General features: G+C 69.5%; 85 protein-coding genes, 3 tRNA genes, 1 rRNA gene and 1 pseudogene (2 of these 90 cut by a window edge). 34 read left to right on the top strand and 56 right to left on the bottom strand.

The genetic code is table 11. The annotated features are described in order from the left end of the window. Positions 1-278, bottom strand: a 16S ribosomal RNA gene (locus AFR_RS07665) (it extends 1,241 nt beyond the left edge of the window). A gap of 624 nt (positions 279-902) precedes the next feature. On the opposite strand from AFR_RS07665, the gene AFR_RS07660 reads away from it, so the two are divergent. After that, a complete protein-coding gene (locus AFR_RS07660) occupies positions 903-1,118 on the top strand; it encodes a hypothetical protein (protein WP_023359334.1) in 216 nt (71 codons plus the stop codon). 645 nt (positions 1,119-1,763) lie between these two features. Beyond that, positions 1,764-2,495 carry a VOC family protein gene (locus AFR_RS07655; protein WP_023359333.1) on the top strand — a complete coding sequence of 244 codons (732 nt, stop codon included), beginning with the start codon at positions 1,764-1,766 and terminating at the stop codon, positions 2,493-2,495. A gap of 6 nt (positions 2,496-2,501) precedes the next feature. Here the strand turns inward: AFR_RS07655 and AFR_RS07650 are convergent, their stop codons facing one another. From AFR_RS07650 to AFR_RS07620, 7 genes are all read right to left on the bottom strand, one after another. Then, positions 2,502-3,299 carry a carbon-nitrogen hydrolase family protein gene (locus tag AFR_RS07650; RefSeq protein ID WP_023359332.1) on the bottom strand — a complete coding sequence of 266 codons (798 nt, stop codon included), beginning with the start codon at positions 3,297-3,299 and terminating at the stop codon, positions 2,502-2,504. A gap of 18 nt (positions 3,300-3,317) precedes the next feature. Next, positions 3,318-3,851, bottom strand: coding sequence for a GNAT family N-acetyltransferase (locus AFR_RS07645; RefSeq protein WP_238547244.1), 534 nt, complete (start codon positions 3,849-3,851; stop codon positions 3,318-3,320). 110 nt (positions 3,852-3,961) lie between these two features. After that, positions 3,962-5,254, bottom strand: coding sequence for an ATP-dependent Clp protease ATP-binding subunit ClpX (clpX, locus tag AFR_RS07640; protein WP_023359330.1), 1,293 nt, complete (start codon positions 5,252-5,254; stop codon positions 3,962-3,964). A 233-nt stretch (positions 5,255-5,487) separates the two neighbouring features. Next, positions 5,488-6,144 (bottom strand): ATP-dependent Clp protease proteolytic subunit, encoded by a 657-nt coding sequence (locus tag AFR_RS07635; protein WP_023359329.1) that lies wholly within the window; start codon positions 6,142-6,144, stop codon positions 5,488-5,490. 11 nt (positions 6,145-6,155) lie between these two features. Continuing rightward, the gene (locus AFR_RS07630) at positions 6,156-6,785 is read right to left on the bottom strand and encodes an ATP-dependent Clp protease proteolytic subunit (protein ID WP_023359328.1); all 630 of its coding nucleotides are present in this window, start codon (positions 6,783-6,785) and stop codon (positions 6,156-6,158) included. Positions 6,786-6,987: 202 nt separating this feature from the next. After that, positions 6,988-8,337: a trigger factor gene (gene tig, locus AFR_RS07625; protein WP_023359327.1), complete on the bottom strand. Its 1,350-nt coding sequence runs from the start codon at positions 8,335-8,337 to the stop codon at positions 6,988-6,990. A 40-nt stretch (positions 8,338-8,377) separates the two neighbouring features. Further along, positions 8,378-8,451 (bottom strand) — tRNA-Pro (locus AFR_RS07620). Between the two features lie 142 nt (positions 8,452-8,593). Here AFR_RS07620 and AFR_RS07615 point away from each other — a divergent pair. Then, positions 8,594-8,667, top strand: a tRNA-Gly gene (locus AFR_RS07615). 16 nt (positions 8,668-8,683) lie between these two features. Here the strand turns inward: AFR_RS07615 and AFR_RS07610 are convergent. Beyond that, the gene (locus AFR_RS07610; RefSeq protein WP_023359326.1) at positions 8,684-9,448 is read right to left on the bottom strand and encodes a helix-turn-helix domain-containing protein; all 765 of its coding nucleotides are present in this window, start codon (positions 9,446-9,448) and stop codon (positions 8,684-8,686) included. 74 nt (positions 9,449-9,522) lie between these two features. On the opposite strand from AFR_RS07610, the gene AFR_RS07605 reads away from it, so the two are divergent. Then, positions 9,523-10,056, top strand: a complete 534-nt coding sequence (locus AFR_RS07605) for a hypothetical protein (RefSeq protein WP_023359325.1) — start codon at positions 9,523-9,525, stop codon at positions 10,054-10,056. Here the strand turns inward: AFR_RS07605 and AFR_RS44855 are convergent. Next, on the bottom strand, positions 10,022-10,402 hold the full coding sequence (locus tag AFR_RS44855; protein WP_023359324.1) for a LapA family protein: 381 nt from the start codon (positions 10,400-10,402) through the stop codon (positions 10,022-10,024). The two genes, AFR_RS07605 and AFR_RS44855, sit on opposite strands and share 35 nt — an antisense overlap. Before the next feature lie 144 nt (positions 10,403-10,546). Between AFR_RS44855 and AFR_RS07595 the strand changes: the two genes are divergently transcribed. Together AFR_RS07595 and AFR_RS07590 are read left to right on the top strand one after the other, a co-directional pair. Further along, the gene (locus AFR_RS07595) at positions 10,547-11,671 is read left to right on the top strand and encodes a CAP domain-containing protein (RefSeq protein WP_023359323.1); all 1,125 of its coding nucleotides are present in this window, start codon (positions 10,547-10,549) and stop codon (positions 11,669-11,671) included. A 35-nt stretch (positions 11,672-11,706) separates the two neighbouring features. Further along, entirely contained in the window at positions 11,707-12,597 is an 891-nt protein-coding gene (locus AFR_RS07590) for an SDR family oxidoreductase (protein WP_023359322.1), read from the top strand. Here AFR_RS07590 and AFR_RS07585 read toward each other — a convergent pair. After that, the gene (locus tag AFR_RS07585) at positions 12,590-13,177 is read right to left on the bottom strand and encodes a hypothetical protein (RefSeq protein ID WP_023359321.1); all 588 of its coding nucleotides are present in this window, start codon (positions 13,175-13,177) and stop codon (positions 12,590-12,592) included. The two genes, AFR_RS07590 and AFR_RS07585, sit on opposite strands and share 8 nt — an antisense overlap. Before the next feature lie 100 nt (positions 13,178-13,277). Here AFR_RS07585 and AFR_RS07580 point away from each other — a divergent pair, with 100 nt between their 5' ends. Together AFR_RS07580 and AFR_RS48570 are read left to right on the top strand one after the other, a co-directional pair. Next, positions 13,278-14,519: a GNAT family N-acetyltransferase gene (locus AFR_RS07580; protein ID WP_023359320.1), complete on the top strand. Its 1,242-nt coding sequence runs from the start codon at positions 13,278-13,280 to the stop codon at positions 14,517-14,519. Between the two features lie 29 nt (positions 14,520-14,548). After that, a complete protein-coding gene (locus tag AFR_RS48570; protein WP_169739452.1) occupies positions 14,549-15,034 on the top strand; it encodes a hypothetical protein in 486 nt (161 codons plus the stop codon). Between the two features lie 3 nt (positions 15,035-15,037). Here AFR_RS48570 and AFR_RS07570 read toward each other — a convergent pair whose 3' ends face one another. From AFR_RS07570 to AFR_RS07550, 5 genes are all read right to left on the bottom strand, one after another. Beyond that, positions 15,038-15,511: a ribose-5-phosphate isomerase gene (locus AFR_RS07570; RefSeq protein WP_023359318.1), complete on the bottom strand. Its 474-nt coding sequence runs from the start codon at positions 15,509-15,511 to the stop codon at positions 15,038-15,040. A gap of 23 nt (positions 15,512-15,534) precedes the next feature. Next, entirely contained in the window at positions 15,535-16,452 is a 918-nt protein-coding gene (locus AFR_RS07565) for an alpha/beta hydrolase (RefSeq protein WP_023359317.1), read from the bottom strand. Next, positions 16,452-17,642 carry a DUF1015 family protein gene (locus AFR_RS07560; protein ID WP_023359316.1) on the bottom strand — a complete coding sequence of 397 codons (1,191 nt, stop codon included), beginning with the start codon at positions 17,640-17,642 and terminating at the stop codon, positions 16,452-16,454. The genes AFR_RS07565 and AFR_RS07560 overlap by 1 nt, the downstream gene beginning before the upstream one ends. Before the next feature lie 61 nt (positions 17,643-17,703). Beyond that, positions 17,704-17,946 (bottom strand): hypothetical protein, encoded by a 243-nt coding sequence (locus AFR_RS07555; protein WP_023359315.1) that lies wholly within the window; start codon positions 17,944-17,946, stop codon positions 17,704-17,706. Between the two features lie 67 nt (positions 17,947-18,013). After that, positions 18,014-18,640 carry a DsbA family protein gene (locus AFR_RS07550; protein WP_023359314.1) on the bottom strand — a complete coding sequence of 209 codons (627 nt, stop codon included), beginning with the start codon at positions 18,638-18,640 and terminating at the stop codon, positions 18,014-18,016. A gap of 111 nt (positions 18,641-18,751) precedes the next feature. Here AFR_RS07550 and pepN point away from each other — a divergent pair, with 111 nt between their 5' ends. Together pepN and AFR_RS07540 are read left to right on the top strand one after the other, a co-directional pair. After that, the gene (gene pepN, locus AFR_RS07545; RefSeq protein ID WP_041840682.1) at positions 18,752-21,325 is read left to right on the top strand and encodes an aminopeptidase N; all 2,574 of its coding nucleotides are present in this window, start codon (positions 18,752-18,754) and stop codon (positions 21,323-21,325) included. 122 nt (positions 21,326-21,447) lie between these two features. Beyond that, positions 21,448-22,008, top strand: coding sequence for a Uma2 family endonuclease (locus AFR_RS07540; RefSeq protein WP_023359312.1), 561 nt, complete (start codon positions 21,448-21,450; stop codon positions 22,006-22,008). Here AFR_RS07540 and AFR_RS07535 read toward each other — a convergent pair. Together AFR_RS07535 and ctaJ are read right to left on the bottom strand one after the other, a co-directional pair. Continuing rightward, positions 22,005-22,388, bottom strand: a complete 384-nt coding sequence (locus AFR_RS07535; protein ID WP_041841889.1) for a DUF5130 family protein — start codon at positions 22,386-22,388, stop codon at positions 22,005-22,007. The two genes, AFR_RS07540 and AFR_RS07535, sit on opposite strands and share 4 nt — an antisense overlap. Positions 22,389-22,482: 94 nt before the next feature. Further along, on the bottom strand, positions 22,483-22,761 hold the full coding sequence (gene ctaJ, locus AFR_RS07530) for an aa3-type cytochrome oxidase subunit CtaJ (RefSeq protein ID WP_023359310.1): 279 nt from the start codon (positions 22,759-22,761) through the stop codon (positions 22,483-22,485). A 223-nt stretch (positions 22,762-22,984) separates the two neighbouring features. On the opposite strand from ctaJ, the gene AFR_RS47235 reads away from it, so the two are divergent. Together AFR_RS47235 and AFR_RS07520 are read left to right on the top strand one after the other, a co-directional pair. After that, positions 22,985-23,473 (top strand): hypothetical protein, encoded by a 489-nt coding sequence (locus AFR_RS47235; protein ID WP_023359309.1) that lies wholly within the window; start codon positions 22,985-22,987, stop codon positions 23,471-23,473. Positions 23,474-23,527: 54 nt separating this feature from the next. Then, a complete protein-coding gene (locus tag AFR_RS07520; RefSeq protein WP_238547243.1) occupies positions 23,528-24,277 on the top strand; it encodes a class F sortase in 750 nt (249 codons plus the stop codon). Positions 24,278-26,208: 1,931 nt separating this feature from the next. On the opposite strand, the gene AFR_RS44850 is transcribed toward AFR_RS07520, so the two are convergent. After that, on the bottom strand, positions 26,209-26,751 hold the full coding sequence (locus tag AFR_RS44850) for an HNH endonuclease (protein WP_041840681.1): 543 nt from the start codon (positions 26,749-26,751) through the stop codon (positions 26,209-26,211). Positions 26,752-26,985: 234 nt separating this feature from the next. Between AFR_RS44850 and AFR_RS07510 the strand changes: the two genes are divergently transcribed. The 4 genes from AFR_RS07510 (at position 26,986) to AFR_RS07495 (ending at position 31,375) form a co-directional block, all read left to right on the top strand. Continuing rightward, entirely contained in the window at positions 26,986-28,053 is a 1,068-nt protein-coding gene (locus AFR_RS07510; RefSeq protein WP_052359668.1) for a mechanosensitive ion channel family protein, read from the top strand. A 223-nt stretch (positions 28,054-28,276) separates the two neighbouring features. Beyond that, positions 28,277-29,632: an MFS transporter gene (locus AFR_RS07505; RefSeq protein WP_023359304.1), complete on the top strand. Its 1,356-nt coding sequence runs from the start codon at positions 28,277-28,279 to the stop codon at positions 29,630-29,632. Next, complete coding sequence (locus tag AFR_RS07500; RefSeq protein WP_023359303.1) at positions 29,629-30,054, top strand: globin; 426 nt, start codon at positions 29,629-29,631, stop codon at positions 30,052-30,054. The genes AFR_RS07505 and AFR_RS07500 overlap by 4 nt, the downstream gene beginning before the upstream one ends. A gap of 61 nt (positions 30,055-30,115) precedes the next feature. Beyond that, on the top strand, positions 30,116-31,375 hold the full coding sequence (locus tag AFR_RS07495; RefSeq protein ID WP_023359302.1) for a delta-60 repeat domain-containing protein: 1,260 nt from the start codon (positions 30,116-30,118) through the stop codon (positions 31,373-31,375). Positions 31,376-31,433: 58 nt separating this feature from the next. Here the strand turns inward: AFR_RS07495 and AFR_RS07490 are convergent, their stop codons facing one another. From AFR_RS07490 to AFR_RS07470, 5 genes are all read right to left on the bottom strand, one after another. Then, positions 31,434-32,018 carry a type III secretion system chaperone family protein gene (locus AFR_RS07490; RefSeq protein WP_041840680.1) on the bottom strand — a complete coding sequence of 195 codons (585 nt, stop codon included), beginning with the start codon at positions 32,016-32,018 and terminating at the stop codon, positions 31,434-31,436. 129 nt (positions 32,019-32,147) lie between these two features. Continuing rightward, positions 32,148-32,810 (bottom strand): DUF8185 domain-containing protein, encoded by a 663-nt coding sequence (locus tag AFR_RS07485; RefSeq protein WP_023359300.1) that lies wholly within the window; start codon positions 32,808-32,810, stop codon positions 32,148-32,150. After that, complete coding sequence (locus AFR_RS07480; RefSeq protein WP_052359667.1) at positions 32,810-33,172, bottom strand: acyl-CoA thioesterase; 363 nt, start codon at positions 33,170-33,172, stop codon at positions 32,810-32,812. Before AFR_RS07480 ends, AFR_RS07485 begins: the two co-directional genes overlap by 1 nt. A 34-nt stretch (positions 33,173-33,206) precedes the next feature. Then, positions 33,207-34,883, bottom strand: a complete 1,677-nt coding sequence (gene ettA / locus AFR_RS07475) for an energy-dependent translational throttle protein EttA (RefSeq protein WP_023359298.1) — start codon at positions 34,881-34,883, stop codon at positions 33,207-33,209. A gap of 120 nt (positions 34,884-35,003) precedes the next feature. Further along, the gene (locus AFR_RS07470; RefSeq protein WP_238547242.1) at positions 35,004-35,534 is read right to left on the bottom strand and encodes a hypothetical protein; all 531 of its coding nucleotides are present in this window, start codon (positions 35,532-35,534) and stop codon (positions 35,004-35,006) included. Positions 35,535-35,663: 129 nt separating this feature from the next. Between AFR_RS07470 and AFR_RS07465 the strand changes: the two genes are divergently transcribed. Continuing rightward, positions 35,664-37,142, top strand: coding sequence for an alpha,alpha-trehalose-phosphate synthase (UDP-forming) (locus AFR_RS07465; protein ID WP_023359296.1), 1,479 nt, complete (start codon positions 35,664-35,666; stop codon positions 37,140-37,142). Here the strand turns inward: AFR_RS07465 and AFR_RS07460 are convergent. The 4 genes from AFR_RS07460 to cobC are packed head-to-tail and all read right to left on the bottom strand — an operon-like array spanning position 37,131 to position 40,768. Continuing rightward, the gene (locus AFR_RS07460) at positions 37,131-37,505 is read right to left on the bottom strand and encodes a VOC family protein (RefSeq protein ID WP_041840678.1); all 375 of its coding nucleotides are present in this window, start codon (positions 37,503-37,505) and stop codon (positions 37,131-37,133) included. The two genes, AFR_RS07465 and AFR_RS07460, sit on opposite strands and share 12 nt — an antisense overlap. A 28-nt stretch (positions 37,506-37,533) precedes the next feature. After that, positions 37,534-38,727 carry a uroporphyrinogen-III C-methyltransferase gene (gene cobA, locus AFR_RS07455; protein WP_023359294.1) on the bottom strand — a complete coding sequence of 398 codons (1,194 nt, stop codon included), beginning with the start codon at positions 38,725-38,727 and terminating at the stop codon, positions 37,534-37,536. Further along, entirely contained in the window at positions 38,724-39,776 is a 1,053-nt protein-coding gene (gene cobT / locus AFR_RS07450) for a nicotinate-nucleotide--dimethylbenzimidazole phosphoribosyltransferase (protein ID WP_023359293.1), read from the bottom strand. Before cobT ends, cobA begins: the two co-directional genes overlap by 4 nt. Further along, positions 39,773-40,768: an Rv2231c family histidinol phosphate aminotransferase CobC gene (gene cobC, locus AFR_RS07445; protein WP_498368207.1), complete on the bottom strand. Its 996-nt coding sequence runs from the start codon at positions 40,766-40,768 to the stop codon at positions 39,773-39,775. The genes cobT and cobC overlap by 4 nt, the downstream gene beginning before the upstream one ends. Here cobC and AFR_RS47670 point away from each other — a divergent pair. Both AFR_RS47670 and AFR_RS07440 read left to right on the top strand, forming a co-directional pair. Further along, positions 40,748-40,993 (top strand): hypothetical protein, encoded by a 246-nt coding sequence (locus tag AFR_RS47670; RefSeq protein WP_023359291.1) that lies wholly within the window; start codon positions 40,748-40,750, stop codon positions 40,991-40,993. The genes cobC and AFR_RS47670 overlap by 21 nt on opposite strands. Before the next feature lie 24 nt (positions 40,994-41,017). Continuing rightward, positions 41,018-43,168, top strand: a complete 2,151-nt coding sequence (locus tag AFR_RS07440) for a transglycosylase domain-containing protein (RefSeq protein WP_023359290.1) — start codon at positions 41,018-41,020, stop codon at positions 43,166-43,168. A gap of 88 nt (positions 43,169-43,256) precedes the next feature. On the opposite strand, the gene AFR_RS07435 is transcribed toward AFR_RS07440, so the two are convergent. Further along, a complete protein-coding gene (locus AFR_RS07435) occupies positions 43,257-43,844 on the bottom strand; it encodes a TIGR03086 family metal-binding protein (protein WP_023359289.1) in 588 nt (195 codons plus the stop codon). A gap of 65 nt (positions 43,845-43,909) precedes the next feature. Beyond that, positions 43,910-45,511: a cobyrinic acid a,c-diamide synthase CobB gene (locus tag AFR_RS07430; RefSeq protein WP_023359288.1), complete on the bottom strand. Its 1,602-nt coding sequence runs from the start codon at positions 45,509-45,511 to the stop codon at positions 43,910-43,912. Between the two features lie 110 nt (positions 45,512-45,621). Here AFR_RS07430 and AFR_RS07425 point away from each other — a divergent pair, with 110 nt between their 5' ends. Both AFR_RS07425 and AFR_RS07420 read left to right on the top strand, forming a co-directional pair. Further along, entirely contained in the window at positions 45,622-46,440 is an 819-nt protein-coding gene (locus AFR_RS07425; protein ID WP_023359287.1) for an SURF1 family cytochrome oxidase biogenesis protein, read from the top strand. A 10-nt stretch (positions 46,441-46,450) separates the two neighbouring features. Next, complete coding sequence (locus AFR_RS07420) at positions 46,451-46,885, top strand: hypothetical protein (protein WP_023359286.1); 435 nt, start codon at positions 46,451-46,453, stop codon at positions 46,883-46,885. On the opposite strand, the gene AFR_RS07415 is transcribed toward AFR_RS07420, so the two are convergent. The 10 genes from AFR_RS07415 to ssb form a co-directional block, all read right to left on the bottom strand. Then, positions 46,877-48,409, bottom strand: a complete 1,533-nt coding sequence (locus tag AFR_RS07415; RefSeq protein ID WP_193786356.1) for an ATP-dependent DNA ligase — start codon at positions 48,407-48,409, stop codon at positions 46,877-46,879. The two genes, AFR_RS07420 and AFR_RS07415, sit on opposite strands and share 9 nt — an antisense overlap. Before the next feature lie 921 nt (positions 48,410-49,330). Then, positions 49,331-49,537: a hypothetical protein gene (locus AFR_RS07410; protein ID WP_023359284.1), complete on the bottom strand. Its 207-nt coding sequence runs from the start codon at positions 49,535-49,537 to the stop codon at positions 49,331-49,333. Between the two features lie 193 nt (positions 49,538-49,730). Next, positions 49,731-50,531 carry an HAD hydrolase family protein gene (locus AFR_RS07405; protein ID WP_023359283.1) on the bottom strand — a complete coding sequence of 267 codons (801 nt, stop codon included), beginning with the start codon at positions 50,529-50,531 and terminating at the stop codon, positions 49,731-49,733. Beyond that, positions 50,528-51,985 carry an FAD-dependent monooxygenase gene (locus AFR_RS07400; protein ID WP_023359282.1) on the bottom strand — a complete coding sequence of 486 codons (1,458 nt, stop codon included), beginning with the start codon at positions 51,983-51,985 and terminating at the stop codon, positions 50,528-50,530. The genes AFR_RS07405 and AFR_RS07400 overlap by 4 nt, the downstream gene beginning before the upstream one ends. A 1-nt stretch (position 51,986) precedes the next feature. Next, complete coding sequence (locus AFR_RS07395; protein WP_023359281.1) at positions 51,987-53,336, bottom strand: dipeptidase; 1,350 nt, start codon at positions 53,334-53,336, stop codon at positions 51,987-51,989. 61 nt (positions 53,337-53,397) lie between these two features. After that, the gene (locus AFR_RS07390) at positions 53,398-54,468 is read right to left on the bottom strand and encodes a M48 family metallopeptidase (RefSeq protein ID WP_023359280.1); all 1,071 of its coding nucleotides are present in this window, start codon (positions 54,466-54,468) and stop codon (positions 53,398-53,400) included. Positions 54,469-54,508: 40 nt separating this feature from the next. Continuing rightward, positions 54,509-55,117, bottom strand: coding sequence for a uridine kinase family protein (locus AFR_RS07385; protein WP_023359279.1), 609 nt, complete (start codon positions 55,115-55,117; stop codon positions 54,509-54,511). Next, entirely contained in the window at positions 55,114-56,646 is a 1,533-nt protein-coding gene (locus AFR_RS07380; RefSeq protein ID WP_023359278.1) for a cobyric acid synthase, read from the bottom strand. The genes AFR_RS07385 and AFR_RS07380 overlap by 4 nt, the downstream gene beginning before the upstream one ends. After that, complete coding sequence (locus tag AFR_RS07375; RefSeq protein WP_041840677.1) at positions 56,643-57,590, bottom strand: cobalamin biosynthesis protein; 948 nt, start codon at positions 57,588-57,590, stop codon at positions 56,643-56,645. The genes AFR_RS07380 and AFR_RS07375 overlap by 4 nt, the downstream gene beginning before the upstream one ends. Positions 57,591-58,236: 646 nt before the next feature. Then, positions 58,237-58,959 carry a single-stranded DNA-binding protein gene (ssb, locus tag AFR_RS07370; RefSeq protein WP_023359276.1) on the bottom strand — a complete coding sequence of 241 codons (723 nt, stop codon included), beginning with the start codon at positions 58,957-58,959 and terminating at the stop codon, positions 58,237-58,239. A gap of 170 nt (positions 58,960-59,129) precedes the next feature. Between ssb and AFR_RS07365 the strand changes: the two genes are divergently transcribed. Further along, complete coding sequence (locus AFR_RS07365) at positions 59,130-60,140, top strand: alpha/beta hydrolase (protein ID WP_023359275.1); 1,011 nt, start codon at positions 59,130-59,132, stop codon at positions 60,138-60,140. Positions 60,141-60,210: 70 nt separating this feature from the next. Further along, a tRNA-Arg gene (locus AFR_RS07360) sits at positions 60,211-60,286 on the top strand. Between the two features lie 164 nt (positions 60,287-60,450). Here AFR_RS07360 and AFR_RS45905 read toward each other — a convergent pair. Both AFR_RS45905 and AFR_RS46685 read right to left on the bottom strand, forming a co-directional pair. Further along, on the bottom strand, positions 60,451-61,776 hold the full coding sequence (locus AFR_RS45905) for a PIN-like domain-containing protein (protein ID WP_148307895.1): 1,326 nt from the start codon (positions 61,774-61,776) through the stop codon (positions 60,451-60,453). A gap of 84 nt (positions 61,777-61,860) precedes the next feature. Further along, the gene (locus AFR_RS46685; protein ID WP_158510516.1) at positions 61,861-62,010 is read right to left on the bottom strand and encodes a hypothetical protein; all 150 of its coding nucleotides are present in this window, start codon (positions 62,008-62,010) and stop codon (positions 61,861-61,863) included. 38 nt (positions 62,011-62,048) lie between these two features. On the opposite strand from AFR_RS46685, the gene AFR_RS07355 reads away from it, so the two are divergent. The 4 genes from AFR_RS07355 to AFR_RS07340 all read left to right on the top strand — a co-directional run bounded on the left by AFR_RS07355 (position 62,049) and on the right by AFR_RS07340 (position 64,233). Then, entirely contained in the window at positions 62,049-62,294 is a 246-nt protein-coding gene (locus tag AFR_RS07355) for a hypothetical protein (protein ID WP_063749588.1), read from the top strand. 17 nt (positions 62,295-62,311) lie between these two features. After that, positions 62,312-62,740, top strand: a complete 429-nt coding sequence (locus AFR_RS07350) for a hypothetical protein (RefSeq protein WP_023359272.1) — start codon at positions 62,312-62,314, stop codon at positions 62,738-62,740. Positions 62,741-62,803: 63 nt separating this feature from the next. Beyond that, the gene (locus tag AFR_RS07345; RefSeq protein ID WP_202963977.1) at positions 62,804-63,367 is read left to right on the top strand and encodes a carboxymuconolactone decarboxylase family protein; all 564 of its coding nucleotides are present in this window, start codon (positions 62,804-62,806) and stop codon (positions 63,365-63,367) included. After that, positions 63,364-64,233 (top strand): RNA polymerase sigma-70 factor, encoded by an 870-nt coding sequence (locus AFR_RS07340; protein ID WP_023359270.1) that lies wholly within the window; start codon positions 63,364-63,366, stop codon positions 64,231-64,233. Before AFR_RS07345 ends, AFR_RS07340 begins: the two co-directional genes overlap by 4 nt. On the opposite strand, the pseudogene AFR_RS07335 reads toward AFR_RS07340, so the two are convergent. The 7 genes and pseudogenes from AFR_RS07335 to AFR_RS47395 form a co-directional block, all read right to left on the bottom strand. Next, a pseudogene (locus AFR_RS07335) lies at positions 64,223-64,984 on the bottom strand (RNA polymerase sigma factor); the annotation flags it as partial. The gene AFR_RS07340 and the pseudogene AFR_RS07335 sit on opposite strands and share 11 nt — an antisense overlap. 99 nt (positions 64,985-65,083) lie before the next feature. After that, a complete protein-coding gene (locus tag AFR_RS07330) occupies positions 65,084-65,419 on the bottom strand; it encodes a YciI family protein (protein WP_023359268.1) in 336 nt (111 codons plus the stop codon). Between the two features lie 120 nt (positions 65,420-65,539). Continuing rightward, on the bottom strand, positions 65,540-65,725 hold the full coding sequence (locus AFR_RS07325) for a hypothetical protein (RefSeq protein WP_041841881.1): 186 nt from the start codon (positions 65,723-65,725) through the stop codon (positions 65,540-65,542). Between the two features lie 55 nt (positions 65,726-65,780). Beyond that, positions 65,781-66,959 (bottom strand): ABC transporter permease, encoded by a 1,179-nt coding sequence (locus AFR_RS07320; protein WP_023359266.1) that lies wholly within the window; start codon positions 66,957-66,959, stop codon positions 65,781-65,783. A 1-nt stretch (position 66,960) separates the two neighbouring features. Continuing rightward, on the bottom strand, positions 66,961-67,620 hold the full coding sequence (locus AFR_RS07315; protein ID WP_023359265.1) for an ABC transporter ATP-binding protein: 660 nt from the start codon (positions 67,618-67,620) through the stop codon (positions 66,961-66,963). Next, positions 67,617-68,657, bottom strand: coding sequence for an efflux RND transporter periplasmic adaptor subunit (locus AFR_RS44845; RefSeq protein ID WP_023359264.1), 1,041 nt, complete (start codon positions 68,655-68,657; stop codon positions 67,617-67,619). Before AFR_RS44845 ends, AFR_RS07315 begins: the two co-directional genes overlap by 4 nt. Next, on the bottom strand, positions 68,654-69,202 hold the full coding sequence (locus AFR_RS47395) for a hypothetical protein (RefSeq protein ID WP_023359263.1): 549 nt from the start codon (positions 69,200-69,202) through the stop codon (positions 68,654-68,656). The genes AFR_RS44845 and AFR_RS47395 overlap by 4 nt, the downstream gene beginning before the upstream one ends. A 124-nt stretch (positions 69,203-69,326) precedes the next feature. Between AFR_RS47395 and AFR_RS07300 the strand changes: the two genes are divergently transcribed. Continuing rightward, the gene (locus AFR_RS07300) at positions 69,327-69,983 is read left to right on the top strand and encodes a response regulator transcription factor (RefSeq protein ID WP_023359262.1); all 657 of its coding nucleotides are present in this window, start codon (positions 69,327-69,329) and stop codon (positions 69,981-69,983) included. Next, positions 69,980-71,092 carry a sensor histidine kinase gene (locus AFR_RS07295; RefSeq protein WP_023359261.1) on the top strand — a complete coding sequence of 371 codons (1,113 nt, stop codon included), beginning with the start codon at positions 69,980-69,982 and terminating at the stop codon, positions 71,090-71,092. The genes AFR_RS07300 and AFR_RS07295 overlap by 4 nt, the downstream gene beginning before the upstream one ends. On the opposite strand, the gene AFR_RS07290 is transcribed toward AFR_RS07295, so the two are convergent. The 3 genes from AFR_RS07290 to AFR_RS07280 all read right to left on the bottom strand — a co-directional run bounded on the left by AFR_RS07290 (position 71,077) and on the right by AFR_RS07280 (position 74,134). Next, a complete protein-coding gene (locus tag AFR_RS07290; protein WP_023359260.1) occupies positions 71,077-71,772 on the bottom strand; it encodes a 2OG-Fe dioxygenase family protein in 696 nt (231 codons plus the stop codon). The genes AFR_RS07295 and AFR_RS07290 overlap by 16 nt on opposite strands. 53 nt (positions 71,773-71,825) lie before the next feature. Further along, positions 71,826-72,857 carry a hypothetical protein gene (locus tag AFR_RS07285; RefSeq protein ID WP_041840676.1) on the bottom strand — a complete coding sequence of 344 codons (1,032 nt, stop codon included), beginning with the start codon at positions 72,855-72,857 and terminating at the stop codon, positions 71,826-71,828. A 68-nt stretch (positions 72,858-72,925) separates the two neighbouring features. Further along, positions 72,926-74,134 carry an FAD-dependent monooxygenase gene (locus AFR_RS07280; RefSeq protein WP_023359258.1) on the bottom strand — a complete coding sequence of 403 codons (1,209 nt, stop codon included), beginning with the start codon at positions 74,132-74,134 and terminating at the stop codon, positions 72,926-72,928. A 77-nt stretch (positions 74,135-74,211) separates the two neighbouring features. Here AFR_RS07280 and AFR_RS07275 point away from each other — a divergent pair, with 77 nt between their 5' ends. Next, positions 74,212-74,658, top strand: a complete 447-nt coding sequence (locus AFR_RS07275; RefSeq protein ID WP_023359257.1) for a MarR family winged helix-turn-helix transcriptional regulator — start codon at positions 74,212-74,214, stop codon at positions 74,656-74,658. Positions 74,659-75,848: 1,190 nt separating this feature from the next. Here AFR_RS07275 and AFR_RS07265 read toward each other — a convergent pair. Further along, entirely contained in the window at positions 75,849-76,685 is an 837-nt protein-coding gene (locus AFR_RS07265) for an ABC transporter permease (protein WP_023359256.1), read from the bottom strand. After that, on the bottom strand, positions 76,682-77,650 hold the full coding sequence (locus tag AFR_RS07260) for a daunorubicin resistance protein DrrA family ABC transporter ATP-binding protein (protein ID WP_023359255.1): 969 nt from the start codon (positions 77,648-77,650) through the stop codon (positions 76,682-76,684). The genes AFR_RS07265 and AFR_RS07260 overlap by 4 nt, the downstream gene beginning before the upstream one ends. A 185-nt stretch (positions 77,651-77,835) precedes the next feature. Between AFR_RS07260 and AFR_RS07255 the strand changes: the two genes are divergently transcribed. Both AFR_RS07255 and serA read left to right on the top strand, forming a co-directional pair. Then, on the top strand, positions 77,836-78,753 hold the full coding sequence (locus AFR_RS07255) for a phosphotransferase family protein (RefSeq protein ID WP_023359254.1): 918 nt from the start codon (positions 77,836-77,838) through the stop codon (positions 78,751-78,753). Between the two features lie 127 nt (positions 78,754-78,880). Then, complete coding sequence (serA, locus tag AFR_RS07250; RefSeq protein WP_023359253.1) at positions 78,881-80,092, top strand: phosphoglycerate dehydrogenase; 1,212 nt, start codon at positions 78,881-78,883, stop codon at positions 80,090-80,092. 21 nt (positions 80,093-80,113) lie between these two features. Here the strand turns inward: serA and AFR_RS43430 are convergent, their stop codons facing one another. Both AFR_RS43430 and AFR_RS07240 read right to left on the bottom strand, forming a co-directional pair. Next, positions 80,114-81,469, bottom strand: coding sequence for a hypothetical protein (locus AFR_RS43430; protein ID WP_148307893.1), 1,356 nt, complete (start codon positions 81,467-81,469; stop codon positions 80,114-80,116). Positions 81,470-81,740: 271 nt separating this feature from the next. Beyond that, entirely contained in the window at positions 81,741-82,403 is a 663-nt protein-coding gene (locus AFR_RS07240; RefSeq protein WP_023359251.1) for a response regulator, read from the bottom strand. 240 nt (positions 82,404-82,643) lie between these two features. Between AFR_RS07240 and AFR_RS07235 the strand changes: the two genes are divergently transcribed. Together AFR_RS07235 and AFR_RS07230 are read left to right on the top strand one after the other, a co-directional pair. Beyond that, positions 82,644-83,291, top strand: coding sequence for an AfsR/SARP family transcriptional regulator (locus AFR_RS07235; RefSeq protein ID WP_023359250.1), 648 nt, complete (start codon positions 82,644-82,646; stop codon positions 83,289-83,291). Positions 83,292-83,360: 69 nt separating this feature from the next. Continuing rightward, a protein-coding gene (locus tag AFR_RS07230; protein WP_023359249.1) for a class I SAM-dependent methyltransferase crosses the window boundary here: on the top strand, positions 83,361-83,854 show its 5' portion. It continues 136 nt past the right edge of the window; 494 of the gene's 630 nt are visible here — the first part of the coding sequence; its start codon is at positions 83,361-83,363; its stop codon lies off the right edge, out of view.

Here is an 83,854-nt window from a genome sequence, read left to right as displayed (position 1 = left end):
CCGTCGTCGCCTTGGTAGGCCATTACCCCACCAACAAGCTGATAGGCCGCGAGACCATCCCAGACCGAAAAACTTTCCACAACACACCATGCGGTGCGAAGTAATATTCGGTATTAGCCCCCGTTTCCGAGGGTTATCCCAAAGTCCGGGGCAGGTTCCTCACGTGTTACTCACCCGTTCGCCGCTCGAGTACCCCCGAAAGGGCCTTTCCGCTCGACTTGCATGTGTTAAGCACGCCGCCAGCGTTCGTCCTGAGCCAGGATCAAACTCTCCAACAAAATCTACATGTTGAACACTTTGTCCCGGCAACAAACAATCTGTTGCCAAAGGAAACCCCGATCATCCCGGTAAGGACAATCAGAGCCATAACCAATTGGCACTGGCTTATCTAGCACCCTGTTGAGTTCTCAAAGAACAACCACACACCGAACTGAACTCCTTGGTAGGAGACCCGCTCGGGGCAACCGCTCAAACTTACCCGCTCGGCCTGTCCAGCGCAAGACCGGAGTCTTGGAAGATCCGAAGATCTTCGTGGCATCGCCCGAATGGTTCCGCGCTGACGCTCACCCCTGCCGGGGTGGTCGTTTTGGCGGGTGGCCGTGCACACCGGCCGATGATCGTTTCCGATCCATCCGCCCGGCTCGTGCTGGCCGTTGTACTCTACCCGGTCGTTCTCGCTGGCGCAAATCCGGCTTCCCGGCACCCGCTTCGCCCGGTGCTGAGAGCCAGCATAGCGCCTTCTCTCAGCTGCCTCCGGGTAGCCGTCGGATCGGTCACTTTCGTGCCGTTCCGTCCGGGTTCCCCTCGGGCAGAGAGAAAGTTACGCGACCCCCCACCCGAAACGCAAATCGACACCCGTCCCCGTCCCGCCATCGTGTGCCGGACCGTGCCACAGTGGCCTTATGGCCGCTTCCCCGGTGCTCGCCGCCGACGCCCTCTTCAGCCTGCTCATGCCACTGACGCAGGTGCTGATCGGCGTTCTCGTGCTGGCCGCCGTCGTGGTCTCGGTCCACCGCCTGATCCAGCGTGGACCCACCCGCATGGGAGGAGCAATGCTCCTCATCGGTGGAGCTCTCGTCTGCGTCGCGGTCCTCAGCTACCTGGTCCAAACCTTCTAGGTACGCCCACAGCCCCGCCCCCGAACCACGCGCTCCACCGGCGCCGCGCAAGGCCGGCAACCCAGGTACGCCCACAGCCCCGCCCCCGAACCACGCGCTCCACCGGCGCAACGCAGGGCCGGCAACCTAGGTTTGCCCAGCCCGCCCCCGAACCGAGCGCTCCACCGGCGGGCCGCAGGGCCGGCAACTTCGGCAAGGCACCCTCATAGACCAAGGCGCCATCGCAAGAGCAGCGTTCGGCCGGTTCGCGGCGGTCCGGGTCCGGGCACAGTCGGGCTCGGCGAGAGCTGCTCCACCCAACATCCTTGAAGTTGGGCCTGCACGAGACAAGATCGGCGCCTCGCCTCCCGCGACCCGTCACACCGATCCCCTGGTCATCCTCGACCTGGCTGAAGGCGATCACCGGCGGCCGGCCGAGCATCCGAGCCATTCCCGGCAGCAGAATCCTCGGCGGTACCCGGACTCGACGAGATTTGCAGCCCACCCCGCTGGTTCTTCTCCTCGATGGCGACAAGCTTCCCGGCGAAGTCCTCCGCTCGAGGCCCAAACCGCAGCCCGCATTTCTGGAGGCCGGGCGCCGGCCGTAGCCGCTCCCCGGTGGACCGACGCCCCAGGCGAAACCCGGCCGTCGTTAGCATCGTCGGCATGGTTACGCGGCTGGTGCAGATCAACATGAAGGCTCACGACGACGCCGCGCTCGGCGTTTTCTGGGCGGAGGCGCTCGGCTGGGGGATCTCCAGTGAGGGCCCCGGCGTGACCAATCTCGAGCCTGTGGGCTTCGCCTACCCGGATCCGACCGCCGTCTGCATCGACCTCATCAGGTCTCCCGAGCCCAAGACGGTGAAGAACCGTGTGCACCTCGACCTGGCCTCCACCTCGCCTGCCCATCAGGCCGAGATCGTCTCGCGCTTGAGGGAGCTGGGCGCGACACTCGTCGACGTCGGTCAGGGCGACGTCCCGTGGACGGTCATGGCTGACCCCGAGGGCAACGAGTTCTGCGTGCTGGATTCGATGTTCGAGGAGACCGGAACGATCTGCTCGGTGGTGGTCGACTGTGCGGATCCGCGAGCCATGGCCCGCTTCTGGGGTGAGGCCACGGACTGGACCGTGCACAAGGCGACCGATCGGAGCGCGGTGCTGCGTTCCGCTCAGGGTGTCGGGCCGTATCTGCAGTTCCTTCGGACACCCGACGTGAAGACCGTGTGGAATCGCGTTCACCTCGACGTCCGCCCGTACCCGGCTGGGGACGTGGGGATCGAGAAGGCCCGGCTGGAGGGGCTCGGCGCAACCACCGTCGACCTGGGTCGGAGTGACATCCCGTGGACGGTCATGGCCGACCCGGAGGGCAACGAGTTCTGCCTGCTGAGCCCGGCCTGACCGGGACTACAGGCGGCGGTTGGCGAGGCTCGGAAGTTCGGCGCGGATCTCGTCCAGGCGGGCCAGGTCGATGTCCGCAGTGACGATGCCGGTGGTGTCCGGCGCCTGGGCCAGGACGGTCCCCCACGGGTCGATGATCATGCTGCGGCCGAAACACGTGCGGCCGGGGTCATGGTCGCCGATCTGGCCTGCGGCGACGACGTAACACTGGTTTTCGATCGCGCGCGCCCGGAGCAGCACCTCCCAGTGGTCGCGGCCCGTGTGCATCATGAACGCCGCCGGCACAACGATCAGCTTGGCGCCGCCGTCGACTGCCAGGCTTCTGTAGAGCTCGGGGAAGCGCAGGTCGTAGCAGATGGACAGGCCGGTGGGGACGCCGTCGATCTCGGTGACGACGGTTTTGTCGCCCGGTGCCACGGTGCGCGATTCCTGGTAGGAGACGCGGCCGGGGATCTCCACGTCGTACAGGTGGATCTTGCGGTAGGTGGCGGCGAGCTGGCCGCTCCGGTCGAAGATCAGGGAGGTGTTCCAGGTCCTGGTGTCGTCCGGGCCGGCCTCGTGGAACGAGCCGGCGTGGACCCACATGCCGAGTTCGCGGGCGGCGGTGGCGAAGAACTGGCCGAACTCCCCGTCGATCGCTTCCGGCTTCGGGAGGCCGGCGGACCGGCCCAGATAGTCCACGTACTCCGGGAGCACCGCGAGGTCCGCGCCGGCCGCAGCAGCGCGGTCCAGCAGTTCGCGGGCGGTGGCCAGATTGGCCGCCCGATCATCGCGAGCGTTCAGCTGGCAAACGGCGACACGCATGACAGCCAGCGTACGGCGTCAGCCCCGCACCGGCATGAGCAGAACTTCGCCTCCGACGGGTGTGTAGCCCGCCGCGAGGAACGCCCGCAGACTGGCTGCGTTGCCCGGAGCGACCTGCGCCCACACCGGCCGACCCTCGGGGACCAGATGCCGGGCCGCAGCCGCCAGCGACCGTCCCAGCCCTCTGTTGCGGCCGTCCTCGTCGACCTCGACCGCAACTTCCCACCGTCCGGCGAGTCCACGGCCGAGCACGAGCGTCCCCGGCCCGCTGGTCCACACCTCGACGTCCTGGCGGTACCGGCGGGCGCGGCGCACACGCCGGTGCTCGCTGTCGGTGACGGGTGTCAGCGGAAGGGGTGGCTCCCCCGTTGCGGGCGGCGCCAGCAGGACCACGTCGATGGTGCCGGAGACCAGGCGCAGTCGTTCCTCGAGCGCGCTGAGGAACAACGCTCCGAGCGGGGCGCTCAGGTTGTCGTCGACGTCGACCCACGAGTCGAGCCAGCGCTGGTCGACGTCGGCCGCCACGGCGACGTACCCCGGAAACGACACCACCGCCGCCCGGCGGGGCGACGGTGGTGGCAGTAACTCGAGCCAGGGGTCCGTCGGGAGTCGCTCGTGACGCTCGACCCGGGACAGAACCTCCGACAGGGTGTGCTCGGCGGTCAGGCCGACTTCTCCTCGCGTTCGCGGCGGGCACGCCGGCCGACGAACTCCCGCGGGACGATCGTCGGGATGACGTTCTCCACCACGACCTCGCGGGTGATGAGCACCCGGGCGGCGTCGGGGTTGCTCGGGACCTCGTACATCACGGAGAGGAGGACCTCTTCCATGATGGCGCGCAGGCCACGGGCGCCGGTGCCACGGAGCATCGCCTGATCGGCGATCGCCTCGAGGGCGCCGGTGTCGAACTCCAGCTCCACGCCGTCCAGCTCGAAGAGACGCTGGTACTGCTTCACGTACGCATTCCGGGGCTCGGTGAGGATCTTGATGAGCGCCTCGCGGTCGAGGTTGCGCACCGTGGTGATCACCGGGAGCCGGCCGATGAACTCGGGGATCAGGCCGAATTTCAGCATGTCCTCGGGCATGACCTTGCTGAAGATGTCGTCCGTGTCGCGTTCCGAGATCGAGCGCAGGTGCGCGCCGAAGCCGACACCACCCTGGCCGACCCGGGACTCGATGATCCGGTCCAGCCCCGCGAACGCCCCACCGACGATGAACAGCACGTTGGTGGTGTCGATCTGGATGAACTCCTGGTGCGGGTGCTTCCGTCCGCCCTGCGGCGGGACGTTGGCGACCGTACCCTCGAGGATCTTCAGCAGAGCCTGCTGGACACCCTCGCCGGAGACGTCCCGGGTGATCGACGGGTTTTCGCTCTTGCGAGCGATCTTGTCGACCTCGTCGATGTAGATGATGCCCTGCTCGGCCCGCTTGACGTCGTAGTCGGCGGCCTGGATCAGCTTGAGCAGGATGTTCTCGACATCCTCGCCGACGTAACCCGCCTCGGTCAGCGCCGTGGCGTCCGCGATGGCGAACGGCACGTTGAGCATCCGGGCCAGCGTCTGCGCCAGGTGCGTCTTACCGCAGCCGGTGGGGCCGATGAGCATGATGTTGGACTTGGCCACCTCGACGTCGCTGCCACCTCCGGGCGCGCCGGCCGACTCGGCCTGAATCCGCTTGTAGTGGTTGTAGACAGCTACCGAGAGGGCCTTCTTGGCCTGCTCCTGCCCGACCACGTAGTTGTCGAGGAACTGGCAGATCTCCATCGGCTTGGGAAGCTCTTCCCACTTCACCTCGCCGGTTTCGGCCAGCTCTTCCTCGATGATCTCGTTGCAGAGGTCGATGCACTCGTCGCAGATGTAAACACCAGGGCCCGCGATGAGCTTCTTGACCTGCTTCTGGGACTTCCCACAGAAGGAGCACTTCAGTAGGTCGCCACCGTCGCCGATCCGTGCCACCTACGTTCTCCCTGCGCTCATCGGCCGGCTGCTGCCGGCCCCTGGCCTGAGGATGATTTCCTCGTCGCCAAACAACGTCCTACTGGGTTCATCGTCTGCCGACCCGCGTTACTGAGGTTGCTGGCTCGACGTTACCCGCTGAGGAGCAGTTCTCCGACCCCCCAAAACGGGCGTGTCAGGGGTCAGTCAGTCTAGCTTGCGACTAACGACCCCTGACACCACGTGCTACAGGGTCAGACCCCGGCAGTCTGGAGGCTCTTCTTACGAGTCGCCAGAACCGTGTCCACCAGGCCGTACTCCTTGGCCTCGTCCGCGGTCATGATCTTGTCGCGGTCGACGTCCTTGCGAACCTGCTCCTGCGTGCGGCCGGAGTGACGCGAGATCATCTCCTCCATCTGGCTCCGCATGCGCAGGATCTCGCGCGCCTGGATCTCGATGTCCGAGCCCTGGCCGTAGCCGCCCTCGGTCGCCGGCTGGTGGATGATGATCCGCGAGTGCGGGAGCGCCATCCGCTTGCCGGGGGTGCCGCCGGCGAGCAGCACCGCTGCCGCGCTGGCCGCCTGGCCGAGGCAGACCGTGCTGATGTCCGGGCGGACATACTGCATCGTGTCGTAGATCGCCGTCATGGCGGTGAACGAACCACCGGGCGAGTTGATGTACATCAGGATGTCGCGGTCCGGGTCGGCGCTCTCCAGCGTCAGCAGCTGGGCCATCACGTCGTTGGCCGACGCGTCGTCCACCTGGACGCCGAGGAAGATGATCCGGTCCTCGAACATCTTGTTGTACGGGTTCGACTCCTTCACGCCGTACGACGTGCGCTCGACGAACGAGGGCAGGACGTAGCGGTTGTGCACCGGAGCGAACCCGGAGGGCATGGTCAGGTCGGTCATGGTTCAGCTCCTCAGTTCAGCGTTCCGGCGCCCTCGGGAACCTGAGTGGCCCCGGTGATCACCTTGTCGATGAAGCCGTAGTTCCTTGCCTCCTCGGCCGTGAACCAGCGGTCCCGGTCGGAGTCGGCTTCGATCTGCGCCTGGTCCTGGCCCGTGTGGAAAGCCACCCGCTCCTGGAACATGCGCTTGGTGTAGAGCATCTGCTCGGCCTGGATGGCGATGTCGGCGGCCGTGCCGCCCATGCCACCCGAGGGCTGGTGCATCATGATCCGCGCGTGCGGCAGGGAGTAACGCTTGCCCTTGGTGCCGGCGCAGAGCAGCAACTGACCCATCGACGCGGCCATGCCCATGGCCACGGTGGAGACGTCGTTGTCGATGAACTGCATCGTGTCGTAGATCGCCATGCCGGAGTAGACGGAACCACCCGGCGAGTTGATCCACAAGTTGATGTCGCGCTCGGGGTCCTCGGCCGACAGCAGCAGCAGCTGGGCGCAGATGCGGTTGGCGACCTGATCGGTCACCTCGCTGCCGAGGAAGATGATCCGCTCACGCAGCAGGCGGTTGTAGACCGAGTCGTCGAGGTTGCCACTGAGGGAGTCACCACGCAGCGTGGGACTTGCAGGGATGTGCAGATCGGTCATGGCAGCCCTTCACAGCTGACTTCGCCGGCCGAGGTTCCGGCCGGCAGGTTGTCCGTCGTACGACCAACCTAACCGGTCGCATGCGCATCAGCTTCCCGCTCGGGCAGGTGTTCGCTGACAGCGCATCAGCTCCGGCCGTACCCGGAAAAGCATGGGCCGCCGCGTGCCGGAAGGGGCGCGCGGCGGCCGGCCCGCTCTGTTGTCAGTGGTTGTGCCCGGCGTGCTCGTCCTCGGAGGCCTCACGGAGGTCGTCGAGGGTGAGCGTGTTGCCGTCGGTGTCCTTCATCGTGACCTGCTCCATGACGTTCGCCAGGGCCTTGCCGCGGCGCACGTCGCCGAAGACGGCCGCGGCCGCACCCGACTGGACGAGCTGGTCGTAGTACTGCTGGGGCTGCATCTGGGCGCGCTGCGCCCGGTGCACGATCTCGTGCCCGAACTCGTCGTCGGAGACCTGGATGTCCTCGGCGTCCGCGATGGTGTCGAGCAGGAGCTGGATCCGGACACCCTCCTGGGCCGCCTCGGTCAGCTCGGTGTCGATCTGCTCCTCGGTCTTCTCCTCCGAGGTCAGGTAGTCCTCGAGGGTGGCGCCGATGCGCTCGAGCTGGTCGGTCATGGCCTGCTTACGACCCTCGACCTCGTCCTTGACGATGCCCTCGGGCGCGGGGATCTCGGCGGCCACGACGAGCTGCTTGAGCGCCTCGTCACGGGCGGCGTAGATCTGCTCGACCTTCTTGACCTTGCCGAGCCGCTCCTTGAGGTCGCCCTTGAGCTCGTCGAGGGTGTCGAACTCGCTCGCCAGCTGGGCGAACTCGTCGTCGATCTCGGGCAGCTGCTTGTCCTTGACGCTGAGCACCTTGACCTCGACCTCGGCGTCACGGCCGGCGAAGTCGCCGCCCACGAGCTGGGTCGTGAAGGTGGCGTCGGCGCCGGCGACCAGGCCGACCAGCACCTCGTCCAGGCCCGGGAGCAGCTGCTTGCTGCCGACCTCGTGGGAGATGTTCGTCGCCGAACCGCCGGGGACCTCCTCGCCGTCGACCGTCGCGCGCAGGTCGAGCTGGACGTAGTCGCCCTCCTCGGCCGGGCGGTCCACGGTCTTGAGGCTGGCGAACCGCTCACGCAGGCCGGAGATCTGCTCGTCGATCTCGTTGTCGCCGATCTCGACGGCCGGAACCTCGACGGTGATTCCGGACAGGTCCGGAATCGTGATCTCCGGGCGGACGTCGACCTCGGCCGTGAACTTCAGCGGCTCGTTGTCGGCGAACTCGGTGATCTCGACCTCGGGACGGCCCAGCGTCTTCACGTCGTGCTCACGCACCGCGGCGAGGATCTGCTGCGGGATGGCCTCCTGCACGGCCTCGTTGAGGACGGCACCCCGGCCCACACGCTGGTCGATCACCGCGGCGGGGATCTTGCCCTTGCGGAAGCCGGGAATCTGGACCTGAGAGCCGATCTCTCGGTACGCCTTCACCAGGCTGGGCTTCAGCTCGTCGAACGGCACCTCGATGGCGAGCCGCACCCGAGTCGGACTCAGAGTCTCGACGGTGCTCTTCACAGGCGTACTCCTTGATGGATCTCTTCGTGTGTTGGTGAAGTCGGGGTGGCGGGATTTGAACCCACGGCCCCTCGCTCCCAAAGCGAGTGCGCTACCAAGCTGCGCCACACCCCGTGGCGACGGCAAGTGTATGCGGTCCCTGGTGTGTCGTGTGCCGCGGCGTCACCCGCGTGCGCCACGCGGGGGATATCGGGTTCGCATGCCGGGCAGCTATTCAGTAGGCTGACCCCGGTGCCGCACGAAAATGCGGGATCACGCGGGCGTAGCTCAATGGTAGAGCTTCAGTCTTCCAAACTGACTACGCGAGTTCGATTCTCGTCGCCCGCTCCACGCACAAAGGCCCAGGTCAGACGACCTGGGCCTTCGTCGTTCCCAGGGGCTCGGCGAGCAGGGCGCGGACGGCGCCGGGTGGCAGGCCCAGCTCCCGGCGGACGGCGCGGGTCAGGTGGGGCTGGTCGGCGAAGCCGGTGTCCGCGGCCAGGGCGGCCAGCGACGAGGACTGACCCAGCTGATCCAAGGCGCGGCGCACCCGCAGCCGCAGCCTGTACGCGTTGATGGTCAGACCCGTGACCTGGTGGAACGTCCGCGAGAGGTGCCAGCGGGAGCAGCCGGCCAGCTCCGCGAGGTCGTCCAGGCGGGCACCGGGGTCGGCGTTGAGGGCGGCACGGGCCTCCCCGACGGCGGGGTGCGAGCGGGGCGCCGGCAGCAGTCGGCCGATCAGGTCGGACGCGAGGTCGAGCAGATCGGCCGGCGTGGAGCCGGCGGCGGCGAGCAGGCGGCGGTGCGCCAGGTCGGCTGCGGGCGGCACGTGCAGCGGACCGGCCCACGCGAGGCGGTCGGCGGTCTCGGGAGTGACCCTGATGCTCGTACAGGTGTCGCCGCCGGCCGGGTGGGCGACCTGCTGGACCTCGCCGGGGCGCTGGAGATATCCCTGCAGGGCGTCGGCGACGACCACGCGGCCGTCGGCGCGGCGGGTGAAGACTCCGCGCCGGACCAGGACCACCGAGCTGACGCCGACCTCCTCCTCGGGGCCCCAGCGGGGCGGGCCGGAGCAGCGGACGGTGGCGATCCGCAGGTCCGGGGTGTCGAGCAGCGCCGTGTGCGACAGCATGGCGTGGACGCTAGGCCGGGGGTACGACAAGAACGTTCAAGACCGGGACGGCAGGGCCGGGACAGGCTCGGGGCATGACAGATCTTCTCGAGCAGCTGCACGCCGACGCCCCCGCGCCCGATGTCGTGCCGGATCTCTACGGCGGTCTCGTCGGCGCCTGGGACGTCACCAACCACTACGAGGACGAGCGGTCGGGCGTCTGGCGGCGCGGCACGGTCGTGTGGACCTTCGGCCGGGTGCTGGCCGGGCGGGCCGTCCAGGACGTCATGTGGTTCACCGACGATGCAGGCGAACGCAGCACCGGCAGCACCATGCGGCTCTTCGACCCCGTCTCCGGGGCCTGGCGGGTCGTCTGGTTCTCCCCCACGGGCCGCACCACCGCGCTGATCGGACGGCCGGGAGAGAGCGGCGACATCGTCCAGGAGGGCGAGCGGACCGGCGGGCAGCTCGTGCGGTGGACCTTCACGGCGGTCACCGCGGAGAGTTTCCGCTGGCTGGGCCATGTCTCCGACGACGGCGGGGCGTCGTGGCGGCTCGAGCAGGAGATGCTGGCCCGGCGGCGGGAACCGGCGATCAGCGGCGGCGGACCAGGCGCCGCAGCTGGATGATCCGGACCGAGGCGACCGCCATGGCGACGAACGCTCCGCACACGCCGGCGATCAGCATGGCCAGGGCCAGCGGGATCTGACCGTCCATCCAGAGGAAGCTGAGCCGGACGTTCCCGGTGTTCTGCGCGACGAAGATGATCAGCAGGATCAGCGCGACCGCACCGGCCCACACCCCGAACCACACCGCACTCGTCCGCGTACGCGGGACCCGGCTGTCCGGACGTCGCGGCGGAGCTTCACCGGCGCCCTCCAGACCGGCGAGGGTCCCGGCGAGCTCGGGCGGCAGCGGTGGCGGCGCATCGTCCTGGGGGGCGGTGAACGGACGGTTCTCGGATGGGTACGCCATAACTGACAGTATTCCCCGCGACCGCGCTTCGTTAACCCTGTTCACGCGCGTTCCCAGAATTAAGCGAGGGCTAATAGACCGAGATCGAAGAACGACGTTACGGTCTGCGCCGGAACCGCTCATCCCCACACGATTCGGATCACCATGCGCAGACCTGTCCTCATCGTCGGCGGCATGGCCGTCGTCACCGTGGTCGCCGGCATCGCCGTCGCGGCCAGCGCCAGTGCCGGTACGACCACTTACGAAGCCGAAGCCTCGGTCAACAGCCTCGCCGGTGGCGCGCACGCCGTCGACTGCGGGCGCTGTTCCGGCGGCAAGCGGATCACCGGTATCGGCGCCGAGGGCGTACTCACGATCACCGGTGTCGTGGCCGAGAAGGACGGGCCCACCCGGCTCGCGGTGACGTACACCGGCGAGCGGGCGCGGACCGCTCAGATCAGCGTGAACGGCGCCGTGCCCACGGCGATCCGTTTCCCGGGCACCCGCGGCACCAACCGCCCGGCGACCCTGCGGCTGACGGCCACGCTGAAGTCCGGCGACAACAACCTGACCTTCGGCAACTCGGTCGGACCGGCCCCGGACATCGACAAGGTGGTCATCACCACCGACGGCACGCCGCCCACCACGGCACCGACCGCGACGGCCTCGGGTGAGCCCGGCGCGACCGCCACGGTGACGCCGACCGGCACAGCTCCGCCGACGCTGCCGACCTCGCCGCCCGCGACGTCGCCGGCACCGACCAGCCCGGCTCCGACAACACCGTCGGCGAGCCCGACGACCAAGCCTCCGGCGACCACCGAGCCGCCGACCGACACGCCGACCAAGCCGCCGGCGACCAGTCCGGCACCCACCACACCGCCGGCCACCCCGCCGACCGGCAACGCGGCCCTCGAGGCCGAGGTCGTCCGGATCGTCAACGTCGAGCGGGCCAAGGCGAACTGCCCGGCGCTGACCGCGGACGACAAGCTGACCACGGCTGCCCGCGGCCACTCGGCGGACATGGCGGCACGCAACTACTTCAGCCACACCACCCCCGAGGGCGTGGAGTTCGCGACCCGGATCACCAACGCCGGGTACCGCTGGTCCGGTGCGGGCGAGAACATCGCCAAGGGTCAGCGGACACCGGCCGACGTGATGACGAGCTGGATGAACAGCGCCGGCCACAAGGCCAACATCCTCAACTGCGGCTTCAAGAACATCGGCGTCGGTGTGGCCGCGGACGCTCAGGGCTCGCTGGTCTGGACCCAGGACTTCGCCAGCCCCCGGTAGGGATTGAGTACCCCGAAGCGGGGAAAACGGGTCCTATGGACCAATACACCGCTCAGGACCCCCGCAGCCAGCATCCCGGACCTGCGCTGCGGGGAGGAGACCAGACCCATCCCGGCAAGACGAACAAGATGCCCGACCGTCCCGATCACGGCGAGGAGACGTACCGGGGCTCCGGCCGGCTGACCGGCAAGCGTGCCGTGATCACCGGTGGCGACTCGGGCATCGGCCGGGCCGTGGCCATCGCGTACGCCCGGGAAGGCGCGGACGTCCTGCTGTCGTACCTGCCCGAGGAGGAGGACGACGCCCTCGACACCGCGCAGCTGATCGAGAAGGCGGGACGGACCGCTGTGCGCGTACCGGGTGACATCCGCGACCGGGCGCAGTGCGAGGAGATCATCCGCCGGGCGGTCGACGACCTCGGCGGGCTCGACATCCTGGTGAACAACGCGGCGTTCCAGATGGCGCAGCCCGGCGGGATCACCGACATCACCGACGAGCAGTTCGACCGCGTCATGAAGACCAATCTGTACGCGATGTTCTGGCTCTGCCGTGCCGCGGTGCCGCACCTGCGCCCGGGCGCCACGATCATCAACACCGCGTCGATCCAGGCGTACCAGTCGTCGAGCGCGCTGCTCGATTACGCGACCACCAAGGGCGGCATCGTCGCGTTCACCAAGGCGCTGGCCGAGGATCTCGCCGAGCAGGGCATCCGGGTCAACGCGGTCGCACCCGGCCCGATCTGGACGCCGCTGATCCCCGCGACGATGACCGACGAGAAGGTGGAGAAGTTCGGCTCCGACACCCCGCTCGGCCGCGCCGGGCAGCCGTCCGAGCTGGCGCCGGCGTACGTCTATTTTGCGAGCCAGGAGTCCAGTTACACGACCGGTGAGGTGCTCGGCGTGACGGGCGGCAAACCGGTCAGCTGAACAGTCCGGCGACCCAGTTGAACGCCGTCATGACCCATTCCGTCTGCTGCAGGTGGGCGATGCCGACGCCCACCAGGAACAGTCCGGCCACCACGTGGGAGCCCCGGGCCGTGCGGCGGACACGGCCGAACTGACGCTCCAGGACCAGGCGGCCGATCAGGCGGGACAGGGCGAACAGACCACCCGCGACCAGCACCGACACGATGAACACCACGATCGGTGCGGTCAGGTCGCCGTCGCTGGAGATCGCCCAGATGCCCCAGCAGACGAACGCGAAGAGCAGGCCCGCGAAGCTCCACTCGCCGCCCCGGCGCAGCTGCCCGATGTGCCAGGAGAGCGAGTGGCGCTCCTGCGGGGTCTGCTCGCCGGGCCAGCCGGTGCCCGTCGGCTCGTGCTCGGCCGCGAACGGCTGGGTGCGCGGGTGCGGGTTGACCGCGGCGCGGCCGCTCGAGAACGGTGACGGCTGCGGCGGCGCCGCGGATGCCGGTCGAGGCTGCACCGGTGACGTCGGCGGCTCGGCCCAGGGATCCTGCGGCGGCATGTCGAGCGTCCGCTCGGACCACTGCGGTTGCTCAGGCATCGTTCCCCTCCCCGGTACGGCCGGTTGCCGCCCTCCTCCGAGAGTAACGAGCGCGCAAATATGAGTCGCCGTCACGCGCCGCTTCCGTTACACAAACACCATGGACGACTCCACGATCCCCCTCCGGGCAGGCGACGCCGACGACTGGGCCACCGTCTCCGAGCTGCTCGGCAACGCCTTCCACGAGGCTGTCGACGAGAAGTCGCGGGAGGTGGAGGGTTCCGTCGTCGAGGCCGAGCGCACGCTCGTCGCCGAGGACAACGGCGAGATCGTCGGGCATGCGGGCGCGTACACGAGGGAGTTGACCGTGCCCGGCGCCATCGTGCCGGCCGCCCATGTGTCACTGGTCGGGGTTGTCCCCACGCACAAACGGCGAGGTCTGCTGACCCGGATGATGCACCGCCAGCTGCGGGAGATCGCGGCCGCGGGCCGCGAACCCGTCGCCGTCCTCTGGGCCAGCGAGACCAAGATCTATCCCCGGTTCGGCTACGGACATGCCGCGCAGCGTCTCCGCATGGCGATCTCCACCCGAGAGGTACGCCCACCCGCCGCACTCGATCCCGCCTCCGGTGCCCGGCTGCGGCTGGTCAAGCCGGCGGACGCGATGGCGGAGCTCGCCAAGGTCTACGAGCAGCTCCGGCCGGACCGCACCGGCTGGTCGAGCCGCGACGACCGCTGGTGGCGTTATGTGCTCGCCGACCTGGAGTCGCACCGTGACGGTGCCACCGCCCTGCACGGTGTGGTGCACGACACCCCCGGAGGCCCGACCGGGTACGCCCTCTGGCGCGTCAAGGCGCAGTGGGACCGCTTCGGGCCGAACGCCGAGATGGAGATCCGCGAGGTGGTGGCGGCCGACCCGGCGACGTACGCCGCCCTGTGGAACTTCCTGCTCACGACGGATCTGGCCCGGACGGCGCAGGTGCACTTCGCCGCGGTCGACGAGCCGCTGCAATATCTGGTCGACGAGCCCCGCCGCCTCGGCAGTGTCCTGGCCGACGGCCTGTGGGTCCGCATCGTCGACCTGCCGAAGGCACTGACCGCCCGCGAGTACGCCACCCCGGTCGACGTGGTCCTCGACGTCACCGACGCGATTCTCCCCGCGAACACCGGCCGCTGGCGGCTGACCGCGGGCCCGGACGGCACCGCCACCTGTACGCCCACCGACGACCCCGCCGACCTGGCCTGCACGGTCCTGGAGCTGGGGTCGGCCTACCTCGGCGCGACGTCACTGGCGGCTCTCGGCGCGGCGGGCACGGTCCGTGAGCTGACACCCGGCGCGCTGCGGCGAGCCTCGACGGCCTTCGGCTGGCACCGGGCGCCGAATCCGACCGAGGTGTTCTGAGTGGGCCGGGCGGCGGTAGGTTCGGCGTCATGGGCGAAGAACCCGAACGTCGACGCCGCCGCTTGCGTCCCCCCTCGTCGTCCGCGACCCCGCCCGCCGCGCCGGCCGACCCGGCCACCGTCGCGCCCGGGCCGCCTGTGAGCGCCACCCCCGCCGCCGAGGCGGAGAGTGCGCAGGCTGAGACGTCGGCGGTCCTGGACCCCGTCGAGGAGGCTCCGAAGCCGGCTGCCCGGCCACCGCGGGCGGTGGTGACCGGTCGCCCCGCGCGGCCCGCGAACACCGGCCGGCCGGTTTCCCGGCCGACCTCGGGTGCGGGGGCCGGCGGTGACGACCAGTCCGAACGTGGCCTGCGTGGTCTCGTCGGCTCGGGATCGTCGCAGGTCAGCGTGGGTGCCGCCCTGCGTGCCCGCGATGCCGCCCGGCCGACCGAGCAGCAGCTCGCCGAGGCCGACACCGAGCTGGTGATCGTGCGGCGGAACTGGATGCCGCGCGAGGACCTGCCCCGGAACAGGTAGGGCTCAGCTCGCCGGGAGCACCGGCAGCTCGCGGGTCTTCTCGTACTCCGAGAGCTGGGCGATGCGGCGGGCGTGCCGCTCGTTGCCCGAGAACGACGTCGTCAGGAACGCCTCGGCCATCGCGGTCGCCTCGTCCAGCGTGTGCTGGCGGCCGCCGATGGAGAGCACGTTCGCGTCGTTGTGCTGACGGGCGAGCTGGGCGATCTCGACCTTCCAGGCGAGCGCCGAGCGCACCCCGGCGATCTTGTTGGCGGCGATCTGCTCGCCGTTGCCGGAGCCGCCGATGACGATGCCCAGGCTGCCCGGATCGGCGACCACCTTCGCGCCGGTGTTCAGGCAGAAGGCCGGGTAGTCGTCCTCGGGGTCGTAGACGTGCGGTCCCACGTCGACGACGTCGTACCCCTGCTTGGCCAGGTGGTTGACGAGGTGCGTTTTCAGCTCGAAGCCGGCGTGGTCGGAACCCAGGTAGACGCGCATGACCGCAGTCTTTCAAACCGCGCTCAGAACGTCAGCGCGGCCCGCAGACTCACTGCGATCTGATCCGCGGCCGCCCGGGCGGCGTCGAAGAGGGCCAGCTTGCGCGCGAAGCCGTGATTGACCCCCGCGTAGCGCACGTGGACGACCTGCACACCGGCCGCGACCAGCGCGTCGGCATAGTCGGCGCCCTCGTCACGCAGGACGTCGTACTCGGCGGTGAGCACCAGCGCCGGTGGCATGCCCGCGAGGTCCTCGACCGCCAGGGGCGCCACGTCGGGGCTGAAGCGCTGCGCGACCGCAGGCACGAACGTCTCCCAGGCCAGCCGCATCGACGCGCGGTCCAGGCCGTACGCGCCGACCTCGTCGTAGGACTCGGAGGCGGTCATCGGGTCGATCGCCGGGTAGATCAGGACCTGGAAGTCGAGCGGGGTGACCGCGTCCCGCTGGCGCCGCGCGGCAACCGTGGCGAGCTGCCCGCCCGCGCTGTCACCGCCGATCGCCAGCCGTGAGGGGTCGACGCCCAGACCGGCGCCTTCCTTGCGGATCCAGGACAGCACCGTCTCCACGTCGTCCAGAGCGGCCGGGAAGACGTGTTCCGGCGCCAGGCGGTACCCGACCGACAGCACGGCGCAGCCGGAACGGTCCGCGATGCGCCGGCAGAGCCGGTCGACCGTCTCGATGCTGCCGTAACACCAGCCGCCGCCGTGCAGGTAGACAAAGACGGGGGCGCCGACACGGCCCGCGTAGAGCCGGCAGGGCACACCGCCGGCGTCCACGTCGACCACCACGGGCAGCGGGATCGCCGGGCCGCACTCGGCCTCGACGGCATCCTCCATCGCCTGACGGGCGAAGACGAGCTGCTCGTAGGGGTCCGCCTCGAGAACCTCCGCGGGTGGGCGCCGCCGGACGGCCAGCGACGCCTCCACCTGGGGGTGCAGCATCAGTCGAGCTGGGCCAGCACGAGGCCGCCGCGGGCCTTCGGCGTGAACCACGTGCTCTTGCGGGGCAGCTTCTGCCGGGCGAGGTTCACCGCGACGAAGTCGTCGACCGTCACCGGGGCGATCAGCACGGCGAGCTCGGCCCGGCCCGCGTCGACCTCACCACGCAGCCACTCCGCCGGATAGTCGCCGCCGACGTACGAGATGCGCTTGTCACCCGGGTCGAGCCCCAGCACGTCACCGAGCAGGATCCGCTCGACCAGGGCGTGATCGAGGTTGTCCACCGCACCGGCGCCCTCGGCCGACGGGAGGACGACCGAGAACGAGCGGCCTCCCGCGTACAGCTCGATGGTGCCCTTGGCGGGGACGGCCGCGGGGCGCGGCAGCTCCTCGACCCGCGCGCCGGCCGCGGTGAGACGCTCGACGAAGTCGGCGGCCGGGAGCTCGCTGATCAGGCGGTTGTAGGGCTGGATCGCGACCGAGGCCGGGGTCGTCACGACGGCCAGGAAGCGCGGCAGCCCGCCGGTCTGCGCGGCCAGGCTGCGGTGGTTGCCGTCGGCGACGACCAGCTCGCCGCCACCGGCGAGCGCGGTCAGCTCGTCCTGCAGCGGGCCGGCCGGAATCACCCAGATGGCGTGCGTGCGGCCGCTCTGATCGGTGTCGGTCGCGGCCGGCGCACCGGCGGCGTCCGTGGCCGCGGCGAGCGCCGCGTGCAGCTCGTCACCCTTGCCGGTCTGCAGCAGCAGCACGGGCGAGAGCAGCGTCTGCAGGGCCTCGGCCAGCGCGACCCGCTCGCGCACCTTGGCGATGAACACGTCCTCGTTGCGGATCACCAGACCCGGCTCGTCGGCGCTGGTGGAGATCTGGTCGGTGTCGACCATCGACCACAGGCCGTAGGCGGCGGGCTCGCCCGGGGCGGTGATCCGGTAGAGGACCACCACGTCGGAGGCCGGCGAATAACCGCCCGCGGCCTTCGCCTCCGCGAGGCGCGCGGCGGCGTCGGGAAGGCAGTCCAGGAACGCCTTCCCCACGGAATCCGGCGCCCGGTGGGGCATCTCGATGGCCAGCGCGCTGTGCGGGTTCGCGGCGATGATCGCGGTGATCTCCGCGTCGTCGGCGAACTCGTCGTAATTCTGCGCGCCGGTGCCGCCAGTGGTGATCCAGGCCCGGCTGATCGGGTGCACGACCGTCATGCCCGCGAACCTACCGGCGGGGTGTGACGGCCGTGCGCACACCCCGGGGGTCGTCCCACGCTCAGCGTGACCGCTTCGCTCGCGCGTACGCGGGGACGGACGGCATGTTGCCCCGCATCTTGGCCTGCCTGGCCCGGCGCTCGACCGCGACGGGCTCCGCCGGTGACTGCACCGGCAGGCTCGACACGGTCACGGGCGGCGCCACCATCGCGGCGACATCGGCGGGCAGATTGGGGCAGAAACTGTCCCAGACGCCGCGATGCACCGCGATGGTGGAAGTGGCAACGCTGTCGGTCTCGGCCATCAGTGCCTCCGGTCGAATGTGGTTCTCACCTCATCCAACGCTGACCGGTGGCCCTGGGTAGCGACTTCTACTCGAAAATCGGTCCTACGTCGCGGGTGCGCTTGAGTTCGTAGAAGCCGGGCGTACCGGCGACGAGAACGACGCCGTCCCAGAGCTTGCCCGCCGCTTCGCCCTTGGGGGCCGGGGTCATGACCGGGCCGAAGAAGGCGATCTTCTCGCCCTCGACCGGGCCCGGCGCGTGGATGACCGGCGTGCCGACGTCGGTGCCGACGGGCTTCATGCCGGCGTTGTGGCTGGCCGTCAGAGCGTCGTCCCAGGCGTCGCTGCCGGCCGCGTCGGCCAGGGCGGGGTCGAGGCCGACCTCGGTCAGCGCCTCGGTGTAGAGCTTGCTGTCCAGCTCGTACTTCTGCAGGTGGATGCGGGTGCCGAGGGCGGTGTAGAGGTCGCGGAGGACCTGCGGGCCGGCGGACTCGGCGGCGGCGATGCAGACCCGGACCGGACCCCAGCCCTTGGTCATCAGTTCCTTGTACTCGTCCGGCAGGTCCCGGCCCGCGTTGAGGACCGAGAGACTCATCACGTTGAACGTGACATCGACGGGACGGACCTTCTCCACGTCGAGCAGCCAGCGGGAAGTCATCCAGGCCCAGGGACAGATCGGGTCGAACCACATGTCGACCGCAGCGCGTTCACTCATACCTCTGATCCTGCCCCGTACCGCCGGGATGCAGCGGTGACATGCGCCACGCGACGAGCACATAGGGTGACGTGGAAAGCTCTAGGTCGAGGCGATGATGCCTGGACCAGCATGGAGGAGAGTGAAGTGGCCGGAGTTCGTAACCTGACCCAGGTCGAGGCCGCCGAGCGGGCCCGCCTGCTCGAGGTGACGGGGTACGACATCGCCCTGGACCTGACCGACGGCCACGGCGGGCCCGGCTCGGGGACGTTCCGCTCGACGACCGAGGTCACCTTCCGCAGCACCGAGCCCGGCGCGACCACGTTCATCGAGGTCGCCGCGGCGAGCGTCCGGTCCGCGACGCTCAACGGCACGCCCGTCGACCTGTCCGGCTGGTCGGCCGAGAAGGGTCTGGCGCTGAGCGGGCTGGCGGCGGAGAACACCCTGGTCGTCGACGCCGACTACGCGTACTCCGCGAGCGGGCAGGGCCTGCAGCGCACCGAGGACCCGGTCGACAAGGAGATCTACCTCTACAGCCAGTTCGAGACGGCGGACGCCCAGCGGGTCTACGCGGCTTTCGACCAGCCCGACCTCAAGAGCGTGTTCACCTGGCACGTCACGGTGCCGGAGCACTGGAAGGTCGTCTCGAACATGCCGGAGCGGGAGTCCGTCCCGGCCGGCACGGGCGCCAAGACCGTGCACTTCGACACGTCGCCGCGCATGAGCACCTACATCACCGCGGTGTGCGCCGGCCCGTACTACGAGATCCGTGACAGCCACGACGGCATCGACCTGGGCGTCTTCTGCCGCGCCTCGATGGCGCAGTACCTGGACCCGGACGACCTGTTCCTGATCACCAAGCAGGGCTTCGACTTCTTCCACGAGCAGTTCGGCGTGCGCTACCCGCTGCCGAAGTACGACCAGCTGTGGGTGCCCGACTTCAACGCCGGCGCGATGGAGAACTTCGGCTGTGTCACGCACGCCGAGGCGCACTACATCTTCCGCTCGCAGGTCACCGACTACGAGTACGAGCAGCGCGCCAACACGATCCTCCACGAGCTGGCCCACATGTGGTTCGGCGACCTGGTCACGATGCGCTGGTGGAACGACCTGTGGCTGAACGAGTCGTTCGCCGAGTGGGCGAGCCACTGGTGCAACACCACCGCCACCCGCTTCACCGACGCGTGGTCGACGTTTCTCTCGGTCCGCAAGGCGTGGGGTTACCGCCAGGACCAGCTCTCGTCGACGCACCCGGTCTACTGCGAGATGCCCGACCTGGAGGCTGTCGAGGTCAACTTCGACGGCATCACGTACGCCAAGGGTGCGAGTGTCATCAAGCAGCTGGTGGCGTACGTCGGGCTGGACTCGTTCCTCGCCGGGCTGCGGGCGTACTTCCAGCGGCACGCGTGGGGTAACGCCACGTTCGACGACCTGCTGACCGAGCTGGAGACCGCCTCGGGCCGTGAGCTGCGCAAGTTCGCCGCGCAGTGGCTGGAGACGTCGCAGGTCAACACGCTGCGCCCGGTGGTCACGATCGGCGCCGACGGCACGTACGAGAGTGTGGTCGTGCGGCAGGAAGCGCCGGCGGCCTACCCGACGCTGCGCACCCACCGGATCGGCGTGGGCCTCTACGACCTCGACGGTGACCGTCTCGTGCGGCGCGACCTGCTCGAGATCGACGTGAGCGGCGAGCAGACGGAGATCCCCGCGCTGGCCGGTGTCCGCGCCGCGGACGTGCTCCTGGTCAACGACGACGACCTGACGTACGCCAAGCTGCGCCTCGACGAGCGTTCGATGGCAACTGTCGTGCAGCACATCGACGGCTTCGAGTCGTCGCTGCCGCGGGCGCTGGTCTGGGCCGCTGCCTGGGACCAGCTCCGCGACGCCGAGCTGGCCGCCCGCGACTACATCGCGCTGGTCCGTACCGGTCTGCCCGAGGAACGCGACATCAACCTGACCACGGCGACGCTGCGTCAGGCAGCCACGACCCTCACGATGTACGCCGACCCGGCGTGGGCGCCGACCGGCTGGGCGCAGCTGGCCGAGACCGCCCGGGACGCGCTGGCCGCGGCCGAGCCGGGCAGCGGCTTCCAGCTGGCCTGGGCGCGCGCCTTCATCAACGCCGCCCGCGGCGACGACAACCTGGCGGTCCTGCGCGGCTGGCTCGACAACACCGGCATCCCCGCGGGGCTGACGATCGACACCGAGCTGCGCTGGTCGATCCTCGAGGCGCTGGCCGCGAAGGGCGCGGCGACCGACGAGGAGATCGAGCAGGAGCTCGCGACGGACCGGACGGCCAGCGGCGAGCGTGAGGCCGCGTTCGCCCGGGCGCTGCTCCCGACCGCCGACAACAAGGCCCGTGTCTGGGCGCAGCTGACCAGCGACGACAAGCTGCCGAACTGGCTCAGCCGCTCGCTGCTCCAGGGCTTCCAGACGTCGACGCAGGTGGAGTTGACCGCGGAGTACGCCCCGAAGTTCTTCGAGGTCGTCGACGCCGTCTGGGCCCGTTCCGACAGCGAGCCGGCGCAGGAGTTCGCGATGCTGGCGTACCCCGCGTACCAGGTGAGTGAGGAGACGGTTGCGCTGACCGACGCCTGGCTCGCCGCCGAGGGGCACTCGCCGTCGCTGCGGCGCCTCGTCGCCGAGGGCCGTGACGGTGTGCTGCGGGCGTTGAAGGCCCGGGCGAAGGACGCCGCCGCCGCTTGATGAGTTTGTGCGGGTCGTGAGGGATTCGATTCCTCACGACCCGCGAAACTTACGGGGTCGAAACCCACCGGAAACAACGCAGCGTGAGTACGCTGGCACTCCACGCTGATGGAGGTGGCCCGGTGGCGATCGGTACGAACTCCCTGGTGCGCTGGACCGCCCCGGACGGACCGTGGACCGAACCGGACCTGCATCTCTTCCCGCAGGACGGCCACCGTTACGAGATCGTCGACGGCAGCCTGCACGTCACACCGCCCCTGGACGGCCCGCACGAGACGGTTGTCCGTGCGCTGGTCACCGTGCTGCGTGGTGCCGCACCGGACGGCTGGTGGGTCTGCGCGCGGCTCGGCATCGAGTCCGGCACCAGCAACCTCATCCCGGACGTGACGGTGCTGCGGCCGCATTCGTCCGGCGCCATCTGGGCCGACCCCGCCGACGTGGCCCTGGTCGTCGAGGTGGAGACGGCCACGAGCCGCCGTTTCGACCGGCTGCTCAAGCCCACCCTGTACGCCGACGCGGGCATCGAGACGTACTGGCGGATCGAACCGGACCCGGAGCCGGTGCTGCACACGTACGCGCTGGGCCCGGATGGTTATGTCCACGAGAAAACGATGCAGGGCGCCGACCTGGTGAAGGTCGACGCCCCGTTCCCGGTCCGGGTTTCCCCGTCCGCGTGGCTCTAGTGTCTGCCGGCGTGTGACGCCAGCTGGTCCAGCCCGGAGAGGACACCGCCGGCGAGGTCTCCCCCGGCGAACGACGCGGCCATCGACAGCGCGGCCAGTTTCGAGTCGCGGTCGGAGATGCGCTTCCGCGCGTCAGGGCCGGTGACGATCTCCAGCATCCGCTGGTTGGGCGACACGGCGATGAGGACGGCCGTGGCGGCACCCTTGAGCTGCCGGTGCAGCTGCTCGGCGTGCTCGCGCACCGGTTCCTCGAGGTCGCCGATGTAGACGCTGAACGTCAGCCCGGTCTGCTGGTCGGCCACCCGCAGGGCCTCGTCGAGGCGCAACAGCTGCCGGGTCGTGAACGGCCCGTCGAGCGCGTCGATGCCGTCCTGCGACATGGTCAGCTCGGGGTTCTCGGTCAGCGTCGGGCCACCCGGGTGGTCGAGCGCGGTCAGCGGCTGCTCACCGGGACCCGAGATCACCTCTTGGTGCTCACCAACGGTCACTTGCGCCTCCTGTCGTGCCGGGACGCACCGCAGCGCCGGACGAATCCTCGATGACCCCCGCCGGCAGCGCCTTCTGCGTGCCGGGCGCGGTCACCTGCGCGGGTGACGCCAGGAACCAGATCGGCTTGAAGTCGTAGGGCCGGCCAGGACGGTAACGGCGGGCCGGCCGGGCCCGGCTGCTGCCGGACAGCGAGAGCGCGGCAACCACCACGATGATCCCCAGAGGGATGACCGCGTAGACCAGAATCGTGCTGAAAATCGACAACCTCAACGCCCCCAGGCGTCAAAAGGAACCGGGCAATTTCACTGTGTTCCCAGTGATCCGAACGGTAATCACGGTAGCGGAGTGTGGGCCGTCACGGACCGCCGGGTGTCAACACCTCCGAAGTGGGATCACCGCAGCAACGCGAAAACGGCCCGGAGGTGCGAAAATCACCCTCACGCGCCGTCCGCGAAGTTCCTGCCGCGAACGGCAGAAGGGGGAGGTCATGCGCACGTCCGTCCCGGCCGCACTCGCGGCGATCGCCCTGGCCATGCCCGTTGTCCTCCTCGAGTCCTCCCCAGCCCTGGCCGCGGACGTCTTCGTCGAGACGAACCCCAGCACCGTCCGCGCCGGCGACGACATCGGCATCCGCGCGAGCTGCGACGACAACCTCAAACCGGCCACGGTCACCGCCGGCCCCATCGGCACGGTCACGGTCTCCCCGAGCTACGGATTCCTGACCACCACGACCCGCGTCCCGTCCGCAACCGACCCCGGCGACTACCCCGTCCGGCTGAAATGCCCCGACGGCAAAACCGCCGAGAACACCCTCCACGTCGTCGTGAAGGTCGAACCCGCCCGCGGCCCGGCCACGGGCGGCGGCGGCACGGCGGAGGGCCGCTCGGCCCCACTCCTCATCGGCGGCGGCCTGGCCGCGCTCGGGGCAGCAGCAGCCCTCGGCGTGGCCGCCGCCCGGCGTCGCCGACTCGGCTGAGGCCACCCCATGGCCCGCCCGGTGACCTCCCGGCCGGCACCCCCCGGCCCCCGCATGCCCGACTCCGTCCTCCGCCGCCGCCCGGCCGAGGTCATCACCCGCCCGGAACGCCTCCCCGCACCCCGCCCGGCCCCACCCCGCCGCACCGGCCGCACGCCCCTGCCGGCCCCGCACCCACCCCGCGGCCGCCGCCCACTCCCCCTCGGCCTGATCGCGGTGATCCTGGTCTTCGTCGGCCTCTTCTGCGTCGGTGCCGGCCTCGGCTCCGCCACCGGCTTCAACCTCGGCGACCTCTTCAAAGGCCCCGACAAACCCCCACCCCGCGCCTTCCCCGTGCTGGACCCGAGCACCCCCAAACGCCTCACCATCCCGGCGATCAAGGTCGAAGCCCCGATCCTCGGCGTCGGACTGGCCAAGGACGGCTCCGTCGACACCCCACCCCTGAAAAGACACAACGAGGCCGGCTGGTTCAACCAGGGCCCCACACCCGGCCAGTTCGGCCCGGCCCTGATCGTCGGCCACGCCGACACCCGCACCGGCCCTTCGGTCTTCCACAACCTCGGCAAACTCAAGCCCGGCCAAAAAATCGAAATCCTCCGCGAGGACCACCAGGTCGCCGTCTTCCAGATCAACTCGGTCGAGCACTACAACAAACAAAAACTCCCCATCAAACGCGTCTACGCCGACTACTCCCGCCCCTCCCTCCGCCTCCTGACCTGCGGCGGCAACTGGCTGGGCGGCGACGAAGGCTACAGCGACAACGTCATCGTCTTCGCCAGCCTGATCACCACCAAAGAGAGGTAGCTGGTCTCTGCATCTGGGCGGGCGGGACCTCGGTGTCGGACCGATCAAGGGCGAGGGGCTGTCGTGCCTGGTTGCAGGGTGCTGACCGTCGCTCACGCCGAGACCGGGCACGGGCGGCCAATCGCCTGGCGGCTCATGACCAGCCACCCGCACCCTGCCACCTCCGTGCACCCACACCGCGCCGGCGGATCTCCGCACCTGCGTCCGAACCCAGGCCGCGCTCTCGCCAGCCGGCCCACACCCGGCCCAACTTCGAGGAAGTCGGGCTGCCGGGGACTCCCCGCTGCCCCAACTTCAAGGAAATCGGGCCTCCCGCTGCCCAACTTCAAGGAAGTCGGGCTGCCAGGGCCTCGGCCCTGCCCGACTTCAGGGACGTCAGGTCATCGCCGCCCCTCGCAGGCAGCTCGACCTAGGGAAAGTGGCGCCACCACGAATCTGCGGAAGTGAACCCGGCACAGGCCCGCACACACTCCAACTTCAACGAAGTCGGGCTATCCCGAGGCTGCCCACTGCCCAACTTCAACGAAGTCGGGCTATCCCGAGGCTGCCCACTGCCCAACTTCGAGGAAGTTGGGCTGTCCAAAGGCCGTCCACTGCCCAACTTCGAGGAAGTTGGGCCATCCAGAGGCCGCCCACTCCCCAACCTCAGGGAAGTCGGGCCATCCCGTGCCTGCCCACTGCCCAACCTCAAGGAAGCCAGGCCACCCCTAAGCCGCCAACTCCCCAACTTCGAGGAAGTCGGGCCTTCCAGAGGCCGCCCACTGCCCAACCTCAAGGAAGCCAGGCCACCCCTAAGCCGCCAACTCCCCAACTTCGAGGAAGTCGGGCCTTCCAGAGGCCGCCCACTGCCCAACCTCAAGGAAGCCAGGCCATCCCTAAGCCGCCGACTCCCCAACTTCGAGGAAGTCGGGCCTTCCAGAGGCCGCCTACTGCCCAACCTCAAGGAAGTCGGGCTGCCCCAAGCCCGCGCACTGCCCAACTTCAAGGAAGTCGGGCCATCGCGAGCCTGCACACAAGCCGACTGCCATCACCTTCACCGGCATGTGACCGGAACAGGCCTCCCACTTCTAGAAAGTTGGGCCATCGCTGCCCCACCCGGTCCCCGATTTCGAGGAAGTCGGCCATCACAGGCCTGGCCCGCTCCACGACCTCTAGAAAGTCGGGCCGTCACCGCTCCACTCGCCGCTCAACCTCGGGAAGCTGGGCCGTCCCAGGCCGCCCGCTCCCCAACCCCCAGAAAACCAGGCCGTCCCGAGCCCGCCCACTGCCCTCCCTCAAGGAAGTCGGGCCACCACGACCCCGCCCGCTGCCCCACCTCAAGGAAGTCGGGCCTTCCTGAGCGTGTAATGGCCCAACCTCAAGGAAGTTGGGCCTTCCCGAGCGTGCAATGGCCCAACCTCAAGGAAGTTGGGCCTTCCCGAGCGTGCAATGGCCCAACCTCAAAGAAGTCGGGCCAGCACCACCCGGTGCACAGCCGGCCCAGAGCAATCGCGCCGCCACCATGACTTCGCGGGCGTTAATCCGGCACGGGCTCCGCGCATGGCCCAACTTCTAGGAAGTTGGGCCGTCACGATGCGTTTGTTGCCGGACTTCGAGGAAGTTGGGCTGGTTGAGGTTCTGGTGGAAGACCACGACCGACGTACCCGGGCTCGAACGTCACTCTTTCGAGTCGGAGCCCGCGCTACTTTCACCGGCCCGGCCACCGACCAGCCGTTGACCTTGGCGTAGCTGGCAGGGGCGCGGTCACCCGCTCATGAGCCGCCGCGCCCGCCGGACGCGAGTCCGGCCAGCAGGGCCAGGACGGCGAGATCGCAAATGAGGAGCAGCGCGAGCCACCAGGCGATTAGGTGCCCACGCCCGACCTCAGCGAGAGCGCCGGTCAGCACCAGGCAACCAGGCACGACTTCAAGCCCAAAGACAGAACCGCCCGGTCAGGCAGCTTCAGCCTCGGCCGACTTGGGAAGGTCGAGCCAGTCAGCCCACCGAGGGTCAGGAGTGCGATGGCCCAGAACCCGCCACGCAACCCCACGCGGCGCAGCCGGCGCAGCATGCAGCCGCCACCCCAACTCCGCAGGCGTTTTATCCCCTTTGCTGTGATTGCACTTGGCGCACGCAGCCACCACGTTTTCCCACGCGTGGAGCCCGCCACGACTACGGGGGAAAACATGGTCGATGGTCTCGGCAGACCCTCGGCAGTACGCACACCGGCCACCATCACGGGCGAAGATCGCGCGGCGGGAGAGGCCGATGTGGGTGCGGTACGGGACCTTCACGTACCGGGTGAGGCGGACCACGGACGGGACCGGGAGGGTGTGGTGCGCGCTGTGGAGGATGCCGTCGCCGTCGGAGACGGGCTCTGCTTTGGCGGTCAGCACCAGGATGGTCGCCCGACGCACCGATACGACGCACAGCGGCTCGTAGGTGGCGTTCAAAACCAACGCGGAGGAGCCCACTGTGGGTCGTATGTCAGGCATCGCGATCACCCTTCGGTGTAGGTGCTTGCAACCGCTCCCGTGTGCTTGTGGTCATAGTTCGAGCGCCGGATCTACCGGTGCTCGTGCGCCAATAGTCCCTGATGGAAGACGAATTGGCGAGCACAATCTGTGGCCGGCTCGTAAACGTCTGAGGTCTCGTGTGAAGATGTCCGGTTCCGCTGGGGTGCGGGTGGCCCGGTAGGTTAGGGCCCCGTGATTCCGGTTGCCCCACCCATCCCCGCTCCCTCCGGTTCGACCGAGCCGTTTTTCAACGGAACCCCGAACGTCTCGGAGAGCTGCAAGACCGACGCCGTCTGCAGCTGGGTCTTCGACAAGACCGACATACAGTGGCTCGCCAACAGCAGCTACGTGATCATCGTGAAGCCGCTGCGGATCATCGTGATCATCGTGATCGCGATGTTGATCCGGTGGTTGTTGCACCGGGCGATCAAGCGGCTGACCGCCACGACGTCGCGGGCGGCGATGCCGGCGCTGCTCAAGCCGCTGCGGGAGCGGGCGGACAAGCAGCAGGAGGCCGCGGAGAACACGTTCATCCCTGAGCGGCGGCGGCAGCGGGCCGAGGCGATCGGTTCGGTGCTGCGGAGTTTTGTCACCGCTGTCGTCTTCACGATGGCCGTGCTGCTCGTGATGGGTGAGCTCGGCTTCAACCTCGGGCCCCTGCTGGCCAGCGCCGGCATTGTCGGTGTGGCCCTGGGTTTCGGTGCGCAGAGCCTGGTCAAGGATCTGATCGCCGGTCTTTTCATGCTGCTGGAGGACCAGTACGGCGTGGGTGACTCGGTCGACCTGGGTGACGCTGTCGGTGTGGTCGAGACGGTCGGCCTGCGCGTGACCACCGTGCGCGACATGCGCGGTGTGCTCTGGTACATCCGCAACGGCGAGATCATCCGGGTGGGTAACAAGAGTCAGGGCTGGGCGATGGTGGTCATCGACATCCCGATCGGCTTCGTCAACTCCGAGGAGGCGACGGCCGTGCTGCGCGAGGCTGCGCTGGCGCTGGCCGAGGAGCCGGAGCACTCGACGGAGTTCCTGGAGCCGCCGGACGTCATCGGTGTCGAGCAGATGACCGTCGACGGTGCTGTCATCCGGACGATCGCGAAGACGACCGCGGACGGTCAGCCGATCGTGCAGCGGGAATTGCGCCGCCGGTTGACCGAGGCGCTGGAGACCTCGGGGATCTCCGAGCGGATCGCCGTGTCGCGGATGCTGCCCCGTTCGGCGGTTCCGCCGATGTATTCCGGGGGTTCGTCCGACTCGCCGAGCACGCCGGGAGGCGCCACCTGACCTGCGAAGAGGGCATGATGGGGGAGGTCCGGACTCGGCCGAACGGCTGACCTTCGCTCCGTACGCCCTAGCCAGGACTCGGACGATCGGGCAGAATCCTGCAAAGAGCATCTGCACATGCAGCGTCACGTTCGCGCGGATTCCGATACCCGGAGAATCTTCGCGAACGGGACCGGCCGCCGTCGGCGATCCCGCCGGCCGTCGCGATCGATGGAGGGCCCTGGTGTCGGACGACCGACCGGCCGACCCGGCCGACGGCGTGACGGAGCAGGACCGCCCGGTCACTTTCCGGGACGTATTCGCGGTGCGTGAATACCGCGCGGTCTACCTGTCGCTGGTCGTCAACTGGCTCGGCGACTATCTGGCCCGCGCCGCGATCATCGTGCTCGTCTACCAGCAGACCGAGTCGGTGCTGCTGTCCGCGGCCTCGTTCGCCGTCAGCTATCTGCCGTGGATCGTCGGCGGTCCCCTGCTGGCCACGCTGGCAGACCGCTATCCGTACCGGCGGGTGCTGATCGTCGCCGACCTGACCAGGGCCGTGCCGATCGCGCTGATCGCGCTGCCCGGCATGAACGTCTACGCGATCCTCTGCCTCCTCTTCGTGGCGATGCTCGGCGCCCCGCCGACACAGGCGGCGCGGTCGGCCCTGCTGCCGCTGATCCTGGAGCGCCGCAAGGTCGTCACGGGCGTCGCCCTCAACGCGTCGACCTCGCAGGCCGCCCAGGTCTTCGGATACGTCCTGGGTGCGACCCTCGCCGTCGCGGTCGACCCGCGACTCGGCATCGCCCTCGACGCGATCTCCTTTGTCGTCTCCGCCGCCCTGATCGCGATCGGCGTCCGTCCGCGGCCCGCTGCCGCGGTCCCGTCCGGGCGTCAGCACCTCCTGCGTGAGACCGGTGAGGGTTTCCGGCTCGTTTTCGGTACGCCGTTGCTGCGCTCGATCGCCCTGATGGTCTTCGCGCTGACCACCTTCACGATCCTGCCGGAGGGTCTGGCCGCCGGCTGGGCCGCACTGTTCCACGAGGACCACAGTGCCCGCGGCTTCGACCAGGGCATGATCATGGCGGCTGGTCCGGTCGGGTTCGTGATCGGCGGGATCGCTGTCGGGCGGCTGCTGCGCCCGTCCACCCGCCGCAAGCTGATCAAGCCGTTTGCGCTGCTCGCGCCGACCGCTCTGGCGCTGACGGTCCTCGCCTCCAACGCCGGGACGGTCGCCGTGTTCGTCGCGATCTCCGGCATCGCCCAGGGTGGTCTGATGCCGACCCTCAACGGCGAGTTCGTGCTGGCCCTGCCGCACGGTTACCGCGCCCGGGCCTACGGCGTCATGCAGGGCGGCGTGCAGTTCACGCAGTGTTTTGCCGTGATCGCGACCGGCGCGCTGGCCCAGTTCACGTCGATCCCGCTCGTGGTCGGTCTGTGGAGCGCCGGCGGCCTGCTGCTGATGATCTTCCTGGTGGCTCGCCGGCCCCAGCTCGCGGCGGTCGAGAGGCCGGACTCTCCGGCTGTCGAGGTTGTTCCAGCAACGCACGTCACACCGGGCCAGGTTCAGGCCGGTACTGCTGGCAAACTGGACAGGTGAGTGCAGCGAACGAGCAACAGGAAGCCAGTTTCTTCGAGGCCGTCGGTGGCGAGCCGACCTTCCGCCGGCTCGTCAACGCCTTCTACGAGGGTGTCGCGAAGGACCCGATCCTGCGCCCGATGTATCCGGAGGGCGACCTCGGCCCGGCCACCGAGCGTATGACGCTCTTCCTGATGCAGTACTGGGGCGGGCCGAGCACCTACTCGGAGACCCGGGGGCATCCCCGGCTGCGGATGCGGCACGCGCCGTTCCAGGTCGGCCCGGCCGCACGGGACGCCTGGCTGCACAACATGCGCGCCGCCGTCGATTCGTTGCACCTGCCGGAGCCCCACCACAGCGCGCTCTGGGACTATCTCGAGCGCGCGGCGTACTTCATGGTCAACGCCGAGGATCCGCAACCCGGAGGTCAGCTCGCTCGTTGATCGGATGAATTCCGCGAAAGTCTCATCACGGACATAGCGGCCCCGATCCCAGGAGTGACCGATGCGACGCCGCTTGTTCGCCGCCACCGCGCTGACCTGCGCCGCCCTGCTGGGCGCGACGCCCGCGTCGGCCGACATGGCCCAGCCGGCGGTGGTCTCGACCAACCCGGTGGACTTCACGCCGCACGTGCTCGACGGGACGGTCTGGGCGCTGGCGGTCGTGGGCGACACGGTCATCGTCGGCGGCAGCTTCACCAAGGTCCAGAACAGTTCCCGCAAGACCACGTACGCGCGGAAGAACGTCTTCGCGTACGGCCTGCGTGACGGTGAGGTGCGCAGCTTCGCCCCGCAGGTCGACGCCCCCGTGTACGCACTGGCGGCCGGCGGCAGCAACACCGTCTACCTCGGCGGCTCGTTCAAGACGGTCAACGGCACCAACCAGCGGGGTCTCGCCCGGGTCTCGGTCGCCGAGGGCGCCCGCATCTCGTCGTTCGGCGCGCGGATCAACTGGGGTGACGTCCGGGCCCTGACCGCCCGCGGCTCCCGGCTCTACGCCGGCGGCACGTTCTCCTCGATCAACGGTGTGACCCGGGTCGGCCTGGCCCGCCTCGACGCCGGCAGCGGCGCGGTCGACACCGGCTTCGACGCCCGGCTCTCCGCGCCCGGGCTCAGCCGCACACGGGTCGAGCACTTCGACATCACCCCGGACGGTTCCCGCCTGGTCGCGGTCGGCGCCCTGCTCAAGGTCGGTTCGCTCTACCGTACGCAGATCGCCATGTTCGACCTCACGGGTTCGGCAGCCACCGTGACCAGCTGGTACACCGACGCGTACAAGCCGGAGTGCATGAAGGGCTTCGACACGTACCTGCGTCAGGTCAAGTTCTCCCCCGACGGCAAGTGGTTCGTGGTCGCCGCCACCGGGCGCGCCTCGTCGCCGGAGAAGCTGTGCGACTCGGCCGCCCGTTTCGAGACCGGCGGCAACGGCCGGCACAACCCGACCTGGGTGCAGCGCACCGGCGGCGACTCGCTGTACGCGGTCGCGGTGACCGGCAGCGCGGTGTACCTCGGCGGGCACCAGCGGTACCTGGACAACCCGTACGGCAGCGACTCGAAGGGCCCGGGTCCGGGTGCGGTGTCCCGGGTCGGCATCGGCGCGGTCAGCCCGAGCACCGGACGGGCGCTGGGCTGGAACCCGACACGTGACCGGGGTGTCGGTGTGCGGGCGTTCCACGTCGTGCCGGGCGGTCTGATCGTCGGCTCGGACACGGAGAAGCTCGGCAAGGAGTTCCACGGCCGGATCGGGATGTTCCCCCTCCCCTGAGCAGGCAGCGCAGCAAAAAAGGGCCCCCGGGAGCGGGGGCCCTTTTTTGTCGTTTGCTCTAGAGCAGTGCGCCCTCGTCGTGGAGCCAGTCGACGAACGAGGTCGCCACGGCGGCGCCGCAGTCGAGCATCTCCACCAGCAGCGCGTCGTGGGCGCCCGACGCGAGCGGCACCTGCAGCTCGGCGTAGATGGGCAGCTGGCCGCGCTCGGTGGGGTCACCGACGTAGGCCTTGCAGAAGCGGCGGGTGTGGTTCCATTCGTTGACCACGCGGTAGGCGCGGTCGGCCCAGTCGGGCGGGACGGTCGCGTGCGGACGGGCACGCATGACCAGGATCTCGTCGTCGGGCCCCTCGAGGGTGAACAGCACGGCGTGCCGTTCCCACATCGCCAGCAGACTCCCGCCGCCGTCGGCGAGGAACCGGACGTCGAGCAGATCGAGGGCCTTGCCGATCCGCGCCAGATCGACGGGCGCGACCTGGGCGGGCTCGTCGATCGCGGACAGATCGGCGGAGGACATCGAAGAGTGTCCCGGCTCACGCTGCGTCGGCACTCCGACGCGGACATTGCTCTGCAACGCCACCTCGCCGCCGGACGCTGGCTCATCGCCTCCGGCCGACCCGGGACGCCATGACCACCACGGCATCGTTGTGCACCTCACTCCCCAGCAGGCCCTCCGCCGGACGTAGCGGTGGACCTCGGGGCGACGGTACCCGTACAGGTCGCGGAGGTCATCCCCTCAAAGGGAGGGCGCGACCGGAGGAACGATGCGGCATCACCCTTTCGGGTGACCCCCTATAGGCATAACGGTCAATACTTGGACCGGCTGTAGCCACGCGACTCCATATGGTGCGGAAAGACCCACCCACCGTCCCGCTACGCATACGCGGGCATCCGGACCGTCGCCCTCGGCAGGACCGAGGAAACCCATCTTCGAGACCGCCTGAACGAGTCGCTGCGACACCTCGACGGGGCGTCCGTCGTCCGGCGTGACGGTCAGCGCTACGTGATCGAGCAAGGCGTCGCGGACCGCCCGCTGCCCGACAGCGCGTCCCGCGAGACCACCCGCGGTCACCTCGCGCAGCGTTCCGGCAGCGGCCGTCGCGAGCCGGCTCAGCTCCCCCGCCGCCACCGACTCCACCGCCGTCGAGCGCGCCGGCGGCAACGGCCAGCGCCACTCGGAATCGCGGCGGGACGGCAGCTCGGGACTCTTCTCGGCCAGGGCGGCGAGCAGGTCGGCCGCCGCCACGGTCACATCACCCGGTCCGGGACCGGCGACTTCGCGGGTGACCAGCACACCCCACGGCAGTACGGCCCAGAGCGCGGTGCGCTCCCCGGCCGACGAGCGCAGCCGGACGACCAACTTGCGGTCGAGTCGCACGAGCCGCGCCAGGAAGGCACCCGCATCCGCCACGCCGGTGATCCCGTGGGCACCCATCAAGCCTCCAGGTAAGGCTTGAGGAAGTCCCGCTCGGCCTCGGTGAGCCGGCGGGGAAACTGCTTCTCCAGGTTGTACGGAACGCAGACCGACTTCGCCCGGCTGGCCAGCACACCCTCGTCGAAGAGCTCGTAGGAGACGGTGAAACTGGCCGCACGCAGCTCCGAGATCCACAGATCGATGCGGACCGCCTCGCCGTAGTCGACCGGCCGCAGGTAGTCGATCTCGTGCCGGGAGATCACGATGCCCTCCTCGAACGACGTCAGGCCCTGGGCCCGAGCGCCGACGAAGAACATCGCAACGCGCGCCTCCTCGTAGAGAGTGAGGAAGCGCGCGTTGTTGACGTGGCCGTACGCGTCCATGTCGGACCAGCGGACGGCCACGTCGTACGAAAATTTAGTCACGCGTGAGCTTGCGGTAGGTCACGCGGTGCGGGCGGGCCGCGTCGGCGCCGAGACGATCGATCTTGTTCTTCTCGTACGCGTCGTAGTTGCCCTCGAACCAGAACCACTTGTCGGGGTCCTCGTCCGTCCCCTCCCACGCGAGCATGTGGGTGGTGATGCGGTCCAGGAACATCCGGTCGTGGGAGATGACCACGGCGCAGCCCGGGAACTCGAGCAGGGCGTTCTCCAGGCTGGACAGCGTCTCGACGTCCAGGTCGTTCGTCGGCTCGTCGAGCAGCAGCACGTTGCCGCCGATCTTCAGGGTCATCGCCAGGTTGAGGCGGTTGCGCTCACCACCGGAGAGGACCTTGACGGGCTTCTGCTGGTCCGGGCCCTTGAAGCCGAACGCGGCCACGTAGGCACGCGACGGCATCTCGACCTTGCCGACCATCATGTGGTCGAGACCGTCGGAGACGACCTCCCACACCGTCTTCGTGCCGTCGAGGCCGGAACGGCTCTGGTCCACGTACGACAGCTTGACGGTCTCGCCGACGCGGACCTGACCGTCGTCCGGCTTCTCCAGCCCGACGATGGTCTTGAAGAGCGTGGTCTTGCCGACGCCGTTCGGGCCGATGATGCCGACGATGCCGTTGCGCGGCAGCGAGAACGACAGGTGGTCGATGAGCACCCGGTCGTCGAAGCCCTTGACCAGGTCCTTGCTCTCGATGACCGTGTTGCCGAGGCGCGGGCCCGGCGGGATCTGGATCTCCTCGAAGTCCAGCTTCCGGGTCTTCTCCGCCTCGTTGGCCATCTCCTCGTACCGGTCGAGGCGGGCCTTCGACTTGGTCTGGCGGGCCTTGGCGTTGGAACGCACCCACTCGAGCTCGTTCTCGAGGCGCTTCTGCAGCTTCTGGTCCTTGCGGCCCTGCAGCTTCAGGCGCGCGGCCTTCTTGTCCAGGTAGGTGGAGTAGTTGCCCTCGTACGGGAAGGCGCGGCCGCGGTCCAGCTCGAGGATCCAGGTCGCGACGTTGTCGAGGAAGTACCGGTCGTGCGTGATGGCGATGACCGTGCCGGCGTACTTGGCGAGGTGCTGCTCCAGCCAGTGCACGCTCTCGGCGTCCAGGTGGTTGGTGGGCTCGTCGAGCAGCAGCAGGTCGGGCGCCTCGAGCAGCAGCTTGCAGAGCGCGACGCGGCGGCGCTCACCACCGGAGAGCTGGGTGACGTCGGCGTCCGGCGGCGGGCAGCGCAGCGCGTCCATCGCGAGCTCGAGCTGGGAGTCGACGTCCCACGCGTTGGAGTGGTCGAGCTCCTCCTGGAGCTTGCCCATCTCCTCCATCAGCTCGTCGGTGTAGTCGGTCGCCATCTGCTCGGCGATCTTGTTGAACCGCTCGAGCTTGGCCTTCGTCTCGGCGACTGCTTCCTCGATGTTGCCGAGAACGGTCTTTTCCTCGTTGAGCGGGGGCTCCTGGGCGAGCATCCCGACGGAGTGGCCCGGCATGAGCCGCGCCTCGCCGTTGCTCACGGTGTCCAGCCCGGCCATGATCTTCAACAGACTGGACTTACCAGCGCCGTTGGGGCCGACCACACCGATCTTGACGCCGGGGAGGAAATTGAGCGTCACATCGTCGAGCACGACCTTGTCGCCGTGCGCTTTGCGCGCCTTTTCCAGGACGTAGATGAACTGGGCCACGGTGCGGCCTACCTCCGTGATCGTGTTTTCCGGTTGCCGGAACGAAAGGACAATCTTTCCAGGTCACTCTCCGGCCACCTACAACAACCCCGTCGTCCGCGCCAGGATTCCCCGGCAGGCTCACTCCGGAGAGACCGGGTGGGTCTCCTGCTTGCCGTTCTTGAACACGATCTTCAGCCGGCTCTCGTTGACGGAGAAGAAGTTCCCGTCGTTGGCGGTGGCGTGATAGTCGTCGTCACCCTGGGCCACGCCGGACAGGAAGAGGGCGGTCTGCCCCTCCACCCAGCGTCCCGAGTCGCCACCCCTGTTCGCCTGGTAGTACAGCTCACCGGCGTCGTCGCGGCAGACCCACACGGACATGTCGGTGTCCTCGGTACGCACGCGGAGCACCTGGGACAGGTTCACGTCGTACCCGAGCACCTTGCGTGCGGTGTCGTGCATCTGCGGCGGACATTCGACCGACTGAGACGTCGGTTCCGGGGGTACATAGGCGTTGGGATCGTCGGGACCGTTCAGTTGGGGTGGTGTCTCGTGCCGGGAACCCAGGACCAGTCCCGCCGACATCCCGATGATGCTCAGGAAGACGGTGGCGATGACCACAGGGAAGAACAGTGGTCGGCGCTGCGGGGGAAGATCATCGGACAGGTTCACCGGCCAAGGATGGCACCCGCTCGCCAGAGCGGATGCCGCGCGGCTGAAAGATAGCTGGGCAAGCCCCGAGCGGCTACGCACAGTAGGCTCGTGAACGGGAACCCAGAACGACCCGGAGGTGCACTCAGCGTGGCCGAACGAAGTTCCTTCGTTGTTGTCGCCAACCGCCTGCCCGTCGACGAAGTCATGGTCGACGGCGAGCGGCAGTGGCGCCCGAGCCCGGGCGGACTCGTCACCGCCCTGCATCCCGTGCTCGCCGAACAGCGCGGCACCTGGATCGGCTGGGCCGGCGGTGACGGAGAGGCGCCCGAGCCGTTCGAGCTGGAAGGCATCAAGATCCATCCGGTGCCGCTGAGCGCCGAGGAGCTCGAACGCTATTACGAGGGTCAGTCCAACGCGACGATCTGGCCGCTCTACCACGACGCCGTCGAGACGCCCGTCTACAAGCGGCGCTGGCGTGAGGCCTACCGGCTGGTCAACCAGCGGTTCGCGCAGGCCGCGGCCGACGTGGCCGACGAGGGCGCGACCGTCTGGGTGCAGGACTATCAGCTGCAGCTCGTGCCGGCCATGCTCCGCGAGATGCGTCCCGACCTGCGGATCGGCTTCTTCCTGCACATCCCGTTCCCGCCGATCGAGCTGTTCATGCAGATGCCGTTCCGCGCCGAGATCCTGCGCGGGCTGCTCGGCGCCGACCTCGTCGGCTTCCAGCAGCGGCTCGCGGCGCAAAATTTTGTGCGGCTGGCCCGGCACCTGCTCGGCCTGCGCTACGAGGGCCAGTCGATCCAGGTCGACGGGCGCAAGGTCAAGGCCGGCGCGTTCCCGATCAGCATCGACACCGCCGACATGGAGAAGATGGCGGCCGACCCGGCGGTGCAGGCCCGGGCCAAGCAGATCCGCGCCGAGCTGGGCGACCCCGAGACCGTGATCCTGGGCGTCGACCGGCTCGACTACACCAAGGGCATCGAGCTGCGCCTCAAGGCGTTCCGGGAGCTGCTCGCCGACGGCAAGCTCAAGGTGCCCGAGGCCGTGATGGTGCAGGTAGCGACGCCGAGCCGCGAGCGCGTCGAGCACTACCAGACGCTGCGGGTGAAGGTCGAGCGTGAGGTCGGCCGGATCAACGGCGAGTTCGGCCGGGTCGGCATGCCGGCCGTGCACTATCTGCACCAGTCCTACAGCAAGCAGGAGCTCGCGGCGCTCTACGTCGCGGCCGACGTCATGATGGTGACGCCCCTGCGCGACGGCATGAACCTCGTCGCCAAGGAGTACATCGCCTGCCGGACCAACGGCGGCGGCGCGCTGGTGCTGAGCGAGTTCGCCGGTGCGGCCACCGAGCTGCGTCAGTCGTTCCTCTGCAACCCGCACGACCCGGACGGCGTCAAGGACGCGCTGCTGCGTGCGGTCGGCGCCGAGCCGGCCGAGCTCAAGCGGCGCATGCGGGTCATGCAGCGCCACCTGCGGACCCACGACGTCGCGGAGTGGGCCCGCACGTTCCTCAACGAGCTCGGTGTCCCCGAGACGGACGCATCCGACTCCGCCCCGGAGAAAGACGCGCCCGCGAGGAACGACGCGGCCTCGGAGACCGAAGCGGCCGAGAGCTCAAAGGAATAGGCAGAAGGGATGGCCGGCCGGGTCGAGGTAGACCCGGACGTCGTCCTGCGGCTGGAAGTCGGCCTTCGTGGCGCCGGCTTTCTCCGCGTGCGCGCCGGCCTGGTCCAGATCCTCGACGTGGATGTCCAGGTGGACACTCATCTGCGGGTCGTCCGGGCCGGCGGGCCAGACCGGTCGCACGTAGGCGGACTCGGTCTGGAAGGACAGTCCCGGGCCGCCGCCGGGCGCACCCAGCTTGACCCACTCCGGCTCGTCCTGGACGACACTCCAGCCCAGCAGCCGCTGGTAGAACGCGGCCAGTTCCCGGGCGTCCGGGGAGTCGAGCACGATCCCGGACAGTGTCATGTGCGGTCGCTGACTCATGCCTGTCCGTTACCCATCGGTCACGCACCTATCCCAGCACGGCGACGACGTCTCCGATCACCACGACCGCGGGCGGGCGGATCCCCGCCTCCGCGGTTGCCGCGGCGACCTCGCCGAGGGTGCTCCGCAGGACGCGCTGGGCGTCGGTCGAGCCTTCCTGCACCACCGCGGCCGGGGTGTCGGCGGCCCGCCCCTCGGCGACCAGCCGGGCCGCGATCTTCGGGAGATTCTTGAGCCCCATCAGGACGACCAGGGTGCCGCGCAGACGCGCCAGCGCCGGCCAGTCCACGAGCGACTCGGGGCTCTCCGGCGGCACGTGCCCGGAGACGACGGTGAACTCGTGGGCCACACCGCGGTGGGTCACCGGGATCCCGGCCAGCGCGGGCGCCGCGATCGAGCTGGTCACGCCGGGCACCACCAGCACGGGCACGCCGGCCTTCACGCACGCGACGACCTCCTCGCCGCCACGGCCGAAGACAAACGGGTCACCGCCCTTGAGGCGCACGACAAACGCACCGGCCAGGGCCTTCTCGACGATGACGCGGTTGATCTCCTCCTGCGCCACCGAGGCGCCGTAAGGGATCTTGGCCGCGTCGACCAGCTCGACGTCCGGTCGCAGCTCGTCGATCAGCATGCCGGGGACGAGCCGGTCGGCCACCACCACGTCGGCCCGGGCGAGCAGGCGGCGGCCCTTCACGGTGATCAGCTCCGGATCACCCGGACCGCTGCCGACCAGCGCGACGTGACCCTTGAGGGACTCCTGCTGCCGCGGCGGAGTGGCCTCCAGGGCGGCCGCGATCTGATCGCGGACGGCCAGCGCCCGCTTGCGGTCACCCCCGTCGGTCACCGCCACGGTCACCTGGTCGTGCCGGGTCACCGCGGGGGTCCAGGCAGTCGCCGCGTCACGGTCGTCCGCGCGTACGCAGAAGACGCCGCGCTCCTCGGCGGCCGCACTGACCTCGGCGGCCGCCACCGGGTCGTCGACGGCCACCTGCACCAGCCAGGCGCCGTCCACGTCGGACGGCACGAACCGGCGCTCGTGACACGTCAACCGGCCCGCCTCCACGTACGCCCGGAGCGCCGGGGTGAGCTCGGGCGCCACCACGTCGACCCGGGCGCCCGACGCGAGCAGGGCCGGCATCCGCCGCGTGGCCACGGCACCGCCGCCGACCACCAGCACCCGCCGGCCGTCGAGCTTGAGCGCCAAGGGGTAGAGGTTCACTTCTCCGAAACTCCCGCCGAGTCGAACGTGGCCACCTCGCGCAGCACGCGGACCGCACCGGCGACGAGGGGCAGGGCGAGTGCTGCGCCCGTACCCTCGCCGAGCCGCATGCCCAGGTCGAGCAGCGGGGTGAGACCGAGGTGTTCGAGCGCGACCGTCGCGCCGGGCTCGGCCGACCGGTGCCCGGCGACCATCGCGGTGACGGCGTCCGGCGCAAACGCGGCGGCGGCCACCGCGGCGGACGCGGCGATCACGCCGTCGACGATCACCGGCACCCGGCGCTCGGCCGCGCCCAGCAGGAAGCCGGCGAGCGCGGCGTGCTCGAGACCGCCGAGGGCCGCCAGCGTGACGAGAGGGTCGGCCGGATCGGGCGCGTGGAGCTGCAGCGCGGCCGCGACCACCGCGGTCTTGCGGGCGTGGGTCTTGTCGTCGATGCCGGTGCCGCGGCCGGTGACCGCGGCGGCGTCCGAACCGGTGAACGCGGCGATCAGCGCCGCCGCCGGCGTGGTGTTCGCGATGCCCATGTCCCCGGTGAGCAGGCACTTCGCGCCGCCGTCGATGAGCGCCCCGGCGACCGAGATGCCGACCTCCACGGCCGCGCGGGCCTCGTCGGTGGTCATCGCGGGCTCGACGGAGAGGTCCCGCGTGCCGCGCCGGATGTTCGCGTCGAGCAGCGTGTCACCGCCGTGCAGCGGAATCGCGACGCCGACGTCCACCACCATCAGCGAGGCGCCGACCTGCCGCGCGAAGGCGTTGATCACCGCACCGCCGCCGAGGAAGTTGGCCACCATCTGCGCGGTGACCTCCTGCGGCCACGGCGTGACCCCCTGGGCGTGGACGCCGTGGTCCCCGGCGAAGACCGCGATCGCGGCCGGCTCGGGCAGCGGTGGCGGGCACACCCCGGCCAGCCCGGCCAGGCGGACGGACAGCTCCTCGAGGGCACCCAGCGAACCCGCCGGCTTGGTCAGGCGGGACTGCAGGTCACGGGCGGCGGCCATGGCCGGCTCATCGGCGGGGCCGATCGCGGCGAGGGTCGTCTCCAGGGTCACTGTCGCTCCTTCAGCACATCCATCAGTGTCGCCACAAACGCGTCTGTGGTGGCAGTGTCGCGCACCGCGATCCGCAGCCAATCGGCGCCCAGCCCCGGGAAGGTGTCGCCACGGCGTACCGCGTAGCCGCGTTTGCGCAGCTCCAGGCGTACCTGATCGGCTCCGGGGACGCGGAGGGTGACAAATGCAGCGGCCGGATCGCCCGGGACAGTGACGTCCGGCACGCCGGCCAGGGCGGCGACCAGGTGGGCGCGCTCCCGGGCCAGCTCGGCGGCGATCTCGCGTTCGGCGGCGACGGCGGCCGGGCTCGCGCAGGCGATGGCCGCGGCCAGGGCGGGCGTCGAGACCGCCCAGAGCGGCTGCGCGGCGGCGAGCCGGGCGAGCAGATCGGCCGGTCCGAGCGCGTAACCGATCCGCAGCCCGGCCAGCCCCCAGGTCTTGGTCAGGCTGCGCAGCACGATCAGGCCGGGCAGGTCACGCCGCTCGGCCAGCGACTCCGGCTCACCGTCGTGACCCGGCCGGAACGTCGTGTCGGCGAAGGCCTCGTCGACGACCAGCACGCGGCCCGGCCGGGCGAGGGCAGCGATGTCGCCGGCCGGGTGCAGGACGGAGGTCGGGTTGGTGGGGTTGCCGACAAGAACAAGGTCGGCGTCGTCCGGCACGAGCGCGGGATCGAGGCGGAAGCCGTCGGCCTCGCGCAGGAGCACACGATCGACGGTGTGGCCGGCGTTGCGCAGCGCCGCCTCCGGCTCGGTGAACTGCGGGTGCACGACCACCGGCCGCCTGGCCGCCCGGAGAGCCTGCGCGATCAGCACGAACGCCTGGGCTGCGCCGGCGGTGAGCAGAACCTCGTCGTGGTCCCGGCGGTGCCGCCCGGCCACCGCAGCGGTCGCCTTCCGATGATCCGGGTACGCGGCCAGGTCGCCGAGCGAGTCCCGGAGGGGCCCGGCCAGCCAGGCCGGCATCGGCTGATGCCGCACGTTGACGGCCAGGTCGATCAGGCCGTCCCCGACCTCCGCATCACCGTGATGGCCGAGGTCCCAATCCGGCTGATCCTCGACTCGCCCGGGATCAACGGCGACTGGCCCGGGCGCGTCGCCGGCAGGCGTTTTCCGGTGGGCGTCACCGTGAGGATGAAGGTCCACGGAAGGGGTCACAGCGCCCAGCATGCCGGACGTGATCCGCTCGAATACTTCAGCCGTTCCGTCAGGACATGAGCAGTTTTGTCATACCTTCGAAGGGTGACGAAGACCGGACTCGCCAAAGCTGGACGGATCGCCCCCCTCGTCCGGGCCGGGCTGATCGCGGGGATCGTGGTCGCCGGACTGGTCTTCCCGCTGGTGGCGCTGGCCGGCGCCGGCGCGAAGAGCGGCGCCGACGCGCTGCAGAGCATGCCCGAGGAACTCATCGAGGTGCCCTCGGCCCAGACCACCTACGTCTACGCGAACGACGGCAAGACGCTGCTCACGACCTTCTACGAGGAGCACCGCAAGCCGACCGGCATCGGCGAGATGTCGCCGTACATCATCAAGGCGATCGTGGCGTCCGAGGACACCCGGTTCTACGAGCACAACGGCGTCGACGCCAAGGGTGTGGCCCGCGCGTTCGTCGCGAACCAGCAGGCCGGCGGCGTCTCCCAGGGCGCCTCGACGCTGACGATGCAGTACGTCCGGATGGCGCTGCGCGACGGCGCCCGGACCCCGAAGCAGGCCCTCGAGGCGACCGAGCAGACCACCGCCCGCAAACTGCGCGAGATGCGGCTGGCGATCGAACTGGAGAAACGCATCTCCAAGGACGAGATCCTCGAGCGCTACCTCAACTCCGCGTACTTCGGGCACCGCGCGTACGGGATCTTCGCCGCCGCCGAGGTGTTCTTCTCCAAGAAGCCGAAGGACCTGTCGCTGACCGAGGCGGCGCTGCTCGCGGGCCTGGTCAAAGCACCGTCCGCGTACGACCCGGCGACGAACGACCAGTCGGCGGCGACCGAGCGCCGGAACTACGTCATCGACCAGATGCTGAAGATCGGATCGATCACCCCGGCACAGGCGGCGCCGGCCAAGAAGTCGAAGATCAAGCTGAAGCTGACCACCCCGCCGAACGACTGTGTGTCCGTACCGAAGAAGCGCAACGACTGGGGCTTCTTCTGCGACTACCTGCGCAACTGGTGGATGGAGCAGCCGGCGTTCGGCAAGACGTCCCAGGAGCGCATGGAGAACCTCCGCCGCGGCGGTTACAAGGTCGTCACCACCATCGACCCGAAGATCCAGGGTTCGGCGATGAAGCACATCCTCGACAAAGAGAAGAAGAAGAGCGTCTACGCCCACGGCGAGGTTGTCATCGAGCCGGGCACCGGCCGCATCAAGGCGATGGCCGTCAACCGCAAGTACTCGCTGAACCAGAAGAAGAACGGCGAGCACAGCGACCGCCGCAAGCGTGACGACTTCAAGGGCAACTACCCGAACACCGTGAACCCGCTGCTCGGCGGGGGTGACATGGCGGGTTACCAGGCCGGCTCGACCTTCAAGATCTTCACGATGCTGGCCGCCCTGGAGGAGGGCATGCCACTCGACACGGCCTTCAACGCGCCGCAGCGCTACGTCTCGAAATACATCACCGCGCCCGGCCCGGCGACCTGCGGTGTGCACTGGTGCCCGAAGAACTCCAGCGCCTCGATGAGCGGCCGCCAGACCATGTGGAGCGGCTTCGGCAAGTCGGTGAACACGTACTTCGTGCAGCTCGAGCAGAAGGTCGGCGCCGAGAAGGCCGTCCGCATGGCGGAGAAGCTCGGCCTGAAGTGGCGTACGGAGATCGACCGCACCCTCGCCGGCCCCGACCACGCCGACGGCTGGGGCGCCTTCACGCTCGGGGTCAGCGACGCCACCCCGATCGAGATGGCCAACGTCTTCGCCACCCTCGGCGCCGAGGGCAAGTACTGCGAGCCGATCCCCGTCCGCATGATCAACACCCGTGACGGCGAATCCCTCGAGTTCAAGGGCAAGAAGGTCGCCGGTCCCCGCTGCCACCAGGCCCTGCGCCCGGAGGTCGCCCAGGCCGCCACCGACGCGGCCCGCTGCGTCACCGGTTACGGCGCGTCGAAGGGCAGCTGCGGCGGCTGGGAGACCTCACCGATGGTCCACGCGGTGCTGAACCGGCCGGTCGCCGGCAAGAGCGGAACGACCGACAGCAACCGCAGCGCGTGGTTCTGTGGATTCACACCGCAGCTGGCCGCGGCGGCCTTTGTCGCGGACCCCGACAACCCGGAGAACACCGTCGGCACCAGCCGCGGCACGATCTCCAAGTTCACGGTCGCCGAGACGCTCAAGGACGCGCTGAAGGGCAAGCCCAAGGCGAAGTTCAACCCCCCGCCGAAGGAAATGGTCTACGGCGACTGAGCTGGGGCTGGCCGGCCGCTCAGGGGCGCCGGATCATGGCCGCCCAGGGTTCCGGTCCGGGTCGCGGCCGGCCCGGGGTTGTGGGCGTCTAGGGGCGCCAGTTCGGATCGCGGCCGGCCAGGCTGACCGCTTGGTCCAGGAGGTCGGCCTCGTCGCCGATCTCCACGACCGGTCCGAACAGGCCCGGCGAGCCCTCCTTGGGGCCCTGCGACAGGAACTCGATCAGCTGCTCCAGGATCCGGGGATCCGTCGCATACTCCTGACCGGTCGCCCGGGCGAGATCCCAGCCGTGCATGGTCACCTCGTTGACCGCGACGAGACCCATCGCGGCCGCCGGCATCGTGACACCGCCCGCCTTGGCCGTGCCCTCCCAGGCCGCGGGGTCCTGCCAGGCCAGAACCAGCTCTTCGAGAACCATCGGGAGCCGGCTGCGCCAGTCGGGCGAGAGGTTGGCCGCCGACGGCTCCGGTGGCGGGCCGTCGGCCTCGGGCGGATCCGCCTTCCTGGCCGTCTGTGTGAACGCCCAGCCGAGGCCGATCAGGTGGTCGAGCAGGTCACCGACCTTCCAGTCGGGACAGGGTGTCGGCCTGCTCAGGTGCTCGTCGGTGACGCCCAGCAACAGCGACGAGACCTGACGGACCGGCGGGGCAAAATCCAGGGGGACTCGATCGGCCACGGTGGTGCTCCCTTCCTTGCGAACCCCCTCACCGTACGGGTGGGGTCCGACAATTGCCGGGAGCGTCAGGCGGACGGAGGCGTGATCGCGGAGAGGGAGAGAGTCTGCTCGCCCGGGTCGTCGTCGGGCGGCGTCACCGCTGCCGGCGTCACCGTTCCCAGCGTCACGGTTCCCTGCGCCACTGCGCTCGACACCGCTGCTCCCGGCGCGACCACTCGCGGCGCTGACGCTGCCGACGCGACCGCCCTCGGCGCCGCCGCTCCTGTCGCGGCCGCTCTCGGCGCCGCTCCCGGGAGGGGCGCGAGCGCTGCCGCGACGAGCCGCCGGGCGATCTCCGGTGCGCCCGCCCAGTGCAGGCCGAGCTGCGAGGCGTGAACCTGCCGCCAGACGAAACCCTCCGGGTTGCCGCCTGACCAGGTCCAGGCCGGCACCTGACCAGCACGGGGGGTGACGATGGCGCGGTGCTGCTTGTAACCCGTGATCCGTGCACCGGCCGGGGCCAGCGGCGACGTCGCCGGGGCGGTCGCTTCCCGATAGCCGGCGATCGTCTGCGCGGCCGTCTGCGCGGACGCGTCGAGCACACCGCACATCGGCCGGCCGTCGAAGTCGCGTCCCAGCCAGGGCAGGCCCACACCCTCGGCGATGATCGGGCGACCCTCGTGGGCGAGCTGGGACACCGCGGCGCACAGGCGGCGGTTCGCCGAGAGCTCCTCCGCGTACCCCTCGGGCAGTGCGGCGCCGATCATCAGTGCCCGCGTACCGGCCGGGAGGGTCTCGTCGCGCAGCGGGTCGACGATCGCGACCTCAGCGCCGGCGGCGGTCAGAAGCTCAACCGTTTCCACGTACGTGTAAGGGGCGCCGGGCCCACCGGCCAGCGCAATCACCGGGCGGTTCTCGGGCGGCACCGGCGGCTCCCCGGACGCCTCGGCGAGCGCGTCCAGCGGCGACCAGGCCTGGCCCGGCAGGGGCGGCGCACCCTCGGCGAGGGCTAGCACCCGGTCGATGTCGAGGGAGCTCGCAACGGCCTCGCCGAGGCGGCGGACAGCGCGGACGGCCTCGACGGTGCGATGCGCGACCGGGACGGGACCCTGGGCGCGAGCAGGCAGAACAGCCGGCAGATCACCCCGGCGGAGGGCGCCCAGCACCGGCATGCCGATGTCGTCGAGGGCGGTCCGGAGCATCTCCTCGTGGCGGGGCGAGGCGACACGGTTCAGGATGACGCCGCCGAGGTGCACCATCTCGTCGAACATCCGGAAGCCGTGCACGAGCGCCGCCAGCGAATGCCCCATCGCGGCCACGTCGACGACGAGGACCACCGGGGCGCGGAGGGCTGCGGCCACTGCGGCCGTACCGTCGATCTCGGGTTGTCCGGTCAGGCTGTCGAACAGGCCCATGGCGCCTTCGATGACCGCGACCTGCGATCCGGCCGCGCCGTGGGCGAAGAGTGGAGCGATGCGCTGCGCGCCGACCAGGCGCGGGTCGAGGTTGCGGCCCGGACGGCCCGCGGCCAGGCCGAGGTAGGCAGCGTCGGTGTGATCGGGGCCGACTTTGAAACCGGCGGCCGGCACACCCCGCGCATTGCAGGCGGCGAGCAGTCCGACCGCGATCGCGGTCTTCCCGTGTCCCGACGAGGGTGCGCTCACCACCAGGCGCGCGTGGGCGGACATCAGGGCTCCTCGGGGATACGGCCAGGCCCGGCGACATGATGTTGACCGCCGGACATCGCACCCTACCCGCCAGGCGCGAGCGGCCGACGGGAGCCGGGTAGCCTCAGATCGTGTACCGGTTCCTGCTCACGCCCCGCTGGCTGGCCGGCGCGGTTGTGACCATCGCCGCGTCCGTGGTCATGGTGTTCCTGGGCAACTGGCAACTCCACCGTTACGAGGAACGCAGCGCGATCAACGCGCGCATCGACGCGGCCGACTCCACTCCCGCTGTTCCGCTGACGTCCGTCCTGGCCAGGCCCGCTGCAGCCGGCACGCCCGGTGCATCTCCCGGTGAGGACGCGGCCTGGACCAAGGTCACGGTCACCGGACGGTACGACGCCACGAACGAGATCCAGGCGCGCGGCCGTACGGTCGACGGCTCGGTCGGCTTCGAGATCGTGACGCCGCTGCTGCTGCCCGACGGCACCGCCGTGCTGGTCGACCGCGGCTGGGTTCCGTCGGCGAACGGTGACGCCACCTCGGCGCCCGTCGCCTCCGCGCCGCCTGCGGGCGAGGTCACAGTGGTCGGCCAGGTTCACCTGTCCGAGAGCCGTCCGGCCCCGCTCGAACGCCGCGACGGGCGCATCGACACCCGCAGGATCGCGATCCCCAAGCTGGCAAAAGAGCTGCCCTTCCCCGTGTACGGCGCGTACGTGCTGCACAGTGATCCCGCGCCGGGCTTCGAGCCGATCCCGATCGACCACGAGGACTCGTGGCAGAACGGCGGTTACGCCGTCCAGTGGTGGCTGTTCGCGGTCATGGCCCTGCTCGCGTACGGGTGGCAGGCCCGCAAGGAAGCGAACGGTGACACGCCGAAGAAGCGGGTGGACCGGGTCGACGCGGCGGACCAGCGCCTGGCGACCGTTCCCAGCGCCCGGCAGCCGGACTAAAGTTTGCCGGGTGACCTTCCCGGACCCGACCGCGAGTGACCCGTGGAGCGTGCCGGCACCCGCCGTGCCCGTCCCGCTCGAGCCGGTGGCGCCCGGCCCGGTGATCGTCCAGATCGGCGACATGGGTGTGACGTCCACCGTGGTGCACACCCCGGCCGGTGACATCCCGCTCGCCGGCTCGACGTGGACGGTCAACGACTACTGGCACAGCGAGCAGAAGATCCCGACGTGGGCGATCGTCGCCGCGGTCGTCGGCTTCTGCGTCCTGACGATTTTCAGCCTGCTGTTCCTGCTGGTCAAAGTGACCATCCCCCGCGGCACGGTCCAGGTGACAGTGACCAACGGCACCCGCCAGTACGTCGCGCGGATCCCGGTCACGGACCAGTCGCAGGTCACCTACGTGCACCAGCAGGTCAACTACGTCAGGTCGCTGGCGTCACTCTGAGCTCGGTGATCCGATCGCCTTGACCATGTCGATGGTGTCCGCCTCCTCCGCACGCTTGTCATCGCGGTAACGCAGCACTCGCGCAAACCGCAGAGCCACCCCTCCCGGGTATCGCGGTGAGGTCTGCACCCCGTCGAAGGCGATCTCCACCACCTGCTCGGGCCGCACGGTGACCACCCACCCCGAATCGTCGACGGCCAGCTCCTTGAACCGCTCGGTCTGCCAGCGCAGCAACTCGTCGGTGAGACCCTTGAACGTCTTCCCGAGCATCACAAACCCGCCCGTACGCGGGTCACGCGCGCCCAGGTGCAGGTTGGACAGCCACCCCTTGCGCCGGCCGTGCCCCCACTCCACGGCCAGAACAACCAGGTCGAGCGTGTGCCGGGGCTTGACCTTGACCCAGGCAGCACCCCGCCGCCCCACGTCGTACGGCGCCTCCTGCGCTTTGATCACCACCCCCTCCTGACCGGCGGCGAGCGCGGAAGCAAAGGCGGCCGCAGCCTCCTCCTCGGTCTCGACGGTCCGCCGCCCGACAATCAGGCTGCCGGGCAACGCGTCGGCGAGAGCCGCCCAGCGCACCCGCCCGGGCTCGTCGAGCAGGTCGGTGCCGTCCAGATGCAGAAGATCGAAGAAGTACGGAACGAGCGCCGGCCCGGCCTTGCCGCCCTGCGTGGCGGCCCGGCTCGACGTCTCCTGAAAAGGCCGCGGCCGCCCCCGCGCGTCCAGCGCCATGGCCTCCCCGTCGAGCACGAACTCCCGCCCCGGCAACGCCCGCACCGCCGCCACCACCTCCGGCAACCGCGGCGTGATGTCATCCAGACTCCGGGTGAAAACAGCAACCTCGTCCCCGGACCGATGCACCTGAATCCGAATGCCATCCAGCTTCACATCAACCGTTGCGGGCGCCCCGGTAGCCAGCAAGGCCGCCGCCACATCCGGAGCGCTGCTCGCCAGCATCGGCGTCAAAGGTGTCCCGACCCGCAGGCTGAACTCGCTCAGCGCAACCGCACCCCCGCTCAACGCGGCCACAGCGACCTGCTTGAGATCACCGGAAAGCAGCAGCGCCCGCCGCACCGCCGTCGCCGGAACCTCCGCCGCCCGCGCAATGGCGTCGGCCAGCAGCCCGGCCTGGGCGCCCTGACGCAACTCCCCACTGAACAGCCCGACAAGGAGTCGCTGCTCGGCGTCGGTGGCCCGCCCGAAAAGATCGACCACGAGCTCCCGACGCCGCGCCTGCGAACCAGTGCCCGCCACCACCGAGATGGCGGCAATCTTGGCGTCGACCTCGGCGACGGTGAGGCTGGGCTCGGCGGCCGGCGCGGGTCGGTCCCGCAGGCTGGCATAACCGACACCGGTCTGCCGCTGCCGCAACTCCCCCGCCAGGTAAGCCGAACCAGGAGCAATCTCGTCGCGCTCGAGCCGCCTCAACGCATCAGCCAGCAGGTCGATCTTGGCCTTACGCCCGGCGGTGGCGGCGACGGCCGCGGAGGTGGCGGCCAGGTCTATGAACTGCACAAACCCCATCCTGGCAGCCGGGTACGACATTCGCGGGCCGGTGGCGACACACTCCCCCGTGAAGCGGTCGACACCGGCCCGCAGCCCTGTCCCGGCAGGCCGCCAAGCTCAGCCGGCTGCAGCTGCCAGCTGCCAACTCAGCCAACTGCAGCTCAGCCGGCCGCCAAGCTCGGCCAATCACCAAGCTCGGCCAACCACGGCCCGCCTATCTTTCAAAGACCAGCCGTCGGCCAGGCCCGGCGAGCCACCTAGCCGGCTGCCCAAACCCGGCCCGGCCGCTCGCCGCCAAGCCGGCGGCTACCGAGTTGGTGACCGCGCTCCGCGCGAGGGCGCCGCAGGGCGAAGCAACTCGACCGCCGGGTCAGCCGGCCGCCGGGCTGACCACACCGGGCCAACCAGGCGGCAAGTTGCCGGTCGGTGGCCGGTGGGACCGGCCTGCCGGTGGGACTTGCCGGGCCGACCGTCTTGGCAGCGGCCGGCCCGTGCTCGTCGCCTGGCCGGGAAGGACCAGGCGCAAATCTGTGCGGAAGCGTCCCGGGAGCCCGACTCCGACCCGGCAAGCGGACCGCTCGGCCACCGAGCCCGGACCGACCCGCGCGAAAAGCCCGACGGGTCGAGCCGGTGACCGTGGCGCCGAACCGGTCCGCCCGGGGGCAGCCGAACCAAAGGACCAGCAGGTCCGAAGAACCACCAGGTCCGAAGAACCAGCAGGTCCGAAGAACCAGCAGGTCCGAAGAACCAGCAGGTCCAAAGGACCAGCCGATCCGAAGAACCAGCAGGTCCGAAGAACCGGCCCGGAGTCGGCCGTTCCGGAGGTGAGCCGGTCGGTGAGGACCGGCTGCTCCGGGTGAACGGTGGTGGGTCTGCCGTCCGGTGCATCTCGTGGCGACGGGGTGCACCGGACGGCAAGCCCGGGGACATGGAACAAAGTCAGGCGGCGACAGGCTCCGCGATCCGGTAACCGCGGGCTCGGACGGCGTCAGCCACGCGGCTGACCTGCGCGTCGAGCTGGCAGAGGGCGTCGGACAATTCAGCGAGCTTGTCGGTGAGGGCGGATTCGTCCCACCCGGAGACGTCGACGTCCCCCAGAGCACTGCCGGCGGCACGGAGCGCCGCGAGAGCATCATTCGAACTCATGTTCGAATCCTAACAGGAATGATCTCGGCTGCGCACCTGACTCACCCGATCCAGCGAGTCCGATTCCGGCGTCGTTCCCGCGTCGTTCCGGCGTGGTTCCGGCTTCCTTCCTGACGACCCCACCACCTGCGTGATGCCGTCTAGGGCGAACTCGGCGGCGGTCACTCGCAAGGGTGCGGCGCGCCGGGAAGGGTCACCCGCGGGGGAGAAGGCCGAGGTCGGTCAGTGCGGTGGTGAAGCCGTCCTCCTCGACCGTCGCGGTGACCATCGTGGCCGCGGAGAGGACTGCGGGTGGGGAGTCGGCCATGGCCACCGACGTGCCGACCACAGTGAACATCGGGATGTCGATCGGCATGTCGCCGAAGGCCACCGCACGCTCCCCCGGCACCCGTACCTCGCGCAGCGCCCGGGCCACGCCGCTGGCCTTGTCGATGCCGGCTGCGGCGATCTCGACGAGTTCGGGGCCGGCGTAGCTCAGGCTGAGCGCGAGCCCTCGCTGCTCCAGCTCGGCGATGATTTCCTCCGGCCGCAGCACCGGATGGCAGAGGGTCATGCCGCAGGCTGCGACGTCGGCCAGGGCTTCCATCGGGACCACTGCGGTCGGGCCGTTGTGGGGTGAGGTGCGGATGGCCAGGTATTCCTCGGTCATCCGCCAGGACGAGCCGTCGTAGGCGGCCACGCCCGCTCCCGGCAGGGACTCGCGGACGTACGCGAGCAGCCCACTGATCGCGTCGGCGTGCACCACGTCCTGCCACAGGACGGTTTCGCCGGCTGGGGCGTACCCGACGGAGCCGCCGCAGCAGACCGCCAGGGTGAGGTGCGGGGTCAGGGTGGTCAGGGCGCGGATGCCCGCAGGTGTTCGTGCTGTTGCCGCGATCACGGGGATGCCGCGTGCCTGCAGGGTGCGGCAGGCAGACAGTGTTGCTTCGGTGATCGTCCCGTCGGCGCGGATGATCGTGCCGTCCAGGTCGGTGACAACGGCGTCGAGCGTCACTGTGGTGGGAGGGCTCGGCGGAACACCTCGGCTGCTTCCGGCGGTGGTGCTTCTGCGGCCACGAAGCCGTCCGGGCGTACGAGGTAGAAGCGGTCCGGGAGCAGCGGCGTCCGGGGAGCGGGGTCGAAGAGGTGCACGGGCAGCCCCAGGTCAGGTGCATCGGACTCGCTCAACCCGCCGTACGCGTGGATCTGCCACGACAGCGACCGCAGCACCTCATGGTTGCTGCCCGTCCACGCGAGCCGGCGGCCGACCACCGGGTCGCGGGGTGCGTCGGGGGTCATGCGATAGCGGATGCGGAGCTGCGAGACGTATTCGAAGGCGCGCGAGCCACCCGACGACCGTGGCAGCACACGGACCCCGATCGGCGCGAGCAGCGGCACGAGTGCCCGGCGCACGGCTCGCAGCGACGCCTGCTGCGAGGTGATGAAGCCGAACAGCCGGTCGGTCGTCGCCACCAGTGTCTGCGCGACCGGGCGGCGCTCGACCTCGTAGTGGTCCAGCCACGCGTCGCCGGCGCGACCGTGCACCACGTCGGCCAGCTTGAAGGCCAGGTTGTGGGCGTCCTGGAGGCCGGTGTTCATGCCCTGACCGCCGACCGGGGAGTGCACGTGGGCCGCGTCGCCGGCCAGGAAGAACGGGCCGTCGCGGAACTTCGCGGCGACACGGTGGTGGACCTTGTAGGTGGCGAACCAGCGGGACTCGGCGTAGGTCACCGCGAAGTCGCGGCGCATCCGGGCGCGGGCGTCCTCCTCGGGGAGCGTGTCGCCGCGGGCCAGGCCGATGAGGCGCCAGTTGCCGCGGCCGCGCATCGGGAAGCCGAGGAGGAAGTCGGCCTGGCCGGGGCGCACGTTGATCGCGTTGTCGACGAGGCCACCCACCGCGGTCGCGTCGACGACGTAGAACGTGTGCGGGTTGGTGACGCCCTCGAAGGCGATGTCGCGGGTCTTGCGGACGATGGAGCTGGACCCGTCCGCGCCGACGCAGAAGCGGGCCGTCACCGTGGTGTCGCCGACGACGGCCTCGACGTGGCCGGCGGTGGCCGTCAGCGAGGACACCGCGGTGCCCCAGCGGACCGAGCCGCCGAGCGCCTGCAGGTTGGCCCACAGGATCTGCTCGTTGCGGCTCTGCTCCAGGATCTCGATCCACGGGTACGGGGTGAGGTCACCACCGAGCGGTCCGAGCGGGATGCGGCCGAACACCCGGCTGCCGAAGCCCGGGGCGAGCGCCTCGGCCCGGTGCGCCGCCTCGAGGACCGCGTCGGCCAGGCCGAGCTGGTCGTAGATCTCGATGCTGCGCGCCTGGACCACCAGCGCCCGCGACTCCCGGGTCGGGCCGTCCTTGCCGTCCACGACGATGACGCGGACGCCGAGCTTCACCAGCCAGTTCGCCAGCATCAGCCCCGTGGGGCCGGCGCCGACAACAAGAACGTCGCAGCTCAGCTCGGCGGCCATGTCACTGGCCCAGGGCGGCCACGTTGCGCAGGAGCAGCGCCTCGGCGAGGCAGACCCGCGCGAACTCACCGAGATGCAGGCTCTCGTTGGGGCCGTGCGCTGCGGCGTACGGGTCCTCGACGCCGGTCACCAGAATCGCCGCGTCGGGGAAGAGCTCCTGGAACGTGGCGATGAACGGGATCGAGCCGCCCACGCCCATGTCGACGGGTGCGACACCGTCCCACGCATCACGGAACGCGGACCGCGCCGCGTCGTACGCCGGACCGGTCGCGTCGATCACGCAGGGCGCCCCGCCGCTCTCCAGCGCCACCTCGACGTGCGCGCCCCACGGCACGAACTTCTCCAGGTGGGCGCGGATCGCGTCGTACGCCGAGTGCCAGTCGTCGCCGGGCGCGAGCCGCACGCTCAGCTTGGCCCTCGCCTTGGGCACCAGGGCGTTGGGCGCCGCGGCGGCCGTCGGGGCGTCGATGCCGAGCACCGAGACCGACGGCTTGGTCCAGATGCGGTCGGTGAGCCGGCCCTCGCCGATCAGCTTGACGCCGTCGAGGATCCCGGCCTCGTGGCGGAACCTGTCCTCCGGGTAGTCGACGGTGGCGCCGTCACGACCGGCCAGGCCGGCGATGGCAACGTCGCCGTTCTCGTCGTGCAGGGTGGCGATGAGCCGGGCGAGGGTGGTGAGCGCGTCGGGCACCGGGCCGCCGAACATGCCGCTGTGCACGGCGTTGCTCAGCGTGCTGACCTCGACGAAGCAGTTGACCAGGCCGCGCAGCGAGGTGGTCAGCGCCGGCACGCCGATGTCCCAGTTGCCCGAGTCGGCGATGACGATGACGTCGGAGCGCAGCGTCTCCTTGTAGGTCTGGAGCAGCTCGTCGAGGGACTCGGAGCCGTATTCCTCCTCGCCCTCGATGAAGAGCACGATGCCGACCGGCAGCTGGTCGCCGAACGCGCGCAGCGCCGCGACGTGAGCCATCACACCGGCTTTGTCGTCGGCCGCGCCACGGCCGTAGAGCCGGCCGTCGCGCTCGACCGGCTCGAACGGGTCGCTGGTCCACATCTCGGGGTCGCCGGCCGGCTGCACGTCGTGGTGCGCGTAGAGCAGGACGGTCGGCGCACCCGCCGGCGCCGCCTTGGTGCCGATGACGGCGGGCTGACCCGAACCGCGGACGATCTGCACCTCGAGGCCGCAGCCTCGCAGGAGCTCGGCCACGGCCTCCGCGGACCGCTCGACGTGCGAGTGGTCGAAGCCGTCGAACGCGATCCCCGGGATGCGGACCAGCCGCTCGAGGTCGGCACGGACACCGGGCAGCTCCCGCGCGATCGCGGCGCGCAGCTCGTCTTCTGTGAGGCTCATGAGGCGATCCTAAGCCGGACGGCCGGGGTCGCGGGGGCCCGCTTACGGGCCTGTGGACAACTCAGCTTGCCGGCGGCGGCGGGGGCTCCTCCTCGGGCCGGCGGCCCTTGCTCGCCCATCCCCGGGCACCACGCGCGGCGGATCCGGCCAGGTCGGCCGCACCGTCACCGAGCTTGCGGAGCAGCCCGACCAGCGGGTCCTGGGAGCTGTTGAAGGACTGCCTGTACGAGTCGGCGGCCGCCTTGACGTCGTCGGTGACCGAGGCGTTGCCGTCCGAGTCACGACGCGGGTATTCGCCCTCGAGGATCCGGCCGTAGTCGCCGGAGTCGATCCATTTGCGCAGCTCACTGGCCCGGGCGACCGGCACCGGGTGGGTGCTCCACGCGGTCATGCCGAGCTTGTGGATGCTGTCGCGCAGGTCACCGCCGCCCTCGTATTCGGCGGCCTGCTCGAGGAACGCGGTCGTGTCGATCTGGCTGAGGTCGCCGCCACCGGCCAGCTTCATCAGCAGGCGCAGCGACGCCGCGGGGTCCTGCCCGGCGAGCAGACCCGCGCGGTCGGCGGAGAGCTCGGCCTTGCGCCACCACTCGTACATCGCGGCGATGATGGCCCGGAGCGCGATGGCGCCGACGGGCAGCCAGCTGAGACTCGCGGCCCACTTGGTCAGGATCATCATGATCGTCTTGTAGACGGCGTGACCGCTGCGGACGTGCCCGATCTCGTGACCGAGCAGCGCGCGGAGCTCCTCGTCGTCGAGCTTCTCGACGGCGGCCGTCGTGATCACGATGAAGGGCTTGTCCATGCCGATCGCCTGACCGTTGATCATCGGCGACTGGCTCACGTAGAGCTCGGGCAGCTCGGCCACGTCGAGCGTGGCGGCGGCCTCGGTGAAGCGCTGGTAGACGCGCGGATACTGCCGGTGGTCGACGCGGATGGACCCGGCCAGGAACGACAGGCGGAAACCGCGCTCGTTCCACATGCCGAAGAACGCCTTCACGACGTCGTCGAAGCCGCGCAGCTCCCGCAGGGCCGTGAGCGCGCCGCGGTCGGCGGGGTGCTCCCAGGCGCGCGAGCTGATGCCGGTCAGCGTGATGCGGCGCCGTGCCGGCCGGTTGTCATCTTCGGTCGTCATCGTCCGTCCCCGTTCCGCCGCTCCCGCAGCTGATCATGGTTCAGTCCGCCGGCGCCGGCCAGAGCCGTTCGTACCAGTCGTCATCCCCCTCCGCCGCGCCGTCGACCAGGAGGTCGGCGTGTGCGGCGGTGGCGTCCGCGGCGAAGTGCTCGTTCTCGTTCACGCGCCAGCGCTCAAGGTACGCCCGAAACGCAACATCATGCCGCCCGTCACGCTCCAGAGCACGCCGCCAGCGCAGATCAGCGGGCGCAGTGACAAAAACCGAGAACGACAGCTCGTCCCGGATCTCCCGCCGCGCGGCGGTCACACCCTCCAGCAGTACGCATGCAGCAGGCTCAACGGTGACAGGAGTGCCCCCGAACGCCTGCCGATGCCACAGGTACCGCTGATAAGTGGCAGCCCGCCCGCGCCGCAACGGCTCCAGCACCTTCTCCTCGAGCCGCCCCCAGAAGCTGAACTGGTCCTCCCACCCGTCGAGCAGGTCGTCGGTGTGCACGACCGGAATGTTCGCGACCTTCGCCAGCCGCCCGGCGAACCAACTCTTGCCGGCGCCACTGGGCCCGTCGACCGCAACCAGCCGCACACCGCCCAGCCGTGGCTCGGTGGCGAGGATCCGCTGCGCCAGGGCGGCATAGGTCTCGGTGGTCATCCGGGGGCGCCCGGCGGGATGAACGGGAAGCCGCCCGGCGGCCCCTCCTCGATGAGGCGCCAGAGCGCGCCGGTGTCCAGGTGCTCCTCGACGAGGTCGCCGAGGACGTCGAGCGCGCGTTCGCGTACCTGGTCGAAGCGGGTGTTCGGTGCAACGACAAAGCCGGACCGGCCCGACTGCCGCGCCGCCTCGGTCAGGAACCGGCGGCGGAACTCGTCGGACTCGAAGGCGCCGTGCCAGTGCGTGCCGGAAACCGCCCCGGAAACCGCGCCCTCCGGCGTGCCGTCCGCGTACCTGAGCAGCGGTTCGGGGTCGCCGGCGGACACGTACCCGTGATGGATCTCGTAACCGTGGACCGGGACCTGACCGAAGGCCGCGCCCTGCGACCGAGCCAGGGTCTTGCGCGCCCCGAAGGTGATGTCGACCGGCAGCAGGCCGAGCCCGGGCACGGTCCCGCGGCGGCTCTCGACGTCGTCGTGGATCGTGCCGGCGAGCATCTGGAAGCCGCCGCAGATCCCGAGCAGCGGTTTCCCAGCAGCGGCGTGCACCTGGATCGAGTCGGCGAGGCCGGTCTCCCGCAGCCAGGCCAGATCGCTGACCGTGGCCTTGGAACCGGGCAGCACCACCAGATCGGCGTCGGCGATCTCGGCCGGCTCGATCGTCAGCCGCACCTGCACACCCGGTTCGGTGGCCAGCGCCTCGGCGTCGGTCGCGTTCGAGATGCGCGGCAGCCGGACGACGGCCACGCGCAACCACTCGGTGCCGCGCGGCGCGGCGGGTCGTCCGAGCATCCGCCCGTACGCGAGGGAGTCCTCGGCGTCCAGCCAGACCTCGAGATTGAACGGCAGCACACCGTGCACCGGCCGTGAGGTCGCAGCGGTGATCATGTCGAGTCCGGGCTGGAGAAGACCCAGGTCACCGCGGAACTTGTTGATGACAAACCCGCTGATCAGCGCCTGGTCCTCGGGGCTGAGCAACGCCACGGTCCCGAACAGCGCCGCGAACACCCCGCCCCGATCGATGTCCCCGACCACGATCGCCGGCAGCCCGGCGTGCCGCGCCAGACCCATGTTGACGAAGTCGCCGTCCCGCAGGTTGATCTCCGCGGGACTGCCGGCGCCCTCACAGATCACCGCGTCGTACTCGTTGCGCAGCTCAGCCAGCGTCGCGTGCGCAACCTCCGCGAGCCGTGGCCGCAAGGACCGGTAGTTGCCCGCGGTGACCGTGTCGACCGCCTCGCCGAGCAGCACGACCTGGCTCGAGAAGTCGCTCCCGGGCTTGAGCAGCACCGGATTGAACCGGATGTCCGGCGCGATCCCGCACGCGGCGGCCTGCATGGCCTGTGCCCGGCCGATCTCGCCGCCGCGCCCGTCGGCGCCGACCACCACCACCGAGTTGTTCGACATGTTCTGCGCCTTGAACGGCGCCACCTTGACCCCGCGGCGGTGCAGCCACCGGCAGATCCCGGCGGTGAGCACACTCTTCCCGGCGTCGGAGGTGGTCCCGGCGACCAGCAGCCCGCCGCTCATCGGCGCACCAGCCCGGATCGAACCAGCGCAACCCCCGCAGCGAGCACCGCGGCGCCGGCCCCCACCGCACCCGAGATCCGGGCCGCCCGCCGCAGATCGCCCGCCGCGGGCCGTGGCCCGTCACCCAGAAAAGGCCGTGTCTCGGTACGCCCGAAGTAGACGTTGCGCCCACCCAGGCGTACGCCCAGCGCACCGGCCATCGCGGACTCGCACTGCCCCGCATTGGGACTGGGGTGATCGTTGCGGTCTCGCCGCCACACCCGCAACGCCTCAGCCTGCTTTCCCCGAACGAGTGGCGCGGCGGCGATCGTCAGCAGCCCGGTCAGCCGCGCGGGCACCAGATTGAGCAGGTCGTCGAGCCGCGCCGCCGGCGTGCCGAACCGGGCGTAGCGAGGTGACCGGTGCCCCACCATCGCATCGAGCGTGTTGGCGGCCCGATAACCGAGCAGCCCCGGAAGCCCGAGCAGCCCACCCCAGATCAGCGGGGCGACCACAGCATCGGACGTGTTCTCGGCGACCGACTCGACGGTCGCGCGGGCCAGCTCGGGCTGGTCGAGGGTCGACGGATCCCGGCCGCAGAGATGGTTGAGCCGTCCCCGCGCGGCGGTGAGGTCCTCGCGTTCCAGGTGCCCGGCCATGACAGCGGACTCCCGCCGCAGAGTGCGACCGCCGAGCACCGTCCAGGTCGCCGCAGCGACCAGCGCGGCACGAACCACGGGCTGCCGCCGGGTCACCACGGCCGCCGCCAGCCCAGCCACCACCGGTACGCCGACCGCAACGGCCGTGAACGCGGCCCCGGCCCGGCGATTCGGCGCGTAGAGCCGGCGTTCCAGGGCGCCGGCCGCCTGCCCGAAACCCGCCACCGGATGAAACCGGCGCGGATCCCCCAGCACGGCATCCAGCGCATATCCCGCCAGCAGACCGGCAGCATCAGCTCTCTTCACCCAACCACCCTAATGAGCCGCCGCGTGCCGGCCGCCGCCCCCGGGATGGGGACGGCGGCCGGCGGTTGCCGCCTGGCCCGAGCCGGTGCAGGTCCGCCTTGCCGGGCGGATTGCCCCTTTCTCTCGGGGGATCGCCCCCGCGCCAAAGGGCCGGGCGGTCCACGGGGTGGCGGGTGGATGCCGACCACCGAACATCCACCCGCCGGGCCGACCGGTCCCGGCGCTCACCCCGAGGCGCGGAACCGATCGGTGCAGCAGCGGCGGCGGAAGGCGGGGAGCTTTCCGCCGCCGCCGTTCAGGGCCCGGCCGCCCCCGTACGGCGAACGGGGACGACCGGGCGGCCGGCGACGCATCGCGCGGCAGGGGGTGCGGCGGGTGGGTTGCCGACCACCGGACAACCCACCCGCCGGGCCGACGGGCCTCGAACGGCCCCCCCGCAGGGCCCGTCGGCGGTCCGGTCCTCGGCCACCCGCACCGGGACCGGTGCTCACCGCCGGACTCCCGTGCGGTGGCGGCCGCGGAGGTCGGCGCCGTGCATCGGGTGGTCGGCGGGCGGATGGAAGGGAGGACCGGTTCGACGCCGCCGCTCCGGCAGGCCCACGGGGGATTGTCGGCCCCCGGAGCGGCGGCAGCTCAGCCGAGAAGGTCAGGCGGGCACGGGCTGACGCCGGCTGCCCCGCCCGCGCCCGGTGGAGCGCCGGCCACCGCTCTCACCTGCGATCGCTTCGACGGAGATCTCCACCTCGGGCTCTTCCGACGGCTTGGGCTCGTCAGCGGGGCCCGGCTCGTCCGTCGACGGCATCACCATCTCGGTGTCGAACGGCTCGATCGACCCGCCCCGCAGTCCAGCGACCGCCGGGACGTCCTCGAACGTCGGCTCGTCGCCGTCGAGGATGCCGTCGCCGTACACGGTCGGGGCCTCGTCCTCGGAGACCGGCACCGACGACTCACCACGGACCTGGCCGTCCGCCTCGGGCGTCTCCACCGCGCTGGTCGCCCCGACGGCCTTGGTGCGGAAGAACCGGCCCCGCCCGCGAGCCAGGTCGTGACCGACCGACACCGCCTCCATCTCGTACGAGGTGCGCAGGTTGCCCTCGGCGTCGGTCCAGTCGCGGGTGCTCAGCCGCCCGGACACGATGACCGGGTCGCCGACCGTGATCGAGGACGCCACACCCTCGGCCAGGCGGCGCCAGCAGTTCACGCGTACACGGAATTGGTTGCCGTCGACCCAGCGGCCGGTCTCCCGGTCGAGGCGCCGGACGGTCGAAGCGACCCGGAAGTTCGCGACGAGCGCGTTGGTGTTGGCGGGGCGCCGCCACTCCGGCGCGGTGAGCACGTTTCCGACTACGACAACATTCGTTTCGAACACTGCTTCTCCTTCGACGTGGGGAATCTGGGGAGCAGAGTGCCGCGAAGGCGCCTGTGTCCGCTTCGGCGAACGGGCCCGGCCTGTGGACAACTCGAGGTTGTGGACAACCCGGCAAGATCAGCTGGATCTGCTATGGCGCGGAGATCCTTACGCGTGGGTAACCTAGCGGCGTGGAGACCGACGTCCTGGGCCTGCCGTACGAGAAACACACCATCGACCTGGGCACCGACGACGAGGGCCCGGTGATCGCCACCCTCGTCCGCCGCCGCGGGGACACCCCGTCGCGCCGCGCGGTGCTCTACGTCCACGGGTTCGTCGACTACTTCTTCCAGACCCACCTGGCCGACTTCTTCGTCGAACGCGGCTGGGACTTCTACGCCCTGGACCTGCGCAAGTACGGCCGCAGCCTCCTCCCGCACCAGACACCGAACTTCTGCCGCAGCCTCACCGATTACTACCCGGAGCTGGACGAGTCCGCCCGCATCATCCGCGAGCAGGACGGCCACGACCAGCTCCTCGTCGCCGGCCACTCCACCGGCGGCTTGATCACGTCGCTGTGGTCGCACTCCCGCAGCAACGAGGGCCTGGTCGACGGCCTGTTCCTGAACAGCCCGTTCTTCGACTTCAACGCCCCCTGGCTGCTTCGCAGACCTATCGCGAACATCGTCGGCCGGGCCAGCGGCCGCAAGCCCTACCGCGTGCTCCCCCTGTCAACCCTCGGCCTGTACGGGCAGAGTCTGCACAGTGATCACCGTGGCGAGTGGACGTACGACCTCGCCTGGAAGCCCGTGAACGGCTTTCCCGTGCGTACCGGATGGCTCGAAGCAATCAGACGCGGCCAGGCCCGCCTGCGCGCCGGCTTGACCATCGACGCACCTGTCATGGTCGCCTGCTCGACCCGGACCTTCCGCGGCCGCGGCTGGACCGAGGACGTCCGCCTGTCCGACGCGGTCCTCGACGTCGAACACATCGCCCGCTGGGCCCCCCGCCTGGGCAGCCGCGTGACGATCGCCCGCTTCGACGGCGGCCTCCACGACCTGACCCTGTCCGGCAAGGACGTCCGCGTCGAGGTCTTCCAGGAGCTCGGCCGCTGGGTCGACGCCTTCGTCCCCCCGAAAGGCACCCCCGAGATCGAGGTCCCACCGGCCCCCGAGGACAAAGCCGACGCCACGGCACCGTGACATCCCGCTCGACCGAGCGCCCTCCAAAACTCTAGTATGTGCTGGCCAGCACACCCCGCGTGCCGGCCAGGCGCTCGTAGCTCAGCGGATAGAGCAACGGACTTCTAATCCGTCGGTCGCAGGTTCGAATCCTGCCGGGCGCGCCAGTTACGAGTAGATCAAAAACCTCGAAGGCATGAACGCTGGGCAAGCCAGTGCCATCACCACATCGGCTCTGCAGGTGACCGAGGCACTGCCGGGAAGTTGCCTCTCCGCTCGGAGAAGCGCAGGTATGCGTTGTCCAGCGAGGCGACTGCTACACCTCTATAGATCATTGCTTTGCTTGATAAGCGAGCTGCCGGGAAATTGCAAATCGATGTTTGCGCTCCTCGTATTCTTCGTGTGTCAATCTTTCTTTTGCTCTGACCACTTCAAGCCGCGAAGCGATCGATCGGATTTGCTCACTGAATGAAATAATCTCGGTTTCACGCGAAATTATCTCATGCCTGAAATGTGCGATATCACTCCGCAAATTCGATAGACGCTCCCTCTCATCTGGATCCTCCGAGGCCGAGCTAATGAGTGAGTCTCGCTGATTCAGCAGGTAACCATATCGACGCTCGGATACCGAAAGCGAGTCTTGCACTTGGACTTTACGTCGCTCAAGATCCGTCAGCCGACCAACGGCGTCCGCCTCCTGAGCCCTAAGTTCTTTAATACGCCGAACGAGGCCTTCGAGCAGCCGCCTTTCGTCCGCCAATGACTCATTCTCCGCCTGACGGATAGTCTCGTCACTGATATTGGCTTTCAGGAAGCGCTGCGCGTAGGAAAGGAATAGGCGGGTTGGCAGCATGACAAGTTGAGCTCCTGCCACTTTCAAACACTCATGAGAAAGCTCTGGTCGTGCCATGATCGTCTGGCCCTTGAGCCGCAGGTACCAATCATCCTTCGTATCGCTCGTCACCAAGACCACGACTGGAGACTTTCGCTCTTGGGCTTCGCGAAGCGTTTGAGACCATACGAGGTAATCCCCGTGAGGCTCGTCTTTACCTGAGTCCTTGTATCCCGGCGGCACCTTTTCATCGACGCGACGGGCCGCCTCTTCCATGTCCAGCTTCCGCTGTTCCGCAGGGGGCTCCGAACCGACGCGGCCGTGAAGAATTTCTCGAAGCTTCTCAAGAATCGAATCCGGCGCAGCGGGCGCACCCACTCCATGACTGCGTTGAAGTTGCTCGAGGGCAGATTGCAGCTGCCGGAAGCTCGACTCCAAAAGCTGCAAGAGATCATCACGTTCGTCGTCGGGTAGCGCGACGCGATTCCCAAGTTCTCGAATCTTTTGATCCAGCTCAGGCGCGAAACTATCTTTGCGTTGCTGAAGCGAGCCGATCACATCCTTGTAGGCTGCATCGAAATCGGCGATAACTTTTAGTCTGTTCCGATGGAATTCCAGTCCAACTTGGTGAGGTATCCACAGCCGCCGACCGACCAACGATAAAGCATTCTGCAGCTCGGTACGCGACTTGGGCGCATAGCGGTACAGGCTCAGCAGCACGTTCGAGTCAAGAACGACCAGCCCTTCGAGAAGGCCTTTTCGAATCGTTTCTAGATCCGGCGGCACGTAATGCTCGAAACCATAGCTGAACGAGGATCTAGTCATGGCTCCACTCTCGACGTCAGGCGATGTCAGAATATGCAGCGATCACTGGCGCTGCAATGTCCTTGTCGGAGCAGCCCGAAGCCTTCACCAAGAGATCTTGCAGGTGTACAGCCACAATCTCCGCCAGCGGTAGTCGTAGCCGGCTGCCTTCTTGTCCTCGACGTACCGGTGGGCCGGCTCGTCCTCGAACAGCCAGATCAAGTCGTCGTAATCGGGCACCGGCGCCATGACCATGGAGTGAAGATTCCATCGCGGGCGGCATGCTGGTCGTCATGGACGACGACCGTGACCTCGAGTTCGAGGTTGGGGAGCTGCTCTACGATCTGTGCGTTCGGCTCGGGTTCTGCCTGCCGCCGGAGGCGAATCGCCGGCTGGTGGAGGCGCCGCCGGCCGGTGTGGATGCGTTCACTGATGCCGTTTTCGAGGCTGAGGGCATGGGCGACATGAGCTACACCGATCTTCGTCGCCAGGTCAGGGCCGTTGTCGACCAGCACATGAGCCGTTGGCCGAGACGCTGACGGCGAAGGGGTGAGGGATGGGATACACGCTCGAGGCCATCATCGGGCCGGCGGCCGATGTCCGTAGGGCTGTCGCAGGGCAGCCGGATGCGGTCATTGTGCCGCTGCATGAGGACCTTGTGCTCGTGCCGATGACGGAAAAGCTGTTTGCTGCCTTCGCCGGCCCGGAGGGCGGCAGGGCGGTCAAGTTCGAGACCCCAGGCACGGTCGCCTACGTCGAGGCCGAGTTCTTCGGTGGCATCGGGACGCAGCGCGCCGAGATCTGGACCGACGGCACGCTCACCTTCGGGCCGCTCGAGATGGACGAGGGTGAGACCGTCGAAGTCACCCCCATCTCGCAGGTGCTGGCCAAGCTGGGCGTCAAGCGGAAGGACCGCAGAGACGAGTTCGACGTGGTCGAGCTCGACCGGCACCGGGGTACCGAGGGTTGGTTGTCACAAGTCTGAGATCGCTGGTGTCTTCATGCCGTACGCAGCGCATGAGGAGGAGACATGAGCAGAGACACTCGGGTGCCGCAGGCTGAGATCACCGGGGTTTACGGGGGCCTGCTGAAGAAGTTCAGCAAGAAGATGTTCGGGATCGTGCCTGACGGGCTCGGGGTTCTCTGGAACAACAAGCCGGTGCTCAAGGTCGGCCTCGCCAACGGTCGTAAGGCTTCGAAGTGGAACGCCTGTGACAAGGATCTGAAGTCCTACGCGCACATGGCGACGTCTTCGTTGATCGGGTGCTCGTTCTGCCTGGACTACGGGTACTTCATGGCGCACAACGAGGGGCTCGACGAGGCGAAGGCGCGGGAGGTGCCGCGGTGGCGGGTGTCGGACGTTTTCACTTCGCTGGAGCGGGAGGTTCTCGAATATGCGGAGGCCATGTCGCAGACTCCGCCGACCGTGACCGATGAGCTTTCGGCGAGTCTGCTCAGGCAGCTCGGTGCGCCGGCGCTGGTGGAGCTCACGGCTTGGGTCGCGTTTGCGAATCAGGCGGCGAGGATGAATGTCGCGCTCGGGATCGAGTCGCAGGAGTTTGCGACGTCGTGCGGGTTGCCGCCGTTGAAGACCGTAGCGTCGCACGCATGACCGACGATCCTTTCGTCACCCATCGCAGTCTGCTTTTCACCGTTGCCTACGAGATGCTCGGGTCGGCCGCCGACGCCGAGGATGTTGTGCAGGAGACGTGGCTGCGGTGGGCGGACGTGGCACGGGCCGAGGTGAGGGAGCCGCGGGCGTACCTGGTCAGGATCGTGACCCGGCAGGCGCTGAACCGGCTCCGGACCGTGTCGCGGCAGCGGGAGGACTATGTCGGTGAGTGGCTTCCCGAACCGCTTCTGACCAGCCCCGATGTGGCCGAGGACGTGGAGCTCGCCGAGAGTGTCTCGGTGGCGATGCTGACCGTGCTGGAGACGCTGGGGCCGACCGAGCGGGCGGTTTTTGTCCTGCGGGAAGTGTTCGAGACGCCGTACGACGAGATTGCGGAGGCGGTCGGGAAGTCGCCGGCCGCCGTGCGGCAGATCGGGCATCGGGCGCGGGAGCACGTTGCGGCCCGGCGGCCGCGGGTGCGGGTCAGTCCGGCCGAGCAGGCCGCCGTCGTGGAGCGGTTCTTGGCCGCGGTGCGCGGCGGTGACGTGCAGGGTTTGCTGGATGTGCTCGCGCCCGATGTTGTTCTGGTCGCTGACGGCGGGGGTGTGGTCGGGGCGGCACGCAAGCCGATCGTGGGTGCCGACAAGGTGGCGCCGTTGCTGGGCAAGCTGGCACAGCTGGACTTCGATTTCGACGTGCTGCCGACGTGGCTGAACGGCGCTCCGGCCGGGCGTCTGGATCTCGACGGCGCGTTGGACACGGCGGTGAGTGTGGTGATCGAGGACGGGCGGATCAGCCGGATCTTCGCGGTCCGGAACCCGCACAAGCTAGGCCGGCTGGGCGAGGAGGCCGAGATCAGCCGGTGAGGCGGCCGGCCAGGAAATCCCGCTCGGCCTCGTTCGTGGTCAGGCTCAGGGCTTCCCTGTACGCGGTAGCAGCCTCAGCGGTCCGCCCCAGGCTCTGAAGGAGGTCCGCCTTGATCGCCGGGAGGTACTGGTACCCGGCCAGGCGGCCGTCGTGTTCGAGCGCCTCGACCTCCTTCAGGGCCTGCTCGGCGCCGGAGACGCGGGCTACTGCGACCGTACGGTTGAGGGCCACGACCGGTGACGGCCACACCGCTAGGAGCGCGTCGTACAGGGTCACGATCTGAGGCCAGTCGGTCTCGTCGTAACTCGGCGCTTGGGCGTACAGGGAAGCGATCGCAGCCTGGAGGACGTAACGGCCGGGACGGCCGCCGCGGAGCCCGTCCACGATGAGGGTGTGGGCTTCGGTGATCATGGCCTGGTCCCAGCGGGAGCGGTCCTGGTCCTCGAGGCGCAGGAGCCGGCCGGCGGCGTCCACGCGGGTGCTGCGGCGGGCGTCGGTGACGAGCAGGAGGGCGAGGAGTCCCCACACCTCGCGCTCGTCGGGCATGAGCTCGCGCAGCATCCGGGCCAGCAGCAGCGCCTGATCGGCGAGGTCGGTGCGCATCAGCGACGCGCCCGACAGCGCCGTGTGTCCCGCGGAGAACAACAGATGGATCACCCCGAGGACCCCCCGCAGGCGGTCCGGGAGCTCTTCCGGACCGGGCATCCGGTACGGGATCCGCGCCGCGACGATTTTCTTCTTGGCCCGTGTCCTCGGCCAGGTCGAGATCGCGTGTGACGCGGGCGGTCGCCGCCACCACCAGCCCCCAGCTCTGCCGGTGTGCGTCGGCGACCGCCTCCCGAACGTCCGTCACGCGGAGGTCTGCGGGCGCACAAAACCTCCGGCGATCGGGCGGATCTCGACACCGCCGCCCTGCTGTGTGGCCGGGTTGCGCCGGGCGATGTCCAGGGCGGCGTCGAAGTCCGGCGCCTCGATGACGTAGAAGCCGGCGACGACCTCCTTGGCGTCGATGAACGGGCCGTCGGTCACCACGTCGCCACGGATGGACGTGGACGTCTCGATCGGTTCCAGCGCGTACGCCAGGGTCATGGTGCCGGCGGTGATCAGCTCCTGGGCGTAGCGGTCGTGGGCGTCGGTGCTGTGCTCCGGGCCGCCGCCGTAGATGAAGATCGCGTACTGGGCCATGGGTTGGCTCCCTTCTCTCACCCGTATGTCGAACGGCCCGGCTGAATTCGACAGCCCGGGTCAGGCCGATCGGTCAAGTTCGGCGACAACCCGCGGGACCCGTGCCGGACATGCCGGTGATCAGGATTCGCCGTCCGACCTGATGATCGTCCACTGGCCGACCTCCTGGTACTTCGAGTCGTAGATCGCTGACCCCGAGCCTTCCACCAACTCCATCTGCTTGAAGGCCCCGGCCCAGTAGCGCAGGGCGCGGCCCAGTTCCGCGGCGGCGTTCTCGTCGAGTTCCATCTCCAGCACAAATTTCATGCCGGGGAGTATCACGAAAAACGCAAGACCCGTGCCCAACGCCGTTATCAAACCGTTATGAAGTGAGTGCTTCCGTCGGGGCCAGCCGGGCCGCCCGCACGGCCGGGTAGAGGCCGGCGATCGCGCCGATCACCACGGTCGCCACGACGCCGCCCAGCAGCGCCCACAGCGGTACCACCGTCGGCCAGCTTCGCGTCGACGCGTAGAAAGCCGTGACCACGGAACCGATCACCACTCCCCCGAGCCCGCCGACCAGCGAGAGCAGCAGCGACTCGGCGACGAACTGCACGCGGATCTGACCCCTCGTGGCGCCCAGCGAGCGCCGCAGCCCGATCTCCGCCCGTCGTTCGAGCACCGAGATGACCATCGTGTTGGCCACGCCGATACCGCCGACCAGCAACGCCACCGCGCCCAGGCCCAGCAGCAGCTGGGTGAACGTCCGGTCCGTGGCCTGCCGGGCCTGCAACGCGTCCGACGGCCGGGAGACCTCGACCTCGTCCGGGTTCGACGGGTTCGCCGTCGCGGCCAGCACCTCCCGCACCGCGGTGACCTGGGCATCCGACGATCGTGTGTAGACGGTTGTCGGGTGACCGTCGAAGTCGAGGTACTCCTCCGCCGCGGGCCAGCCCATCAGGACGGCCGAGTCCAGCTCCGGCGCCAGCAGCACCGCGTCGAGCACCCCGACCACGGTGAACCAGCGCCCGCTCACATAGACCGACGGCACCGGGCCGAGCCTCCGCGCCGCCGTTGCGCCCAGCACCACAGCCGGATAACGCTCGGTCGCCGCGTTCAGCCAGGCACCCGAGGCCATCGACGCGCCCACGGTCGGCAGCAGGTCCAGCTGGGCCGCTCCGACCGAGACGCCGCCGGTCTGCGCCGGTGGGATGCGGTCCGTGCGGTAGACCGCGGCGTCGGTGACCACACCGGTCGCGGCCACCGCGGAGACCGGGCCGATCCGGGAGATCATCGCAACCGACTCGTCCGGCAGGGTGGCACTCTCGCCGAACATCGTGTTGCCCGGCCCGACGGTCAGCAGGTTGGTCCCGAGCGCGGCGAGCTGCTGGTCGAGGTCGGCCCGGCTGGACGAGGAGATGCCGACCACCGCGGTCATCGCCGCGATGCCGATCGCGATCCCCAGCGCCGAGAGCACAGCGCGCAACGGCCGGGCCCGCAGGCCGGACAAGCTCACCCGGACCAGGTCCGCAAGGCCCAGCCGGGCCGGTGACAGCGCCATCTCAGATCACCCGCCCGTCGCGCATCGTGATCTGCCGGGGCAGGTCGGCGGCCAGGTCCCGATCATGGGTGATGACCAGGACCGTCGTTCCGGCCGCGTGCAGCTCGCGCAGCAGGTCGACGACGCCCGCCCCCGCGACCGAGTCGAGGTTGCCGGTCGGCTCGTCCGCGAGCAGCAGCGCCGGGTCGCCCGCCACCGCCCGCGCGATCGCCACCCGCTGACGTTCACCACCCGACAGCTGGTGCGGCCGGTGCCCGAGCCGGCCGCCCAGACCGACCCGGTGCAACGCGGCCTCCGCGCGGCGCTCCCGCTCCTTTCCCGGTACGCCCGCGTACAGCAATCCGTCGGCCACGTTCGCAACCGCGGTGCGTCCCGGGGCCAGATGGAACTGCTGGAACACAAAGCCGATCCGCCGCGCCCGCAACGCCGACAGCTGCCGGTCCGACAGGCGCGCCACGTCGTGCCCGTCGATGCGTACCGTGCCCGCCGACGGCCGGTCGAGCGTGCCGATCAGGTGGAGCATCGTCGACTTGCCCGACCCGGACGGGCCGACCACAGCGGCCAGTTCGCCGTAGCCGACGGCGAGGTCCACGTGGTCGAGTGCGGTCACGCCACCGGGATAGGACTTCGTGGCGCCGGAGAGTTCGATGACGTCACTCATTCCGGCATCCCCACGGAGGTGCCGGCCGCGATGCCGTCACCGGACACCTCGACACGGCCGTCGGCGAACAGCCCTGTCTCCACCGCGACATACCGGGTGCTGCCGCCCTCGACGACCTGCAGTCCGTAGCCGCCCTCGGCCAGGGCGAGCAGTGCCGCGACCGGGACCGTCAGCACGTTCTCGCGCTTGGCCGCGGTAAAGGCGACGCTGACAGCGGCCTTGTCCAGCCCGGCCGGCGACTTGGCAAAACTGATGGTGACCGTCAGGCTCGTCGACGCTTTCTGCTGTCCCTCCGCCGGTGTCACGACCGTCTCGACGCTCTTGATCAAACCGCGGACCTCCTTGCCGTCCGGCAGGGTGACCTCGACCGGTGCACCCCTGCGGGCCAGGCGCGCGTCCGAGATGTCGAGCGTGACGGTGGCGACCCGGCCGGTGGCCGTGGTCTCGAGCAGGGCCGTGCCGGGCTGCGCCACGTCGCCGGGCGCGGCCGATCGCGAGTCCACCCGCACGGCGCCCGGCGCATAGACGGTCCGCGCCGGGTCGATCCTCCCGGTCTCCCCCAGACCAAGATCGTCCTGCCATTCCCGTACGGCCGCAGCGGTCGCCGACGAGTAGGTCCGGTCGACCGTGAACCCGCGGTAGCCCAGTGCCCACAGGTTCTTCTCGAACTGCTTCACGTCCCTGCCCGTGACACCCGGCGACAGAGTGCGGTACGCGGGCAACGACCCGTAGAGCAGCACCACGGGGTCGTCGTCAACGCGGTACAGGGGCTTGCCCCGCACCACCGTGGAGTCCGCGGCGGCAAGCCACGTGACCACGCCCGGCAGCCGGCTCGTGTGAGTTGTCGTGTCGCCGTACCCGAGCTCGCCGTCGGAGGCCTGGGTGTCGGTGAGCGTTCCTTTCTCGACGGTCGCGACCACCGGTGGGGTGGACGCCTCCGCCTCGCTCGGGGTGTCGGGGAGCGTGCCCACGACGGCGGCCGCGGCACCCGCGGTCAGCACGACCGCGGCGGCGGCGATGACCGTGCGCCTGCTCACTCGCCCTCTCCCTGCTTCTCCGGGCCGCCGCCGGGCGCGAACTTCGAGCAGGCCTGCTCCGCCTTGTCGAAGGACGGATCGCCCGGCCCCGCACCGACCTTGGAGCCGTCGACGTGGATGCTGCCGTCCGGCCGCGGGTCCGGGAAGTTCTTGATGCCGTTGTCGCGCATGCACTGCGCCAGCTGCCGGGCCCGTTCCAGCCGCTCCGGATCCGCGGGGCCGTCCTGACCACCGTCGGGCGCCCACTCCTTGCAGGCCACCATCGCCGCGTCGACCTTCGCCTTGTCCGTACCCTGGGGGATCTTGATCTGCAGGCCGCCGCCGGGCTTCGGATCGGGGAACCACGTCAAACCCTGCTCCCGCATGCACTGCGAGAACTTCAGTGGCGCATCCTCGTCGCGTTCCTTGCTGGTGGTGGCGTTGCTCGACGCCGTGGGTGTTCCGCCCACCGAAGCCACCCCGCCGTCGTCGCCGGTAGGGCCCCCGCACCCCGCCGCCGACGCCGTGAGCAGCAAACCGAGTGCGAGCACTTTCCAGGTCCGCATCGTCTTCTTCCTCACCGGCGGCCGGGCGGCCGCCACGGGAAGCAGTGAAGTCCGCGGCGGGTTTCCCGGCCGTCACGGCAAACGGTGACGCCCACGTGACACGACCGTGGGTCACCATGGACCCATGCGCATCCTGGTGGCCGAGGACGAGCCGCTGCTGGCCGACGCCGTGGCGCAGGGCCTGCGGCACGACGCGCACGCGGTGGACGTGGTCTACGACGGTGGCGCCGCGCTGGAACGCGCCGGTGTCAACGACTACGACGTGCTGATCCTCGACCGCGATCTGCCCGTCGTGCACGGCGACGAGGTGTGCCGCCGGCTCGCCGGGCGCGACGCCACGATGCGGATCCTGATGCTGACCGCGGCCGCCGAGATCGACGACCGGGTCGAGGGCCTGGCGCTCGGCGCGGACGACTACCTGCCCAAACCGTTCGCGTTCCGGGAGCTCTCCGCCCGTGTCGCCGCGCTCGGCCGCCGGTCCCGCCCGGCCGTGCCGCCGGTGCTGCGCCGCGCGGGCATCAGCCTCGACCCGCACCGGCGTGAGGTCTTCCGCGACGGCCGGTACGTGCCGCTGTCCCGTAAGGAGTTCGCGGTGCTGGCCGAGTTGCTGCGCGCCGACGGCACCGCGGTGTCCGCCGAACAGCTGCTCGAGAAGGCGTGGGACGAGAACGCCGATCCGTTCACTCACGCCGTACGGATGACGATTTTGAAGTTGCGCCGCAAGCTCGGCAACCCGCCGGTGCTGCTCACCGAGCCCGGAGTGGGGTATCGGATCGGATGAAACTGACCGTGCGCGGCCGTCTGACGCTGGTCTACGGCGGCCTGTTCCTCGCCTTCGGTGTGGTGATGCTCGGTGTCACCTACGTGCTCGTCTCGCAGCGGGTGCCGACAAAAACCGTCATGAGCTCGGTGTCCGCGCCCGGACCGGCCCGGCCCGAGCCTGAAATGATCTTCAAGCGGATCGCCGAGGACACCCGCGACGACGCCCTGGGCGCGCTGCTCACCCAGGGCGGGATCGCGCTGCTCGTGGTCGGTGCGATCGCGATCGCGCTGGGCTGGCTCGTGGCCGGACGGATGCTGCAGCCGTTGCACCAGATCACCGCCACCGCGCGACGGATCGCCGAGTCGCCGGCCGCCGACCGCGGCCTGCACGAGCGGATCGCCCTGACCGGCCCGGACGACGAGATCAAGCAACTGGCGGACACGTTCGACCTCATGCTGACCCGGCTGGACCGCTCGTTCGACGGGCAGCGGCGATTCATCGCGAACGCCTCTCACGAGCTGCGCACCCCGCTGACCCTCAACCGGACGCTGTTGGAGGTCGCGCTGCAGCAGGAGTCAGCCTCACCCGAGGTGCGCCAGCTCGGCACGACCCTGCTCGCCATCAACGACCGGCACGGGCGGCTCATCGACGGGCTGCTGATGCTGGCCCGCTCGGAACGGGAGCTCACCGAGCACTCCTACGTGGACCTGGCCGACATCGCGTCGCACGTGAGCTCGGACGACGTCCGTACCGAGCTGGGTGAGGCCGCCACGGTCGGTGATCCCGTCCTGCTCGAACGCCTCGTGCAGAACCTCGTCGACAACGCGGTCCGCCACAACGTGCCCGAGGGCGGGTGGGTGCGCGTGGTCACGTACGAGAAGGAGGGTCTCGCGACGCTGGAGGTCAGCAACACCGGCCAGCTCGTGCCGCGCTACGAGATCGAGGCGCTCTTCGAACCGTTCCGCCGGCTCGGCACGGACCGGATCGCCGGGCCGGGAGTCGGACTCGGTCTGTCGATCGTGCGGGCGGTCGCACGGGCGCACGGCGGTGAGGTGCACGCCGTGCCGCGGGAGGAGGGCGGCCTCGTCGTGACGGTCACCCTCCCCGCCGCTCAGGCCTGGTTGTAGCTCACCAGCAGCATGTCGCGGTGAGCCGGTTCGGCACTCGCCGGCGAGATCGGCGAGGTGTAGTGCAGCAGCGCCCGGTCGTCCAGATAGAGCGAGTCGAGCGGCGTCTGCAGCACACCCTTCATCAGGTGCGTGCCGTCCTCGGTCTGCACCTCGGTCTCGCCACCGACGACGTTCTCCCGCTTCATCAGGTGCATGGAGACGTAGGCGAATCCGTCCCGGTGCACACCCTCCGGTACGGGCTCACCCACGACATCCTGCGAGCCGACGATGCGTACCAGGTGGATGTTGACGTCCCACCCATCGGCGCTGCCGGGAAGCTGGGCGATGTTGTAGCTCAGCAGCCCCAGCAGGAACGGGTTGTCACCGGCCTCGCGTCCGACCGGCGCAAAAACACGTTCGGCACCACCGAAGAGCTTGTTGTCCTTCTTCGACTGGAAATAAGGCCCGTCCGGCTGCCGGACCAGCTCCCCACCGGTGAACTTGTAGCGGGCGTGCCGCCGGAACCGGTACCGGTTCGGCTCGGCCAGGTACGGGTCGATCGGAAGATCGTTCCAAGCCGCGGTGAGCTGGGCGAACTGCGCCCGGTCAGCCGCGTCGAGGATGAAGTCACCGCCGCGCAGGAGGCAGTATCCGCGCTGATCGAGCTCGGCGGTCAGGGGCAGCGGTACGGAGATCACTTTATGTCCTACTCCTCCACAGCGAATCTTCTATGGTACGGCGACCGCCGAGGTCAGGCCGCGTCCGCCTCGTCCGGCGTGGCGCTCTTGACCCGCCAGGAGATGTCAAAACCCTGGTGCGGGAGGATCGCGTGGTTCATGGTCCAGATCGCCTGCGTCCGGTCGCTGTGGTCCTGCTTGCTGAACGCACGCCACGGCGCCGACTGGAACGCCTTGACCTCGAGCTCCTCGTCATGCTCGATGTCCAGCTCGACGTTCTCGGTCGCCTGCAGCACCCGCCAGAAATTCACGTCGTTGGCCCGCTGAATCTTCGTCCGCCGCACCATGATCATGATCTCGTCACCGGGATCCACCCGCGGTGTCGGAATGTGATATTCCAGGGCGCTGCCCAGCCGCTCGGCGTACTCGGCCAGCAACGTCTCGTCGAGCGTCTTGTCATCGATCGAGCCCACACCGTCGAGCCGCAGCCGGTCCCGGAGACGGTTCGGCTGCAGGCGCACCTCGGTCAGGCGGCCGTGCCCCGGGAACCTGTCCTCGTAGTTGAAGTCCGACATGCAGTGCAGGTCGAGCACCCGCGACTCCGGCGACGTGTTGCACAACCGGTACCGCTCGAAGATCTTGATGCTCACGAAGTCGGGATCCGCGGCCAGCCGATGAATCTTCAAACTCAGCCGGTAGTCCCGGTTGACCACCGGCACGTCGATGATCTGCCGCTGGATCGACAGGAACACCGGCTCGGTGATCTTCTCGGCGAGCATGGCCCGGACGCTACCGCGCTCCAGGACGCTCTCCAGCATCTTCTCGGAAATCTCCCGCTGCTCCTGCGACAGCCGCCGCACGAACCGCTCCATGTCCTTACGCGACGACCGCTCCCACGTCGCCAGCACAATCCCGGCCAGCAGCACGGTGGTGGTGACATCCGACCAGATGCGGTCCAGCACGGGCAGGGAGGTCTGCAGCTTGATGGTCTCCCGCAGCGTGTAGAGCAGCAGGTAGGAGACGATCGAGACGCTCAGCAGCAGGCCCGGCACCACCCACTGATTCCTGCCGTTGCGCTTACCGTGCCCCGGCCCGTCAGCAGCCACCCCACGCCCCCGTCAGTGATCCCCCATCCACAGTGGCAGAACACCGCCACAACGGAAAGCCACGCGGCTCACGACTGCGGCGCCGGCACCACCGCGTCCCAATCGATCGTGTACCGGTGCAGCCAGCCCATCATCCGTTCCGGCTGGTAGAACGTCCGCATCACCAGCGGGAAGACCAGATCCCGCACCACCCGCCCGACCGGACCGGGCGCCTTGTCGTTGTTGATCCGCGCCGTCCTGGCGATGACCTTCTCCACCCGCGCCCGGCGCAACCCCTCGTAAGCACGGAAAGCCTCCGCAACGGGCAGATCGCGCAGACACCGCGCCAGCTCGACAGCACTCTCGATCGAAAGCGACGCACCCTGCCCCGAACTCGGCGTCGTGGCATGCGCGGCATCACCGACGAGCACCACCCGTCCGCGGGACCAGGTCCGCACCGGAGGCATGTCCTGCAGGCCGCCCACATTGACCAACTCGCCGGGATCGACCTGATCGAGCAGCCGCAACGCCGGCAACTCATCATCGGCGAACAACTCCCGCAGCCGCGCCAACCACTCACTCTCGGGAATCGCGCGCGCCTGGGCCGCGGTCAGCATCTCCGCGGAGTGCACGTTGGCGAACCACCCCGCCTCAGCGTCATCCCCCACCCGATAGCCAAAAAACGCCTTCCTCCCGTACGCCAGATGCATCGCACCCGCCGTCGACGGCAACCCGGCGTCCCGCGCCCAGCCGCCCAACCCGACCAGGCCGGAAAACCGCGGCTGCGGCGCACCGGGATCAAGCAGCCCCCGCACGGTCGACCAGATGCCGTCAGCACCGATCAGCACATCGGCCTCGACCCGGGTCCCGTCCTCGAACACCGCCACCACCGAGTCGACGCCGTCCTCGAACCCGACCAGCCGCCGGCCGTACTCGATCGGCACCCCAGCGTCGACCGCCGCGTCGACCAGGGCGCGATAGAGCCGCGCCCGCTTGAAGGTCCGGCTGGTCGGTAAGCCCGGCAGGTCCTCGAACTGCCCGAGCCGCTTACCGGCCCCGGTCTCCATCACCATCCGCGGCGTAGGCACCCCGGCGGCACCGACCTCCTCGGCGATACCGATGGCGGCCAGCGCGGCCATGCCGTTGGGCGCGAGCATGAGCTCACCACCGATGCCGTCGGCGTTCTTGGCGTACGCCTCGTAAACGGTCGCCGCTATCCCGGCCCTCCGGAGAGCCACCGCCACCACCGGCCCGGCAATTCCGCCACCGATGACCACAGCCGTCCGCACACGTGCCATCCCGCACCCCCGTGGGAAAATCTCTCGTAGCACCGATTATCTCGCCTAGACGAGATACTAGTGAATGCGAGATACTTGTGTCCACGAGTGATTTCCGCACGCAGCGGGAAGCGGAGATCGTCGAAGCAACCCGCCGCATGATCGCGGCGGCGGTCCTCTTCAGCCACAAAGTCGCCGAGCAGCTGAAACTCGGGCCGAGTGACGCCCAGTTCATGACCCTGCTGGACGTGCACGGCCCCCTGACCCCCGGCCGCCTGTCCGACCTGACCGGCCTGAAGACCGGAACCGTCACCGGCGTCCTCGACCGCCTCGAATCCGCCGGCTACGTCCGCCGCGACCGCGACCCCCACGACCGCCGCAAAGTCATCGTCTCCCTGGACCCCGCCCAGATCGCGGCCCGGGTGGACCCGCACTACGCAGGCCAGGCGGAACACATGACGGGGCTGCTGCAGCGGTACAGCGACGACCAGCTCGCCCTGATCGCCGACTTCATGTCCACGATGTCCGCCGAGCAAGCCCCCTGACCCACCACCAAGCCAAACCACGGTGGCCAGCCCAGCCCCGGCCAGCCCAGCCCAGCCCTGGCCAGCCCAGCCCTGGCGAGCCCTGGTCCCGGCCTCACCCCGGTCCGGTCCCAGCCGCACCGGACCAAGCTGGACCAGCGGCCAAAGCCTCAGGCAGACCGAGCTGGACGCTGCCAAGATCGCGGCGAGCGACGACCAGCCTTGTGCCGGCTCATGATCAGCCGCCAACCCTCCATCGATTCCACGCGCGACGCCAACTGCGCACCTGCGGTCTCACCGCAACTTCGATGAAGTCGGGCCTACCCCGGCGCCCCGACAGCCCAACTCCAAGGAACTCGGCCCCTCCCAACGCCCTGAAGCCCCAACTTCAAGGAACTCGGCCCCTCCCAACGCCCTGAAGCCCCAACTTCAAGGAACTCGGCCCCTCCCAACGCCCTGAAGCCCCAACTTCAAGGAACTCGGCCCCTCCCAACGCCCTGAAGCCCCAACCCCAAGGAAGTCGGCCCCTCCCGACACCCCAAAGCCCCAACCCAGGCAAGTCGGCTTCTCCCAGCGTCGCGAACGCCCAACTCCACGGAGCTTGGCCCCTCGCGACGCCCTGAAGGCCCAACTCCAAGGAAGTTGGGCCCATCCCGACGCGCTAGGCCCCAACCTCAAAGAAGTTGGGGCATCCCGACGCACTGAAGCCCCAACTTCAACGAAGTCGGCCCCTCCCGACGCACTGAACCCGCAACTCCAAGGAAGTCGGGCCATCCCAACGCCCTGAAGCCCCAACCCCAAGGAAGTCGGGGCATCCCCACGCACTGAAGCCCCAACTCCAACGAAGTCGGGCCATCCCACGCACTGAAGCCCCGAAACCCGAGAAAGTCGGGACCTTGCAGCAACCGAAAGCCCGACTTCAAGGAAGTTGGGCCGAGGGCGGCGGTCGAAACCGGCCGGCGCAGGGCCACCCGCCTACTGCGGATGGCCCGGGCCGCAGTTCAAGAACTATTCGGTGCAGTCCAGGTCGGGTTCGAAGGGTGAGTCGTCAGGCCGAAGCCGCGCCAACCGCGCCGCCTGCCGGTCCGCCAACCCATAGGAACGCCGCGCCGCCGCGGCCTTGCGAGTAGCAGCACGCGCAGTGCGGCGGCGGAGCGATTCTTCCGCGCGCAAGCGGAGGTCCTGCTGCCAAGCGGCCCGCTCCAGCGCGGTCATTTGCGGTTGTAGAGGCGCATGGTCAGCGAGCCGAAGATCAGGGTGAAGGCGGCGCTCGCGATGAGGACCCACATGACTTCGGACATGTTCCAGGTGCCGGACATCATGGAGCGGACCGCCGCGACCAGGTGGGTGATGGGGTTGACCTTCACGAAGGCTTGGAGCCAGCCGGGCATGGTGATCGGGTCGACGAAGACGTTGCTGAGGAAGGTCAGGGGGAAGAGGACGAGCATGCTGACGCCCATGACGGACTTTTCCGAGCGGAGGAAGAGGCCGAACATCGTCCACACCCAGGAGAAGGCGAAGGAGAAGACGACGAGGAGGGCCACGCCGGCGAGGACGCCGGGGAGGCCGCCTGCGGGGCGGAAGCCGAGGATGAGGCCGACGACCATGATGGTGGTTGCGGCGAGGATGTAGCGGAGGACGTCGCCGAAGATCATGCCGACGAGGGCGGAGGGGCGCCAGACCGGCAGGGTGCGGAAGCGGTCGAAGACGCCTTTTTCGATGTCGGTGTTGAGGCCGACGCCGGTGTACATGGTGATCATGACGACGCTGGTGACCATGATGCCGGGGAGCAGGAACTGCAGGTAGTCGCGGGTGGAGCCGGCCAGGGCGCCGCCGAAGAGGTACGTGAACATCAGCGTCATGATGATCGGGAACGCGGTCACGTCGAAGAGTTGCTCGGGGACGTGCTTGATCTTCAGGATGGCGCGCCAGCCGAAGGTGATCGAGGCGGACCAGGCGCTGGGGCGTTTCGGGCGTTCGCCGCGGGTGAGCACCGCACTCAGCGTCTCGGTGGACGGCGTGTAGGCGACTGTGGTGTCGACACTCATGCGGCGACCTCCGGGCGGTCGGTCAGGGCGAGGAACACCTCGTCGAGGCTGGGCTGGCCGAGGGAGAAGTCGTCCACGATGATCCCGGCGTCGGCGAGCGCTCCGAGGGCCCGGGAGGCCTGCTCGGCGGCGCCGCGTTCGGAACCGGAGCCGGAGGCCCGCGCGGTGAGGGCGACCGGGTCGGCCTCCTCCTGGACGGTGGTGCCGAGCGCATCGGCGAGCAGACCGGCGGCCTGCGAACGCTGCGCGGCGTCACGCAGTCGCACGTGGACCGTGCCGGCGCCGATGGACGCTTTCAGCGAGCCGGGGGTGCCCTCGGCGATGACCTTGCCGTGGTCGATGACCGCGATCCGGCCGGCGAGCCGGTCGGCCTCGTCGAGATATTGGGTGGTGAGCAGCACGGTCGTGCCGTTGGCCACGACGACGCGGATGATGTCCCACACCTGGTTGCGGCTGCGCGGGTCGAGGCCGGTGGTCGGCTCGTCGAGGAAGAGCAGGTCGGGGGTGTTGAGGATGCTCGCGGCGACGTCGATGCGCCGCCGCATGCCGCCGGAATACTTCTTCACCTGGCGGGCCGCCGCGTCGGTCAGCCCGAAGGCCTCGAGCAGCTGGGCGGCCCGTTCACGGGCCGCGGGTTTGGCATATCCGAGGAGCCGGGCGAGCAGGATCAGGTTTTCCGTGCCGGTCAGGTCCTCGTCGACCGACGCGTACTGCCCGGTCAGGCTGACGCGGCTGCGGACGGCGTCGGCCTCGCGCACCACGTCGTGGCCGAAGACTCGGGCCTGGCCGCCGTCGGGTCTCAGCAGGGTGGCCAGCATGCGCACGACGGTGGTCTTGCCGGCGCCGTTGGGTCCGAGCAAGCCGTAGACGGTGCCGGGCGGGACGGTCAGATCGACCCCGTCGACCGCGCGGTTGTCGCCGAACGTCTTGATGAGACCTGTCGTCTCGATGGCCGGTGCGCTCATGTCATGTCCCTCCGTTGGGCATGCTCGCATCGTGCCGGGACAGTGTGACATTTTCGCTGGTGCGACCCCCTGTGCGACGAAGTCCGTTTCCGAAAAGTGGCCGGACTGCCAGGATCCTCACAGAGGACGGCCGAGCAGGGCAGGACAGGGCCGAGCAGGGCAGGGCCGAGCAGGGAGGGCCGGTCATGGTCCAGACGTACGGTGCGCGGATCGGCTGGGTGGATCTTCCGCGGCACATCAGGCTGCAGGCCGAGAGGATCGCCGGTGGTCAGGTCACCGCAGCCGTGTCCCAGAACGGCGGTTTTTCTCCCGGTACGGCCGACCGTGTCGTCCTCGGCGACGGCCGCCGCGCCTTTGTGAAAGCGGTCAGCACTTCGCACAACGAGCGTTCCGTCGAGCTGGCCCGCAACGAGGCGCACGTTACCGCCCGCATGCCGGGGCACGCACCCGTCCCCCGCCTGCTGGGCAGTTACGACGACGGCGAGTGGATCGTGCTGGTGCTGGAGGATGTCGAGGGCCGGCACCCGCGTACCCCGTGGGTCGGGGAGGAAGTGGCAGCGACCGCGGGGGCGCTGCGTGACCTTGCCTCGGCGGTCACGCCGCCGCCGCTGACCGGTCTGCCGGACGCCGCCGATCACCTCGCGCCGCACTTCGCCGGCTGGGACCTGATCGCCGCCGATCCCCCGCCGGACCTCGACCTCTGGGTCCGGGCCCACCTCGATGATCTTCGCCGGGCGGCCGATCGGGGCCTGGCGGCGGTCCGGCACGGCGAGACCCTCGCGCACTGCGACATCCGGGCAGACAACCTTCTGGTACGCCCGGACGGCACCGTCCGTGTTGTCGACTGGGCCTGGGCGAGCATCGGCCCGGACTGGCTCGACACCGTCCTCCTGGGGATGAACGTGCTGGTCCACGGCGGTGACGACCGGGTGCTCGCGGGCGTCGATCCCCGCGCGGCCGCCGACGTGATCGCGGGTTTCACCGGTTATCTCCGGGAACGCTCCCGTCATCCGTCCCCGGGCATCCCTCATGTGCGTGACTTTCAGCGTGCGCAGGCCGACGCGGTGCTGCCGTGGCTGCGCGAGCGACTGGTGACGGGCTGACCGCCAGATGGGAGGTCCGGCACACCCCCGGGGTCCGGGCAATCCGGGGCATTAGGCTGGGACGCCGGTGAACTGGGCTCCGGTGTCGCGGCCCGGACGGTCAAAATCCCACATGGAACGGAAAGTGATGATCGACCAAGCCAAGGTGCGAGTCCTGCTGCTCGAGAGCATTCACCCGGACGCGGTGTCCCGGCTCGAGGCCGCGGGTTACCAGGTCGAGTCCGTCCGCAACGCCCTCGACGAGGTCGAGCTGATCGAGCGCATCCGGGGTGTGCATCTGCTCGGCATCCGGTCGAAGACGCAGGTCACCGCGAAGGTGCTGGAGGCCGCGGACAGCCTCGTCGCGATCGGCGCGTTCTGCATCGGTACCGATCAGATCGACCTGGCCGGTGCGTCGCAGGCCGGTGTCGCGGTTTTCAACGCGCCCTTCTCCAACACCCGTTCGGTGGTCGAGCTGGCCCTCGCGGAGATCATCGCGATGACGCGCCGCCTCACCGAGAAGAATTCGCTCATGCACGAGGGTGTGTGGGACAAGGCCGCGATCGGCAGCCACGAGGTGCGCGGCCGCCGGCTCGGCATCGTCGGTTACGGCAACATCGGCACCCAGCTGTCGGTGCTCGCGGAAAACCTGGGCATGCACGTGTCGTTCTACGACACCGCCGACAAGCTGGCCCTGGGCAACGCTCAGCGCTGCGCCAGCATGGAGGAGCTGCTCGAGACCTCCGACGTCGTCACGCTGCACGTCGACGGGCGCCCGGGGAACGCCGGTTTCTTCGGTGCCGAGCAGTTCGCCAAGATGCGGGACGGCGCGATCTTCCTCAACCTGTCGCGGGGCATCGTGGTCGACCACGTCGCGCTGCGTGACTCGCTGACCAGCGGACACCTGGCCGGCGCCGCCGTCGACGTCTTCCCGACCGAGCCCAAGGGTCGCGGCGACGAGTTCGTCTCCGAGCTGCGCGGCCTGCCGAACGTCATCCTCACGCCGCACATCGGCGGGTCCACCGAGGAGGCGCAGTCCGACATCGGTGACTTCGTCGCCAACAAGCTGGTGCACTTCGTGCAGGAGGGCAACACCACGCTGAGCGTGAACCTCCCCAGCGTGGCCCTGCCGGCCGCCACCGACATGAGCCGGATCATCCACGTGCACCTGAACATGCCGGGTGTCCTGGCCCAGGTGAACAGCATCCTGGCCGAGCACAGCGTCAACGTCGAGGGCCAGCTGCTCAGCACCCGCGGTGAGTACGGATATCTGATCACGGACATCAGCGGCAGCTACAGCGCCGATGTCCTCGACAAGCTCCAGGGCATGAGCCAGACGGTGCGGCTCCGGGTTCTCTGATCCGGCACGGGCCGGGTCGCGCTACTTGACGTTCTCCACGGAGAGCAGCGTGACCCGGGCCTCGGCCGTCACGTCGTACCGGTTGTTGGTGGCCCAGTCCTTCGGGGTCAGCGTCGAGCCCGGTTCGACGTCGCGCAGCGTGCGCGCGCCCGCCGCCACCGTCTTGGCGCCACCCTGCATCTTCACGCGGACGGGATTGCCCTGCGGTGAGGTCAGGGCCAGTTCGTCGACCGCCCCGGTGACCTTGAGTGCCACCGTACCGGCGGGTTCGGGAAGGGCGATCTCGGTGATCCGGGAGCCGCCGGCCAGGTCGATGCCGCCGATCTCACCCCCGGTGAAGTTGATGCGTTGTTCCTGGGCGGCGCCGGAGAAGCGGAGATTCCACACCACCCGCGAGGAGAGCACCACCTCGACCTCGCCGGTGGTGCCGTCCCCGTCGGGCACGACGTTCAGCTGCACCAGGTCCTGGTCGAGGACGGGCTTGGGCAGGATCCCCGCGTCCTCGGCGGTCGTGATCCGGTAGAGCTCGTCACCGAGGTCCTCGCTGCGCATCGTCACCTTCGTGACTGCGGTGACCAGCTCGAACGACGCGGCCGTCCGGCCGTCGAGCGCGGCGGTCGCGACACGGTCCTCGGCCTTGGTGCCGGCGCCGAGCTCGAGCACCGACGTCAGGCTCTTGTCGGAGCCGGAGAAGTACGAGACGCCGGCGACGGTGCCACCGAGCAGGACCGCGGCGCTCAGCACCACACCGGCGATCAGCACACCGCGGCTGCGGCGCGGCGGCTCGTTGGTCAGGATCGTCTGCTCGCCGGTGGCATGCGGGTGCCGGGCGGCGCGGTGCGGCCGGATCTCGCGGCCGGGGCCGCCGATGAAGTCACCGATGCCCTCCTCGTCCTGCGCCACCGGTCGCGGCCGGGCCTGACGGGCCTGCGCCAGCACCGACTCCGCCGTCACCGAGCGAACGGGGTGCGGGGCGGGCGCGGCCCGATAAGGATCGGCGCCGTAGGGCGAAGGCGCGCCCGCGTAAGGCGACGGCGAAGGCGCGTCCGCGTACAAAGCGGGCGCCTCCGCATTCGGCGCGGGTGCTTCGGCGTACGGGGCGGGTGCTTCGGCGTACGAAGCTTCGGCGTACGAGGAAGGGGCTTGGTGGGGCGTGCGCTGCGACGGCAGGAAGGGCGCGCCGGAGGTCGGGGACGTCCGGCTGTTGTGGTTGCCGCTGATCGGTCCGGCGGTGAAGCCGAACGAGGCGCGACCGGGCCCGGCCGGCGGCGCGGGACCGTACTCCGGCTCCGGCGGATCCCCGGCCGAGTTGTACGCGGCGGCGGACGCCGGGGTGGTGGGCGAACCGAACGCACTCCAACTCGGGGAGTCGGCCATGTCTTCCTCATCAGCGTTGTCACGGAACGAGTTCACAGCGGGTGGCCGCCGATAGGGTGCCGGGTCAGGCCGGCGTGTGTCGTTGTCGCGGTTGGCCCAGTCGGCACCCGAGGTCGACACCAGGTCCGCCACTGCAACGGACACATCGGACGAACCGGCGTAAGATCGTTCCACGCGATGTCCTCCAACTCGCGCCGGCGCCGGCAATCTTCAGGGGCGCTCCAGCGAGAAGTACGGATGCCGCGGCTTAACGGATGAGTACGAGAGTGAATTACTCTCCGTTATGGCGGTCAGGGCTCAGCAGGCCACGCCGCGTAGCGACCGCGACCGCCTCCAGCTGGCTGTGCGCGCCGAGTTTGCCCAGCACAGCCTTCACGTAGCCGCGGCACGTGTGGACGCTGATGCCGAGCCGCCGGGCGATGGCCCGCGGGTCGAGCCCGGAGCCCATCAGCACCAGTACCTCGTGCTCGCGGGCGGTCAGCCCTCCAGCCCGCGGTCCGACGACCGGGGTGGTGCTGCGCAGCAGCCGCGCGAGGATGTCCGTGGACACCGTCATGCCGCCGCCGTGTGCGGTGTGCACCGCGTTGAGCACGTCACCGAGCGGCCCGTTCTTCGACAGGAACCCGGAGGCGCCGGCCGCCGTCGCCCGTCCGACCAGGGCGGACTCGTTGTTCGCGGTCAGGATGACAAACCGGGTGTCCGGCTGCCGGTGCCGCAGGAGCTCCGCGATCGCGATCCCGTCCGCGTCCGGAAGGTCCGGATCGAGCAGAACCACGTTCGGCCGCAGCTCCTGTACGAGCCTGATTGCCTGTTCACCCGTGCGCGCATGACCGACATAGCGCAGCTCCGGTTGACCGGTCAGCGCCACGCCGAGCAACTCGGCGAACGTCTGATGCCCATCAACCACGAGCACCGTGATCGCCTCGCCCACCATTCACGCCTCCTGATCTGCCAGCGCTGGAAGTCTATGTGTACGCCGCCGGAAGCCAAGGCGTACCAACAGTCGGACAGAGGTCACGAGGCAAACCGATCGCGCGGTACGGCCGCCGTCCGGATGAGTCCGAGCGGTCGCCATAACTCGTATCTTCGGTGGAAGAGACCCCTCGCTTTCGGGGTCCTAAACGCCGCCGCGGAGGCTTGTCGCACGACCGTCACCCGTACAGGGTCTTACGCCATGTACGAGATCCAGCTCTTCGGCCCGCTCGAGGTCCGCACCCGTGGCGTACGCCTGACCGGTGACGACTTCGGTGGCGTCACACCCCGGAACATCCTCGCACTGCTCGCGCTGCACGGGGATCTGCACCGGTCGGAGCTGGCCGAACTGCTCTGGCCGGGAGAGCGCGCGGCCGGCCGGGAGACCACGGTGGAGGGTCAAGTGTCCCTTTTGCGCCGTCAGCTCGACCCCACCGGCGATCCGGGTGACTCCGTGATCACGACGTGCAACGGTGGCTACGCCCTGGTGGCCGAGCGTGTCCGCGTCGACGTCGCCCGTTTTGATCAGCTCGTCGCCGCCGCCGCGAAGCGCCAGGGTGGAAGTGCCCTGCGTCCGCTGACCGCCGCCGCACACCTGGCCGGGCGTCCGCTCCTCGAGGACGTCGACCACGCGGCGTGGGCAGCCGAAGCCCGTGAGCGATACCGCGCCCGCTTGGTGACGACGCTGCTCGACGCGGGTAGTCACGCGCTAGCAATCGGTGAGCCACGGCGGGCTCTGGACCTCGCCGACCGCGCCCTGCGGTTGGACCCGATGACGGAGCGTGGCCAGGCGATCGCGACGGCCGCACACGCCATCGCCGGTGACCTGGTCGCGGAGCTGGCCGCCTGAAGGACCGTACGAATGTGACCCAGCTCAAATAACGCGCGCCCGGCGTAGAAAGCACGAAGAATCGCCCGGGTGTCGACCTCGCTGCTGCCCGTACCCCTGGCTCCGGAGATCTCGCTGCACCTCGCCGACGACAAGGTGGGTCTGCTCGACGGGACCGGCGGTGAGTTCAGCACCGACGTGCCGCTGCCGTTCTGGCTGTTCGTCTGGGCGGGCGGGCAGGCACTGGCCCGTTATGTCCTCGACCGGCCCGAGCTGGTCCGCGGCCGGACTGTGGTCGACGTGGCGTCCGGTTCGGGTGTCGCGGCGATCGCGGCGGCCAAGGCCGGCGCGTCCGCGGTCACGGCTCTGGACGTCGATCCCCGGGCGGTCGAGGCTGCCGTCCGCAACGCCGCGGCGAACGATCTGGTCGTCGAGGCTCACGCCGGGGACATCGCCACCGCCGACATCACCGCTGACGTCTTCCTGGCGGGCGACGTCTACTACACCGCCCGGGTCGCCGATCGGATGACGGCGCGGCTGCGCCGGGCCAACCGTGAGGGTGCGCGGGTGCTGGTCGGTGACCC

It is taken from the genome of Amorphoplanes friuliensis DSM 7358 (genome assembly GCF_000494755.1).
Lineage (GTDB): Bacteria > Actinomycetota > Actinomycetes > Mycobacteriales > Micromonosporaceae > Actinoplanes > Actinoplanes friuliensis.
Note: the sequence above shows the minus strand (reverse complement) of the source record. Positions and strands in the feature narration are given on the sequence as shown.

Excerpts from the sequence above, each read along its gene's own strand:
- AFR_RS07660 (WP_023359334.1), top strand. The coding sequence starts at position 903 with ATGGCCGCTTCCCCGGTGCTCGCCGCCGACGCCCTCTTCAGCCTGCTC.
- AFR_RS07655 (WP_023359333.1), top strand. The coding sequence starts at position 1,764 with ATGGTTACGCGGCTGGTGCAGATCAACATGAAGGCTCACGACGACGCC.
- AFR_RS07650 (WP_023359332.1), bottom strand. The coding sequence starts at position 3,299 with ATGCGTGTCGCCGTTTGCCAGCTGAACGCTCGCGATGATCGGGCGGCC.
- AFR_RS07635 (WP_023359329.1), bottom strand. The coding sequence starts at position 6,144 with ATGACCGACCTGACCATGCCCTCCGGGTTCGCTCCGGTGCACAACCGC.
- AFR_RS07630 (WP_023359328.1), bottom strand. The coding sequence starts at position 6,785 with ATGACCGATCTGCACATCCCTGCAAGTCCCACGCTGCGTGGTGACTCC.
- AFR_RS07610 (WP_023359326.1), bottom strand. The coding sequence starts at position 9,448 with ATGCTGTCGCACACGGCGCTGCTCGACACCCCGGACCTGCGGATCGCC.
- AFR_RS07605 (WP_023359325.1), top strand. The coding sequence starts at position 9,523 with ATGACAGATCTTCTCGAGCAGCTGCACGCCGACGCCCCCGCGCCCGAT.
- AFR_RS44855 (WP_023359324.1), bottom strand. The coding sequence starts at position 10,402 with ATGGCGTACCCATCCGAGAACCGTCCGTTCACCGCCCCCCAGGACGAT.
- AFR_RS07595 (WP_023359323.1), top strand. The coding sequence starts at position 10,547 with ATGCGCAGACCTGTCCTCATCGTCGGCGGCATGGCCGTCGTCACCGTG.
- AFR_RS07590 (WP_023359322.1), top strand. The coding sequence starts at position 11,707 with ATGGACCAATACACCGCTCAGGACCCCCGCAGCCAGCATCCCGGACCT.
- AFR_RS07585 (WP_023359321.1), bottom strand. The coding sequence starts at position 13,177 with ATGCCTGAGCAACCGCAGTGGTCCGAGCGGACGCTCGACATGCCGCCG.
- AFR_RS07580 (WP_023359320.1), top strand. The coding sequence starts at position 13,278 with ATGGACGACTCCACGATCCCCCTCCGGGCAGGCGACGCCGACGACTGG.
- AFR_RS48570 (WP_169739452.1), top strand. The coding sequence starts at position 14,549 with ATGGGCGAAGAACCCGAACGTCGACGCCGCCGCTTGCGTCCCCCCTCG.
- AFR_RS07570 (WP_023359318.1), bottom strand. The coding sequence starts at position 15,511 with ATGCGCGTCTACCTGGGTTCCGACCACGCCGGCTTCGAGCTGAAAACG.
- AFR_RS07565 (WP_023359317.1), bottom strand. The coding sequence starts at position 16,452 with ATGCTGCACCCCCAGGTGGAGGCGTCGCTGGCCGTCCGGCGGCGCCCA.
- AFR_RS07560 (WP_023359316.1), bottom strand. The coding sequence starts at position 17,642 with ATGACGGTCGTGCACCCGATCAGCCGGGCCTGGATCACCACTGGCGGC.
- AFR_RS07555 (WP_023359315.1), bottom strand. The coding sequence starts at position 17,946 with ATGGCCGAGACCGACAGCGTTGCCACTTCCACCATCGCGGTGCATCGC.
- AFR_RS07550 (WP_023359314.1), bottom strand. The coding sequence starts at position 18,640 with ATGAGTGAACGCGCTGCGGTCGACATGTGGTTCGACCCGATCTGTCCC.
- pepN (WP_041840682.1), top strand. The coding sequence starts at position 18,752 with ATGGAGGAGAGTGAAGTGGCCGGAGTTCGTAACCTGACCCAGGTCGAG.
- AFR_RS07535 (WP_041841889.1), bottom strand. The coding sequence starts at position 22,388 with ATGTCGCAGGACGGCATCGACGCGCTCGACGGGCCGTTCACGACCCGG.
- AFR_RS47235 (WP_023359309.1), top strand. The coding sequence starts at position 22,985 with ATGCGCACGTCCGTCCCGGCCGCACTCGCGGCGATCGCCCTGGCCATG.
- AFR_RS07520 (WP_238547243.1), top strand. The coding sequence starts at position 23,528 with ATGCCCGACTCCGTCCTCCGCCGCCGCCCGGCCGAGGTCATCACCCGC.
- AFR_RS44850 (WP_041840681.1), bottom strand. The coding sequence starts at position 26,751 with ATGCCTGACATACGACCCACAGTGGGCTCCTCCGCGTTGGTTTTGAAC.
- AFR_RS07495 (WP_023359302.1), top strand. The coding sequence starts at position 30,116 with ATGCGACGCCGCTTGTTCGCCGCCACCGCGCTGACCTGCGCCGCCCTG.
- AFR_RS07490 (WP_041840680.1), bottom strand. The coding sequence starts at position 32,018 with ATGCCGTGGTGGTCATGGCGTCCCGGGTCGGCCGGAGGCGATGAGCCA.
- AFR_RS07485 (WP_023359300.1), bottom strand. The coding sequence starts at position 32,810 with ATGGGTGCCCACGGGATCACCGGCGTGGCGGATGCGGGTGCCTTCCTG.
- AFR_RS07480 (WP_052359667.1), bottom strand. The coding sequence starts at position 33,172 with ATGGACGCGTACGGCCACGTCAACAACGCGCGCTTCCTCACTCTCTAC.
- AFR_RS07460 (WP_041840678.1), bottom strand. The coding sequence starts at position 37,505 with ATGAGTCAGCGACCGCACATGACACTGTCCGGGATCGTGCTCGACTCC.
- AFR_RS47670 (WP_023359291.1), top strand. The coding sequence starts at position 40,748 with ATGCCGCACGTTGACGGCCAGGTCGATCAGGCCGTCCCCGACCTCCGC.
- AFR_RS07430 (WP_023359288.1), bottom strand. The coding sequence starts at position 45,511 with ATGTCCGCCCACGCGCGCCTGGTGGTGAGCGCACCCTCGTCGGGACAC.
- AFR_RS07415 (WP_193786356.1), bottom strand. The coding sequence starts at position 48,409 with ATGGGGTTTGTGCAGTTCATAGACCTGGCCGCCACCTCCGCGGCCGTC.
- AFR_RS07410 (WP_023359284.1), bottom strand. The coding sequence starts at position 49,537 with ATGAGTTCGAATGATGCTCTCGCGGCGCTCCGTGCCGCCGGCAGTGCT.
- AFR_RS07400 (WP_023359282.1), bottom strand. The coding sequence starts at position 51,985 with ATGGCCGCCGAGCTGAGCTGCGACGTTCTTGTTGTCGGCGCCGGCCCC.
- AFR_RS07395 (WP_023359281.1), bottom strand. The coding sequence starts at position 53,336 with ATGAGCCTCACAGAAGACGAGCTGCGCGCCGCGATCGCGCGGGAGCTG.
- AFR_RS07390 (WP_023359280.1), bottom strand. The coding sequence starts at position 54,468 with ATGACGACCGAAGATGACAACCGGCCGGCACGGCGCCGCATCACGCTG.
- AFR_RS07385 (WP_023359279.1), bottom strand. The coding sequence starts at position 55,117 with ATGACCACCGAGACCTATGCCGCCCTGGCGCAGCGGATCCTCGCCACC.
- AFR_RS07380 (WP_023359278.1), bottom strand. The coding sequence starts at position 56,646 with ATGAGCGGCGGGCTGCTGGTCGCCGGGACCACCTCCGACGCCGGGAAG.
- AFR_RS45905 (WP_148307895.1), bottom strand. The coding sequence starts at position 61,776 with ATGACTAGATCCTCGTTCAGCTATGGTTTCGAGCATTACGTGCCGCCG.
- AFR_RS46685 (WP_158510516.1), bottom strand. The coding sequence starts at position 62,010 with ATGGTCATGGCGCCGGTGCCCGATTACGACGACTTGATCTGGCTGTTC.
- AFR_RS07355 (WP_063749588.1), top strand. The coding sequence starts at position 62,049 with ATGGACGACGACCGTGACCTCGAGTTCGAGGTTGGGGAGCTGCTCTAC.
- AFR_RS07350 (WP_023359272.1), top strand. The coding sequence starts at position 62,312 with ATGGGATACACGCTCGAGGCCATCATCGGGCCGGCGGCCGATGTCCGT.
- AFR_RS07340 (WP_023359270.1), top strand. The coding sequence starts at position 63,364 with ATGACCGACGATCCTTTCGTCACCCATCGCAGTCTGCTTTTCACCGTT.
- AFR_RS07330 (WP_023359268.1), bottom strand. The coding sequence starts at position 65,419 with ATGGCCCAGTACGCGATCTTCATCTACGGCGGCGGCCCGGAGCACAGC.
- AFR_RS07325 (WP_041841881.1), bottom strand. The coding sequence starts at position 65,725 with ATGAAATTTGTGCTGGAGATGGAACTCGACGAGAACGCCGCCGCGGAA.
- AFR_RS07320 (WP_023359266.1), bottom strand. The coding sequence starts at position 66,959 with ATGGCGCTGTCACCGGCCCGGCTGGGCCTTGCGGACCTGGTCCGGGTG.
- AFR_RS07315 (WP_023359265.1), bottom strand. The coding sequence starts at position 67,620 with ATGAGTGACGTCATCGAACTCTCCGGCGCCACGAAGTCCTATCCCGGT.
- AFR_RS47395 (WP_023359263.1), bottom strand. The coding sequence starts at position 69,202 with ATGCGGACCTGGAAAGTGCTCGCACTCGGTTTGCTGCTCACGGCGTCG.
- AFR_RS07300 (WP_023359262.1), top strand. The coding sequence starts at position 69,327 with ATGCGCATCCTGGTGGCCGAGGACGAGCCGCTGCTGGCCGACGCCGTG.
- AFR_RS07295 (WP_023359261.1), top strand. The coding sequence starts at position 69,980 with ATGAAACTGACCGTGCGCGGCCGTCTGACGCTGGTCTACGGCGGCCTG.
- AFR_RS07280 (WP_023359258.1), bottom strand. The coding sequence starts at position 74,134 with ATGGCACGTGTGCGGACGGCTGTGGTCATCGGTGGCGGAATTGCCGGG.
- AFR_RS07265 (WP_023359256.1), bottom strand. The coding sequence starts at position 76,685 with ATGAGTGTCGACACCACAGTCGCCTACACGCCGTCCACCGAGACGCTG.
- AFR_RS07260 (WP_023359255.1), bottom strand. The coding sequence starts at position 77,650 with ATGAGCGCACCGGCCATCGAGACGACAGGTCTCATCAAGACGTTCGGC.
- AFR_RS07255 (WP_023359254.1), top strand. The coding sequence starts at position 77,836 with ATGGTCCAGACGTACGGTGCGCGGATCGGCTGGGTGGATCTTCCGCGG.
- serA (WP_023359253.1), top strand. The coding sequence starts at position 78,881 with ATGATCGACCAAGCCAAGGTGCGAGTCCTGCTGCTCGAGAGCATTCAC.
- AFR_RS43430 (WP_148307893.1), bottom strand. The coding sequence starts at position 81,469 with ATGGCCGACTCCCCGAGTTGGAGTGCGTTCGGTTCGCCCACCACCCCG.
- AFR_RS07240 (WP_023359251.1), bottom strand. The coding sequence starts at position 82,403 with ATGGTGGGCGAGGCGATCACGGTGCTCGTGGTTGATGGGCATCAGACG.
- AFR_RS07235 (WP_023359250.1), top strand. The coding sequence starts at position 82,644 with ATGTACGAGATCCAGCTCTTCGGCCCGCTCGAGGTCCGCACCCGTGGC.